Here is a 113311-nt window from a genome sequence, read left to right as displayed (position 1 = left end):
GACCGGCTCCCGCCCGCGCACCAAGGAGCGGCCGGCGCACGAGGACGCGGTCACCGGCCGCATCGTCACCGTGGACCGCGGCCGCTACACCGCGATCCTCGAGGAGGACACGCCCCGGGAGCGGCTGGTCGTGGCGGTGCGCGCCAGGGAGCTGCGGCGCCGGCCCGTGGTCGCCGGCGACCTCGTGGGCCTCGTCGGCGACGTCAGCGGCGCCCCGGACTCCCTGGCCCGCCTCGTGCGGATCGAGGAGCGCTCCACCGTCCTGCGCCGCAGCGCGGACGACACCGACCCGGTCGAGCGCGTCGTGGTCGCCAACGCCGACCAGCTCGTGGTCGTCGTGGCCGCCGCCAACCCCGAGCCCCGCACCGGGTTCATCGACCGCTCCCTCGTGGCCGCCTACGACGCCGGCATCGAGCCGCTGCTGTGCATCACCAAGACCGACCTGCGGGACCCCGCCGAGCTCATCTCCCACTACACGGCCCTCGAGCTGCCCGTGCTCGTCTCCGGACCCGCCCGGGAGGTCCCGGCCGACGACGACGGGACCACGCTGCCCCTCGACCCCGCGCTCGTCGAGGGCCTGCGCGAGCGCCTCGACGGCCACGTCTCGGTGCTGCTGGGGCACTCCGGCGTGGGCAAGTCCACCCTGGTCAACGCCCTCACGGGCGCCGACCGTGCCACCGGCGGGGTGAACGCGGTGACCGGGCGGGGCCGGCACACGTCGTCGTCGGCCCTCGCCCTGAAGGTCGAGGACGCCTCCCCCGGGTCCTGGATCATCGACACCCCCGGCATCCGCTCGTTCGGCCTGGCGCACGTCGATCACGACCGGATCGTGGAGTCCTTCGACGAGCTCGCCGAGGCGATCGCCGAGTGTCCCAAGGGCTGCCGGCACACGGGCACCTCCCCCGGCTGCGCCCTGGACGCCTGGGTGGCGCAGGGCCGCGCCGGGGACGCCGGCGAGTCCCGGCTGGTCTCCCTGCGCCGTCTGCTCGGGGCCGGGGAGCGCCCCGGGGAGGCCCGCGAGGACAAGGAGCTCGGCGTCCAGTGACCCGCCGGGCCGCGTGCCACCCACCCCGGCCCGACCAGGCTCGGGACCGCGGTTCGGGGTAGGTTGGTCCAATGCGCAGCCCCAGCAACTACACCGACGACCTCCGCCTCGCCCACATCCTGGCCGACGCCGTGGACCGCCTGACCATGCGCCGGTTCAAGGCCCAGGACCTCACGGTGGAGACCAAGCCCGACCTCACCCCTGTGACGGACGCCGACCGCGAGGCCGAGCAGCTCATCCGCGCCCAGCTGGGGCGCACGCGCAACCGGGACGCCGTGATCGGCGAGGAGTACGGCGCCACCGGCAGCGGCGCCCGGCAGTGGGTCGTGGACCCCATCGACGGCACCAAGAACTTCGTGCGCGGCGTGCCGGTGTGGGCCACCCTGATCGCCCTCGTCGACGAGGGCCGGCCGGTGGTCGGTGTGGTCTCCGCGCCGGCGCTCGGCCGCCGCTGGTGGGCGGCGGCCGGTGGGGGCGCGTTCACCGGCAAGTCCCTGGCCAACGCCCAGCGCATCCACGTCTCCCAGGTCGGGCGGCTGTCCGACGCCTCGCTGTCCTACTCCTCGCTCACCGGGTGGCGGGACCGCGGTGTGCGCGACCGCTTCCTGGAGCTCACCGACGAGGTGTGGCGGACCCGGGCCTACGGCGACTTCTGGTCCTACTGCCTCCTCGCCGAGGGCGCGGTGGACGTCGCCTGCGAGCCCGAGCTCAGCCTGCACGACATGGCCGCGCTCGTGCCCGTGGTCGAGGAGGCCGGCGGCCGGTTCACGTCCCTCGAGGGCGAGCCCGGCCCGTTCGGCGGCAACGCGCTGGCCACCAACGGGCTGCTCCACGACGAGGTGCTGGGGATGCTGGCCACCGGTTCCTGAACCGCCGGTACGACGACGGGGGCCCGCACCGGTCGGTGCGGGCCCCCGTCGTCGTCGGTCGTCGTCAGTCGTCGTCCGTCGCCCGCAGGGGTCAGAGGTCCTGGCCGGTGAGGCCCATCTCCCGCTCGATGCACTGCTGGAACGCCGCCTGGTCCGTGGAGAACTGCGAGCAGGCCTCCATGGCCGGCCCGAACTCGCCGAACAGCGCCCCGAAGAGCACGAGGAAGAGGATGCTGGCCAGGATCGCCAGGACGCTCAGCACGATGCCGATGATCGGCAGGGCCTTGGACGCGCCCGGCGTCCTGCCCAGCTTGCGCAGCGCCACGATGCCCAGCACCAGGCCCACGAGGCCCGGGACGATGCCGAGCACGAACCAGCACGTCAGCAGCGCCACGATGCCCAGCACCAGGGAGGCGATGCCCAGCCCCGTGCCGGCGGGCCGCGGGCTCGCGCCGTACTGGTTCATGTCGTACTGCCCCTGGTAGCCCTGCTGCCCCTGGTAGCCCTGACCGCCGTACTGACCCTGGTTGTACTGGTCCTGGCCGTACTGGCCCTGGCCCTGGTAGCCCTGACCCCCGTACTGGCCCTGGTTGTACTGGTCCTGGCCGTACTGGCCCTGGCCGTAGGAGTCCTGGCCCTGGTTGTACTGGCCCTGGTTGTACTGGCCCTGGTTGTACTGGCCCTGGTAGCCCTGCTGCCCCTGGCCGTACTGCGGCGCGGAGTACTGGTCGCCGGCGGCGCCCTGGCCGGAGCGCGGCGGCTCGTAGGACGGACCGGAGGGCGCTCCCTCGACGCGCTGGCCGTACTCGGGGACGTCCCGGCGGCCGGAGCTCGACGACCCGCCGGCACCGGTGCCGCTCTGGTCTGGCGTGTTGTCGTTGTGGCTCATGGCGATGCCCTTTCGGTCGTCTGCGGTACGGCACCAGCTTGTCACACGGCCCGCCGGGACGTCCCTCTCCCCCGCCGGGCACGGCCCGGGGGGCGGCCCGGCGTGCGGGCGAGCGGAGAGCGGCCGTGCGGAGTCCGGGGCACGGAGGAACCCGGGCACGAAAAAACCGGGGAGCGCCTCGCGGCGCTCCCCGGTCAGGGATCTCGTGGAGATGGGGGGAATTGAACCCCCGTCCGATGCAGCATTGTCAGGGCTTCTCCGGGTGCAGTCTGCGTTGCGTTTTCTCAGTCCCGGCCCTCGTGCAGACACGTGGCCGACGGACTCAGTCGCGAAAGTGTTCTCCAGACGCCCGCGACGAACGGCTGGAGCAGTGGCCTTCTAAATGATGCCAGGCCCCGAGGCGAAGGCGAACTCGGGCTGACAGTCACCGTTGTAGCTGGTTACGCGGCGAGCGCGAAGTCAGCGTTGGTGGCGTTGCTCTTGGATTCGGCAACTATTGGTTTACAGAGAGCGTTTACGAGATAACCCTGCGTCCTCGACCCGCTTCCCCTGTCTCAACTCACATCGTCGAAACCGATCATCCCCGTATTTGTTTGTCAAGCATCCCGCCGGAGCAGGATACATCAGTCTACCGCGCGGTACGACCCTGCGCAAGCATCGGGCCGGGTCGCTCAGCCCAAATTCTTGTAGCGCATGGCCCGCTGGGCCTCGCGGTTGTCCTGCTGCTCCCGCAGGCTCTGGCGCTTGTCGTACTCCCGCTTGCCCTTGGCCACGGCGATCTCCACCTTGACCTTCTTCCCGTCCACGAAGTACAGGGACACCGGCACGATCGTGAATCCGGACTCCCGGGTCTTCTGCTGGATCTTGTCCATCTCGCTGCGGTGCAGGAGCAGCTTCCGGCGGCGGCGGGCGGAGTGATTGGTCCACGAGCCCTGCAGGTACTCGGGGATGTGGACGCCCTCGAGCCACAGCTCGCCGTCGGTGAACTGGCAGAACCCGTCCACGAGCGAGGCGCGCCCCATCCGCAGCGACTTCACCTCGGTGCCCATGAGCGCGAGACCGGCCTCGTAGGTGTCGAGGATGTGGTAGTCGTGCCGGGCCTTCTTGTTGTTGGCGATGACCTGGCGGCCGGTGTCCTTCTTGGCCATGGGCCTCCTCCCTGGTGACGGTGCGGACGGGGATCCGCCGCGCACCGGGGCACGCGGCAGGTCCTCCATCCTACGCCACGGCGGTCGCGCGGGACCGCCGGTCGGCGGCCGGACCCGGCGGGTCCCCGCGCAGGAGCGTCGCCCCAGGTCACCGCTCCGGCACCCGGTAAGCTGGGCGGATGCTGGAGCCAGTCCCCACCGAGCGCCCGCCCGCCGCGGACGTCCTGTACCTCGTCGGCACGAGCGGTCACCCGAACTTCGGCGACGAGTTCATCGTCGCCTCGTGGCTGCGCTTCCTCGGCCGCGCCCGGCCCGGCGCCGAGGTGTGGCTCGACTGCCCCCACCCGGGGCTGGCGTCCCACCTCTTCGACGGCCTGCACCCGGGGCTGCGGACCACCGACACCCTGTGGCGGCTCGCCTTCGAGACGACCGGGATGGACCCGGCCGCGGCGGACGCCCACGTGGACCGGGTGGTGACGCACCTGGGGTCCCCGCGCTACGACCTCGGCCTGCTCGGCGCCCGGCGCGCGGGCTCCGTGCACTTCCTCGGGGGCGGGTACCTGAACTCCATCTGGCCGCACCACGCGCGCCTGCTCCGCGCGGCGCTGCGGCTGCGCGAGGTCTCCGGGGCGCGCCTGGCCGCCACCGGCCTGGGCCTGGCCCCCGCCACCGACGCCGAGGGCCTGCGCGCCGCGCTCGGCGCCTTCGACCACGCCACGGTCCGTGACGCGCCCAGCGCCCAGCTCGCCCGCGCCGACCGCGCCCCCGACGACGCCTTCCTCGGCCTGCCCGGCCTCGCGGGTTTCACCGGCGCGCCGGCCGAGGGAGCGGGGGACGACGACGTGTGGGTGTGCCTGCAGAGCGACATGACCGAGCCCGGGATCCTCGACGGCGCCGTCGCCGCCGTGCGGGCCGCGCTGACGGGTCCGGCCCTGGCCGGCCGCACCGTGCGCTACCTCGAGGCGATCCCCGGGGCGGACCGCGCGGCCTTCGACCGGCTCGCCGACCTCGTCCCCGAGGAGAACTTCGTGCCCTTCACGCGGCTCTGGCAGGAGGGCTTCCCGGCCCGTCCGGGCCAGACGTGGCTCACCTCGCGGTTCCACTTCCACCTGCTCGCCGCCGCATGCGGCGCGGAAGGCACCGCACTGGAGGTCAGCCCCGACTACTACCGCGTCAAGCACCAGTCCCTGCTCGAGGCCGGGACGGGGTGGTCCGTCACGCCGACCGGCGCCACGGGACCGGCCGCGCCCGACCGGTCGCCCGCCTTCCCGGCCACGGCCGCACGGCTGCACCGCGCCAAGCTGCGGGAGGCGGAGGAGCTGTACCCGGCGGCCGCGGCCCCCGGGGAGAGCCCCGCCGGGTCGGAGTCCCGCACCCTGCCGGGACGGACCGTGGCGCGCTTCCTGCGCCGCTGAGCACGGGGCCCCGGCCGGTCGCAGGATCGGCCGGGGCCCGGGCAGGGATCCCGCGGGAGCTCAGGCGTCGGCCGGGGCGTGGCGCTGGTCGGCGCGCCAGCGGATCCCGGCGTCGACGAAGCCGTCGATCGCGCCGTCGAAGATCGCCGAGGGATTGCCCTCCTCGTGGTTGGTCCGCAGGTCCTTGACCATCTGGTACGGGTTCAGGACGTAGGAGCGCATCTGGTCGCCCCAGGACGCCTTGACGTCACCGGCCAGCTCCTTCTTCTTGGCGCTCTCCTCCTCCTGTCGCTGCAGGAGCAGCCGCGACTGGAGCACGCGCAGCGCGGCGGCGCGGTTCTGGAGCTGGGACTTCTCGTTCTGCATGGACACGACGATGCCCGTGGGGATGTGGGTCATCCGCACCGCGGAGTCCGTGGTGTTCACGGACTGGCCGCCGGGGCCCGAGGAGCGGAAGACGTCCACCTTGATCTCGGCCTCGGGGATCTCGACGGAGTCGTCCTGCTCGATGAGCGGGATGACCTCCACGGCCGCGAACGAGGTCTGGCGCCGGCCCTGGTTGTCGAACGGGGAGATGCGCACGAGCCGGTGGGTGCCGGCCTCCACGGACAGGGTGCCGAAGGCGTAGGGCGCCTTGACCTCGAAGGTCGCGGACTTCAGGCCCGCCTCCTCCGCGTAGGAGGTGTCGAGGACGGTGGTCGGGTAGCCGTGGCGCTCGGCCCAGCGCAGGTACATGCGCATGAGCATCTCGGCGAAGTCGGCGGCGTCCACGCCGCCGGCGCCGGCGCGGATGGTCACCACGGCCTCGCGCTCGTCGTACTCGCCCGAGAGCAGGGTCTGGACCTCCAGCCGGGAGAGCGCCTTCTTGACCGCGGCGAGCTCCTCCACGGCGAGCTCCAGGGTCTCGGCGTCGTCCTCCTCGGCGGCCAGCTGCACCATGACCTCGATGTCGTCGATGCGACCGCCCAGCTTCTCGAGCCGCTCGAGGTCGGACTGCTTGTGGGAGAGCTTGGAGGTGATCTTCTGCGCCGCGGCCTGGTCGTCCCACAGGTCCGGGGCCGTCGCCTGCTGCGAGAGCTCGGCGATGTCCCGCTTGATGGCGTCGACGTCGCTCACGGCCTCGATGGACGCGAACGTGGAACGGAGGGCGGAGATCTCTGCCGGGAAGTCAAGGGAGGCCATGGAAGCCAAGATTATCCCATGGGGGCAAATCACCCCGGCCCCGCCCGGCCCCCCTCTGGCAGGATGGTGCCGAGAGGAAGGAAGCACGATGCGCATCCCCCGCACGCTGGCCCTGGTCCTCGCCGGCGGGAAGGGCTCCCGGCTCGGCGCCCTCACCGAGAAGAAGGTCAAGCCCGCCCTGCCCGTGGCGGGCACCTACCGGCTCATCGACGTCGCCCTGTCCAACCTCGCGCACTCCCACATCTCGGACGTGTGGGTCGTCGAGCAGTTCCTCCCGCACAGCCTCAACCAGCACCTGGCCAACGGGCGGCCCTGGGACCTCGACCGCACCCACGGCGGCCTCCAGGTCCTGCCCCCGTACCAGGGGTCCGAGGGCGAGGGCTTCGCCGAGGGCAACGCCGACTCGCTCTACCGGCAGAAGGACCTGATCCGCGACTTCGCCCCGGACCTCGTCCTCGTGCTCAGCGCCGACCACCTCTACACGCTGAACTTCCTCGACGTGATCGACACCCACCTCGCGCGGGCCGCCGACTTGACCGTCGTCACCACCCTCGTCGACGAGGACCCCTCCCGCTACGGCGTGGTGCAGGCGGACGACGACGGCCGCGTCACCGGCTTCGACTACAAGCCCGATGAGCCCCGGGGGCGGCTGGTCGCCGGCGAGATGTTCCTCTACGACGCCGGCCGGCTGCTGGAGGCCCTGGACGTCCTGCACGAGCAGGAGGGCCGGCTCGAGGACTACGGCAACGACCTGGTCCCGTGGTTCGTGGCGCACCGGACGGTGGTGGAGCACCGCCTGGACGGGTACTGGATGGATCTGGGCACCCTGCAGTCCTACTGGACCGCCCACATGCAGATGCTCGACGGCGAGGGCGTCACCCTGGACGACCCCGGCTGGCCGATCCTCTCGGCCCAGCCGCAGCGGGTGCCCGCCCGCATCGCGGGCAGCGCCGAGTTGCGCGGGTCGATGGTCGCCGCGGGCGCGATCGTGCTCGGCGCCGTGGAGCACTCGGTGCTCGGCCCCGGCGTCGTCGTCGAGGAGGGCGCCACGGTGCGCGGCTCGGTGCTGCTGGACGGCGTCCGGGTGGGGCCCGGCGTCACCCTCGAGAACGTCGTGGCCGACGCCGGCGCCGACATCTCCGGCGGCAGCCGCCGCGGCTCCGCGAAGGGCGTGACGCTCATCGACGAGGACGGCAAGGTGCGCACCACGGAGGAGTTCGACCGCCGGGCGGTCCTGCCCAGCGGTTTCTGAGCCCACCGCGCAGGGGTCCTCCCCGTGCGGGGGCTAGTGGGCCTGGCGGTAGGGCTGCGGTTCGGGCAGGCCGGCGCGGGAACGCACCCGCCGGCCCAGTCGCTCGATCGAGGTCAGTGCCGCGGCGACGTCCTCCGCCCGCACGGCGAAGGGCATGCTGTGGATGGTCTCGCTCTCCACGGTCGCGGCCCGTGCCACGGCCCGGATCTCCTCGGTGTCCTCCGGGCGCAGCCCGAGCTCCGTGAGGGTGGTCGGCAGCCCGACCCGGGTGGTGAACTCGATGAAGTCCACGAGCTCAGAGGTCGGCGCGCCCTCCAGCACGAGCTGGGTGATCGAGCCGATGTTGACCTTCTGCCCGTGGGCCAGGCCGTGGGTCTGCGGTGCCGCGGTCAGCCCGTTGTGGACGGCGTGGGCCGCCGCCAGTCCCCCCGACTCGAAGCCGAGCCCGGACAGCAGGGTGTTCGCCTCGATGACCTTCTCCAGCGCCGGGGTCACGACGTGGTCCCGGGCGGCGTCCATCGCGACGAGGGCGTTGTCCCACAGCACGTCCCAGCTCAGCCGGGCCAGGGCGGTGCCCGTGAGGGTGGCCGTCCCCCCGGCCATGGTCAGCGACCCCGAGGCGGCGGTGGCCCGGGCCTCCAGCCAGGTGGCCAGGGCGTCGCCGACGCCCGCCGCCAGGAATGTCGCCGGCGCGCTGGCCACCAGCTGGGAGTCGACGAGGACGAGGTCGGGGTTGCGGGGGAAGAAGCGGTACTCCTCGAAGACGCCCTCGTCGGTGTAGACGACCGCCAGCGCCGAGGTCGGCGCGTCGGTGGAGGCGACGGTGGGGACGGTGACCCACCGGATCCCGGCGAGGAACCCGGAGGCCTTGACCGCGTCGATGGTGCTGCCGCCGCCCACGGCCACGGCCACGTCCGCCCCCACGTCGCGGATGACCGCGGTGAGCCGGTCGATCTCCCCGGCGGAGGGGATGCCGTGGAAGGTCTCGCGCGTGGTGGCCATGCCGGCCCGTGCCAGGGACGCCTCCACGTCGTGGCCCACGAAACCCCAGACCACGTCGTCGGCCACGACGAGGGGTGTCCGCCCGACGGCGGCGAGGTACTCCCCCAGGCGTGCGATGGCGCCCGGTCCCTGGACGTAGCGCCCTGGGCTGATGACGGAGCGGACGGGAGCGTCCATGGTCTTCTCCTTCGACGACGGGGCCGGCAGGTCGTTCCCCCCGCCGTCCGGGAGGCTCTCCCGGGTGCCCGCCAGCGTAGGAACGCCACGGTGGTGGGCGCCAGGGACGTTCTCGCCGGCTGAGAAACCGGGGAGGCGGCCGGGTCACGTCCAGCCGTCTCCGGAACGCCGCCCGCCGCCCGACCCGGGAGGACCCCCGGTCGTCATCTCCTGGTCATCACCCGATAGTGCTCCTCGATCCGCTCCGCGGGCAGCTCCTTGGTGTAGACCGCCACCTTGCCGACGGCCCCGTCGAAGAACGACCTCAAGTCCCGGGTGCCCACGCGGAACGGCGCACTGCCGCGCCGGGGCACGACGACCGTGCCGTCGTGCTTCAGGTCGTCCTGGTCCATGCGCTGCCCGTTCCGGTAGATCTTCGTGTAGCCGTTCGGGTACGACCCGCCCTTGTCCTTGGCGTTGATGACGAGCACGTAGTGGATCCACTCCCCCTTGCGCACGGGCTTCTGGAAGTAGGACCCCGGCCCCTCTCCTCCGGACGGGTTGAACGCGTAGCCGGAGATGCGGTTGGGCCGGTTCTCGGAGTTGCTCTTCGAGTACATCCGCGCCACGTACTCGTGGTTCCTCGGCGCGCCCTTGCCCATCCAGTGCACGTACCCCGACCCCTCCTGGGACCGGAAGTCGAGCGTGTCGGGGCGCATCCACGCCTCGATGGTGAGCACGCCACGGGTGGCTGCGCTGAGGGCGGCGGCGTCGGGCACCTCGAGGTACTGACCGGTGCCGTCGAAGTCCGCGGCCGTGTCGCCGTTCGGCAGGGTCGTCCGCTGGGGCCTGCCGTGGTAGCTGCCGTGGAGCTTGCCCGCCAGGTCCTTCTCCGCGCCTGCACCGGGACTGCGCATGGCCCAGTACGCGGCGGGTCTGTCCTTCGTGACCGTGTCGTCGTAGGAGACCGGGCGGGCCGCGGCCCGGAGGACGTCCCCGGGCTCTCCCAAGGCGCCTGACGACGGCAGCCCGGCGATGCCCAGCGTCAGCGCGAACAGCAGCGTCAGCACGCCCTCCACAGGCGCGCTCCGCCGCCCTCGCGCGCGAACAGTACTCATGTCGAGACCTCGTTGTGGTGTCGGACGGGACCGCACGCACCGGTTGCTCCCGTCGTGCGCATCCCGCTCACTGCGGCGCCGGCCGTGCGGCCGCACCGGACGTCGTCGCGACACCTCCTCCCCCACAAGGACCGATGCGATCCTGAGGATCGGTCCGGAGGAACATTCACCGGCACCAGCGTGCGCCGCCGATGGCGACCGGTCAATGAGATCGCGCCGAACAGCGCTCCAATGGTTACGGTCCCCGGCGCGCCGCCCGGACCCGGCCCGGACGCCCGGGTGAGCGCCGTGCGCGCGACGCTGCCCCCGGAGTGCTCACACGAGCGGGTCGTCGGCACCGGGGCGGTGACGTCATCGCCCCAACTGGGCGCGGGCCTCGCTCGTGGCGGTGATCGGGATGCCGTCGGACACCAGGAGGTTGACCACCGGCGGGTGCACGACGGCGGACAGGGTCACCTCCGCGGTCCGCCCGTCCGGGCTCCCGGTCGGTGCGGCCAGCGCCAGTCCCGGGGTGCCCGACCAGGCCCGGACCGTGTCGAGGTAGGCGGCCGCGGCCCCCGCCACGGCGTCGTCGTCCAGGACCGTGGCGGGCGGGGCGCCGGCCTCCCCCGGATCCAGGGCCACGAACGTGTCGGCCGCGGCGAGCGCGGCGTTGTCGGCCAGCACCTGCAGCTTGCGCTCCCCCACGTAGACGGCGGTGACGCCCATGACCACGACCGTCAGCAGGAGCAGCACGACCGCGAAGCCGATGACCAGGATCGTGACCTGGCCGTCGTCCCGGCCCTGGTCCCTGGACGCGGCCCGGTCCCAGTCCTCGTCCCGGCCCCTGCCCCGATCCCTGCCCTCGTCCCGGTGCGGGTCCGGGCGGGCGGTCCGCCCGCTCATCCGTAGCGCCCGATCACGACCGTCGCCGAGGACGTCAGCATGGCGACGTCCAGGTCGGTGAACCCGGGCACCAGCGGCAGCGGGACCTGCAGGGTGGCGTGCACCGTGGCCACCGCACCGGGCGCCGCGCAGGCGCCGTCGGAGCACTCGAGCCGGATCGCCAGCCGGTCGGGGGCGAAACCCTGGTCCGCCGCCGCCAGCTGCGCCGCAGCGCCCAGCCCGGCGTCCGAGAGCGTCCCGGGCTCGGCGCGGGCCAGCACCTGGGAGGCCTGCTGCGCGGCGGCCACGACCGCGAAGGCCCCGGACTGGACCTGGGCCACCGCGAGCACGAAGTAGACCACCGGAACGAGCAGCAGCGTGCCCAGCGCGACGAACTCCACGACCGCACTGCCCTCGTCACCGTCCGCACGCCCGTCGATCGCTCCGGGCGCCTCAGTCGCCGAGGACGGCATGGCCGCGCACCTCCAGGGAGTCGGGCGGGCCGAACAGCGCCACGACCGGCAGCGGCGACACCACCGTGACCTCGAGGGTCCGCAGCTCGCCCACCGTCACGGGGGTCGCGACGACGTCCTGGGCGTACCGGGGCCCCAGGGCGCCGGAGACGATCCGGCGGGTCCGCTCGACCCCGTCCTCGGGCGAGCGGTCAGCCAGGGTGCCGTACCGGGCGCCGGCCGCGGCGGCGTCGATCAGTGTGTTGCGCACGTGCAGGGCCAGGGCGAGCTGCAGCGTGGCCGCGAAGATCATCGCCACGAGACCGGCCACCATCACGTACTCGACCACCGCACTGCCCCGGTCCGTCTCGTGGGGCCCGGCCCTCGGCCGGGCGCGGTTCCCGCGCATCCTCAGTTCTGGCTCACGCGGGCCATCGCGTCCTGGAAGAGCCCCTCCAGGGCCGGCTGCGCCACCAGCAGCAGACCGGCCACGAGCACCGCGGACATCAGGGTCAGCATCACCCAGCCGGGGACGTCGCCGCGGTCGGGATCACCGGCGGAGAACCGGTCGCGCAGCGAGGACAGTGCCAGGGCGAGCACGCCGATCAGGGCGGCGAGCCGGTGGAGGAGTGTCATGGGGTGTGTCCTTTCCTGGAGGGCGGCCGGTCACCGGCCGCCCGGGTGAGAGGTCAGAAGCCGAGCTCGAGCACGGCGAGCCCGGGGTATACGGCGAACACGACCGTCAGCGGCAGCACGAAGAACACGAGGGGGACCATCATGGCGATCTCCTTGCGCCCGGCGGCCTCCATCAGCTCGCGCTTGTCGTTGTCCCGCACGTCCTGGGCCTGGGCCCGCAGCACGTCCGCCAGGGGCGTGCCGCGTTCGATGGCCACGACGATGCCGTCCACGAACCGCCCGATCGGGGCCACCGGGGTGCGGGCGGAGAAGTCCTGGAGCGCGTGCACGAGTCCGGCGCCGGACCGGGTCTGCGCGAGCACCGCACGGAACTCGGCGGTGAGCTCCCCCTCGGCGACCCGGCACACCCGCTCGAGCGAACCCACCGCGCTCTCCCCCGCGCCGACCGACAGCGCCATCAGCTCGGCCACGGCGGGGAACTCGGCCAGCATCCGGGCCTCGCGGACCCGGATCCGCCGGCCCAGCAGGTGCCCGCGCAGCAGGTGCCCGGCGGCCGTGGCCGCGCCCACGGCCAGCAGCACCCCGCCCGGGCCCGTTCCCCAGCGAGCCGCGGCGGCCGTGCCGAGCAGGACGCCGAGCAGGAGACCCCCCGTCGCGAACAGGAGCTGCTCGGCGCGGAAGTCCGCCGCCGTGGTGGTGACCCCCGCCCGGACGAGCCGTCTCTCCAGGGCGGCCGACGGGGCGGCGTGCCGGAACACGCGGTGGGCCAGCCCGCGCACGAGCGGATCCAGTCCCACCGCCGCCCGCCCGGGGGGCCGGGCCGAGCGGTGCCCGGGGCGGGCGAGCAGCGCCGACTGGACCTCCACCGAGCGCAGCTGCGGAGAGATCCGTGTCGCGAAGGACGGCCCGCCGGTGACCCGGGCACCGGTGAGCACCAGCCACAGCCCGGCGGCGTGCACCAGGGCGAGGAGCACCAGCAGGGCGGGGGAAGCACTCACCGCAGCACCCGCTCGGGCTCGGGCAGCGCCCCGATCCGCAGCATGAGGCGGTAGGCGGTCGCGGAGACGAGCAGCCCGCCGATCAGCACGAGGGCGCCGGCCGGGGTGTCGTAGGCGCGGATCGCGGCGGGCTGGGTGGCCATCAGCGCCAGGACGATCCACGGTGCTGCCACCGCCAGGCGGGCGGCGTTGACCGTCCAGGACTGACGGGCCTCCAGCTCCCCGCGGGTGCGGGCGTTCTCCCGCAGGAACTCCGAGAGCGTCCCGAGCAGCCGGCCGAGGTCGGTGCCGCCGACCTCGCGGGTCACCCGCAGCGCCTCGACGATGTTGTCGGCCACGGGGTCGGCCAGCCGGTCCTTGAGCAGGGTGAGTGCGCCCTGCAGCTGCCCGGAGGCGCGGTAGTCGGCGGCGAACCGGGCGAAGGCCGGTCGCACCGGCTCGGGTCCGCGGTACTGCAGCTGGATGAGCGCCTCGGGCAGGGACATCCCGGCCCGGATCGCCGAGCGCAGGTGGTCGACGACGTCGGGCCACACCTCGCGCAGGGCGGCCGCCCGGCGCCGTGCCCGGTGCTGGACCACGGCGAGGGGAACCCAGCCGCCCAGCACGCCGGCGCACAGGCCGAGGACGGACGCGCCGGTGACCGCTGCGACGAGCAGTCCGCTCAGTGTCCCGGCCGCGGCGCAGGCGGCCAGCAGTCCCCCCGGGCCGACCCGGGGCAGATCCGCGCGCAGCAGCAGCTCGCGCAGCCGGCCGGGCCTGCGCGCGCCCACCGGGCGCGGCGCCTCCTCGGCCCAGCAGGACCACCAGATCAGGAACACGCCGGCTCCCAGCAGCACGCCCAGCGCCGCGCTCACCGCGCTGCTCCGCCCGGGCCGTCGTCCGCCAGCAGGTCGCTCACCCGGTGCCCGGCACGCTCGAACTTCCACGCCGCCGGCGCCTCGGCCGCCACCGCCAGCAGGGCGCCGTCCACCTCGGCGAAGACCGGGTACGTCTCGATCACGCCGTTCTCCACCCGGTTTCCGATCGCGAGGATCTCGCTCACCCGGCGGCCGCCGTGCCGGTCGCGGTGGCAGTGCACCACGAGGTCGAAGCACGACGCCACCGTGGGCACCACGAAACCGGAGCTGATGTTCTCCCCCGCCAGCAGCGGCAGGGTGCAGATTTTGGTCACGGCGTCCCGGGCGGAGTTGGCGTGCAGGCTGCACATCCCCGGCAAGCCGCTGTTCAGCGCGATGAGCATGTCCAGGCTCTCCGCCTCCCGGACCTCCCCGACCACGAGCCGGTCCGGGCGCATCCGCAGCGCCTCCTTGACGAGCCGTCGCAGGGGGATCTCGCCCGTGCCCTCGAGATTGGGCTGACGGCACTGCATCCCCACGACGTCGCGCAGCGGGACCTGCAGCTCGAAGATCTCCTCCACCGTCACCACCCGCTCCCGGGGCCCGATCGAGGCGCACAGACAGTTGAGCAGCGTCGTCTTGCCGGCCTGCGTAGCACCCGAGACAAGGATGTTGAGCCCGCTGGCCACGGCCGCGTCCAGGAAGCGTGCCGCGCGCGGTGGCAGGGAGCCCAGCTCCACGAGGTCGTCCAGCCGCCGTGCCCGGGCCACGAACTTGCGGATGTTCACGGCCCAGTGCCGGCGCGTCACGTCGGGGATCACCACGTGCAGCCGGGAGCCGTCCGGGAGCGTCGCGTCCACGAACGGGGAGGACAGGTCCAGGCGGCGGCCGGAGGACTTGAGCATGCGCTCCACCAGGTTGCGGATCTGGGCCTCGGTCAGCACGAGGCTCATCAGCTCGGACTCCCCGCCGCGGGCGGCGTAGACCTCCGCCGGACCGTTGATCCAGATCTCCTCGATCCGAGGGTCGTCGAGCAGCGGCTGCAGCGGGCCGAACCCGGCGACCAGGTCCAGCAGCACCCGGCGGGCGGCGTCCAGGTCTGCCAGGGCCGGCAGCACCCCGCGCGCCGAGCGCTGGTCGTAGTCGCGCACCGCGGCGTCCACCAGCTCCCGGGTCCGCTCGAGCTCCAGCACCGGGTCCAGGCCACGGCGCCGGATGAGCTCCCGCACCTCGGCCTCGACCAGCCCGAGGGCGTCCTCGGAGAGCAGTGCCGTCATCCGTCCCCCTGTGCGTCGCCCGGCGCGGGACCCGTGCCGGCCGCGCTCCCCCCGGAGCGCATGCACAGGAACATAGGCCGATCCGCCGTCGTCCCCACAACCCCGTTCCGGCCTCCTGTGGACAGCCGTCGCTGACCTGCGACGTTGTTCCCGTCCGGAAACACATGAACTGTCACAGGATGCGCGCGCATGAAATCCGTCCCGGAGCGACGCCGCGCCGCTCCGCCGGCGTGCGCGTCGTGCCGCCGGGCCGTAGTGTGGGCGGGCGAACACGCTCCCCACCGGGCGCCAGCGCCAAGGCACCGCCTGTGGCACGCACGCCGCCGCCGATCGCAAGGACCCCTGTGACCCCCATGACCACCGAGCAGGACGGCCCCCGCCCCGACGTCACCGCCCGGGCCCGGGCGGTGCTCCGCGCGGCCCTTCCCTTCACCGGGAACCTGCTCACGAGCGCGGTCGGGGCGGCCCTCGGCCGGCACCTCGTGGCCCCGTCACCGGGTCCGAGGGCATCCGTGCCCCGTGACTGGCCGGCCACCTTCGCGCACCGGGGTGGCGCCGAGGTCGCCCCGGAGAACACCCTCGAGGCGTTCCGGGCGGCCGAGGCCCTCGGGGACGTCGTGCTTGAGCTCGACGTGCAGGCCTCCGCCGACGGCACGGCCGTGCTGATGCACGACCTCACGGTGGACCGCACGACGGACGGGACCGGAGCCGTCGCGCTGATGTCCACCGCGGAGCTCCAGCGCCTGGACGCCGGGCACGCGTTCACCCGCGACGGCGGGACCTTCCCGTGGCGAGGGCGCGGGGTGCACGTCCCCACGCTCGCCGAGGTCTACGAGGCGTTCCCCGAGCACCGCGTGGCGATCGAGCTCAAGGGCAACCGTCCCGGCGCCGAGGAGATCGTCTGGCGGACCATCCGGGCGGCGGGCGCCCAGCGGCGCACGCTCGTCGCGACGAACCGCACGGCCTCGATCCGCCGGTTCCGCCAGGTCTCGGGCGGAACCGTCCCCACGGCGGCCGCCCTCACGGAGTTCGCGGCCTTCCGGCTGCTGTGCCTGCTGGGCCGGCACCACCACTACACGTTCCCGTTCCAGGGCCTGCAGCCGCCCGACACCCTGATGGGGCTGCGCGTGCTCACGCCCGGGCTGCTGCGGGCCGCCCAGCAGGCCGGCCTGCGGGTCGACGTGTGGACGATCGACCGGGAGGACGACATGCGCCGCCTGCTCGAGTGGGGCGTGGACGGCGTCATGACGGACCGGCCCGACCTGCTGTCCCGGGTGGTCCGGGAGGCCTGACCCGCGCCGGGACGGTCAGGACGCGGGGCGCGCCGCCGGGGAGGTCTGCGCGAAGTGCCGCACCGAGGGCCGCTCGGCGTGCTCCGGGGTCGGCGCCCAGGGCCGCTCCGCCTCGGCGACGGCGATGTGCCGGGCCAGCCGGGTCACGTTGACCTCCTGCTGGCGGTTGCGCAGCGCGGAGGTGGCCTGGGTGATCATGAAGATCACCACGAAGCCGTACAGGACGAGGTCCGTGCCCCGCCCGATCCCGAAGACGTGGGCGACGCCCGTGAGCAGGTCGGGGAAGAAGATGGACAGCGCCGCGAAGACGAAGAAGGCCAGGCCCACCACGCGGCGGATCGCCTGGTGCTTGGCGTTGGCCCCGCCGCGGATCAGGGCGAGCGCGCCGTAGCCCACGGCCAGGACCAGCAGGATCTGGACGGCGTAGATCATCGGACGGCTCTTCCCTTCGACGGTGCGTACCGGGTGCGGACTACTTGACGAACAGCTCGGCGAGGATGTTCACGCCGTTGAGCAGCGACTGCCCCTTGGACTTCGAGTAGTCCGTGTAGATGATCTCGACCGGGTGCTCGACCCAGCGGGGCCGGATGTCGGCGAGCTGGTTGACGATCTCCGAGGCGTGCGCCATCCGGTTCTGGGTCAGCCGGATCCGGGACAGGGTGCCCCGGTCGAGGGCGCGCAGCCCGTTGTGGGCGTCGGAGAGGTCCATGCCGGTGGACAGCTTCGAGAAGAACGCGGCGGTCCGCAGCACGATCCGCTTGAGCGGGGAGATCCGGGTGCGCCGGTCGAGGAAGCGGGAGCCGAGCACGACCTCGGCCTCGCCCGAGCGGATCCGCTCGACCATGTCCCACGCGTCCACCACGCGGTGCTGGCCGTCGGAGTCGAAGGTCACCACGCAGTCCATCCCGGGGTCCTGCAGGGCGTACTCGAAGCCGGTCTGCAGCGCCGCGCCCTGCCCCAGGTTGATGGGGTGCTGGACGACGACGGCGCCGGCCTCGGCGCAGATCCGGGCCGAGTCGTCGGAGGATCCGTCGTCGACGCAGACGACGTGCGGGAAGGTCTTCCGGAGCTCCTTCAGCACCTCTCCCACGACGGCCGCCTCGTTGTACACGGGCATGACGATCCACGAACGACTCACCCGGACATTCTCGCACAGCGCGCCGGGCCCGCCCGTCAGGTCGCCGACCGCGCCCTGGTCGGCCGATATGATCGACCCGACCCTTCCCCCCGTCGTGAGGACAAGACCGTGCCCGCTGCCAGACAGAGCCCCGCAGGACCGACGTGCTGACGGACTGGGGACCCTATCTGCCGGCGTTCCTGGTCCTCCTGGCGTTCCTGTGGCTGCCCGGGCTGGCCCTGCTGTGGGCCTTCGGTCAGCGCGGGGGCCGGATCCTGCTGACGGCACCGGTCTTCAGCGTCGCCGTCGTCGGGCTCACGGGCGTGGTCCTGGACCTGGCGGGCATCCCCTACGGCGCGCTCGCCCAGGTGGTCGCCGCCGCGGTGCTGACGGCGCTGGCGTGGCTGGTCGGCCGGCTGCTCCCCCGGGGCGGCCACGTGCCCGGCTCGCACGCCGCCGGGGCGGACCCGGCGGACCCGGAGGCTCGCTTCGGCGAGGGGCGCCGCTGGCTGTTCCCGGCGGGCGCGGCCGCCGCGCTGGCGATCGGGGCAGTGCTCCTGGTGCACCGGATGGCGTCCGTGATCGGCCACCCGGAGGCGATGGCCCAGCGCTGGGACAACATCTTCCACCTCAACGCCATCCGCTACGTCGTGGAGACCGGCAACGGCTCGACCCTGACCCTGAACCGGATGGTGAACCCGGAGAGCACCATCGCCCTCTACCCCGCGGCATGGCACCAGCTGGCGTCCCTCGCCGTGCCCCTGACCGGCGACAGCGTGCTCGTCGCCCACAACCTGACGCTGCTCGCGGTGGCGGGGCTCGTCTGGCCCGCCTCGTGCATCTTCCTGGTCCGCTGCCTGATCGGCCCGTCCCCGGTGGCGGCCGTGGTCGCCGGCACGGCCGCCGCCGGGTTCAGCGTCTTCCCGTTCGGCCTGATGGCCTGGGGCCCCCTGTTTCCGAACATCCTCGCCCTGGCGCTCGCCCCCGTGTCCCTCGGCCTGCTCGTGCGGCTGCTCGGCCCCGGCGTGACCGCGGACCCGACGGCCCGCACCCCGGACGCGGCCGGCCGGGTCCGGCTGGCCACCAGCCTGGTGGTCACCCTCGGCGCGCTGTTCGTCTCCCAGCCCAACGCGTTCCTGGCCCTGCTCGTGGTCGCGGTCCCCCTGGCGGCCACGGCGTGGTGGCTCGGCCTGCGGGCCGCCGCGGGCGCCCGGCGCCGCGGTCCCGCTCTCGGGATGGTGGCGGTGGCGGCGGTCGTGGTCACGGCGTGGCTGCTCCTGTGGAACGTCCTGACCACGGACCGCGCCTGGGACCCCTTCACGTCCTTCGGCCGGGGTGTGGGCGAGGCCGTCATGTTCACGTCCAACGGCCGCGACGACGTCCCCTGGGTGCTCGTGGTCCTGACCACGGCGGGGGTCTACGCCGCGATCAGCCGCCGCCGGCTGCGCTGGCTCGTGCTGGGCCACCTGTCGCTCGTGCTCCTGTACGCGGTCTCCGCCGGCGGTGAGGAGGGCCCCTGGCGGGAGTGGCTGACCGGGGGGTGGTACGTGGACTCCTACCGCCTGGCGGCCACCCTGCCGCTGACCGCCATCCCCCTCGCCGCCCTCGGCGCCGTGCACGTGGTGGACGGACTGGCCACCGGTGCCGCCGCCCTCGCCTCGTTCGCCGGCCGGCCCCGGGCGGGCCTCGCCGGCTACCCCGTCGCGGCGGTCGTGGTGCTGGCGCTCGCGGTGCCGTACTCCCAGGTCGAGTCCCTCACCCAGGCCACGAGGTGGGGCAAGCAGTACTACGCGTGGGAGGGCCCCGAGAGCGTACTGACCCAGGAGGAGTACGAGTTCCTGGAGGGCCTCGACGAGCTCACGGACCCTGAGGACGTCATCGCCGTCAACCCGTGGAACGGCGGCTCCCTGGCGTTCGCGGTCGCCGAGCGGCCCGTGACCCAGTACCACGTGGGGACGCCGGATCCGCAGGTGCGGGAGGTCGTGACGGGCATCGACACGGCCGCCCCCGGCAGTCCCGCGTGCGAGGCCGCGGACGAGCTCGACGTCCGCTACGTCCTGGACTTCGGGACCCAGTTCATCATCCCGGACAACCCGGCCGCCCTCGCCTACACCGGGGTCAACGCCGTGGACCCGGCCGTCGACCTGAACCTGGCGCTGGTCGAGCGCAACGGGGAGGCGGCGCTCTACGAGATCGTCGGCTGCGACGGCCCCTGATCCCGCGGTGGGCCCCCGGCCCCCGACGCACGACGGGCCGCCCGGCTCCTGGTGGAGCCGGGCGGCCCGTCGTCGTCCGGGTGGGAGAACGTCAGCCGGCGTTCTCCGCGGCGCGGAACTGCTCGATCACCTCGTCGATGGGACCGTCGCTGCGGACCCGGCCGTGCTCGATCCACACCCCGCGGTCGCAGACCTTTCGGACCACGTCGAAGTCGTGGCTGACGACCAGCAGCGTCTTGCCCTCCGCCGAGAGCTCCTTGACCCGGCCCAGGCTCTTGCGCTGGAAGGGCTCGTCGCCGACCGAGAGGATCTCGTCGATGATGAAGATGTCCGGGTCGGTGAACACCGCCACGGCGAACGCCAGGCGCAGGTACATGCCGGACGAGTAGAACTTCACCTCGGTGTCGATGAACTGCTCGATCTCGGAGAACGCCACGATCTGGTCGAACTTCCGGTCGATGTCCTCCTTGGCCATCCCGAGGATCGCGCCGTTGAGGTACACGTTGTCGCGGCCCGTGAGGTCGGGGTGGAAGCCCGCGCCCACCTCGATCAGCCCGGCCACGCGCCCGTTGACCGTGAGCGAGCCCCCGTCGGGGCTCATCACGCCGGAGACCAGCTTGAGGAACGTGGACTTGCCGGAGCCGTTGAGCCCCACGAGCGCCACGCTCTCACCCGGCTCGATGCTGAGACTGAGGTCCTCCAGGGCGCGGAAGCGGTTGGAGATGTCCTGGCGCCGTCCCCGCGCGAGCCACATCACCGTCTCCTTGAGGGAGCGGGCGTGGCGGAGCGAGAACTCCTTGGCCAGGTGCTCGGCCACCACGGCGGGCTCGGCCGGCGGGGCGGTGCGGTCGGTGCTCATCGTCACAGCTCCTGCGCGAATCGGCCCTCGAGGCGACGGAACATCAGGTCGCCCAGGAACATGATGACCGTGACCACGAGCAGCGCCACCGGCGTCCAGAGGGAGAACAGGTGGGGCGGCACCTCGTGGGCGCCGGGGGTGGTGGTCGGCAGCCAGAACGCCGCGTGCGAGAGCTCCACGGCCACGGTCAGGGGGTTGAGCATGAACCCGGCGAACCACACCGGGCCCAGCACGTCGCGGACCATCGTCCACGCGTAGAGCACCGGGGCGGACCACGTGCTGACCATGACGATCAGGTCCACGAAGTTCTCGGCGTCGCGGAAGAACACGTTCGCCGCGCCGAAGAGCATGCCCAGCCCGGCCCCCAGCAGACCCACGATCAGCAGCGCCGCGGGCACGGCCAGCAGAGAGATCCACGTGGGCGACCAGCCCACGATCAGGGCGGCCAGGAGCATGACGACCAGCTGCGGCATGAGGTGCACCCCGGCCACCCACACGGACGCCACCGGGAACATCTGCCGGGGCAGGTAGATCTTCTTGATCAGGCTCGCGTTGGCCACGATCGAGCGCGCCGCGTTGCCGAAGGACTCCGAGAAGAAGTTGATCAGGATGATCCCGGAGAACAGGTACACGGCGTAGTTCTCCATCCCCCGCTCCAGGCCCAGGAAGATGCCCAGCGCCACGTAGAAGACCACGAACTGGATCCCCGGCTTGACGTAGGACCACAGCAGCCCGAGGACCGTGCCCCGGTAGCGGATCTGCAGCTCCTTGTCGACGAGCAGCTTCAGCAGGTAGCGCTGGCGGAACACCGCCGGCAGCCCCGTCCCGGGGGACGGTCTCCGGACGACCGTGGCAGCCGGCATCAGGCGCCGATCTCCGAGTGCTCGCGGAAGGTCGCCTCCCAGGCCTCCATGGAGGTCACCTCCGGCAGCGCGGCGCGGTAGCGGCGGGACAGCTCCGGCCAGCGCAGGGCCAGCTTGGCGTGCAGCCGCAGGGACTCCGCCATCAGGGCGCGGGCCTCCTTGGGCGAGCGCTTGTACCAGGTGTAGCCGGTGCCGTCCGAGGCGGAGACCAGGGCGCTGTCGTAGCGGGCGAGGCGCCACCACCGGGCGTCCTGGTAGGGCAGGTGCACCTGCGGGTGCTGCTCGGCCTGCTCCTGCGGGCGCACGGCGAGGTGGCGCACCACGGCGGTGCTCGCGGAGGTGAGCACCTTCAGCCCGTGCGGGGCGGAGAGCCGGCGCGTCCGGACGGGCTTGGCCGACGCGACCGTGGGGTACGCGTCCAGGTCCGGCTGGTAGACGGCGTCGGAGTGCTGGGTCATCATCCGGCGCACGTCGCGGATCCGCTGGGGCAGCAGCTCGTGCAGGGTCTCCGGGCCGGCCAGGACGTCCCGGAGCGCCAGGACCCGGGCCTCCTCCGCGAAGTACTGCATGGACAGCAGGTGCCGCAGGTCCTTGATCCCGTTGCGCCCGAGCACCTCGCCGCCGCGGTCGAACGGGGAGTGCAGCAGGGCCGCCACGAGCTGGTTGCGCTTGTGGAAGTACGCCTGCCAGCTGATGGTGTCGTCCTTGTCCGCCCAGGCCAGGTGCCACACGGCCACACCGGGGAGGGACACGGTGCGGTAGCCGGCCGCCTTGGCGCGGATGCCGTACTCGACGTCGTCCCACTTGATGAACACGGGCAGCGCCAGGCCGATCTCGCGGATCACCCGGGTGGGGATCAGGCACATCCACCACGCGTTGTAGTCCACCTCGATGCGGCGGTGCATCCACGCCGTGCTGCGCAGGTTGCTGCGCCGGAAGTCGTGGCCGATCTCCACGCCCTCGCCGGCGGGGCCGTACTGGAAGCTGTACGGGTCCATGGCCTCGCCGAAGTTGTGGATCTTCGTCGGGTTGAGCAGGTCGATCATGTGCCCGCCGACCAGCGTGGGCCGCTTGCAGAAGTCGGCGAAGACGCTGATCCGGCGCACGGCCTCCGGCTCGATCTCGACGTCGTCGTCCATGAGCAGCACGTAGGTGCTGTCGGCGCGGACGGCCTCGTACATGCCGCGGGCGAAGCCGCCGGCCCCGCCCAGGTTGCCCTGATCGATGACGCGCAGGCGGTCGCCGAAGCGCGCCTGGACGTCCGCGAAGCCCGGCTCGTCGACGACCTTCTGGTTGCCCTGGTCCACGATCACGACCTGCGCGACCTGTGGCAGCTGGTCGCGCTGCTCGTCCAGGAGGCGGGCGTTGGTCAGGCAGTAGGAGGGCTTGTTCATGGTCGTGATCTGGAGGGTGACGGACCCCTCCGTGGTGCCCGTGCCGTCGCCCAGCCACTGGGCGCCCAGCACCTCGAGCTCCTGGTCCCCCGCGGTGGCGTCGAACCAGTACCACCCGCCGTCGGCGAAGGCCGTCAGCGGCAGCACGACCTCGGTCAGCCGGTCGGCGCCGGAGACCTCGTGCACCGAGACGGGCACGGACTCGCCGCGCGCGTTGGAGCTGTGCACGTTCACCGAGCCGCGGCCGGTGGTGCGCACCCGCAGCACGACCTCGCGCAGATGGGTGTTGTGCCGCCAGTAGCTGGCCGGGAACGCGTTGAAGTACGTGGCGAAGGACACGGTGCTCCGGGCCGGTACGCGCACGGACGTGCGGCCGAGGATCGCCGCGCCGCCGGCGGCGCCGGCGTCGGAGGCCACGTTGACCACGATCTGGGGCCGCTGCTCCTTCGTGTCCTCCTGCTGGGCGGCGGTGCCCGTGTCCGCCCGGGAGTCCAGGTAGAGGGGCTGGGTCGGGAAACGGTCCTTGGCCGGGAAGACGAGCTCCTGCAGCACCCGGTGGGCGGTGCCCTCGGTGCCGGTCCGTTCGGTGTCCTGGGTCGTCGCGGTCACGCGTCCACTCCCCCGCTCTCGATGGTGGCCCCGCCGGTGAAGTGGGGCGTGAGCTTGTTGTCGACCATGGACAGCGCGGCCCCGATGGCCATGTGCATGTCCAGGTACTTGTAGGTGCCGAGGCGGCCGCCGAACAGGACGTCGTCCTCGCCGCGGGCGAGGTCGCGGTACTTCAGCAGCTTCTCGCGGTCCACCGAGGTGTTGACCGGGTAGTACGGCTCGTCGCCCTTCTCCGCGAAGCGGGAGAACTCCCGCATGATCACCGTGGCGTCCGTGGTGTAGTCGCGCTGCGGGTAGAAGTGGCGGAACTCCAGGATCCGGGTGAAGGGGACGTCTGGGTCCGGGTAGTTGATCACCGGGGCGCCCTGGAAGTCCTCGATGGGCAGGACCTCCTGCTCCAGGTCGATGGTCCGCCACGAGAGGTCGCCCTCGGCGTAGTCGAAGTACCGGTCCACGGGGCCCGTGTAGACGACCGGGACCTGCCCGGCGACGGCGGAGCGGGAGTAGTCGTGGCCCTCGTCGAAGAAGTCGGTGTCCAGCCGGACGTCGATCTTGGGGTGGTCCGCCATGCGCTCGAGCCACGCGGTGTAGCCGTCCACCGGGAGTCCCTCGTACTTGTCGTTGAAGTACCGGTTGTCGTAGGTGTAGCGGACGGGGAGCCGGTTGATGATCGAGGCGGGCAGGTCCTTGGGGTCCGTCTGCCACTGCTTGCCCGTGTAGTGCTTGATGAACGCCTCGTAGAGCGGCCGGCCGATGAGCTGGATGCCCTTGTCGTTGAGGTTCTGGGGGTCCGTCCCCGCGAGCTCGCCGGCCTGCTCCTGGATCAGCGCCCGGGCCTCGGCCGGGGAGTACGCCGCGCGGAAGAACTGGTTGATGGTGCCGAGGTTGATCGGCATGGGGAAGACCTCGTCGTGGTGGCGCGTGTAGACGCGGTGCACGTAGTCCGTGAAGTCGGTGAACCGGTTCACGTAGTCCCAGACCCGCTCGTTGGACGTGTGGAACAGATGGGCGCCGTAGCGGTGCACCTCGATCCCGGTCTGGGGCTCGTTCTCCGTGTAGGCGTTGCCCCCGATGTGGGGGCGCCGGTCGATGATGGCCACGTCGAGGCCCAGCTCGTTGGCGGCCCTCTCGGCCACGGTCAGGCCGAACAGGCCGGACCCTACGACGACGAGATCTGCGTTCACGGGCTAACTCCTGGGGTTGGTGTCGTGGTGGGCCCGGCCGGCGTCCGGCCGGTGAGGGGGCGGCACGGGCGCACCGGGCGTGCGCTGCGTACCAAAGTACCTGATCAGTCGGGGAAGCCCTGGAGCAGCCAGTCGGCGGCGAGGCGACCGGAGGCCGCCAGAGAGGCGTTCTCGGCCGCCCACGCGGCCCGTCGGCGGCGCTCCCGGTCGTTGTCCTCGGCCAGCGCCGGGTCGAGCCGGCGGTCGAGGGCGGCGATCATGGCCTCGGCCACCGCGTCGGTGTCGTGGTCGACGGCCGTGCCCAGACCGTTGGCCTCCACGAGCTCGGCGGCGACCCCCGCCCCCGCGTAGACGACCGGCGTCCCGCACGCCGCGGCGGCGTAGATCTTGGTGGGCTTGGTGAAGTCGTAGCCGATGCCCGGGAGCACCGCCCCCAGGGCGGCGACGGCGCCCCGGGTCCACTCGGCGGTCTCGGCGGCGGGGCGCAGACCCTCGAAGAGCACGCTCCCGGGGGCGAGCCGCTCGGCGATCTCCTGGACCCGGTCGATGTCGGAGCCGCGGCCGAAGAAGCGCAGCCGGGCGTCGGGGTGGACCGCGAGGACGCGGGGCATGGCGCGGACGAAGACGTCGGCGCCCTGCCACTCGGACATCGACCCGGCGTAGACGAAGTAGGGGGCGCCGGGCTCGGCCACGGGTCCGTCGGGGCGGAAGACGTCGGTGTCGATGCCGTTCTCCGCCACGAGCACCTTCTCCCACGCCACGCCGGTGACGGACTGCAGCTCGCGGCCCATGGCCTCGGACACGGTGAGCACGCTCGCGGCCCGCCGGGCCGCGAGGGTCTCCATGACGCGCATGGCCCGCTTCACCGGCGCGGACACCTGCATCTTCTCGGCGGCGGTGGTCCAGATGTCCGGGGCGTACCAGACGTAGGGCCGCCCCCGGAGGAGCGAGGAGACGAGCACGGCCATCCCCGTGGTGGGGGGCGGTTCGCTGACCACGAGGTCGGCCCGGGTGGCCAGCAGCCGGAAGAGGACGGGGACGTCGAAGCTGAGGTACTGGACGATCCCGCGCACGTAGTCGAACCGGTCCCGCAGGACGGGCCACCGGCGCACCGGATAGGGCTCGGGCTCGATCACGGACCCGGCGGGCGGGCGCGTGGTGAGGACCGTGACCTGCGCCCCCGCCTCGGTCAGGCCACGGGCCAGGGCCCGCAGCCGGAACGACGCGGCGGCCGGCTCGGGGGCGAAGATGCGGCTGACGATGACGATGCGGCGGGGAGTCACGGGACCACCTGTTCGGAGCTGCTCGGCGGGAGGAAAGGGAGCGGACGGGGGCCGGGCACGACGTCGGCGGGCACGGGCGGTTCAACTGTACTGGTCCGGGCCGGCCGTCCCGGGCGGGCGCGCCCCGGGGCCGCGCCGGAGTTGGACGGGCGGTCCCGCTACCGGACGGTGCGGCTCGTCCACGCGAGCACGCCCGGCCGGAAGAGCAGGACGAGCACGAGGACGGCCGGCACGGCCGTCGCGAGCCCGGGCGCCCACTGCCCCGACCGGAGCAGGGGGTAGGCGAGCACCAGGAGGAAGAGCTGGACCACGAGGGCGGCCGCGCGGGGCCACCGGAAGCCGCGCCAGAGGCCCTGGCCCACGCGCAGCAGCCACAGGGCGCCCCCGGCGAAGACCGCCGCGAGGAAGACGGTTCCGCCCACGGTCAGGGGCTCCTCGAACAGGAGGGACCAGACCAGCCGCAGCGCGGCCCCCGCGAGGACCAGGGCCTCGAGCAGCACCACGCCGGTCAGGACCACGACCTCGCGCGGCCGGGTGTCCCGGGACGGGGTGGGCATGGGAGTCCTCCTTCCGGCCGGGCTGCGGACGCGGGCCCCGGCGCTCCCCGCCACCCTAGTCCGCCGGCCCCTGGGCGGGCCCCTGCGCGGACCGCGGAGCCACCTGCCCGGGCACCCTGTGAGCAACGCCTCACCGACCGGGGGGTGACGCGCCCCCCAAAGCCCTTGTCCACACCCCCCCGGCGTGGGAAGGTGGACGTCAGTTCTTCACAAGGCCCGTGCGAATGGGCCTTTTCTCTTGTCCCGGACGCGGCCGCCGCAGGATTCTTCTGCCCTGCGCTGACGGGACCCACCCTTGAAAGGAGCGATCGCTGACCATGGATTGGCGTAGCCGCGCAGCATGCCTGGAGAAGGATCCCGAGCTGTTCTTCCCCGTGGGCAACACCGGACCTGCCCTCCTCCAGATCGAGGAGGCCAAGGCCGTGTGCCGAAGCTGCCCGGTGATGGACACCTGCCTCCAGTGGGCCCTCGAGTCCGGCCAGGACGCGGGGGTCTGGGGCGGGATGAGCGAGGACGAGCGCCGGGCCCTCAAGCGCCGCGCCGCCCGCGCCCGCCGCGCCTCCTGAGCGCTCCGCTCGCACCGAGGACCGGGAACCCCACGGGGTCCCGGTCCTCGCCGCTTCCCGGACCGGCCCCGGACTAGTCGTCGAGCCGGGCGCGCACCGTCACCTCGGTGCCCCCGCCCTGCCGCGGCTCCCAGCGGATCCAGCCTCCGAGCTCGCCCGCCACGAGAGTGCGCACGATCTGCATCCCGAGCCCCTCGCCGCCGGCCGCCCGGCGGAAGGCCCCAGCCCCGGACTCCTCGATGACGACGTCGCCCATCCCGGCGCCGTCGTCGCTCACCACGACCTCGAGCAGCTGACCTGTGCCGTCCTCGTCCTGCACGCGGGACGCCTCCAGCGTGACCGTGCCGGTCCGCCCGGCGAGGCCGTGCTCGACCGCGTTCGTGACGAGCTCGTTGATGACGAGCGCCAGCGGGGTGGCCAGGCGGGTCGGCAGCTCGCCGAACTCGCCGATCATCCGGGTGCGCACCGTCTGCTCGGGGGAGGCCACCTCCGCCGCGAGCCGGAACTGCCGGGCGATGAGCTCGTCGAAGTCCACGTTCTGCGTGAACCCCTGGGAGAGGGTCTCGTGCACCATCGCGATGGTCGCGACCCGGCGCATGGCCTGCTCGAGCCCGTGGCGCGCCTCGTCCGTCGTCATCCGCCGGGCCTGCAGGCGCAGCAGCGCGGAGACCGTCTGCAGGTTGTTCTTGACGCGGTGGTGGATCTCCCGCACGGTCGCGTCCTTCGAGACGAGCTCCAGGTCCCGGCGGCGCAGCTCGGTGACGTCCCGGCAGAGCAGCACCGCCCCGAGCCGGCCGGACCGGTCCCGCAGCGGGACGGAGCGGAAGTTGACGCTCACGCGCGCGCCCTCCACCTCGGTGCGCCACGCCGTCCGCCCGCTGAGCACGGGGGCGAGGGTCTCGTCCGCGTCTGCTCCGGGCACCAGCACGGGGAGCACGAGGTCCATGAGCCGCTCCCCGAGCAGCTCGCCGTCGATCCCCAGCCGGCGCAGCGCCGACTCCGCGTTGGGCGAGACGTAGGTCACACGGTCCTCGGCGTCGAGCCGGATCGCCCCGTCCCCGACGCGCGGCGCGCCACGGCGCGATCCCGTCGGGGCGGAGAAGTCCGGCCACAGGCCCTCGTTGGCCATCCGCAGCAGCGCGTCGGCGGTCTCGCGGTAGACGATCTCCTGCCGGGAGACCACCTGCCCCGGTGCCCGTCCGGTGTGCAGGGTCAGCAGGGCGAGCGTCCGCCCCTTACGCACGAGCGGGACCACCTTGACCGGCCCGGAGGAGCCCGCCTCCTCCCCGGCCGCGCGCACCCGCTCGATCCGCCGGCCCACCCAGGCGGCCCGCAGGAACCCGCTCAGCTCCTCGGGCAGCAGCTCGCCCACCATGTCCTTGTGGAAGACCGTGGGACCCGTCGCGGGCCGCACGTGGGCGAGCACCCGGAACGAGCTGCCGGGGGCCGGCATGCCGCGGCCGTTGCCGCTGCCCGCGGCCGGGATGTAGTCGGCCGGGAAGCTGAGGATCAGGTCGCCGAAGGCGAGGTCGGAGATGAGCTGCCAGTCCCCCACGAGCAGGTGGAGCCACTCGTAGTCCCCGGGCCCGAAGTCATGGGTGTCCCTGATCAGTTCCGTGAACGCCACATCGCCTCCGGTGGTCGCAGGTGGGGAGGACCCGGACGGCGCCCCCGCGATCAGCGCCGCAGCCAGGCCCCGATCCTGCCGCCCAGCCTAGTACCGTGCACGAGCGGGTCCCCGCCCTCCCCGGCCTCCCCGGGGTCGGCGAGCACCCGGCCGGCCAGCACCTGGAGCGCGGTCCGCACCGGGGTCCCCGCCGCGGTCTCCGCGAGGACGGCCCCCGCCAGCAGCGCCTCGTCGCAGGTCGCCGGGTCCCACGGCACGAACAGCTCGACCGCCGGGCCGGAGCCGAAGCGCGCCCACGCCTCCCGGATCCCCAGCTCCGGGGAGCGTCCCGCCGCCGAGCGGCGCAGCTTGTTGACGGCGACGACGAGCCGGGCACCGGGCGCGGCCGCGGCGACCTCCGGCAGGCCCTTGACCAGTCTCGGCACGCCGATGGTGTCCGCGGCACCCACGGCCACCACCACGTCGGCGCGCTCCAGGACCGTGAGGGCCGCCGCGTGCCGGCGGGGAGCCATGGTGTCGACGGTGAGCTCCTCGTCGGCCTCCAGCGCGAAGCCGCAGTCCACCACCGTGGTGCCGAACTCCTGCACCGAGCGCTCGAGCACCGCCGCCACGGCGCTCGAGCGCAGCTCCGGCCAGCGGTCCTGGCGGGTCAGTCCCGTGAGCACCCGGACGGTGCGCCCGGCGACGGCCACGTCCGCCGCCGTTCGCCGCAGGGCCGCGCCGTTGAGCCGCCCCTGGTCGGCGAGCCGGCACGCCTGGGCCAGGCCCGCCGCCTCGTCCAGCATCCCGAGGGCGGCGGCCACCGAGGGGCCGTAGGTGTCCGCGTCGACGAGGGCCGTGTCCTGCCCGAGGAGCGCGAGCTCGGCGGCGAGGTTGACGGCCACCGTGGTCCGGCCCGGCGCCCCCGTGGGCCCCCACACCGCCACGATCCGCCCGGAGCCCCGGGGGCCCGGCGGCTCCGCGCCGCCGGGGTCCTCCCCGTCCCGCGGGTCCGCACCGGCCGCTGAGGACGCCGCGTCTCCGGTGGCCGTCGAGTCCGCACGGCTCGCCGCGACGACGTCGGCGTAGCCCACGGCGCTCGCGGCGCCCGTCGCCGCGGCGACGGCCTCCTCGACGAGGCGCGCGGCGTCCTCGGGGGTCGCGCGCTCCGGGACGACCACGGCACCCAGGCCCGCGAGGCGGCGGTGGTCGTGGCCCTCCAGCACCAGCAGCGCCGCGCCGCCGAGCCGGATCTGCTCCAGCAGGCTCGCCGTGAGGTCCTCGGCGCCCTCCGCGACGAGGGCGGCCCGGCCCAGCCCGGCGCGTGCCGCGGCCAGCAGCTCCGTGAGGTCGAGGCAGCGGCGGACCACCGTGACCGGCCCGTGCAGCCGTTCGATCCCGTCGACGAGGGGCCATGTCGAGACCCCGAGGGCCATGACCGGGAGGACCATCACCGGCCGCCCGCGGGGTTCCAGACGAGCGTGACGCGGGCGTCGTTGCCGAGCGCGTCCACGAGCTCCTCCATCGGGTCCTCCTCGACCAGGACGTGCACCACGGTGCCGCGGCCCGCGCCGAGGGCGGTCTGCTCAGCCTGCACCCCGGCGATCTCGGCGGCGGGAAGCAGCAGGCGGGCCGGCTCGTGGCCGCGGCCGGAGGGCTTCTGCGCCGCGACCCAGACGTCCACGCGCGTTCCCGCCCCGGCGTCCTGGGGCAGCGGGTGGTCCACCGGGACGGCGACCGGTTTGCGGTCCAGCCGGTCCGCGGTGCCCAGAGCGGTCCCCGGCAGCAGCTGGCCCGACGGGATCCGCTGCGTCGCGACCGTGCCCGGTCCGGGCGCGGCGTCCGCCGGGACGTACAGGTCCGCCGCGTCCTGCAGCCGGACGTCGACGACCACCACGTCCTCCCCGGTCACGTCCTGCCCGACCTCGATGTCCCGGGCGGCCGCCAGGTAGGGATCCGTCCGGTTCGTGACGGTGACCACGGCGGTCACCCCGGCGACGGAGAGCAGCACGAGCAGCAGCCCGGTGAGCAGCCTCGGGTCCCGCCAGGTCGGTCTCCGGAACCGGGCCGACGGAGCGTCCGTGCCCCTGACCGTGCCGCTCATCGGCGACCGCCTCTCTCGTTGCTCGGCACGGCCGTGGGGACCGCGCTCGTCGCCCACATTCTGCCCGCGGGCACGGTCCCCGGGAACCGGTCGGTGCACAACTGGGGACAGGACGCGCGTCCCAGACCGAGCGCCCGAGCACGCGGGGCGTTCGCGCCGGCCGCATGTGGACGGGGAGCCGCGCCGCCCGTTCGGTGGCAGACTGGAACGGGAGAGCAACCACGAGCAAGGAGGCGGAGGATGGCGCAGCAGCGCTTCCTGACCTTGGCGGACGTCGCCGAGATCCTCAACATCTCGGCCACGCAGGCGAGGGCTCTCGTGCGCAGCGGAGAGCTGCCCGCCATCCAGGTGGGTGGACGGGGGCAGTGGCGCGTCGAGACCGCCAAGCTGGAGGAGTACATCGCCCGCGGGTACGAGCGGACGGCGGAGGCGGTGCGCTCGGGCGCGCTCGACTGAGCCACCGGGACGGCCCCGCCGGCCGGCTCACCCCGCCGTGAGCGAGGAGACGCAGACCAGCGCGGGGAACGGCACGGCGCGCAGAGCGGTCACGCTGCTGCGTCTGCGGTAGTCGTCGTCCGGGTGCAGGGCCAGGTCGAAGAAGTCCGCGCCCACCCGGTCGACCGTCCCGTCGAGCTCGCCCAGCGGTCCTCCCCCGGTGAGCCGGATCCGCACCCCGGCCCTGGCCCGGGCCAGGGCGCGCAGCGCGTGTCCCAGGCCCAGCCGCAGCGCCACCGGGTCGTCATCGGGCGCCCACCCCCGTCCGAGGGACTCCCACCACAGGACCGCGCCCAGCGGCACCAGGTGCTCGGTCCCCCGGTCCTCGAGGGCGACCCAGCCGGCGCCCACCGTGCGCACCCGGCCCTCGACCGGCACGGACCCCGCCAGCAGGGCCCGGACGGGTTCGCCCTGCCGGAGGCGCAGCCGGTCGGCCAGGCGCACCCGCGAGTACTCCGCACGGGCCTGCTCCGCGGCCTCCTCCTCCACACCCTGCTGGTGCGCGGAGGCCAGTTGCGCCTCCAGGTCCGCGAACAGCTGCTCCCAGCGCACTGCGGGGCCTCCTCGTCCGGCTCCCGGGCCGTCCGGTCGCGCAGGGCCTCAACGTAGGCGTCCGTCCCGCACCCGTCAAGGAACGTCATGTCCACCGCGGTCCGCCGATCCCTTTACACCGACCGTCGTGAAGTGCTAATCATGCCCTAGGGCGCCAAAGCGCATCAAACTCAAACAAACAGAACCAAATCATACTTTGGGGAGACGGCATGAACGGCACCTCGGGATCCGCGCGCACCGCCGTCGCTCCGCCGTGGTCGGTGCTCCTGGTGCCCGCCCTGGGCGCGGCCACCGGGGCCTGCGGCGCCGTCCTGGCCGGCGCGGGCGACGGCCGCCTCGCCGGGAGCTCGGGCACCGGGGCGCTGATCGGGCTGGCTGCGGCGGTGATCGGCTGCGCCGTGGTGGTGGTCTGGACCCTCGCCGCCGTCCTGGCGGTGCTCGCGGTGCTGGCCGGTCACCACCGTTGGGAGCGCCTGGCGGGGATCTGCGGCCGGTGCTCCCCCGCCCTGCTGCGCCGCGCCGCGGCCGCGGCGCTGGGCCTGCAGCTCCTCGCGGCCCCGGGGGCGGCCGCCGACGACCGCCCCTCCCCGTTCTGGGACGCCGGGGCGTCCGTGCAGGAGGCGTCGCCCCCCGCTCCGCAGGAGACGCCCCCCGCTCCGCACGCGCCGGCTCCCACCCTGGAGGCACCGGGATCGGTGCCCGAGCCCGGGTCCGGCGCCGGGTCCGATCCCGACCGGGGCAGGGACCGGGAGCCCATCCCCGTGGCCCCGACCGCGCCGGCCCCCTGCCCCCCGCGGACCGGGGCGCCGGCGACGGAGCGCACGGTGGACGGCGCCGTCACCGTGGTGCGCGGGGACACCCTGTGGTCCCTGGCCGCCGCCCATCTGGGGCCCGCGGCCTCCGACGAGGAGGTCGCCCGCGCATGGCCCCGCTGGTACGAGCTGAACCGGCACGTCCTCGCGGACGGCCCGCACCGGCTCCTGCCGGGCCAGCGGCTCCTGGTGCCCGGCGCCGGAGGACCCTGACGTGCCCGCGTCCCGGCTCCGCAGCACTCGACCCCCGACCCACCGCAGCACCGTTCCCAGGAGGCCCGTCATGAACGCACCCGCCGCCGGTTCCGACCCGGTTGCCCGCCCGCTCGCGCCCGAGCGCGGACGCCCGGCGGCCGGTCCGCCGGCCCGTCGCACCCGCCCGGCGCCGCCCACGGCCCCGGGCGGCTACACGTGGGGTGCCACGCGCGTGCTGGGCCACGACGCCGAGGACGAGCTGGGCCGGGTCACGGCGCTGGCCCGGTCCATCGGCCAGGCTGCCGTGGAGGTGCTGGGCGGGAGCCGGCCGGCGGCGCAGCTGAGCCGCTGGACCACCCCGGAGATCGTGGAGCGCTTCCAGCAGCGCGCCGACATGCTCCGGCTGCTGCAGGAGCAGTTCGAGGGCAAGGCCGCGCTCCAGGAGCTGCACCGCAACCCCCACGTGCGCAGGTGCCGGGTCTGCCGGGTGGACCGTGGGATCTACGAGGTGGCCCTGGTGGTGGTCGAGCCGCGGCGCAGCCGGGCCGTGGCCATGCGCGTGGAGCGCCTGGGCCGGGGCTGGAGCGTCACGCAGCTCGAGGTCGGCTGAGCGCGCCGCGACACGGCGCGCTCAGCCCCCGGAGGACCCAGCCGTCGGAGCACTCAGCCGTCGGAGGACTCGGCGCTGCCGGCCCGGGCGCGGGCCCGGCGCCCCGCCCGGTTGGGTGAGGCCTCGCCGGCGTCCGTCTCGTCCTCCCCGCGGCCCGCCGGGGTGGGCTCCGTCCGGGTCTGCGTGCCGCCGCTCTCCGCGGGCGCGGTGTACTGCAGGAAACTGGGCTGACGCGGGATCTGCAGGTCGACGGGCCCGCCGTCGGGGCCGACGCGCTGGCGGCGGATCTCCATCCGGTACAGGGTCGAGACCGTCTCCTCGCGGATCGCGCCCATCATCTCCTGGAACATCGCGTAGCCCTCGCGCTGATACTCCACGAGCGGGTCGCGCTGAGCCATGGCGCGCAGGCCGATGCCCTCCTTGAGGTAGTCCATCTCGTAGAGGTGCTCGGGCCACTTGCGCCCGATGACCGACAGCAGCACGCGCCGCTCCAGGTTGCGCATGGCCTCCGCGCCGACCTCCTCCTCCCGCTGGTCGTAGACGAGGCGGGCGTCGGAGAGGATCTGCTCGCGCAGGAAGTCCGCCGTGAGCCGCGTGCGGCCCCCGGCCTCCTCCACGACCTCGTCGACCGAAAGGGTCACGGGGTAGATGGTGCGCAGGGACTCCCACAGACCGTCCAGGTCCCAGTCCTCGGGGTGGCCGACCGACGTGCGGTCCTGCACGGTGGAGGTGACGACCTCGTCGACGAACTGGGCGATCTGCTCCTGGAGGTCGTCGCCCTCGAGGACCCGGCGGCGGTCGCGGTAGACCGCTTCGCGCTGGCGGTTGAGGACGTCGTCGTACTTCAGGACGTTCTTGCGCTGCTCGGCATTGCGCCCCTCGACCTGGCTCTGCGCCGAGGCGATGGCTCGGGAGACGATCTTGTGCTCGAGAGCGGTGTCGTCCGGCGCCCCCGCCATGAGCCGCTGGGCGGCGCCGGCGTTGAACAGCCGCATGAGGTCGTCCGCGAGGGAGAGGTAGAAGCGGGACTCGCCCGGATCCCCCTGGCGCCCGGAGCGTCCGCGCAGCTGGTTGTCGATGCGCCGCGACTCGTGGCGCTCGGTGCCCAGGACGTAGAGACCGCCGACGGCGACCACCTCCTGGTGCTCGGCGCGGGTCTCCTCCTCGCAGGCGGCCATCACGTCCGGCCACACGCGCTCGTAGTCCTCCGCGTCCCGCTGCGGGTCCAGGCCTTTCTCCCGCATCCGGTCCACGGCGTTGAACTCGGCGTTGCCCCCGAGCATGATGTCGGTTCCGCGGCCGGCCATGTTGGTGGCCACGGTCACCGCGCCCTTGCGGCCGGCCTGGGCGACGATCGCGGCCTCCCGGGCGTGGTTCTTCGCGTTGAGCACCTCGTGGCGGACGCCGCGCTGGGCGAGCAGCTTCGAGAGGTACTCGCTCTTCTCGACCGACACGGTCCCCACGAGGACCGGCTGGCCCAGCGCGTGCCGCTCCTCGATGTCCTTGACCACCGCGGCGAACTTCGCGACCTCGTTCTTGTAGACGAGGTCGGGGCGGTCGATGCGGGCGAGGGGACGGTGCGTCTCGATGGACACGACGCCCAGCCCGTAGGTGTTCATGAACTCCGCGGCCTCGGTCTCGGCGGTTCCGGTCATCCCCGAGAGCTTCTCGTAGAGGCGGAAGTAGTTCTGCAGGGTGACCGTGGCGAGGGTCTGGTTCTCCGCCTTGATCTCGACGCCCTCCTTCGCCTCGATTGCCTGGTGCATGCCCTCGTTGTAGCGGCGGCCCGCGAGGATGCGCCCGGTGTGCTCGTCGACGATCATGACCTCGCCCTTGAGCACCACGTAGTCCTTGTTGGCGCGGAAGAGCTCCTTGGCCTTGATGGCGTTGTTCAGGAAGCCGATGAGCGGCGTGTTCTGGGCCTCGTAGAGATTGTCGATGCCGAGCCAGTCCTCGACCTTCTCGATCCCGGACTCGAGCACGCCCACGGTGCGCTTCTTCTCGTCCACCTCGTAGTCCGTGCCCGCGTCGAGCCGCTGCACGAGGCGGCCGAACTCGGTGTACCACCGGTTGGCCTCGCCGGAGGCGGGTCCGGAGATGATGAGCGGGGTGCGGGCCTCGTCGATCAGGATGGAGTCCACCTCGTCGACGATCGCGAAGTTGTGGCCCCGCTGCACGAGCTCGTCGGGGCTCCACGCCATGTTGTCGCGGAGGTAGTCGAAGCCGAACTCGTTGTTCGTGCCGTACGTGATGTCGGCGACGTACTGCTGTCGGCGGGTCGCCGGGTCCTGGTTGGCCAGCACCACGCCGGTCTCCATGCCCAGGAACCGGTAGACGCGCCCCATGAGGTTGGCCTGGTACTCGGCCAGGTAGTCGTTCACGGTGACGACGTGGACGCCGTTGCCGGAGAGGGCGTTGAGGTAGGCGGGGGCCGTGGCGACGAGGGTCTTGCCCTCGCCGGTCTTCATCTCGGCGATGTTCCCGAGGTGCAGGGCGGCGCCGCCCATGAGCTGGACGTCGTAGTGGCGCTGGCCCAGGGTGCGGGACGCGGCCTCCCGAACCACGGCGAAGGCCTCGGGCAGCAGCCGGTCCAGGGACTCGCCGTCGGCGACCCGGGCGCGGAACGCGTCCGTCTCGGCGCGCAGCTCCGCGTCGCTGAGCTCCCGGAAGCCGTCCTCGAGGCTGTTGATGGCGGTCGTGTAGGACCGCAGCCTCGTCAGGACCTTCTTGTCTCCGGTCCTGAGGACTTTCTCCAGGAATGACGCCACGTGCACACGCTCCTCGTGTTCGACTGCCGTGCTGGGACTGATGGGGGGGGTGTCCGGCACCGTCTCCAGTCTACGGGAGCCGGTGCCGGTCTCCGGGCGCGGACGAGCCCGGTGGCCGCAACCACCGGGCTCTTCCGGGGCGGGACCCTGCCGGCACCCAGCCGGACGGGCCTGCCGTCACGGGGGTGTGGTCAGCGGGCGGGCTCGGGCTGGTAGGCCCGGACGCTCTCCTCGGACTCCTCGCCGTTCTCGCTGAGGCTGATCACGCCGTAGCTCCAGCCCTTGCGGCGGTAGACCGCGGAAGGCTCGCCGGTGTCCTTGTCGACGAAGAGGTAGAAGTCGTGGCCGACGAGCTCCATGTGGTCGACGGCTTCGTCGACGCTCAGTTCGGAAGCCGGGAACCGCTTGCGCCGGATCTCGACGGGGGTGACCGCATCGGTGAGGCTGACGCTCTGGTCGAACGCCTCCTGCTCGGCGGTCGCGAGCTCCGCGGCGGTGGTGTAGATGGGTCCGGAACTCGGGACCACGGGCAGGGCGCCGGTGGCCTCGTGAACGGCCGTGGGACGGTGGGCGCCGCGGTGCACCTTGCGGCGGTCGCGCGCCCGGCGCAGGCGTTCGAGCAGCTTGCTGTAGGCCTCGTCGAAGGCGGCGAACTTGTCGTCGCCGCGGGCCTCGGCCCGCAGGACGGGTCCGCGGCCGGAGACCGTGATCTCCACGCCCATGCCCTGGTGCCCGGGAAGCGCGTGGTCCTTGGTGACCTTGACATCAATGCGCTGGACCTTCTCGCCCAGCTCCTCGAACTTGACGACCTTCTCGGCGGCGTACTCCTTGAACCGCTCCGGTACGGCGACGTTGCGCCCCATGACGTTCAGTTCCATGATGCCCTCCAAATCTCGGGGGTGACGTGGGCGGATGGCGCCGCCCACCCGGGAGGATTGTTGCGTCCCGTGACTCAACGTTAGTTGAATCACACGGGATGTACACCCGGCCCCGGCCGCGCCGGACCTGAATCAGCGGTGAGCGGAACCCCCGGAGGGCGCACGGCTGCGAGCACCACCGCACCGACCACCTCGGCCCCGCCGGCCCGCAGCGCGCGGGCCGCCTCCCCGAGGGTCGCGCCCGTGGTCAGCACGTCGTCGACGACGACGCACCGGGCGCCGGGGGCTGCGGTGCACCGCATGGACCCGGCAGGACGGGCCCGCCGGCCCGCGGTGCCCAGTCGCTTCTGCGCCGGCCCGGTCGGCAGGGCCCCGGTCGTGCGGTGCCGCAGCCCGCGGCTCACGACCGCCTCGGCGGGGAGCGCACCGCGGCGCGCGCAGTCCTCGAGCAGCAGCCGCACCGGGTCGAACCAGCGGCGCCGCAGGGCCGCGGGGCTCGTGGGCACCGGGACGAGCAGCACGGGCCCGGGCGGCCAGCCGGGTGCGGCCGCGTGCAGGGCCGTGGCCAGGCAGGCGGCGAGCACGGGGACCAGGTCCGTGCGCCCGGTGCTCTTGAGCGCGAGCAGGCACGTGGCGAGTCCGTGGGCGTAGCGCCCGGCGGCGACGACCGCCAGCGGCGGGTCGAGCAGCGGCGCGGCCGAGGACGCCTCGAAGGGACGCGCGCAGGAACGGCGCAGCACCAGCCGGCAGGCGCGGCACAGGGAGGCCCCCGGGGCCCGGCACACGGCGCACTCCACGGGCAGGAGCACCTCGGCGGCCTCGGCCAGCCGGTCGAGGACCCGGGCGGCCGCCCGGTCGAGGGCGCGGGTGGTGGACGAGGTGGTGGACGGGGTCGCGGGCATGCGCCCATCCTGGCCCGTGCCCGCAGACGTGGTCGGGGCACGGCTCCGGTCCGGACCGCCAGGCCTGTGGACGGCGGGTCGTCAGCCGGCGAACGCCGTGTCCAGCACGTCCTCGCTCTGCGGCGCCCAGGCGTTCCCGGTGAGCATGTGCAGGGCGCCGCCGGCCACGGCGTAGACGGCGGACGTGCCGTTGCCCCCGCTGAGCCCGGCGAGCCCCACGAGTCCGGGCAGCTCGCGGAAGCGCCCGGACACGTCGTAGACGCGGGGCCGGACGGAGCCGGTCCCGCCGAGCGGTGCCGCGACGAACTCCCGGTCGCTGAGCCACAGCGCCGCGTCCGCGTCGACGTCCGCCGCCACCCGGAACGGCTCGTTGAGCCGGCGCGGCGTGCCGTCGGGCTCGCGCACCACGCCGGCCAGCCAGATCTGGGAGACCCCGTCGTCCTCGGTGACGACGAGCGCGCGCGTGCCGCCGCGCGAGATCCGCAGGGAGGTCACGGTCCGAGCCGCGAGCCAGGAGGCCTCGACGCGGACCGGGTCCCCGGCGCTCGGGCCGGTGCGCACGGCCCGAACGGTCCCGGCGGAGTCCCCGGTCCACACCCACCCGTGCTCGTCGAAGCTCGGCCGGGTCAGACCGGTCCCGCTGAGGCGCTCCACGGGCTCCTCCTCCCTGGCGACGGTCACCAGCGAGCCCGTGCCCGTGTCCACGAACGCGAAGTGCTCGGCGGCGGCGTCCATCGCGGGGCTGGACGGGTGGTGGCCGTCCAGCGGCGGGATCCCGTCCACGTTCTCGGTCTGACCACCCTGGTAGAACACCAGCGCCCCGTCGCGCAGCCCCACCTGGCGGGAGGGGACGGTGACGTCCTGCACGGGCGCGGAGTCCGTCCACCCCGCGCCCAGCTCCACCGGTGCCCCCTCGACGAGCAGCTCCACGTCGTTCACCGCGGTGAGCGACCGGAGGCTCAACGAGAGCTGGTCGTGCATCCGGCGGTTGATCTCGATGTTCGCCGGGTCGAACTCGGGCACGCTGAGCTCCACCGTGGCGGTGCCGTCCCGCACGGGCACCGCCGAGCGCGCGAGCGTGGTCCCCGGTGGGAACGCCGAGGTCACGGCTCCCCGGAGGTAGGGCGCAGGGCCGCCGAGCAGGGCCCGCACGATCGACGTCGACACCGGCACCCGGTCCGGGAACCACCGGGGGTCGACCACCACGTTGGACAGGTCCTCGTCCGCGAAGTAGAGGTGGTGGGGCTCGAAGATGTCCTCGAAGTCGGCCGGGGTGAGCGCCGTCGCGTCGGGGGCGTCGGCGATCCGCCACTGGCCGTCCACCTGGACCACGTCGAAGTCGAGCACCTCGGTGGCGCCCGCCGGCTTGCGCTCGATCACGCCGCTGCCGTCGACCACGCTGTCCACCTCGAGGTTCACCCGGTACTCGTTCTCCTCGAGCCTGGGCACGGGCGCGGCGTCCCCGCGGTGCACGAGGGTGCGCGCGTCGGGGTGCCAGGTGCCCGCGAGCTCCGGGGTCAGGTACTCGCGGGCCACGGAGTAGTCGTCGGCCACGCCGGTTCCGGCCGCGAGGAAGCCCCGCACGATCTGCTCCGGCGTCGCCCCCTCGCGGGGGCCGGCCGGCTCGACGTCGTAGGAGGGCTGGACGGCGGACCGGCTGGGCTCGGCGTGCCGGTGCACGGGTCCCGTCCGGGGAATGGCGCCGCAGCCGCCGAGCGCCACGGCCGCGACCAGGGTGAGCGCGGCCGTGCGGGTCCGCCGCCGGGTCCTGCTCATGACCGGTCCTCCTCGACGTCGGACGACTGCGCCGCGGCGGCGGCGGGCGCCTGCCCCGCGGCGGCGGGGGGCGCCAGGGCCAGGGTCCCCGTCCTCGTGACCACCGCCGTCTCCGGGTACGCGTCGGCGTCGGGCGGGAGGCCGAGCGGGCTCTCGTCGTCGGGCCCGAGCCGCCGTGCGCGGGTCCGGGGCAGGGTGAGCCGGAAGCACGCGCCCTCCCCCGGGGCGCCCCAGACGTCGAGCCGGCCGCCGTGCAGCCGCGTGTCCTCGGTGGCGATCGCGAGGCCCAGCCCCGTCCCCCCGGTCGTGCGGGCCCGTGCCGGGTCCGCACGCCAGAAGCGGTTGAACGCCTTGGCGGCCTCCTCCTCGGTCATCCCGATGCCGTGGTCACGCACGGCCACCGCCGCGGCCACCTCGGAGGCCCCGACGACGACGTCGATGGGCCGGCCCTCCCCGTGCTCGAGGGCGTTGACCACGAGGTTGCGCAGGATCCGCTCGATCCGTCGCTGGTCCCCCTGGACGGTGCAGCGGGACAGCTCCGAGCGCACCCGCACCGTGGAGCCGGAGGAGACGGCGAGCGGCGCGGCGGCCTCCACGACGTCGTGCACGACCGAGAACAGCTCGACGCTGGCCACCTCGAGCCGGGCCGCGCCCGCGTCGAAACGGGAGATCTCGAGCAGGTCGGCCAGCAGGGAGTCGAAGCGGTCCACCTGGTGGTGGAGCAGCTCGGCGGAGCGCCGGTTGACAGGGTCGAAGTCCTCGCGGGCGTTGAAGAGGACCTCGGCCGCCATCCGCACCGTGGTCAGCGGGGTGCGCAGCTCGTGGGAGACGTCCGAGACGAAGGTCTGCTGCATCGAGGAGAGCTGCTCGAGCTGCGTGATCTGCTCCTGCAGGCTGTCCGCCATGCGGTTGAAGGACCGGGCGAGACGTGCGACCTCGTGCGAGCCGCTGACGGGCATCCGCACGCCCAGGTCGCCGTCCGCGAGCTGCTCGGCCACGCGGGCGGTGCTGGACACGGGACGGACGACCTCGCGGGTGACGTACCAGACGATCGCGCCCACGAGCAGGAGCAGGACGACCACCGACAGGAGCAGCACCGCGTGCATCGCGTCGAGGGTGCGCTGCGGCTCGGAGAAGTCGTAGACGAGGTAGAGGCCGTAGCGGCTGTTCTGGTAGAGGTCCACCACGGTGCCGACGACGATGACGGGGGCCTCCTCCCCGTTCTCCGTCACCCTGACCGAGGCGGGCTGCCAGAACACGCCGTCCTGCTCCGCGAGCCGCTCCTGCAGCTCCGTCGGCACGGTGCTCGAGGTCATCCAGGGGCTCTGGCTCTGCGCCGGGATGAGGGTCTGCCCGCTCGTGAAGTCCATCGGGAGCAGGATCCAGCGCTCCGTCTCCGCGCCGTCGACCGAGAGCGAGCCGAGGGTCGAGGCCACGAGCGCCTGCAGCTCGTCGCGGTCGGAGGCGTCCGAGGCGTCGAAGCTGGCCTGCACCTGCTCGAAGTCCGCGGTGGCCGAGGCGAGGACCTGGTCCAGCCGTTCGTTGAACAGCCGGTCCGCGATCTGGTGCGAGAGGAAGCTGCCCGTGACGAAGAACGCCAGCGCGGTCAGGGACAGGGACACGGCGATGGCCCGGAACTGCAGGGACTGCCGCCACCGGCGGGCCAGCAGGAGCCGCCCCAGCCGCAGCCGCCGGGACGCGGCACCGGCCGGCCCACGGCGCCGGGGGGAGGCGGCGGCGTCCGGTGGGGTCATCGGGCGGACGTGCCCGCCTTGTAGCCGACGCCGCGCACGGTGACCACGATCTCGGGGCTCTCCGGGTCGCGCTCGATCTTGGAGCGCAGCCGCTGCACGTGGACGTTGACGAGCCGCGTGTCGGCGGCGTGCTGGTAGCCCCAGACGTCGCGGAGCAGCATCTCCCGCGAGAACACCTGGTGCGGTGCGCGCGCCAGAGCGGTGAGCAGGTCGAACTCGAGGGGCGTGAGGCCGATCTCGTGGTCCCCGCGGTGCACGCTGTGCCCGCTCACGTCGATGGTCAGGTCGCCGATCCGCAGCTCCTGCGAGTTGGCGCGCTCGACGGGGCGCAACCGGGCCCTGACCCGGGCCACGAGCTCGGCGGGCTTGAACGGCTTGGGCACGTAGTCGTCGGCCCCGGCCTCCAGGCCGCGGACCACGTCGACGGTGTCCGACTTGGCGGTGAGCATGACGACCGGGACGTCGGAGATCGTGCGGATCTCGCGGCACACCTGGATGCCGTCCTTGCCCGGAAGCATGAGGTCGAGCAGCAGCAGGTCCGGGCGCACGGCCCGGAAGGTGTCCACGGCGGTGGCACCGTCGTAGCAGAAGACGGGCTCGAAGCCCTCTGCGGTCAGGACGATCCCGATCATCTCCGACAGGGCGGCGTCGTCGTCGACGACCAGTATTCGCGCGTTCATCGCCTCTCCGGTGGTGTGGGGCGGACCCGCCGGGGCGGGGGCCGCCGTGACCCGGGGCGTCCGGGGCGTCGTGGCCCGGGGTGTCCTGGGCGTCGTGGTGGACCGGGGTCCACCTGCATTGTGGCGGATTGCGGCCCGGCCCGCACCTCGGCGCGGAGTGTGTCGGTCCACGAGGTGGGACGGGCTCAGGCCTCGGCGGCGGTCCGGGCCAGCGCCGAGGCGGTCCCGGTGACCCGCGCGAGGACCTCGCGCAGCGCGGCGGGGCCCAGGGCGTCGAGCTCCTCGCGCGGTGTGATCCGGACCTGGTCGAGAGCGGTGGCCGGCAGGCCCAGGTCCCGCCAGACGGACCACACGCCCGAGGCGAGGGCGCGGGCCGATCCGCCAGGCACGGGGACGAGGCCGAGCCACAGCTGCATGCCGTCCTCGACGAGCGCGGCGAGCGGCTCCCAGTCGTGGACGGAGCCGGCGGGGGCCGGCACCTGCACGGCGTCCGCACCGGTCTCCCGGGCGAGCCGGGGATCGACCTCGGGCGGCAGCCGCAGGGCGACGCCGGTGGCGCCGGCCGCCCGGCAGGCTTCGACGACGGCTCCGAGCGAACGCCGTGCCTCCGCGAGGGGGACCGCGCGCAGGGTCCGGTAGCCGCTCATCGTGGGCAGGCCGCCCGCGAGCACCCGGGCGAGCTCGGGCTCGTCCAGCTGGACGAGGACGTCGCGCCCGGGCGCCGCGGCGCGCACGGCCCGGACGTGCCCGAGGACGCCGGAGGCCAGGGAGTCCGCGATGTCGCGGCGGGCGCCGTGGTCCTTGAGCGCCCGCTCCCCCGCGTGCAGGTGGAGCCGGGCGGCCAGGCTGAGCGGGCCGAGCAGCTGGGTCTTGACCGGCGCGTCGTCGGGAGCGCTCTCGGCGCCGATCACGTCGGCGAGCACGTTGACGTCACCGGCCAGCAGCGCCCGGGCGGACCGGGAGTCCTTGCCCGGCACCCCGGACACGCGCAGCCCGTGGGGCTGCTGGTCCGCGTACAGCTCGTCGAGCACCGCCGCCGTGCGGGCGACGGGGTCGGCGGCCGCACCGCGGCCCGGAAGGACGGGCAGGAACGAGATGTGCGGGGCGCCGAGCTCGCCCCGCAGCAGCGTGACGGACTCGACGACGTCGGTGCCCGGCATCGCGCCGAGGGCCGTGCCCAGGACGCCGGGGACGTCGGGGTCGGTGCGCCGGGGACCGGTCGGGACGCTGCGGGTCACGACGGGTCGTCGTCCTGCCGCCGGTGGTCCTCGGAGAGGGCCACGTGGTGGCGGATGACCTCGCTGATGATGAAGTTCAGGAACTTCTCCGCGAACTCGGGGTCCAGCTGCGCGGAGGCGGCGAGCGCCCGGAGGCGGCCGATCTGGGCGGCCTCGCGGTCCGGGTCGCCGGCGGGCAGGCCGTGCGTGGCCTTGAGGACGCCGACGCGCTGGGTGGCCTTGAACCGCTCGGCGAGCAGGTGCACCAGGGCCGCGTCGATGTTGTCGATGGTGCCGCGGATGGACTGCAGCTCGGCGAGCACGCGGGGGTCGGCCTGCTCCTGCAGCGAGGACGCGGTGGCGTCGAAGTCCTGGTGGGCCCGGACGTCGGCGGAGGCGTGGGGGTGCGGTGCGCTCATGCCGGCCAGTCTATCGGGCGGGGTCGGACCGGCCGGCGACGTCGAGGCGGGCCAGCGAGTGGGCGCGCTCGACCGTGGCCTGGCCGAGGACCCGGGTGCCCTGGTAGAGCACGACCGACTGACCGGGTGCCACGCCGCGCATCGGCTCCTCGAGGCGGACCACGAGCTCGGGCACCGGGCCGCCGTCGGGCCCCTCGACGAGCTCGACGTGCGCCCGGGCGGGAACGGGGTCCCCGTGCGCCCGGACCTGGGCGAGGACCGGGAACGGGGCCGAGGCCGTCCCGGCCGCGGCCCCGGGCCGCAGGAGCGGTGCCGCCTCCGGCACGGGCGACCCGGCCCAGGAGGGGCGGATCCCGCGCAGCTCGTCGACCGCGAGCATCTCCTGCGGTCCCACCACGACCTCGTTGGTCTTCGGCCGGATCTCCAGGACGAAGCGCGGCTTGCCGTCGGGGGCCGGGGTGCCGATGCGCAGGCCCTTGCGCTGGCCCACGGTGAACGCGTTGGCGCCGGGGTGGGTGCCGACCACGGTGCCCTCGACGTCCTTGATCTCGCCCTCGGTCATCTCGATGCGCTCGGCGAGCCAGCCGCGGGTGTCGCCGTCGGGGATGAAGCAGATGTCGTGGGAGTCGGGCTTGCTCGCCACGGACAGCCCGCGGCGCGCCGCCTCGGCCCGCACCTCGGCCTTGGACGGGGTCTCGGCCAGCGGGAGCAGCACGTGCTCGATCTGCTCGGCCGTGAGCACGCCGAGGACGTAGGACTGGTCCTTCGCCCAGTCGGCGGCCCGGTGCAGCTCCCGCCGGCCGTCGGCGTCCTCGACGACCTTGGCGTAGTGGCCGGTGCACACGGCGTCGAAGCCCAGGGCGAGGGCCTTCTCGAGCAGGGCGGCGAACTTGATCTTCTCGTTGCAGCGCAGGCACGGGTTGGGGGTGCGCCCCGCGGCGTACTCCGCCACGAAGTCGTCCACGACGTCGGCCTGGAAGCGCTCGGAGAAGTCCCACACGTAGTACGGGATGCCGAGCACGTCGGCGGCGCGCCAGGCGTCCCGGGAGTCCTCGATCGTGCAGCAGCCCCGGGAGCCGGTGCGCAGGGTGCCGGGGGTGCGGGAGAGCGCGAGGTGGACGCCCGTCACGTCGTGGCCGGCGTCGACGGCGCGGGCCGCCGCCACGGCCGAGTCGACGCCGCCGCTCATGGCTGCCAGTACTCGCACGGTGAGATCGTCTCCAGGGGTCGGGGGTTCGTGGTCCGTGTCGTCAACAGGGCGCGGCGGGCCGGTATTCCCCGGCGCGGCGGGGCGCCTCGCGCGAGCCCGGACCGGCGCGAGCCCGGACCGGCGCGAGCCCGGACCGGCAGGGGCTCAGACCGGCTGGGGCTCAGACCGGCGCGGCGCCGGAGAGCCCGGCGCGCAGCGCCCGACGGTGGACCTCGGGCAGCGCGGCGAGGAGGGCGTCGACGTCGGCGCCGGTGCTGGTGCGGCCCAGGCTGAACCGCTGCGCGCCGCGGGCGGTGGCCTCGTCCAGGCCCATGGCCAGCAGCACGGCGGACGCCCGGGGCACCCCGGCGTGGCAGGCCGAGCCGGTGGAGGAGGCCACCCCCGCGCCGTCCAGCAGGAACAGCAGGGAGTCCCCCTCGCACCCGGGGAAGGTGAAGTGGGCGTTGCCGGGCAGCCGGGCACCCGCGTGCTCCCGGTCCTCCGGTCCGCGCAGGACGGCGTCCGGCACGATCCGGCGCACGCCCTCCACCAGCCGGTCGCGCAGCCCGGCGAGCCGCTCCGCCTCGGCCTCGCGCTCCGCGGCGGCCTCCCGCACCGCCACGCCGAAGCCGGCGAGCGCGGCGGCGTCGAGCGTGCCGGAGCGCACCGTGCGCTCCTGCCCGCCGCCGTGCTGGACGGGCGCCAGCCCCACGGTCCGACCGGCCACGAGGGCCCCGGCGCCCACCGGGCCGCCCACCTTGTGGGCCGAGACCGCCAGCGTGGTGAGCCCGGGCAGGTGCGCGTCGACGGGCAGTGAGCCGAAGGCCTGCACGGCGTCGCAGTGGAAGGGGACCCCGAACTCCTCCGCGAGCGCGGCGAGCTCCGCGACGGGCTGGACGGTGCCCACCTCGTTGTTCGCCCACATGACGGTCAGCAGCGCGGTGGCGCCCGGGTCCCGGGCCAGTTCCTCCCGCACGGCGGCCGGGTCCACCCGGCCGGCCGCGTCGACGGGCAGCCAGACGGCCTCGGCGCCCTCGTGGGCGGCCAGCCACTCGACGGTGTCGGCCACCGCGGCGTGCTCCACCGCGGAGACGAGGACGCGCCGGCGGCGCGGGTCCTGCTCGCGCCGGTGCCGGTAAAGGCCCTGGACGGCCAGGTTGTCGGCCTCGGTGCCCCCGGAGGTGAAGACCACCTCGACGGGCTCCGCGCCCAGCGCCGCCGCGACGTCGTCGCGGGCCTGCTCGACGACGGCGCGCGCCGCGCGGCCGGGCCGGTGCAGCGAGGACGGGTTGCCGCCGCGGGCCAGCTGCTCGGCGACCGCGGCGAGCGCGGAGGGCCGGAGGGGCGCGGTGGCGGCGTGGTCGAGGTAGACGGGCTCGTGCGGCACGGACGCCAGTCTAGGGGCCCGGCCTGGGCGCGCGCCCGGCGTCCGTAGACTGGCGGTCATGCTCCGCATCCTCTTCCACACCCCCGAGATCCCGGGCAACACCGGCAACGCGATCCGCCTCGCCGCGGTCACCGGGGCTGAGCTGCACCTGGTGGAGCCGCTGGGCTTCGACTTCGGCTCCGCGCACCTGCGCCGGGCCGGCCTCGACTACCACGACCTCGCGGTGCTGACCGTCCACCCCGACCTGGAGGCGGCCTGGGCCGCCCTGGCCCCGGAGCGGGTCTGGGCGTTCACCACCGACGGCGAGGTCTCGCACACGGACGTGGCCTACCGCCCCGGGGACGTGCTGCTGTTCGGGCCCGAGTCGGTGGGCCTGCCCGCCGCGGTGAAGGCCGACCCGCACGTCACCGCGCGGGTCCGCATTCCCATGCTCCCGGCCCGCCGGTCGCTGAACCTCGCGAACTCGGCGTCCATCGCCGTCTACGAGGCCTGGCGCCAGCTGGGCTTCGCGGGCGCCGGGAGCTAGCTAGCGCGGGGCAGGAGGCCCGGCCGCTCTCCGCGGCTCACTGCTGCCCGCTGCTGCTCGCTGCTGGTCTGCGCTGCTCACTGCTGGTCGGCGTCGCCGACCGTCACCTCCACGGTGCGCTCCTCGCCGTCCCGCACGAACGTCATCGTCCCGGTGCCGCCGGCGGGCAGTTCTCGCACGGCCGCCGTGAGCGAGTTCGCGTCCTGGATCCGGTGGCCGTTGAACTCCGTGATCACGTCGTCCACCTCCAGTCCGGCGTCGTCGGCCGGCGAGCCGGGCACGACCTCCTGCACCGCGGCGCCGTCGGAGAAGGCCCGGCTCCGGCCCTCCCCGCCAGGAGCGGCGCTCACGCTCGTGCCGAGGTAGCCGTGCGTGGCCCGGCCGTTCTCGATGATCTCCTCGGCCACCCGCTTCGCCGTGTCGACCGGGATCGAGAAGCCCACGCCGATGTTGCCGGCCTCCGTGCCGGAGCCGGCCGAGGCGATGGCCACGTTGATCCCGATCACCTCGCCGTCCGTGTCGATCAGCGGCCCGCCCGAGTTGCCGGGGTTGATGGCGGCGTCGGTCTGGATCACGTTGAGGAACACCGACGACGAGGAGCCCTGCGAGCGGCCGCCGGAGCCGCCGTCCTCGTCGGGGAAGTTGAAGAAGAAGTCGTTGCCGTTGCCCTGCTCGTCGCTCTCGCCCTCCGAGGGCGTGCTCGGCGCGGCGGAGGAGGCCACCGTGATGGTGCGATTGAGGGTGGAGACGATCCCGTCCGTCACGGTGCCCGCGAGGCCCAGCGGCGCGCCGATCGCAATGGCCGTGTCGCCCACGTTCACGTCCTCCAGGGAGCCCAGGGTGGCGGGGGTCAGCCCCTGGGCGTCGACCTTGAGCACCGCGAGGTCGGACAGCGGGTCGGTGCCGACCACCTCGGCCGGGAGCACCCTGCCGTCGTCGAGCTGCACCTCGAGGGAGGGGCTGCTCGTGGTGCCGTCGAGGGTGACCACGTGCGTGTTGGTGAGGATGTGGCCCTCGTCGTCGACGATCACCCCCGAGCCGGAGCCGTTCTGGCCGCCGCCGGACGCGGAGATCGTCACCACGGACGGCGACGCCTTCACGGCCGCCGCGGTGACCGCGTTCACCTCGTCCTGGTCGTTGACGATGATCGAGCTGGACGTCGACCCGCCCACCGCCGGCGCCGCGCCGCCGCCGTCCAGCAGGGCGTCCGTCCCCACGGCCGCGCCCGCCCCGACCAGTGCGGCCAGGACCATGCCCGTCACGAGCGAGCCCCCCGAGAAGCGCCGCCGCTCCCGGCGGCCTCCGGCGCCGTTCCCCCACGGGTGCTGGGCGGTGGGGTCCCCGCCGCCCCGCCACGCACCGGGGTACGGGCCCGCGTCATGATCGCCGCCCTGCCGCGCCCCGTAGACGGGACGCGGGTCCTGCTCGCCACCGGCCGCCCACGAGTCGTGGGCCGGACGGCCGCTGACCGGCGGGAGCGGCTGCGTGAGCTGCGGATCGGCACCGTAACGGGGGTCGCGGGGCTCGGACATGGAAGTCTCCTCCTGGAAACGGACGGGCCCGGCGCGGCCCCGGACGGGCGGGGTGGCGCGGGCGGCTCTGCCCACCAGTATCCACGTCCGCACTGAGACGACGCTGAGAGCTCTGGCCGTGACCGGGGTGCCGCCCGGACGGCGGCCGTGTGCCGGCCGGGTGCCCACCGTCAGGTCATCAGCCGCCTTGGGGTTTCGCCCTGCGCGTAGGCCCGGCGCCGATCGCCACGCCGCGGGGCCCCCGCCCTAGAATCGGGAGCACCGACCACGTGAGGGAGATCATGCACTGGCGCCCCATTGCCCGCCGGACCGCCGCCGGCTGCGGCCTGACGCTCGCCCTGTTCGTACCCACGGGGGCGGCTGTCGCCCAGCCGCCCGTCGACGTGCCCCCGGGCGAGCGGATCGTCGACGAGTCCGGGGTCCTGGACGACCCCTCGGCCCTGGTCGCCGACGTGCGCGAGCTCGCCACCCAGGAGGGCATCACCCTCACCGCGGTCTTCGTCGACTCCTTCACCGACCCGTCCGACCCGGACGCGTGGCTGCAGGAGTTCGCTGCGATCAACGGTCTCGGCAGCTCGGACGCGGTGCTGGTCGTCGCCACGGAGGACCGGCAGCAGCGCTTCTCCGCGTACTCCGAGGGGCCCCTCAGCGCCGAGCAGCAGGAGCGCATCAACCGGCAGTACATCACGCCGGCGCTCGCGGCCGACGACTGGGACGGCGCGGTCGCAGGCGCCGTCGAGGGCATCGAGGCCGAGCTCTCCGGCGCCCCCGCCGGGACCCAGGAGGGCTCCGACGGGGGCGGCGCGGGGTTCGGCCTGCTCGGTCTCGGGGCGCTGGGCCTGGGCGGGCTCGCCGTCTACGGCATGGCCTCCCGCAACAAGAAGCGCCGGCAGCAGGGACCCGCGCCGCAGGGCGGGCCCGGCGGCCGGGGCGGTCCGCAGGGCCCCGGCGGCCCCTACCAGGAGGTCCCGGTGCCGGAGCTGCGCAAGCGGGCCGGGGAGCTGCTCGTGTCCACCGACAACGCCATCCAGCACTCCGAGCAGGAGCTCGCCTTCGCGCAGCTGCAGTACGGGGACGAGCAGGTCGAGCCGTTCCGCCGCGCCATCCAGGACGCCAAGAAGCACATGCAGGCCTCCTTCTCCCTCCAGCAGCAGCTCGAGGACCACATCCCGGACACCGAGCAGCAGCAGCGAGCCTGGCTCGGCGAGATCATCGCCCGCTCCCAGGACGCCCAGCGCCCGCTCCAGGAGCACCAGGAGGCCTTCAGCGCGCTGCGCCGGCTGGAGTCCCGGGCCCCGCAGGCCCTCGAGGACGTCCAGCGCCAGGCCGAGGCCGTGCGCCCCCGCTTCGCCACGGCCGACACCCGGCTGCGGCAGCTGACCGCCCACTACAACGAGACCGCGCTCGCCCCCGTCAAGGACAACATCGACCAGGCCCGGGACCGGCTCGACTTCGTGGACACCGCCGTGCAGGAGGCCCGCACCGATCTCGCCGCCGGGCGCACGAGCGACGCGGTGCTGGACATCCGCGCGGCCGAGGAGGGCGTGGGGCAGGCCGGGGGCCTGCTCGACGCGGTGGAGCACGCTGCCACCGAGCTCGCCCAGGCCGAGGAGTCCCTCAAGGACGCCGTGACCATCGCCCAGCGGGACGTCGCCGAGGCGGACGCCCTCGTCCGGCGCGGCTCCAACCCGGAGCTCGCCGGGGCGGTCGCCGGCGTCGGCGCCGTCCTGCGCACCGTCGAGGAGCAGATGGGCGCGGGCCGGATCGATCCGCTCGGGCTGAGCCGACGCCTGGCCGTGGCCAAGGACGAGCTGGACAAGGGGCTCGCGTCGGTGCGCTCCCAGAACGACCGGGACCGCTCCGCTCGGGAGACCCTCGCCCACACCCTCGTCTCCGCGCAGGCCCAGCTGAGCTCGGCGAGCGAGTACATCTGGGCGCGCCGCGGTGGTGTCGGCCCGGAGGCGCGCACCCGCCTCGCGGAGGCCGAGCGCTACCTCGAGTCCGCCCAGCAGGCCCGAAAGTCGGACCCCTCCGAGGCGCTGACCTACGCCAACGAGGCCGTCCGCCTCGCCGGTGAGGCCCAGTACATCGCGCAGCAGGACGTCGACTCCTTCTCCTACGGCGGATTCGGCACGCCCGTGGGGATGGGAGGCCACCACGGCCGCTCCAACAGCGGTCTGGGCGGCGCGATGCTCGGCGGCATCCTCCTCGGCTCGATCCTCAACGGAGGCGGCGGGTTCGGCGGCGGAGGAGGAGGCGGCGGTTTCGGCGGCAGCTTCGGCGGCGGGTTCGGCGGCGGAGGAGGCTTCGGCGGCGGCATCGGGGGCAGCTTCTGAGCCCGGCCGCCGGGCGCCCGCCGCTGCCGGACGGCCCCCGGCCACCCAGCGACCCGTCCGCCCCGTGATCCCTGTCCACCCCACGATCCCCGACCGACCCGCGATCCCGGGAGGCCCTCCCGGGACGCACCAGAGGAGAGAAGGAACCATGATCAAGCAGTCCATCTTCGGCCGCATCGCCCAGCTCGCGAAGGCCAACATCAACGCCATGATCGACGCCGCCGAGGACCCGCAGCTCATGCTGGACCAGATGGTGCGCGACTACACCGAGAACATCCGTGAGGCCGAGGCCGCTGTCGCGCAGACCATCGGCAGCCTGCGCCTGCTCGAGCAGGACCACGCGGAGGACGTGCGCGAGTCCCAGGAGTGGGGCAACAAGGCCCTCGCCGCCTCGAACAAGGCCGAGGAGTACCGAGGGGCCGGCAAGGCCTCCGAGGCCGACAAGTTCGACAACCTCGCCAAGGTCGCCCTCCAGCGCCAGATCCAGTACGAGACGGAGGCGCGGGGCGCCGAGCCGCAGATCCAGTCCCAGACCGAGGTCGTGGAGAAGCTCAAGGACGGGCTCAACAAGATGCGGGGCAAGCTCCAGGAGCTGTCCAACAAGCGGGACGAGCTCAACGCCCGGCAGAAGACCGCGCAGGCGCAGGCGCAGGTGCAGGACGCGCTGAAGGCCTTCGACGTGCTCGACCCGACGAGCGAGGTGTCCCGCTTCGAGGACAAGATCCGCCGTGAGGAGGCCCGCGTGCTGGGCCAGCAGGAGCTCGCCGCGTCCTCCCTGGACGCTCAGTTCGAGTCCCTCGAGTCCCTGGGACAGCAGTCGGAGATCGAGGCGCGGCTCGCCGCTCTGAAGTCCAGGAACGCCGAGAAGATCGTCTCCTCCGAGGAGGTCTGACCCGGTCGCCCCGGAGACCGGAGGAGCCCCCACGGCCGCGGCCGTGGGGGCTCCTCCCCGCCCGGCAGTTCCCGGGCACGGCGAAGGCCCCCGGACCGTGACGGTCCGGGGGCCTTCCGTGGTTGCGGGGGCAAGATTTGAACTTGCGACCTCTGGGTTATGAGCCCAGCGAGCTACCGAACTGCTCCACCCCGCGGCGACATGTATGACTATACGTGCCGCGGGGTGGGCCCGCAAATCGGCTACGGGGCGGGCTGCTCGGCCGGCTCCTCGGGGGCCAGGGCCCCCTCCGCCTCGGGGGCGACGACGCCGTCCGCCTCGAGCGCCCGCTCGATGGCGTCCTGCAGCCGCTGCTGGGCCTCGCCGTAGGAGGTCCAGTCGCCCTCCTGCAGTGCCGCCTCGGACTCCTGGATCGCCTGGTTGGCGTCGCTGAGGGCGTCCTCGAGGCTGGCGCCGCCGGCCGGGGCCTCCGCCCCGTCCTCGCCGGCCCCGTCCGGGGAGCCGGCCTCGGTGTCGTCGACGCCCGCGCCGGACGACGTCTGGGCGCCGGAGTCGCCCTGGAAGACCTCGTCGAGGGCCTCCTCGAGGGTGGGCGCGAAGCCCACCTCCTCGCCGAAGCCGACGAGCACGCGCCGCAGCGTCGGGTACGCGGCGTCGCCCGAGGACTGGACGTAGACGGGCTGGACGTAGAGCATGCCGCCGCCCGCGGGCAGGGTGAGCAGGTTGCCGTTGATGACCTCGGAGGCGCCCTGGCGGAGCAGGTTCAGCTCCGTGGAGACGTCGGTGTCCGAGTTGAACAGGTTCTGCGCCTGGCCGGGGCCGGGCACCACGGAGGAGCGCGGCAGCTCGAGGAGGCGCAGCGTCCCGTACTCGTCGCTCTTCACGCCGTCCTCACCGGTGCCGGCGTCGGAGTTGGCGGAGAGGTACCCGTACATCACGTTGCGGGTGTTGCCCGTCTCGGACTGCTGCGGGATGAAGGAGGTGGTGAGGGAGAAGTTGGCCTCCTCCTCACCGGGCATCCGCATCGACAGGTAGTACGGGGGCAGCGCCACGTCGGAGTCCTGTGTCGGGTCGTTGGGCACGGACCACACGTCGTCGTTCTGGTAGAAGCTGCCCGAGTCCGTGACGTGGTAGCGGTTGAGCAGCTCGCGCTGGACCTTGAACATGTCCTGCGGGTAGCGCACGTGCGCCATGAGCTCCGCCGACATCTCGGAGTACGGCTTCAGCGTGTTCGGGAAGACGTTCTGCCACGCCTTCAGCACCGGGTCCTGGTCGTCCCACGCATACAGGTTCACGGTGCCGTCATAGGCGTTGACCGTGGCCTTGACCGAGTTGCGGATGTAGTTGACCCGCTCGGGCGGGAGGGCCGCGGCGGCGCCCTGGGCGGTCTGCGTGTCCTGCGTCGCCTCCTGGAGCACCGACGGCGTCGAGTACGGGAAGGCGTCCGAGGTGGTGTAGGCGTCCACGATCCACTGCACCTGGCCGTCGATGATGGCCGGGTACGGAGCGCCGTCGACCGTCAGGTACGGAGCCACCTTCTCGATGCGCTCGCGCGGGTCCCGGTCGTAGAGGATCTGCGACTCCGGGCGCACGGCGTCCGAGAGCAGCATGTCCGAGGACTGGAACTTGATGCCGTAGGCGAGACGGTTGAAGAAGTTGCCGATGCTCGGCCCGCCGTCGCCGGCGAACGTCGTCTTGGCGTCGCCCGCCTCGTCGCCGGCCGTCTGCGGGCGGTCCAGCTCGAGGGGCTCGTCGCCCTCCGCGCCGCCGACGATCGAGTACATCGGGGAGTTCTCCCCGAAGTAGATGCGCGGCTCGTAGTCGTCCGAGATCACGCCCCGGGACGGGATCCCGGACTGCATGAACTGCGGCTTGCCGTCCACCTCGACCCGGTTGCCGTAGGCGGCGACCACGCCGTAGCCGTGGGTGTAGACCACGTGCTGGTTGAACCACCCCTGGTTCTGGTCCGGGTTCAGCTCACGGGTCGCGATGACGGTGTCCTGGACCTCGCCGTCGATCTCGTAGCGGTCCACGTTGAGGGTGTCCGGGAACTGGTAGTAGGGGCGGAACTGCTGCAGCTGGGAGAACGCGGCGGAGACCACGTTGGGGTCCAGCAGGCGGATGTTCGACGTCGTCTCGGTGTCCTGGCGCAGGGCGCCCTGCTCGGTCTCCGTGGTGGCGTCGTACGGCATGACCTCGGCCGCGTCCAGCCCGTAGGCCGAGCGCGTGAGGTCGATGTTGCGCTGGATGTACTGGCTCTCCAGGGCCTGCTCGGTGGGCGTGACCTGGAAGCGCTGGACGATCCACGGGTAGATCCCGCCGGCCACCACGGCGACCACGAGCAGCATGGCGGTGCCGATGATCGGCAGCCGCCAGCGGCCGATGAAGGACGCGACGACGAACAGGACCGCGACGATCAGGGCGGCCGCCGCGAGGATCGCCTTGGTGGGGATCACGGCGTTGACGTCGGTGTACAGGGCACCCGTCCACGTCCCGGACGTGGACTGCAGCGTGGAGTACCGGTCCAGCCAGAAGTTCGCGGCCTGGAGCAGCAGGAACAGGGCAGCCAGCACCCCCAGGTGCACGCGCGACGCCCGGGAGGTGCTGAGCCCCCGCTCGGTGATCCGGATGCCGCCGTAGACGTAGTGCATCAGGATCCCGGCCACGCCGGCCAGCAGGATCGCCGAGACGAGGAAGCCGATGAGGAAGCGCAGGAACGGGAGGGTGAAGACGTAGAAGCCGAGGTCGAGACCGAACTGCGGGTCCTCCTGGCCGAACGGCTCCTGGTTGAGGAACAGCAGCACGGTGTCCCACTGGGTCATCGCCGTGCTCGCCGCGAACAGCCCGAAGAGCACGGGCACGACCACCATGACGATCTTGCGGACCGGCTCCAGGGCCTCCTGGTAGCGGCGCAGGTTGTCGTCCACGATGGACTCGGCCGTGATCGGCCGGCTCCGGTAGGCGAGGAAGAGGCTGGCGAACATCAGCGCCGCCACGAGCACGGCGGCGACCACGAAGATCACGATCTTCGTGACGTTTTCGGTGACGAACACGCTGAGGTAGCCCAGCTGGTCGTACCACAGGACGTCCGTGTAGAGCTGCGTCAGTCCCACGAAGGCGGCCACGAGGACCAGGACGACCACGACCGTCGGCCACAGCGCACCCCGTTTCCGCCGCTGTCCTGCTGGCTGCTGCCTCGGTGGTCGGGGGGCTGTGGGTCCGGCGGTCACTGGTTACCTCTGCAATCGGGGTCGTTCGTCAGGTGTGGTGCGTGAAGTCGTGGGGTGTCGCCCGCGTCGGGGAGGAGCGCCGCCGGCGGGTCGCCGGGACACCCCGTCCATTCTGCCCGCGGGCTTCTCGGGGGTGCAATCGTGCACACGGCGCCCGTCATCGGGCGGAGCACCCCGGCAGCGCCGAGAGGTCCCCGCCGTCCCCGGCCGCCTCGGCGGCGGCCACGGCGTCGTCGAGGGTGCGCACGGACACGACCGTCAGCCCCTCGGGGACGTGCCCCTGCGCCTCGGCGCAGTTGCCCTCCGGGGCGAGGAAGACCTCCGCCCCGGCCGCCGCGGCGCCCTCGAGCTTCTGCCGGATGCCGCCGATGGGCCCGACCTCCCCCTCCGGGGTGATGGTGCCGGTGCCGGCCACGTGCCGGTCCCCGGCGATGGAGCCCGGGGTCAGCTCGTCGACGATCCCCAGCGCGAACATCAGTCCCGCGCTGGGCCCGCCGACCTCGTCGAGCTCGAAGGCCACGTCGATCGGGAAGTCGTAGGCGGCCAGCAGGAACACGCCGAGCTGCCAGTTCCCCGACGCCTCGTCGCGCACGGTGTCCACCTCGACGTCGCGCGGCGTCCCGGCGCGCTCGACCTGCAGGGTGACGCCCCCCTCCCCCGCGGCGTCGAGAGCCGACTTGAGGGACGGCAGCGACCGGACGGGCTCGCCGTCCACGCCGCGCAGGACGTCGCCGTGCTCGAGCACTCCCTCCGCGGGGCCGCCCGGGACGGTCTCCTGGACCGAGAGGCGCGTGACGAAGTCCTGGCCCAGGTGCGTCAGCGCCGCGGCGACGGAGTCCTCCTGCGAGGTGCTCATGGCGGCCATGCTGTGCTGGGCGGCCTCCTCGTCGGAGACGTCCCGGGGGTAGAGGGTGTCGGCCGGCACGACGGAGGCGGACGGGTCCAGCCAGGAGCCGAGGACGGTGAGCACGGTGACGTTCTTGTTGGGCCCCCCGGTGACGTAGACCGTGGTCAGGTCCAGGACGGACTCGCTCGGGTAGGTCGGGGCGCCGGAGACCCCCAGCAGCTGCCGTCCCTCGTGCTCCCCCACCGTGTTGAACGTGGGCCCCGGCGCCTCGATCACGAACGGCGCGGGCAGCACCGTCCCGGCCAGCAGCAGCCCGACGGAGCCCAGCAGCGCCCAGGACTCGAGGCCGCGGCGGCGCAGGGCACGGCGCGGGCGGGGGGGTGCGGTCACGGGCGGTCCTCGGCGTCGTCGTCGGGAGGACCGGGGGCTGCGGGGCCGCCCGGTCCGGACGGTCCAGCTTATCGTGCGGGACCCCGTCCTGAGCTTCCAGCGAACTGGGAGTTGGCTCATGGTCGGCCCCGTCCGGTGCTCGCTACGCTGGGAGCAGAGACGTCGGGCGCGCCCGTGCCGCCCGATCCCCCGAACCGACCGAAGAACGGTGGACCCATGACTCCCCAGCCTCCCAACGACCGCCCCGGGAACAACCCCGGGGACGACTCCGGCGACGGCCCCAAGGACCCCTTCCAGGAGATGCTCGAACGCCTCATGGGGCAGAGCGGGATGAGCCCCGAGGACCTCCAGCGCGCCGGTGTGCCGGTGGATCCCCAGGCGATGTCCATGATGTTCCAGCAGATCCAGTCCATGATGGGCGCCGGGGCGTCCGAGGGACCGGTCAACTGGAAGCTCGCCCACGACCACGCCCGGCAGATCGCCGCCGCCGACGGCGACCCGTCCGTGACCCCCGCCCAGCGCGGCGCGGTCGAGGACGCGATGCGCCTCGCCGAGCTGTGGCTGGCCGACCACACCGAGTTCGACCAGACCGCGATCCGGCCCCAGGCGTGGTCCCGGGCGGAGTGGATCGAGGCCACCCAGGAGACGTGGAAGGACATGACGGGCCCGGTCGCGGAGTCCGTGACGAAGGCGCTCACCGACGCCCTCACCCAGCAGCTGCCCCCCGAGCTGTCCGCCATGATGGGCGGGGCCTCGGGCATGCTCGCCGGCGCGGGCGGGATGCTGTTCGGGATCCAGCTCGGCCAGGCCATCGGCGGTCTGTCCCGCGAGGTGCTGTGCTCCACCGACATCGGCCTCCCCCTCGCGGAGGGCCGCTCCGGGCTGCTGCCCTCCAGCATCAAGGCGTTCGGCGAGGGCCTGGACATCCCGGCGCAGGAGATCATGCTGTACGTCGCCGTGCGCGAGGCGGCCCACGTCCGCCTGTTCGCGGCGAACCCGTGGCTGCGCCAGCACATCCTGGACCTCGTCAAGCGCTTCTCCGCGGGGATCCACATCGACATGTCCCGCATCGAGGAGGCCGCCCGGGACATCGACCCGATGGACCCCTCGAGCCTGCAGGAGGCCCTGTCCTCCGGCATCTTCGCCCCGCAGCAGACCCCGGACCAGGAGGTCACCCTCAAGCGGCTCGAGACGGTGCTCGCCCTCGTGGAGGGCTGGGTGCACGTGGTGACCGTCGCCTCGACCGCCAACCTGCCCTCCGCGGAGGCCCTGTCCGAGACCGTCCGGCGGCGCCGCGCCTCCGGCGGGCCCGCCGAGCACGCGTTCGGCGCCCTCGTGGGGCTGGAGCTGCGCCCGCGCCGGCTGCGGGAGGCCGCGCAGTTCTGGCAGTACGTCGGCGAGCGCCGCGGCGTGCAGGACCGGGACGGACTGTGGGACGCCGCGGAGCTGCTGCCCACCGACGAAGACCTGGACGACCCCGCCGGCTTCTCCGAGCGCCGCGGGCTGCTCACCGCGTCCGAGGACGAGGTCGACGCCGCGCTCCAGCGGCTGCTCGCGGGCGGTTACGAGGGCCCCGGGACGGACGGCGGTACCGGGACGGACGGCGGTACCGGGACGGACGGCGGTTCCGGCCGGCCGGAGGGCGACGGGCCTCAGGACGGGGACGGCTCGCGCTGATCCGCTGCGGCGCGTCCGGCGTGCCCGTGCGCCCACGCGGCGCCGTCGAGGAACGCCTGGGCCTTCTCGGCGAGGGGGTACCGGGCCTCGAGCTCCCGGAACCGGGGGCTGTGGTCGGCCTCGAGCAGGTGCGCGAGCTCGTGGACCAGCACGAAGTCGAGCACCCACTCCGGTGCCTCCTGGAGCTGCGCCGAGATCCGGATGACGCCGGTGGCGGGGGTCGCGGAGCCCCACCGGGTGTGCTGCCGCCCGGACCACCGCACGTCCGAGGGCCGGGCGCGGCCGTCGAGGTGGCGCCGCGACAGCTCCTGGGCGCGCCGCAGGAGGCGGTCGTCGGAGCGCCGGTCGGCGCCCTTGGCCGCCTCGCGGCGCCGGCGCTCCACGACCCGGGGCACGAGCTCCCGGGTCCAGTGCTCGATCTCCCGCCGGGTGGCCGTCTGGGGGACCGAGAGCACCACCGTGTCCTCGCTCCAGTGGGCGGACACGGTCTTGCGCCGGCGGGCGGAGCGGCGCACGACGACCTCGGGCTGCGACGGTACGGGCATGGGGCCATTGAACACGCCGCGGGCGCGGGCCGCGAAACGCCCGCCCGCGCCCGTGTGCACCGTCCTCCGACGTGCACTGTGGACGACCTCCCGGCGGGCGCGCCGCGGGCACGGTCCGGGCGAGAGTGACGGCGTCCCGCCCGCGCGTCCCGGAAGGCGTCCCGTGCCCACCACCCCGCTCCCCGACCCCCGTCAAGGTCCCCGCCCCGGTCCGGACCTGCGTCCGGTCTGTCTCGAGCGCCCCCGCCCGGACGAGGTGCACGTCCTGCTCCTGGGCCTGGACGGTCTCGCGGCGGCGCTGGCCGTGCGCCTGCTGCGCTGCGGCGTGCTCGGGCTCAACGTCAGCGACGCCGCCCCCGTGACGACCGCCGACCTCGGGACCGGCGCGTACCGGCCCGCGGACTCCGGTCGGAGCCGGGAGGCGGCCCTGCGCCGGAGGCTGCGCGAGCTCGACGCACGGTGCGCCCCGGTCAGCGCGCCGGAGCTGTTCCCGGGTGCGCTGCTGCCGGGCACCGTCGTGGTGCGCAGCGCCGGGCACCCGGCCCCGGGCGGCCGGCTCCCGCCCAGAGCGGCGGAACCGGAGGCGTGGGCGAGCATCGATCCCCGGCACCCGCTGGTGTCGCTGCACCACGCCGACGGTGTCCTGCTGCGCTGGCCCACCGTGCCCTGGGCGCACCGGCCCTGCCCGGACTGCGTGCGGGCGACGCTCGAGGGCAGGGAGCCGGGCTCGGCGCCGCACGGCGCCGCCGCCGTCCTCGCGGCGTGGGCGGCCGCGGCCCACGCGGAGGCCGTCGCGGTCCGCCTGGCCGTCGAGGTGCTCGCGGTGGCCCTGGACTCGCTGTGCCGCGCCGACGGCCGGGGACCGGGGCCCGCGGTCCGGGAGCAGGGCGGTGCCCGGCACGCCGTCCTCTTCGCCCCGCCGTGGCCGGACGCGGTGTCCTGGCCGGAGCTCGACCGGAGCCGGTGCCTGTGCGGGCTCGATCAGGAGTGAGCGCGGGCGCCCCGCGGGCGGGACCGGTGCTGGGGCGGACGGGACCCGTCCGTCTCGCGCAGCGCGTCGAGGAACCGTGAGGGCTTGCGCGTGGACCTGCCGCCCGGGGTGCGGGAGAGGGTCCAGGAGAGCACCAGGTGCTCCCGGGCCCGGGTGATGCCCACGTAGAGCAGCCGGCGCTCCTCGTCGATCTCGTCCGGGGTCTCGGCGAAGCCGATCGGCATCAGCCCCTCGCTGAGGCCCGCCAGGAACACGGCGTCCCACTCGAGGCCCTTGGCCGAGTGCAGGGACGCCAGGGTCACCCCGTTCATCACGGGAGCGTCCTGCTGGGTCATGCGCCGCTCGAGCTCCGCGGCGAGGTCGGGGAGGACGAACTGCTCCTCGCGGGCCGCCGCCTCCGCCGCCATCCGGTCCGCGAGGGAGACCAGCGCGGCCAGTGACTCCCACCGCTCGCGCACCGCGCCCGTCGAGCGCGGCGCCCGGTCCGAGTAGCCCAGGGAGGAGAGGATGTCGCGCACCAGGCGCGTGGGCTCGTCCGTGGCCTCCGCCGCCCGCGCCGCCGTGCGCAGCTGCACCACGGCCTGCTTGACCTCGGGCCGGTTGAAGAACCGTTCCGTGCCGCGCAGCTGGAAGCCGATGCCCGCCTGCGCGAGCGCGGTCTCGAAGGCCTGCGACTGCCCGTTGGTGCGGAAGAGCACGGCAATCTCGGCCGCGGGCACGCCGTCGTCGATCAGGTCCTGGATGCGCGCCACCGTTCCCGCCGCCTCGGCCTCGTCGTCCGCGTACTCGTTCCAGGATGGAGCCGGCCCGTCCGGGCGCTGCGCCACGAGGCGCAGCGGAGTGGCCCAGGCGCCGGGGGTCGAGCCCCGTGCCGGCCGGCGGGCGGCGAGCAGGCGGTTGGCCGTCTCCACGACCTGCGGGGTGGAGCGGTAGTCGCGCACGAGCTCGATCACCCGCGCCTGCGGGTGCCGGGCCGGGAACTCGAGCAGGTGCCGCGAGGTGGCACCGGTGAAGGAGTAGATCGTCTGGGAGGCGTCGCCCACCACGCAGAGGTCGTCCCGGCCCCCGAGCCAGGCGTCGAGCAGGCGCTGCTGGAGCGGGGACACGTCCTGGTACTCGTCGACCACGAAGTGCCGGTACTGCTCGCGCACGGTCGCGGCGACCCGCTCGTCCTCCTCGAGCACGGCCACCGTGAGCAGCAGGACGTCCTCGAAGTCGATGAGGTGCCGGTCGGTCTTGAGCTCCTCGTAGGACTGGTACAGGCGCTGGACCGTGCGCACGTCGTAGTTCAGCGGCATCTCCCGCCCGGCGGCCCGGGTCGGGTAGGTGTCGGGGGTCAGCATCGAGACCTTGGCCCTCTCGATCTCGGCGGCGAGGTCCCGCACGGCCGCGCGGTCGGTGGACAGGCGCATGTTCTGCGCGGCCTCGGTAATGAGCCGCGCCTTGTGCTCCACGAGCCCGGGCAGGGGCCCGCCCACGGCCTGGGGCCAGAAGTACTGCAGCTGGCGCAGCGCCGCGGCGTGGAACGTGCGCGTCTGCACCCCGGCGGCCCCGAGGCCGCGCAGCCGGTTGCGCATCTCGTTGGCGGCCCGGGCCGTGAACGTCAGGGCCAGGACCTTCTGCGGGGTGTAGACGCCCGTCGCGATGCCGTAGGCCATCCGGTGGGTGATGGCCCGGGTCTTGCCCGTGCCGGCGCCCGCGAGCACGCACACGGGTCCGCGCAGCGTGGTCGCAACCTCCCGCTGCTCGGGGTCCAGACCTGCGAGGATGCGTTCCTCGAGGGTCGACTCCACGTCCGTGGCGGCCTCGCCCCCGGTCACCACGCGGTCTCCGGGAGGTCCTCGCCGAGCCAGTGCACGATGAGCGCGTGCGCGATGGAGACCCGTCCGGGGAGGACCACCGACCCGGTGCGTGCCGCCTCCCGCAGCTGCGCCCGCGTGAACCAGCGCAGCTCCAGGATCTCCTGGCCGTCCGGGACGGCCGCACCGGACCGCACCACGGCCCGGCAGCCGAGCATCAGGGAGCGCGGGAACGGCCAGGGCTGGGACCCCAGGTACTGCACGTCCCCCACGGTCAGGCCGGCCTCCTCGGCGACCTCGCGGACCACGGCCTGCTCCAGGGACTCTCCCGGCTCCACGAACCCGGCGAGGGTCGAGAACCGGTTGCCCTTCCAGAGCGCGGAGCGGCCCAGCAGCAGCCGCTCCCGGGCGGGTTCGGGGTGGCCGTCGCTGACCGCCACGATGATCGCGGGGTCGGTGCGCGGGAAGTGCAGGGAGTCGTCGTTGGGGCACTGCCGGGCCCACCCGGAGCGGATCACCTCGGTGGGCTCGCCGCACTGCGGGCACCGGGGGTGGTCCCGGTGCCACAGGCCCACGGACTGGGCGGTGACGAGCAGCGAGGTGTCCCCGGCCGGGAGCACCGGGCCGAGCTCCCGCAGCCCGGCCCAGCGCAGATCCTCCCGGCCCCGGGCGGCGGCGAACGCGGTGACCGCCGCCACGAGGGGCTCGGGGACCGCGAAGGGCTCCGCCGCGGCGTCTTCGCCCCCGGGCTCGGGGGCGGCGACGGCGCGCAGGAGGACCCGGAGGCCGCGGACTCCGTCGGCGCCCGGCAGCCGGCCCAGGTACACCTCCGGCCGGCGCGGGTCGTGCGGCAGGGTCGGGAGCTCGGCCGCGGGCACCAGGACCAGGGCGTCGCCGGACACGGGGGCGAGACCGCCTGCGAGCACGAGCACGAGCGTGGTGGGGTCCTGCGCGGCGAGCACGCGCACGTCCTGGAGCTCGCGGTCGACGGCGTCGCGGTCGAAGGCCGTCGCCGCGAACGGCATGCGGGTCGGCGAGAGACGCTCGGGGGCGGGCACGGGGCGGGAGCCGGGGACGGGCTCGGAAGGGGTGGAGGCGGGCACGTCTCCCACTGTAGCGACCCGGGCGGACCACCGGCCCGGGAGCTCCGGGACGGGGGACGGCTGCCGTGCTCCCGCCTGGCCTCTTGTAGGGTGGACGCCGTGAGCACGTCCCTCGAGCACCTGGCCGCCGTCGCCGCCGCAGGCGTCCCCGGACTCGCGCCCGTGGCCGTGGGGCCCTCCCCCGACGACGACGCCGACTTCCGCTCCGCCGTCGTCCTCGACGCCTCCGGCCGGCGCTGGCGCGTGCGTTCCCCGCTGAGCCCCGAGGCGAGCGTGCGCCTGGAGACCGAGCACCTCGTGCTGCGCTCCTTCACTCCCGCCGTCCGGTCCCGGCTCCCGTTCCTGGTCCCCACCGCCGCGGGCTCCGTGGCGGACGGGGACCTGCACGCCTTCGTGCACTCCCACATCGAGGGCGCCCCGCTGGACATCGACGCGCTCGCCCGCATGGCCGCCGACCCGGACCCCGAGCACCACCGGCACGTGCCGAGCGCCGATCCGCCGCCCACGCTCACCGTGCAGCTCGGGCGGCTGCTGGCCGCGATCCACGCGCTGCCGACGGCATTGGTCCTGGACGCCGATCTGCCCGGCTACACCGCCGAGCAGTGCCGGCAGCGGCACCTCACGGAGCTGCGCCGGGCCGCCGACACGCAGCGCGTGCCGGCCGCGCTGCTGCGCCGGTGGGAGCGGGTCCTGGAGGACCGTGCCGTGTGGCGGTTCCAGCCGCGCGTGGTCCACGGCGACCTGCAGGAGGACGACCTCCTGATCTCCCGCGGACGGGTGCGCGGGGTGACCGGGTGGACCGATCTGCACGTGGGCGATCCCGCCGAGGACTTCGCGTGGCTCTTCGCGGCGCGCGACGCCCGCCTCGCCGAAGGAGTGCTCGAGGCCTACGCCGCGGCCTGCCGCCGCACGTCCTTCCAGGCACCCGACCGCGAACCGGACCCGCACCTGCTGGAACGAGCCCGGCTGGACGCGGAGCTCGCCCTCGCGCAGTGGCTCGTGCGCGGCGTCGACCGCGGCGCTCAGGACCTGGTGGCCGACGCGGAGCAGATGCTCGCGACGCTCGAGCAGGACGTCGCCCGGCGCCCCGACCCGGCACCGGGCGCCGCGGCCCCGGAGGGCGTGCCGGACACCCCCGTGCGGGACGGCGCCCCCGACGCCGCGGCCCCGGACCGCGCGCCCGAAGGCCCCGACCGGGCCGGAGCAGAGGCCAGGAGTCGCGGCGGCACCGGCGACCAGTAGCATTCGATGACGTCGGCACGGTGCCCTGGCACCGGGCCGGCGCCCTCTCGCGCGCAGCCATCGGCTGGTCCCGGGCATCCCGTCACGATCCGGTGGAGCCCACCCCGGCCGGCGTCACCGACAGCGGGAGCTGCCCGGGACCGGTCTCCGGACGGCCTCACCGGGCGGGTCGTACTGTCGAGGCGGTTCTGCCACCGCGGTGGGTTGCGTAGGGGGCGCCCATGATCGGACTGCTGCTGCAGGTGCTGCGGCAGTTCAAGGCGCTGGCGCACATCGTGGGGAACCGGAGGGCCGGGGGCCCTGCTGAGCCTGGCGATGATCCAGCTGCTCGCGGGCACCGTCCCGGACGCCGGCAGCACGTTCCCGGGCGATCGGCCGGGGGCGCAGCAGGCTCTGCATCCTGAAGGCACCCGTGCCGCCGCCCGGTACCTGGGCAGCCGGCACGCCGGACACCGGAACGTCGGTGCCCGGGCCGGGCCGGCACTGCCGTGCCCCGATCCTGGTCCGGGGGTGCACGTCCTCGGACCCGGCAGGAGCGCCTAGGGGCGCAGCACCACGTCGTAGGCCTCCCGGACCACCGCCTCGAGCTCCTCGGGCCCGGACAGGTCGTGCGGGCGGACCACCCGGTCCTCGGCCACGTAGTAGAAGGCGGCAGTGACCTCCTCGAGCGGGACGGCCCGCAGCCGGGACCATGCGAGCCGGTACACGGCCAGCTGCGCAGAGCGCTCCTGCAGCTCCCGGCCGGACGGGGCCCGTCCCGTCTTCCAGTCGACCAGCTCCCACGTGCCGTCACCGTTGCGGAAGACCGCGTCCACCCGGCCGCGGACCGTGATCCCGGCGATCGGGGTCTCGAGGGGGAACTCCACGGCGTACGGCTGGCGGTCGGCCCACGGGCCCGACCGGAACGTCGCCGCGAGTTCGGGGAGGTCGTAGGCCGCGTCGACGTAGTCGTCGGCGGTCCCGGGCAGCTCCCCGACGTCGAAGATCGCGGAGCTGCCGTAGTACTGCTCGATCCAGGCGTGGAAGGTGGTGCCCCGCCGTGCCGCGGTGCCGGGCCGGCGCGGCATCGGTCGGCGCAGACCCGACACGACCTCGAGCGGGTCGCGCGCGAGCGCCACGAGGGTCGAGGCCGAGACGTGGGACGGCATGCGGACCGTCCGCTCGGTCCGGCCGTCCTCGTGCCGGGCCAGCAGGATCTTCGCCTCCTCGGACCACCGGCGCGGGTCGGGAGCAAGCCCGTCCCGCTCCGCGACCCCGAGCAGGTCCTCGACGTCGAGGTCCGCGGTGTCCTCGAACCCGCGCTCCCGGACCGCGCGGGCGGCCCGTTCGAGCACGGCCCGGCGGCCGAGGTGCGGGGGCGGACTCACGCGCACGGAGCTCTGGCCACGCTCGTCCGTCACGGTCTCGGTGACCTCGGGGCCCTCCAGCGGGTCGTAGGGCCACGGGGCGCTCAGCACCGTGGCCGCGGCCGGGTTGCGCGCCCCCTCCGGCACCTGGGCCCAGGGACCGGGGCGGACGGGCGGCTCGGGACCCTCGGTCAGCGGCGCCAGCTCCGCGACGAACACGGAGGGCTCCTGGCCCTTCGCTGCCGTGCCCCGGAACACGGTGCAGGACAGCTCCAGGACCTCCCGGGCCCGGGTCACGGCCACGTAGGCGAGGCGGCGCTCCTCGTCCTCGGCGTGCTGGGCGGCGAGCTCCAGGTACTCCGTGTGGGACTCCTCGAGGGCCTTCAGGTCGGTCGTGTCCACGGCCCACTGCGGCAGGAACCGGGCGTCACCGCGCAGCGGCCAGGCCAGGGTGCCGGTGTCCAGGGTCCACCGGGAGGGCTTGTCGGTCGGGAAGTTCCCGGCGTTGAGGCCCGGCACGTAGACGTGGTCCCACTCGAGGCCCTTGGAGGCGTGGACCGTGACGAGCTGCACGGCGTCGTGCCGCGTGCGGTCGGGACCGGGCTCGAGCCCGTTCTCCTCCGCGAGCGTGACGTCGAGCCACGCGAGGAAGGCCGAGACGTCGCTGGTCGCGGAGAACGCGGTGAAGGACTGCGCGGCCTCGTGGAAGGCGTCCAGGTTGCGCCGCGCCTGGTGGACGGGACGGTGGGGGTGCGCGGCGACCTCGACGTCGAGCCCGAGGACCGTCTCGACCTCGTGCAGCAGGCTCGGCAGGTCGTCGGAGAGGAAGGAGCGCAGGTGGTCCAGCTCCGCCCGCAGCCTGGTCAGGCGCTCCCGCGCGGTCCCGGACAGCGTCCGGGCGTGCGCGGAGGTCCAGCCCGGCCACGGGAGGGTCTCCAGGGCCTCGATCAGTGACGCGTGGTCGGAGAGGTCGGGCTCGACGAGGGCGTCCGCCTGGGCCTCCTCCGCGGTCACCGGGCTCGCAAGGTCCTCGGCCCGGCCCGCCTGCGCGGCCTCCGTGCGGCGGCGTTCCAGGTGCGACGCCCAGTCGGCGAGGGCCATGAGGTCCCGGGTCCCGATCCGCCAGCGGGCACCCGCCAGCAGCCGCACGAGGGCGTCCGAGCGACCGGGGTCGTCCAGCACCCGGAGGGTCGCGACGACGTCCGAGACCTCCGGCGTGCTGAGCAGCCCGCCCAGGCCCACGACCTCGTAGGGGATGCCCCGGGCGGCGAGCTCCCGGCGCACGGGCTCGATCTGGGAGCGCTTGCGGCAGAGCACCGCCATCGTGGGCATCTGCTCCTCCGGGTCGCCGCGGTGCTGCTCCCGGCGGGCCCGGACCCGCTCCGCGAGCGCGACGGCCTCCTCGACGTCGGTCGCGTACCGGCTGATCCGCACCCGGCCGGCGCCCGCGCCGGGCCGCGGGGTGAGCTCGGGGACGGCGAGGGAGGACGTGCTGCGCGCCCACGCCGGCAGGGTCCGTAGGGGGGCGGCGATGGTGTTGGCGACGTCGAGGATGCTCTCGTCGTTGCGCCAGGCCGTGGTGAGGAAGCTCGGCTCCCCGTCCTGCCCGGGCGCGACCGGGAAGACGTCGTAGAAGCCGAACAGCTGCCCGGACGAGGCTCCGCGGAAGCCGTAGATCGACTGCTGGGGGTCGCCCACCGCCATCACGGAGTGCCCGTGCCCGAAGAGGGCGGCGAAGAGCCGCAGCTGGGCGTGCGAGGTGTCCTGGAACTCGTCCAGCAGCACCACCCGGTGCCGGTCCCGTTCGGTCCGGCGCGCGACCGGGTCCTGCTCCGCCAGCCGGGCGGCGGCCGAGAGCAGGTCGCCGAAGTCCATGGCCTGGGCCTCGTGCTTGCGCCGGGAGAAGTCGGCCACCAGCTCGGCGAGGACCCACGCGGTGCGCTGGTTGTCCTCGACCTTCTTCAGCTGGGCGCCCAGGGTCTTCTTCCGGCGCCCCGGCGGTGTCGTGGCCAGCGCGCCGAGCAGCCGGGCCGCGAAGCGCTCCACGTCCGCCGGGTCCACGAGGTGCTCCGCGCACGCCGACGCGAGGTCGAGGACCGCGGCGACCATGGTCGACTTCGCGGGCATGGTCTCGAGCAGCTCCCCGGTCCAGGCCTCCACGGTCTGCGCGGCGATCTGCCACGTGCGGGCCTGGCCCAGCAGCGTGGTGTCCGGCTCGATCCCGATCCGCAGCCCGTAGTTGCGCACGAGCGTGTTGGCGTAGGAGTGGTAGGTGCTGACCGTGGGGTCCTGGGGGGCGGCCGGGAGGTCGTCCTCCTCGGGGCCGTCGGGCGCGACGAGACCCTGGGCGCGCAGCCGGGCGAGCCGGGAGCGCATGCGCTCCCCCAGTTCGCCGGCGGCCTTGCGGGTGAAGGTGACGCCGAGGACCTGGTCCGGGGCGACGACGCCGTTGGCCACGAGCCACACCACCCGGTCGACCATGGTCGCGGTCTTGCCCGAGCCGGCGCCCGCGACGACCAGCCGCGGGGTGAGCGGGGCCGAGATCACCGCGGACTGCTGAGCCGTGGGGCGGTTGCCGCCGAGCAGCTCGGCGAGCTCCTCGGGGCTGTACCGGGGCTCGACGCCGCCGTAGGGGTGCTCGCCGGCGTCGAGCCGGGTGCCGTCGTGGGGGGTGCCGGGGGCGTCGGTCATGGGCGCTGTCGTCTCCTCCTGTCCGGGTGGGACGGGGCCGGGGGTCGTCCTCACGGTTCGCTGACCTGCCGCCCCTCGGCGCACAGCGGGCAGATCTGCGGCAGCTTGCACCCGTGCCCGTTGAACGCGCCCTCGGCCTGGTCGTGGCGGGCGGTGAACCGTTCCCCGGCCACGAGCTCCGCGGCCCGGGTGATCAGCTCCCGCGCCCACGTGGCGTCCGGATCGAGGGGGTCCTGCTGCTGCACGGCGGGGGACTTGGTCCGGGTGCCGAGCTGGACGAGCAGGGCGCCGCCGGAGAGCTCCGTCACGGTGCCGCCGGGCAGCTCGAGGACGGCCTCGTCCTCGCCGGCGAGCATGGCCGTGCCCGCCCCTGCCGTGAGCGCCACCTGGTAGGCCGCGAGCTGCGGGTGCTCGGCGATCTTCGCCCCGGCCGGCTGGTTCCGGCCGGTCTTGAGGTCGACGACGACGTAGCGGCCCTGATCGTCGAGCTCCAAGCGGTCCACGCGGCCCCGGAGCAGGGCGTCCCGCGCCCGCCCCTGGACGAGGACGCTGAACGCGCCCTCCACGGAGGCCAGCCGGCGGCCGTGCTTGCTGCGGGCGTCCAGGACGTACTGGGCGAACTTGCGCAGCATCTGCCGGGCGCGCTCGAGCTGGACCGCGGACTCCCAGGTGTCCGGCAGCCCCAGCGTGGGCCAGCGGCGCTCGAGCTCGGCGACGAGCTCGGAGCCCGACGCCTCCGGCAGCTCCTCGGCGATGGCGTGCACGAGCGAGCCGAGGCTGCGGCTGACGTCGGTCGCGGCCTCGGCCCGCGAGGCGGCCACGAACCAGTCGAGGGGGGAGCGGTGGATGGTCTCGATCCGGGACGGGGAGACGGGCACGGGGACCCCGTCGTCGAAGACGGGCGCCGTGCTGGAGAGCTCCGCCGCGCCCCACCAGGTGTCGGGGTGGGCGCCGGGCACCGGGCGCGGGGAGGAGGAGATGCGGTGGAGCAGCCGGGCGGCGGCCTCCGAGCGCACCGGGTCCTCCTCGTGCAGCTGCACCCACTGCCGCAGCTCGGCCACGAGGGCGCGCAGCGTCATGGGCCGGGGGGCGTCCACCACGGCCCGGGCGCCGTCCCCGGGGCGGGACCCCGGGGGGTCGACGAGGTCCAGGAACTCCGAGGGCTGCTCGTCCTCGCCGGAGGCCGCCGTGACCACGAGCGTGCCGCAGCTGCGGGAGACCGCGGCGGAGAAGGAGCGCAGCTCGTCGTGGCGGACTTCCCGCATCCGGGTCACCGGGGTGACCCGCGCGGCCTGGTCGACGCCGAGGTCGAGCGCGTCCGTGAGCAGGTCCGCGCCGAGCAGCTGCCCGCGCAGGCGGGTGTTGGGCCACACGCCCTCCTGCACGCCGGCGACGAAGACCACCGGCCACTGCCGGCCCGCGGCGGTGGCGGGCGTCATGATCTCCACCGTCTCGTCGGTCGGGGCCCGGGCGGCCAGGGTGTCCATGGGCAGGTCCTGGTTGTCGATGTAGTCCAGGAACTGGGCGGGGCCGGCCCCGGGCAGGTGGTCCACGTAGCGCTCGGCCGACTCGAACAGGCCCACCACGGCGTCGAGGTCGCGGTCGGCCCGCTCCCCCGCCGGGCCGCCCTCCAGCGCGCGGCGCCGCCAGGACTCGGCGACCCCTGCCGCTTCCCACAGCGCCCACAGGACGGTCTCCGCGGTGGCGCCCTCCTCCCGGAGGGCACGGGTCCCGGCGGCGAGCATCCGGGAGACCCTGCGGGCCGGCACGGAGCGCACTCCGGCGGCGTCGAGCGCCCCGGGGGCCACGAGGGCCTCCACGAGCAGGTCGTCGCTGGTGCGCAGGCCTCCCGCGGCGAGCTCCTCCGCCCGGAGCCGCTGGCGGAGCCGGCGGACGTCCATCGGGGAGGCGCCGCCGATCCGCGAGGACAGCAGGTCGACGGCCGCCTGGACGGTGAGGGCGCCGAAGTGCGCGTCCTCCTCGCGGTCCGCGGCCGCCGCGGCCGCCTCGGTCACGATGCGCAGGGCGCCCAGCAGCGGGCGCACCGCCGGCTCGTCCCGCACCGGCGTCTCCGCGGCGGAGGTGCTGACGGGCACGCCGAGGGCGGAGAGCTGGCGCTCGAGGCCCTCCAGGTAGCGGCCGTTGCGCACGACCACGGCCATGTCCGCCAGCGGGACGTCGTGCACCAGGTGGCGCTCCAGGACCTGGTGCGCGATCCAGCGGGCCTCGTGCAGCGGCGACGAGAGCACCACGGTGAGGACGTCTCCCTGCGCCGCGCCGCCTCCGGTGCTGTCCTCCGGGACGTCCTCCTGCCCGGTCGAGAGGTGCGCCGCGATCCCCGTGTCCTCAGTGCCCTCCAGGTTCTCGGTGCCCGCGGCGGGCTGGAGGCCGCGGGGGTGCCGTGCCCCGGCGACGGCCGGGATCCGCTCGGCCACGCGCTGCCACACCTCCGCGACAGCCACGGGCATCCGGTGGCTCGTGCCGAGGACGTGCCGCCGGAGGGGGCGCCCGGGCTCGGCGAGGCGGTCCTCGAGGGTGCGCAGCAGATCGGGCCGGGCGCCGCGGAAACCCTGGACCACGGTGTCCGTGCAGGCGGTCAGGACGGTGTCCCGGCCGCGGCACAGCACGGCGAGCAGCCGGTGGATCGAGGGCGTCGCCTCGTGCAGGTCGTCCACGAGCACGAGGTCCAGCCGCTCCTGCTCGGCCCGCAGGAGCTCCGGCTGCTCCTCGAGGACCCGCGCGGCCTCGGTCACCAGGGCCGCCGGGTCGTAGGACTCCGGCATCCGCAGCCGGCGCACGGCCTGGTACTCGGCCTGCATCGTGGCGGCCGCCGCCCAGTCCGGGCGCTCCAGGCGCCGGGCGAGGCCGCGGAGGTCGTCGGGGGCGAGGTCGTACTCGGACATCCGGTCGAAGAGCTCGCGCACCTCCTGGCGGAACCCGCGCGTGGCGAGGGCCTCCCGGAGGTCCTCGGGCCACACGACGGGGGCCCCGAGGCCCGCGGCGTGCCCGGCCATGAGCTCGCCGATGAGCACGTCCTGCTCCGGGCCGGACAGCAGCTTGGGGCCGTGCGCGACGCCCGGGAGCAGCCCCTCGTTCTGGGCCCGCCGGAGCAGGTCGAAGGCGTAGGACTGCCAGGCCCGCACGGGCGGGGAGCTCATGGTGGCCGAGACCGCGGCCGTGAGGTCGTCCCTCAGCCGGGCGGCCGAGAGCCGGGACGGCGTGAGCACGAGCAGCCGGTCCGGGTCGAGGCCGTGGCCGATCCGGCGCGCCGCCAGCTCCACGAGCACCCGGGTCCGCCCGGTCCCGGGACCGCCCAGCACGAGCCGGGGGCCGCACCCGGCCGGGAGCCCGGCGATCTCCTCCTGCTCGGCGCTCGGCCGCCACGGGGCGCGCTCCGGGGCGGAGTCGTGCGGGGGCACCAGGTTCCAGCGCACCGGTCCCGCCACGGGCACGACGGAGCTCGTGGCGTGGGTGCTGTCCTCGGAGTGCCGCATGGGTCTCATCACATCACGGGACACCGACGGTCTAAGCACGCCGCGTGCGGGCGTCCGTGGCGGGTCGGAGGGGGCCGGTACGGTGGGAGCCATGTCCTCGCCCTCAGGCCCCGCCGGCCCCACCGACCAGCTGCCCCTGTTCGACGCCGCCCCGCTGCGCGCGCCGAGGCCCGCTCCCCCCGCACCGGACGACGCCGCGGAGCAGGACGTTCTCTTCGACCTCGAGGACTCTTCCGGTGCCCCGGACGCGGGCCCCGCGTGGACCGAGGGGCCGCGCGCGTCCTTCGATCTCGAGACCACAGGCCGGGACCCGCACACGGCCCGCATCGTCACGGCGTCCGTGGTGCGCACCGACGCCGCGGGCGCCGTGACGGACGAGTGGGAGTGGCTGGCCGACCCCGGGGTGGAGATCCCCGAGGAGGCGGCCGCCGTGCACGGGGTGAGCACCGAGCGGGCCCGCGCCGAGGGACGGCCTGCCGCGGAGGTGGTCGCGGAGATCGCCGGCGTCCTGGACGGACTCTTCGCCGCGGGCACGCCTGTGCTGGTGTTCAACGCCTCCTACGACTTCACGGTCCTCGCGCACGAGGGGCGTCGCCACGGGGTCGACATCCCTCAGCCCTTCCCGGTCCTGGACCCCTACGTCCTCAACAAGCAGGTGCACCGCTACCGGCGCGGCAAGCGCACCCTCGGGGCGCTGTGCGAGGAGTACGGGGTCGAGCTCACCGCGGCGCACACCTCGGCGGCGGACTCGCTCGCCACGGAGCGGCTCGCGGTGCTGATGGCGCACCGCTTCCCCGAGCTGGTGCGCCCCGCGGCCGCGCTGCACGCCGACCAGGTCGGGTGGGCGGCCGAGCAGGCCGCGAGCCTCCAGGAGTACTTCCGCCGGACCCGCCCGGACGCGGTGGTCGACGGCGCCTGGCCCCTGCGCCGCCCCGAGGACGCCTGAGCGCTCCCGGGGACGGCGTCCGGCGGGACCCCGCGGCCGGCCGGGTCAGGCGGCCGGCCGGGCCTCGGCGGCCGCGCGGGCCGCGGCCGGCAGGGCGGAGACGATCCGGTCCATCGCGGCGTCGTCGTGGGCGGCGGAGAGGAACCACGCCTCGAACACCGACGGGGGCAGGTAGACGCCCTGGTCGAGCATCGCGTGGAAGAACGCCGGGTAGCGGAACGTCTCCTGCGCCCTGGCCTGCGCGTAGTCGTGCACACCGGTGGCCGAGGTGCCGAAGGCCACCGAGAACAGGCTGCCGGCCGACTGGATCGAGTGGTCGACCCCGGCCTCGGTCAGCGCGGCGCGCACCGCCTCCTGCAGCTGCGCCGAGCGCCGATCGACGGTCTGGTAGGCGATCCGGTCCGCGGTGCGCAGGGTGGCCGCGCCGGCGGCCATCGCCACCGGGTTCCCGGACAGGGTCCCGGCCTGGTAGACGGGCCCCAGGGGCGCCAGGTGGTCCATGACCGCGGCCCGCCCGCCCACGCCGGCGACAGGCAGCCCGCCGCCGATGACCTTGCCGAACATGAACAGATCGGGCTCCCAGCCGTCCTCCCCCGCGGCGGTGAGGCCCCAGTACCCGGCCTCGTGCACGCGGAACCCGGTCAGCACCTCGTCGAAGACCAGCAGGGCTCCGTGCTCGCCGGTGATCCGGCGCAGGCCCGCGTTGAAGCCCTCGACGGGGGTGACCACGCCCATGTTGGCGGGCGCGGCCTCGGTGATGACGGCTGCGATGCGTCCGGGGTGGGCGGCGAAGGCCTCCTCCACGGCGGCGAGGTCGTTGTAGGGCAGCACCAGGGTCTCGGCCGCGGTGGCCGCGGTGACCCCGGCGGAGCCGGGCAGGGCGAGGGTCGCGACGCCGGAGCCCGCCTCGGACAGCAGGGAGTCCACGTGCCCGTGGTAGCACCCGGCGAACTTCACGACGAGGTCCCGGCCGGTCACACCGCGCGCCAGGCGGATCGCGGTCATGGCCGCCTCGGTGCCGGTCGAGACCATGCGCAGCTCGTCGATGGCGCCGATCCGCTCGACCACGAGCTCGGCCAGCTCGGTCTCGCCGCGCGTCGTCGCCCCGAAGGACAGGCCGCGCTCCACGGCCTCGTGCACGGCCTCGATGACGGCCGGGTGGGAGTGCCCCACGAGGGCGGGTCCCCACGAGCTGACGAGGTCGACGTACTCGCGGCCGTCGACGTCGGTGAGGTACGGGCCCTTGGCCGCGGTGATGAAGGGCGGGGTGCCGCCCACGGACGCGAAGGCCCGCACCGGCGAGTTGACCCCGCCGGGCATGACCTTGCGCGCACGGTCGAAGAGTTCCTGGGAAACGCTCATGGGATCTGTCTGCTTCCTTTCGCCGGGGGTGCCGGCTCGGGGGACGGTGGGGGTCAGGAGAGGCCGTTCTCGTCGCGGAACCAGTCCGCGAGCTCGACGGCGAAGTAGGTGAGCACGGAGTCGGCGCCCGCGCGGCGGATGGACAGCACGGACTCCTGGATCGCGGCCCGGCGGTCGATCCAGCCGTTGGCGGCGGCAGCCTCGATCATGGCGTACTCGCCGGAGATCTGGTACGCGGAGACGGGCACCGGGGAGACCTCGGCCACGTCGCGGAGGATGTCGAGGTAGCTCATGGCCGGTTTGACCATGACCATGTCGGCGCCCTCGTCCAGGTCCAGCTGCAACTCGTGCAGCGCCTCCCGGCGGTTCGCGGGATCCATCTGGTAGCTGCGGCGGTCGCCCTGGAGCTGGGAGTCCACGGCCTCGCGGAACGGGCCGTAGAACGCGGAGGAGTACTTCGCGGAGTAGGCCAGGACGGCGACCTCGGGGTGCCCGGCCTCGTCCAGGGCGGAGCGGATCACGCCGACCTGGCCGTCCATCATGCCGGACGGGCCGAGCACATGGGCACCCGCCTCGGCCTGGGCCACGGCCATCCGGCCGTAGATCTCCAGGGTCGCGTCGTTGTCCACGGTCCCGTCGTCGGCCAGGACGCCGCAGTGGCCGTGGTCGGTGAACTCGTCCAGGCACAGGTCGGCCATGACCACGAGGTCGTCGCCGACCTCTGCGCGGACGGCGCGCAGCGCCCGGTTCAGGATGCCCTCGGGGTCGCACCCCGCGCTGCCTTCGGGGTCCCGCTCGGCGGGCACGCCGAAGACCATGAACCCGCCGAGGCCCTTGGCCGCCGCCTCGGCGGCGGCGCGCCGGAGGGAGTCCATCGAGTGCTGGACGACCCCCGGCATGGAGCCGAGCGGGGCCGGCTCGGCGAGGCCCTCGCGGACGAACACGGGCAGGATGAGGTCGGACGGGTGGACCCTGGTCTGCGCGGCGAGACGGCGCACGGCCGGGGTGGTGCGCAGGCGGCGGGGGCGGGACACCAGGTCGTAGCGCGGGGTTCGGTGGGTCACGGAGTTCGTCTCCTCGGTCGTCGGGGTCGGTGTCGTCGGTGCGGCCGTGGACGGCGCAGCTGTCGTCGGGATCGGGGTCGGGACGGGTGTCGGCGGGGTCGGCGCGTGCGCCTCCGGAACGGCGCGAGCGGCCCGCTCCGGGTCCGCGAGGGCGCGGGCGAGGGCGTCGCGGATCCCCTCGGGGGTGGGCAGGGCCGCGGCCACGGACGGCAGGCCGCGGTCGGCGGCGGCGCGCCGCGTCGGCTCGCCGATGGCCACGAGGACGGTGCCCGCCAGGACGGCGGGGTCGTCGCCCACGAGCTCGGCGAGGTGGGACGGCGCGGTGAGCACCACGGCGTCGACCTCGCCCGCCGCCAGGACCGTCAGCAGCTCCGACCGGTGGAGCTCGTCCACGTGGTCGTCGGCGCCGTCCACGCGGTCGTCCGCGCCGTCGGCCGGGGCCGCCCGCACGAGTGGCGCGGGGGCCGGCCAGGGCACGGTCTCGTAGGCCGTGGCCGTCAGGACCCGGTGCCCCCGGGCGCTCAGCCCGGCCTCGAGGGTGGGCCGGGCCCGGGCGGAGAGCGGCAGCAGGACCGTGCCGGGCGCGGGCTCCGGCGGCCAGTCGGCGAGCAGCCCGGCGGCCGAGTGCGCCGTGCCCGGCACGAGGTCCGGCGCCAGCCCGGCCGCGGTGAGGGCCGCGGCCGTGGCGTCCCCCACCGCGGCCACGCGCAGACCGGCCCGCCGTGCCGCCGCGCACCGGTCGCCGAGCGCCGCGCCGGCCGCGTCCCCGGCGACCGCGCGCAGCGCCCGGACCGTGTTGACCGAGGTCACCACCAGCCAGGTCCGGGCGGCGGAGTCCGGATCCGCTGCGCGGTCGAGCAGGGCGGCCACGGGACCGGTGTCCCGGGGCAGGGTGGCCTCGAGCAGCGGGGCGAGCCGGACCCGGGCCCCGTGCCCGCGCAGCAGCTCCACGAGCTCCCGGGCCCGGTCGGCGGAGCGGGTGACCACGACCCCGGCGCCGCGCAGGGCGGCCGGGTCCGTGGAGCGGTCGGCGGGGCCGGGGTGCGGCACGGGTCTCAGAGCGTCAACCGGGCCAGCCGGCCGGCGCCGTCGGCGAGCAGCTCCTCGCCCAGCCGGACGCCGAGGGCGCGGGCGTCGTCGACGCCGCCCCCCGCGGTGCGGCCGCTGCGGCGCATGACCCGGCTGCCGTCCGGGTCGGCCACCACGACGTCGAGCACGAGCTCGCCGCCCTCGATCCGCCCGAAGGTGCCCACGGGCGCCGCGCACCCGGCCTCGAGCCGGGTCAGCAGCGCACGTTCCGCGGTCACGGCCAGGCGGGTCTCCAGGTGGTCCACCGCGGCGAGGCCGGCGGCGAGCGGGTTGTCGCCGGAGGCGTCCTCGGTGCGGCACTCCAGGGCCAGGGCGCCCTGCCCGGGCGCGGGGAGCATGACGGACGGGTCGATCAGCTCGGTGATCGCCGCCTCCAGCCCGAGCCGCCGCAGCCCGGAGGCGGCGAGCACCACGGCGTCGAGGTCGCCCGGGGCCACCCGTCCCAGACGGGTGCCCACGTTGCCGCGGATGTCGACGATCTCCAGGTCGGGGCGGGCCGCGCGCACCTGCGCCGCGCGGCGCGGGGAGCCGGTGCCGACCGTCGCCCCGGGGGGCAGCTCGGTGAGCGTGAGCCCGTCCCGGGCGCACAGGGCGTCCCGGGGGTCCTCCCGCTCCGGCACCGCGGCGACCTCGAGACCCGGCACGGGAGCGGTGGGCAGGTCCTTGAGGGAGTGCACGGCCAGGTCCACGGAGCCGGCCAGCAGCGCGGCCCGCAGCGCCGTCGCGAAGACCCCGGTGCCGCCCATCTGGGACAGGGGCCCGGTCAGGACGTCGCCCTCGGTGCGGATCGTGACGAGCTCCGGCTCGAACCCGCCCGCCGCCGCGACGGCGCGGGCCGCCGTGGTGGTCTGGGTGAGCGCGAGCCGGGAGCCGCGGGTCCCGACCCGGAACACCGGAAGCTCCTGCGCCGCGGCCGTCACGCCCACCGCACCTCCCCGGTCTCGTCGAGGTCCGCCGGGATGGGCTCGCCGTGGGGGCGCTGCGCGATGGTCGGGCGGGGCCCGGTGGCGCCGCGCAGCACCTTGACGCAGCAGTCCGGGGCGCAGTCGTCGAACCACGTGCCCTGGGCGCACACGGAGACCCGCGGCGGGGCGGCGCGCCCGGCGACGCGCTGCTCCACGAGGTCGGCGAGGCCGGCCACGAACGCCGGGTGCGTGCCCGCGGTGGGGGTGCGCACGGCCGGGAGGCCGAGCCGCTCGCAGGTCTCCAGGGCCTCGGTGTCGAGGTCCCACTTGACCTCCATGTGGTCGGAGACGAAGCCCAGCGGCACGAGGACCACACCGGCGACACCGCGCTCGGCGAGCTCCTCGAGGGCGTCGTTGACGTCGGGCTCGAGCCACGGCACCTGCGGTGGCCCGGAGCGGGACTGGTAGACGAGGTCCCAGGTGTGGTCCCCGAGCTCCTCCGGTCCCACGCGCTCCAGCACGGTCCGCGCCACGGCCAGGTGCTGGGCGACGTAGGCGGAACCCTCCTCGAAGTCCATCCGCGCCGGCCCGGAGGCCTCGGCGTCGGTGGTGGGGATGGAGTGGGTGCAGAACAGGACCGCGATCCTGCCGCCGTCGGCGCCGAGCCGGCCGCGCACCTGCGCGAGGCCCTTCCGGAGGCCTTCGACGAAGGGCTGCACGAAGCCCTCGGAGTCGTAGTACTGGTGGACCTTGTCGACCTGCATCTCGTCCCCGAGGCCGAGCTCCTCGAGCGCCACCCCGTAGTCCTCGCGGTACTGGCGGCAGCCGGAGTAGCTGGAGTAGGCGCTGGTGGCGAGCACCAGGAGCCTGCGCAGGCCGCGCGCGTGGCACTCCCGCACGACGTCCGTCACGTAGGGCGCCCAGTTGCGGTTGGCCCACAGCACGGGCACGCTCAGGCCCCGGCCGAGCAGTTCGGCCTCGAGGGCGGAGCGCAGCGCACGGTTCTGGGCGTTGATGGGGCTCACGCCGCCGTTGGCCCGGTAGTGGGTGGCGACCTCCTCGAGCCGCTCGTCGGGGATGCCGCGGCCCTTCGTGACGTTGCGCAGGAACGGGAGGACGTCGTCCTGCCCCTCCGGCCCGCCGAAGGACGAGAGGACGACGGCGTCGTAGTGCTCGGGCGCGTGCGCGCGGGCTCGCGACAGGGCGTTCTCGGCGCTCACCGGAGCACCTCCGCGAGCTCCTCGGTGCGGATCCGCCGGCCCGTGTAGAACGGTGTCTCCTCGCGCACGTGCAGCCGGGCCTCCGTGTTGCGGAAGGCTCGCATGACGTCGACGAGGTCCACCAGCTCGGGGGCCTCCAGCGCGAGCAGCCACTCGAAGTCGTTGAGCCCGAAGCACGCGATGGTGTTCGCGAGGACCTGCGGGTAGTCGCGCGCCGCCATGCCGTGGTTGCGCAGCATCTCGGCGCGGCGCTGGGCGTTCATGTAGTACCACTCGTAGGAGCGCACGAACGGGTAGACGCAGACCCAGTCCTCCGGGGCGACACCGCGGGCGAAGGACGGCGAGTGGTTCCGGGTGAACTCGGCGTCCCGGTGCACCCCCATCGCGTTCCAGGCCTGTGCGGTGCCGGCCAGGAGCTCCGTGCGGCGCAGCCGGCGGACCGCCGACTGGAGCACCTGGGGGTCGTCGCCGTGCAGCCACGTGAGGACGTCGGCGTCCTCGCGCATCCCCGAGACGTCGTAGGCGCCGCGCAGCGTCACGCCCTCGGCCGCCAGCTGCTCGACGACGCCGTCGAACTCGGCCGCCGCGGAGGCGTCGTCGCCGGCCGTCCGGGACTCGGCACCGCCGGCGGGGCGGGCGAACACGGACCAGACGGCCCAGTGCAGCCGCTCCGTGCCACCGTCCTGCGTCGGCTCGGGCGACGCCGTGGGGTGGCCGCCGTGCTCGTGGGGGCTGGTGTCGTGGGACAAGGATCAGTCCTTTCGTCGGGTGCTGGTCGGTGGGGTCCGTGCCGGATCGGAGCCGGCCGGCGCGGCGTCGTCCGGGACGCCCGCCTCGGCGAGCAGGGCGCGGACCTGGGCCCGGGTGTCGGCGACGACGGAGGCGAGGCCCGTGCCCGCGAGCCACCCGCCGACCGCGACGGTGTCGGGCAGCTCCGCGAGCGCCCGCCGGAAGTCGGCGACCCGCCGGGCGTGCCCGACGCCGGCGCGGGGCAGCGCGGAGCGCCAGCGCACGATGTCCGCGCCGACGAGCTGGGCGGGCCGCAGGGGCATGCCCATGAGGGTGGAGGCGTCGGAGAGTGCCAGGCGGATGAGCTGGTCGTCGGGCAGGGCCACTTCCGGGGGCACGGCGGTGGCGTCGGGCTGGGCGCGGCCGTAGGAGAGCCGCAGCACGTGCCGGCCGGGGCCGGCGGCCTGCCGCACCCAGTCCCACTTGGCGCTCGCGTGGGTGAGGGCCTTGGCGCGCACGCCGCGGGCGTCCTCGCTCACGAGCAGTCCGGTGCCCCGGGGGGCGCCGTCGAGGCGGGGCTCGTCGACCACGAGCGTGGCCAGGGCCACCTGCGGCCCGGCCCCGGGGGCGAACCGCTGGAGGCCCTCCTCGTGGCTGGCGAGGAGCCGGACGGCGGTCGTCCCGTCGGCGGCCATCACGAGCAGCTCCCCGCGGGCCACGGCGGTCTTGTGGCCGAAGCGCGGCTGGCGCTGGATGACCATCCAGCCCTCGCGCCGGGGGTCGCGGTCGAGGGCGATGACGTCGTAGCCGGTGACGAGCTTCACGCCCGCCCGCTCGAGGTCGTGCACGAGGGTCTCGGACAGGGCGTTCATGCCGCCGCGCAGCCCGGCCACGTTCGCCCCCGCGGGCGCGGCGCGGCGCAGGGCGCCCGCCGCGGCGCCGAGGGAGCCGTGCTCGCGCAGCGCCCGGCGCAGGCCGGGGGCCACGGCGTCCACGTCGAGGTCGTCGGGGTGGGCGGAGTGCACGCCCGTGGCGAACGGCGCGACGAGCCGGTCGAGCACCCGCTCCCCCATCCGGGCCCGGACGAGGCCGCCGAGGGATCGCTCGGTCATGCCGACGAACGCCGGCAGCCTGCGGTCGAGGCCCGCGCGGAGCATGCCGGCCCGGCCGAGGGCCGCCCGCAGCCGGGGAGCGGTCGGGTCGGCGGGGATGCCCAGGATCCCGGAGTCGGGGGCGGGCACGGCGCCCTCCGGCAGGAAGAGCCACGAGCCGGAACGGTTGGGGTGCACCACCCGCTCACCGAGCCCGAGCTCGTCCAGCAGCTCGGGGACCGCCCGCGAACGGGTCGCGAAGGACTCGGCGCCGGAGTCCAGGACGAGTCCCGCCACCTGGTGGGCGCCGACGGCTCCGCCGAGGTGGTCCTCGGCCTCGACCAGCGTGACGCGCAGCCCGCGCGCGGCCAGGTCGCGGGCGGCCACGAGGCCGGACACGCCGCCGCCCACCACGAGGGCGGAGCGGGGCGGGGTCCGGCGGGCGGGCCTGCCGTCCGGCTCTGCGCTCACGGCCGGCCACCGCCCGGGGACTGCTCCAGCGGCTCGTCGTGGACGAAGGACACGAGGTCGGTCAGCACCTGCGGGTCGGTGCCCGGCGGGACACCGTGGCCGAGGTTCACGACGTGGCTGGGGGCCGAGTCCCCGCCGCGCAGCACCTCGCGCACGTGCTCGGCGAGCACGCGCCAGGGGGCGGCGAGCAGGGCCGGGTCGATGTTGCCCTGCAGCACGGTGGACCCGCCGAGCCGCCGGTTGGCCTCCGCCAGCGGGATCCGGTAGTCCACGCCCACGGCGTCCGCGCCGGCGTCCCGCATCGCGGCGAGCAGCTCGCCCGTGCCCGTCCCGAAGTGGACGCGGGGCACGGCGAGGTCCTCGACGGCGCGCAGCGCGGCCGCCGAGTGCTCCAGGACGTGCGCGGAGTAGTCGGCCAGGGACAGGGAGCCCGCCCAGGAGTCGAAGAGCTGCACGGCCGAGGCGCCGGCCTCGACCTGGGCTCGCAGGAACGCGCCGGACGTCCGTGCCGCCCACTCGGCGAGCGCCCGCCAGGCCGCCGGGTCGGCGTGCATCATCGTGCGCGGCAGCAGGTGGTCCCGGGAGGGCCCGCCCTCGACCATGTAGGCGGCCACGGTGAAGGGCGCCCCCGCGAAGCCGATGAGCGGGGTCGTGCCGAGCTCCGCGACCGTGCGGGCGACGGCCTCGCGGACCGGGTCGAGGGCCGCCTCGTCGAGCTCGGGCAGGGCGGCGACGTCGGCGGCCGTGCGCACGGGGCGCTCCAGCACGGGCCCGCGGCCCGGGACGATCTCGACGTCGACGCCGGCCACGCGCATGGGCACGACGATGTCGGAGAAGAAGATGGCGGCGTCGACGTCGTGCCGGCGCACCGGCTGGAGCGTGATCTCGGCGGCCATCGCGGGATCCAGGCAGGCGTCGAGCATGGCGGTGCCCTGGCGCAGGGACCGGTACTCCGGCAGCGACCGGCCCGCCTGCCGCATGAACCAGACCGGGCGACGGTCGGGCGCGCGGCCCGTGAGGGCCTGCAGCAGCGGGGCGTCCAGCGTGCCGGCGGAGCGCAGCGGATGGCCCTGCGGCAGCGCCCCGAGCGATCCGGTCAGGCGCCGGAACGCCGCCGATGGGTGGGTGCCGCCCGTGGAGTGCCCGGGAACGGCTGCGGTCGACGTGTCCGGCGTGCTCGCCGTCTCAGGGGTGGTAGGCATAGTGCTCCCATTGTGCCAAGGAACACCGACGTCGTTTACCGACGCAGCGTCACCGGGACCGGGGCGGGTGGAACGGTGACGGACGTGAGCGGTCTCTCGGACGTCACCGAGTCGCCGATCCGCGGTGACCGTCTAGTATGAATGCACTGTGGTCCTCTTCGCTCTCGTCGCCTCCCATCAGAACGTCGATCTGAACACCGTTGCGCGTCTCAGCACCGGTGCGCTCGGTCTGTCCGAGGAGATGGTCCGCAGCGGACAGCTCCGGGGGGCCGTGACCCTCTCGACGTGCAACCGGCTCGAGATCTACGGCGAGCTCGATGACGCACCGGGCGTCTCGTCCGGTGCGGTGCTGGACCGGGTCCTGGCCGAGCTCGCGGAGCAGATCGGCTCCCGAGCCGGGCTCGACCCCGAGTTCGTGGCCGACTCCCTGCGGGCCTTCACCGACTCCGGCGCCGCGCGCCACCTCTTCACCGTGGTCTCCGGGCTGGAGTCCGCCGTGGTGGGCGAGCGCGAGATCACCGGGCAGGTCCGGCGCGCCCTCAACGACGCCCAGCAGGCCGGGACGGTCTCGGGCAAGCTCCAGCGGCTGTTCGAGGCGGCCGCCCGCACCGCCCGCAAGGTGGGCACGCAGACCGCCCTGGGCGAGCGGGGCCGCTCCATCGTCTCCGTGGCCCTGGACCTCGCCGACGACGTCACGTCCGGCACCTGGACGTCGCGCCGGGCCCTCGTGTTCGGCACGGGCGCCTACGCGGGGGCGACCATGGCCGCCCTGCGCGACCGCGGCTGCGCGGACATCGAGGTGTACTCGGCGTCGGGCCGGGCCGGGCAGTTCACGGAGAACCGCGGCGGCACGCCAGTGGGGACCGAGGAGCTCGCCGCGGCCCTGGAGCGCGCCGACGTCGTGATCGGCTGCAGCGGCGGCTCCGCCCCCATGGGCGCCGCCGCGTTCCCCGCCGGGTCCCGCACCGTGGTCGACCTGGCCCTGACCCGGGACTTCGACCCCGCCGTGGCGGACCTGCCCGGCGTCGAGCTCATCACCCTGGAGTCGGTGCGCGTGGCCGCCCCCGACGAGACCCGGGAGTCCGTCGACGCCGCGAGCGGGATCGTCGAGCGCGCCGCCCAGGAGTTCGCCGCGAGCCAGGACGCCCGCGACATGGACGCCGCGATCGTCGCCCTGCGCAAGCACACCATGGCCGTCCTGGACGCCGAGCTCGAGAAGGTCACCTCCCACCACGGATGCACGGCCGCGCAGGAGCAGATCGAGCTCGCGATGCGACGCATGGTCCGCTCCCTGCTGCACACCCCCACCGTCCGCGCGCGCGAGCTCGCCGCGCAGGGCCGGCAGGACGAGTACATCACCGGTCTGGCGGCGCTGTACGGGATCGAGGTCCCCGCCCCCGCCGCGGAGGGGACCGCACCTCCGGCGGCCGAGGCGCCGCCGGAGGCCGCCCGCCGCTCCCAGGCCGCGGGGTAGGGCAGCATTCGTTCGGCCGGCGCCGCCGGCCGGTTGAGGAGGAACGGTTCATGACTGAGACCAGGAGAGGCCGCCCCGCGCGCCTCCCGCGCGAGGCCCGCCGGCGGCAGCTGCTCGAGACGGCGCTGACCGTGTTCTCCTCGAACGGCTACCACGGGTCGTCCATGGACGACATCGCCGACGCCGCCCAGGTGAGCAAGCCCGTGCTCTACCAGCACTTCCCCGGCAAGCGCGAGCTGTACCTGGCCCTCGTGGACCACTACCTCCAGGAGCTCTCGGCCCGGCTCGTCTCGGCGCTGCAGGGCAGCGACGTGAACCGCGAGCGGGTGGAGTCCATGCTGGACGTCTACTTCGGCTTCGTGGAGGCGAATCCGGAGGCCCACCGGCTGATCTTCGAGTCGGACCTGCTGGCGGACCCGGAGGTCGCGGAGCGCTTCGAGAGCTTCCACCTGGCCGTGGCGGACTCGATCGCCGGGGTCCTCGGGCCCAACGCGGGGCTGAGCCACCCGCACGCGGTGCTCGTCTCCCGCTCCCTCACCGGCATGGCGCAGACCGCCGCGGTGCACTGGATCCGCAACCCGGGCACCGGCGGCCGGGCCGAGGCCCAGCGCCAGATCTTCCGTTTAGCTTGGGGCGGAATCTCCATCATCGACGAGGACTGGGAGTAGCGCCCTCCTAGACTGACCGGGACCCACCCTGCAGCCCTGTCCAGGAGGAACCATGGAAATCAAGATCGGTGTTCAGCACGTCGCCCGGGAGATCGTCGTCGATTCCGCCCTCGAGGCGCCGGAGGCCGTGGAGCTGATCACCGCGGCCATGTCCTCCGGATCCCCGCTGACCCTGACGGACACCAAGGGCAACGTGACGGTCGTCCCCGCCGGCGTCATCGGCTACGCCGCCGTCGGCGCCGAGCAGAAGCGGGCGGTCGGCTTCACCCCCTTCGCCAAGGACGGCTGAGACCCCGCCCGCCCGGCGCGGCAGACCCGGCCCGGCGACCGCACGGAGCGTGCGCGGTCGTCGGGCTACACTGTTAAGCGCACTGGATGACCGGTCGTACCCGCGATCCCACGAACGACAGACACCTACTCGCCCCCGCTCCCCGCGAACAGGCCCCGCACGGCGGCCTCGCGCAGGACCGGATCCGGGCGCCACGCTCCCGTGGCCCACCCGGTCGAGGCGGCGCAAGCTCACGATCGGCTTCCACCCAACGCACGCCCCCGGCGTCCGCCAGCACGGCGGCCCCGAGGCCGGACCCTGAGGTCCCCTCTCCTCAGCGGGCGTGCCCGAACGAAGGAACCCGACCGTGACCGACTACATCACCGACACTGCACCGGACGCCGCGCCCGGCGACGGGACCGCCCTCGACGGCACCCCCGAGGTGGTCGTCGAGACCACCGAGCACCCCGAGCCGCTGCCCCAGGACTTCGCCGAGTTCGGGGTGCGCCAGGACATCGTGGACTCCCTCGCGGCCGAGGGCATCGTCCACCCCTTCCCCATCCAGGCCATGACCTTGCCGGTGGCGCTGTCCGGGCAGGACATCATCGGCCAGGCCAAGACCGGCACGGGCAAGACCCTCGGCTTCGGCATCCCCGTGGTGCAGCGCGTCGTGGGCCGCGGCGACGCGGGGTGGGCCCAGCTGAAGAGGCCCGGGGCCCCGCAGGCGCTCATCGTGGTGCCCACCCGCGAGCTCGCCGTCCAGGTCGGCCACGACCTGGCGACCGCCGCGCGGACCCGCAACGCCCGGGTGGCGACCATCTACGGCGGCCGCGCCTACGAGCCCCAGATCGAGCAGCTGCAGGCAGGCGTCGAGGTCGTCGTCGGCACCCCCGGCCGGCTCATCGACCTCAACCGGCAGCGCCACCTCGACCTCTCCGCCGTGCGGGCCGTGGTGCTCGACGAGGCCGACGAGATGCTCGACCTCGGGTTCCTGCCCGACGTCGAGAAGCTGCTCTCGGCCGTGCCCGAGGTCCGGCAGACCATGCTGTTCTCCGCGACGATGCCCGGGCCCGTGGTGGCCATGGCCCGCCGCTACATGACCAAGCCCATGCACATCCGGGCCGCCGCGCCGGACGAGGGCGCCACCAAGAAGGACATCCGCCAGGTGGTCTACCGGGCGCACCAGCTCGACAAGGACGAGGTCGTGGCCCGGATCCTGCAGGCCGAGGGCCGGGGACGCACGATCGTGTTCACCAAGACCAAGCGGGCCGCGGCCAAGCTCGCGGACGAGCTGATCACCCGCGGCTTCGCCGCCGCCCCGCTGCACGGCGACCTGGGCCAGGGCGCGCGCGAGCAGGCGCTGCGCGCGTTCCGCAACAACAAGGTCGACGTGCTCGTGGCCACGGACGTCGCCGCCCGCGGCATCGACGTCGAGGACGTCACGCACGTCATCAACTTCCAGTGCCCCGAGGACGAGAAGACCTACCTGCACCGCACCGGCCGCACGGGCCGCGCCGGCAACAAGGGCACGGCCGTGACGTTCGTGGACTGGGACGACATCCCCCGCTGGCGCCTGATCGACAAGGCCCTGGAGCTCGGCATCCCCGAGCCCCGCGAGACCTACTCGTCCTCCGAGCACCTGTACGAGGAGCTGAGCATCCCGAAGGGCACGAAGGGCCGGCTCCCCCGCTCCCAGCGCACCCACGAGGGACTGGGCGCCGAGGTGCTCGAGGACCTCGGCGAGCCCGGCGGGCGCAAGAGCGGTCCGCGCGGCGACGGCCGGGACGGGCGCTCGCGCGACCGCGGCGACTCCCGCCGCGGCGAGGGCCGCGGCGCCGCTCGTGGCGAGGGCCGCGGCGGTCGCGGACGCCGCGACGACACCGCGGCGCCGGCCGCGCCGCGCGAGGACGGCCGGGGACCCCGGGGGAAGTCGCGGGAGGCGGCCCCGGAGGCCTCCCGGGAGACCTCGGTGGAGCGGACCTCGGACGGCACCACCCGGCGCCGTCGGCGCCGCCGCAGCGGCGGGGCCGCGCAGGAGCAGAGCGGCACCGCCGGCGAGTGAGCCCCTTCGCCTTCGACGCGGAGGGCCCCGACGCGGTGGTCGCCGCGGAGAACCTGGATCTCCTGCGGCGGCTGCCCGGCGGGGCCTTCCGCATGATCTACGTGGACCCTCCCTTCAACACGGGCCGCACCCAGCGCCGCCGGGAGTCCACCGTGACGCCGGCTGCCGCCGGCGAGGGCGACCGCACCGGCTTCGCCGGCCGCTCCTACACGACCGTGCTGGGGGCCCTGCGCAGCTACGACGACGCGTTCGCCGACTACTGGGGGTTCCTGGAGCCCCGCCTGCGGGAGGCGTGGCGGGTGCTCGCCGACGACGGGACGCTGTACCTGCACCTGGACTACCGGGAGGTGCACTACGCGAAGGTCATGCTGGACGCGATCTTCGGCCGGGAGTGCTTCCTCAACGAGATCATCTGGGCCTACGACTACGGGGGGCGCTCCCGCCGTCGCTGGCCCGCCAAGCACGACAACGTCCTGGTGTACGTCAAGGACCCGGAGCGGTACCTGTTCGACAGCGCCGAGGTGGACCGGGAGCCGTACATGGCCCCCGGTCTGGTGACCCCGGAGAAGGTCCGCCTGGGCAAGCTCCCCACGGACGTGTGGTGGCACACCATCGTCTCCCCCACCGGCCGGGAGAAGACCGGCTACCCCACGCAGAAGCCCGTGGGCCTGGTGCGGCGGATGGTCGCCGCGAGCTCCGCCCGCGGGGACTGGGTGCTGGACTTCTTCGCCGGCTCCGGGACGCTCGGCGCCGCCGCCGGGCAGCTCGACCGGCGGTTCGTGTGCGTGGACCGCAACCCGGAGGCCATCGAGGTCATGCGCGCGCGCCTGCCGGGCGCGACCGTCTGGGACTGAGCACGCGCTCCTCCCGGTGGGACAGGGGTCTCAGGGATAGCGCACGGGGACACCGGAGCCGGCCTGCTCCTCGATCCGCACGAGCGACTGGACGGAGGTCAGGTTCTCCCCCAGCCGGTTGGGCTTGCCGGCCCCGTGGTAGTCGCTCGAGCCCGTGACCACCAGGTCGTGCTCGGAGGCCATCCGGACGAGCCGGGTCCGGGCGTCGTCGGGGTTGTCGCGGTGCGCGACCTCGAGCCCGCCGAGGCCGGCGTCGATCATGGCCTCGAAGACCTCCGGGCCGACCACCCGGCCACGGGCCGCGGCGAGCGGGTGCGCGAAGACGGGCACGCCGCCGGCGGCCCGCACGAGCCGCACCGCGTGCACCGGGTCCGGGGCGTAGTGCGGCACGTAGTAGCGGGAGCGGCTGTGCAGCACCGAAGCGAAGGCCGCGGTGCGGTTCTCCACGACCCCCACGGTGACCAGCGCGTCGGCGATGTGCGGGCGGCCCACGGTCGCGCCCGCGCGCACGTGGTCCAGGACCACGTCCCAGTCGATGGGGTAGTCCTCCGACAGCAGCTCGACCATGCGCTCGGCCCGGGTGCGCCGGGAGCATCGGGAGGACTCGATCTCGGCGAGCAGGCCCGGCTCCCGCGGGTCGTGCAGGTAGCTGAGCAGGTGCACCGAGATCCCGTCGTCGGTGGTGCACGAGATCTCCATGCCCGGGACGAAGGCGACCCCCAGTGCCACGGCGGCGTCCCCGGCCGCCTGCCACCCGGACGTGGTGTCGTGGTCGGTGAGGGCGAAGACGTCCAGGCCCGCCGCGTGCGCCGCGCGGGCGACGTCCGCCGGGCTCTCCGTGCCGTCGGAGTCGGACGAGTGGGTGTGCAGGTCGATCTTCACCCGCTCCACGATACCGCTCCGGGCCGGACGGCCCGCCGCCTCCCGTGGCACGATGAGACGGACGACGCGAGGAAAGGAATCATGACAGAGCACAGCACCACACCCCAGGACGCGACGCAGCCGCTCTCGGACCGGGTCGAGAACCGGTCCCAGCGCCCCGACTCCGCCGCCTTCCAGCAGTTCATGGCGTCCCAGTGGGCCGAGGCGGAGCCCACCGAGGTGGACCGGGCCCCGGTCGCGGACTTCGCCGCCGAGCGGCGGCGGCGGATCTCCGAGCGCTTCCCCGGCGAGCGGCTCGTGCTCCCCGCCGGGCCGCTCAAGGTCCGCTCCAACGACACCGACTACCGCTTCCGGCCGCACTCCGCGTTCGCGCACCTCACGGGGCTGGGCGTGGACCACGAGCCCGACGCCGTGCTGGTGCTCGAGCCCGTCGAGGAGGGCGCGGGCGACGACGGGGGCCACCACGAGGCCACCCTGTACTTCCACCCCATGGCCGGCCGGGACTCGAAGGAGTTCTACGCCGACGCCAAGAACGGCGAGTTCTGGGTCGGCCCCCGCCCCACCCTGGAGGAGCTGGGGGCCGCCTACGGGCTGCGCACCCGGGACCTCGGGGGCCTCGAGGACGCGGTCACCAAGAACGCCGGGCCCACCGCGCTGGGCGGGCTGCGCCTCCGCCTCGTGCGCGAGGTGGACCTGAACGTCGACGCCCTGGTGGACACCTCCCGGATCAACACCGGGGTGGACCTCGAGTCCTCGGACGCCCTCGACGGCGAGCTCGCCGAGGCGCTCTCCGAGCTGCGGCTGGTCAAGGACGCCCACGAGGTCGAGCAGATGCGCGAGGCCGTGGACGCGACCATCGCCGGCTTCACCGACATCGTGCACGTGCTGCCCGCCGCCGCGGGCCACCGCCACCGCGGCGAGCGCATGGTCGAGAGCGCGTTCTTCGCGCGCGCCCGCACGGACGGCAACGACCTCGGCTACGACACCATCGCGGCGTGCGGCAACAACGCCACGGTCCTGCACTGGATCCGCAACACCGGGCGGGTCATCCCCGGGGAGCTCATCCTCGTGGACGCGGGCGTGGAGGCCGACTCCCTCTACACCGCGGACATCACCCGCACCCTGCCGGTGAACGGGCGCTACACGGAGGTCCAGCGGCGGATCTACCAGGCGGTCCTCGACGCCGCCGACGCCGCGTTCGACGCCGCGGTGCCCGGCAACCGGTTCCGGGACGTGCACGCCGCGGCCATGGAGGTCCTGGCGCGGCGGCTGGAGAGCTGGGAGCTGCTGCCCGTGCCCGCCGAGGTCTCGCTCTCCGCGGAGGGCCAGCACCACCGGCGGTGGATGCCGCACGGCACGAGCCACCACCTGGGCCTCGACGTGCACGACTGCGCGCAGGCCAAGCGGGAGCTCTACGTGGACGGGGTGATCGAGCCCGGCATGGTGTTCACCATCGAGCCCGGCCTCTACTTCAAGGAGGAGGACCTCGCGGTGCCGGAGGAGTACCGCGGGATCGGGGTGCGGATCGAGGACGACGTCCTGATCACCGAGGACGGCAACGTCAACCTCTCCTCCGGCCTGCCCCGCACCCCGGACGAGGTCGAGGCGTGGATGACCGGGCTGTGGCACGCCCGGGAGGGCGTCGACCCCAGCTGAGCCGGCGGCCGTCAGCGGGAGGCGTCGGTGGACGTGCTCCCGCCGGCCGGCGGCTCGGCTCCGCCCGCGGCCGGGCCCTGCTCGTCGGTGTCCTGCCGGGCGGTGTCCTGCCGGGCGGTGTCCTGCCCGGCGGCGCCCTGCCCACCGGCGTCCTGGGTGGCGGCGTCCCCCGAGGCGTCCCCGGTAGGGAGCCGGATGCCGTACTGGGGCCGGCCGTCGGGCAGGTCCTGGAACATCGCGGAGCGGCCGGGCGCGGTGGCCTGCTCGCCCTGGCCCTCCGCCGGTGCGGCACCCGCGGGCCCGCGGGGCGGCTCCGCGGGAGCGCCGTGGGGCTCCGCGGGAGCGCCGTGGGAGGGCCGCTGCCACGGGGCCCCCGCCGGGGGCCGCCCCGGGGTCCCGGCCTGCGAGGAGCCCTGCCGCGTCCCCTGCGGCGGTCCGTGCTGCGGGGCGGGCCGCGGTGCGGGAGCCGTCCGCGGCAGGCTCTGCAGCCCCCGCATCCCCTGCAGCACCTGCTGGGCGCGCTGGGCCACCTCGGGGGCGGCCACGACGTCGTAGGAGGTGGCGACGATCTGGTTGGTCGAGGTGAAGTCCCGCTTCCCGCGCTGCATGGCGTAGGTGATGGTGGCGAGCAGCATCCAGAAGGCCCCGCCCATCAGCACCGACACGAGCAGCGTGGACAGCCACTGCTCCCCGCCCAGCAGCGACAGGATCATCCCGAGGAAGGCCCCGAAGACCATGCCGTTGAGCGCGCCCTGGCCCGCGACCTTCGGGTAGCTGAGCCGGCCGGTCACCTGCTCCACGGACTTCAGGTCGTTGCCGACGATCGCGATCCGGTCGACCTCGAACTGCTCGTCCGCGAGGTGGTCCACGGCCTTCTGCGCGTCGGCGTACGAGGCGTAGCGCCCGATCACCTCCCCGCGGGGCAGACCGCGGACGGCGGGACTGGCGGGGGGCAGGGACCGTGGCGAGCTCATGCCCCCATTCTCCCCCATCCGCCCGCCCCGCCGCGCCCCGCACCGGGGGCCCCGGCCCTGCGAGCGACCCAGCGACCGGGCGCCGGGGAGGCGGTGGGTAGTCTTGTACGGTGAGCAGCCACATCGACAAGATCTTCATCGCGCGCCTGATCGGCCTCGACGTGTTCGACCCGCTGGGGGACCGTCTGGGGCGATTGCGCGACGTCGTCGTGCTCATGCGCGGCAGCTCCCGGTACGGCCGCTCCTCCCGCCGGCCCCTCGTGGTCGGCCTCGTGGTGGAGGTCCTCGGCAAGAAGCGGGTGTTCGTGCCCATGACCCGCGTGACCAGCATCGACGCGGAGAAGATCATCAGCACGGGGCTCGTGAACCTGCGCCGCTTCGAGCAGCGCGGAGCGGAGACCCTCGCCGTGGGCGAGGTCTTCGACCGCACCGTGGTGCTGCGCGACGGCTCCGGCTCGGCCACGGTCGAGGACATGGCGATGGAGCGCAAGCGCAACACCGGGGACTGGCTGATCACACAGCTCTTCGTCCGCCGCACCGGTGCGGGCGGGGGCCTGATGCGCCGCCGCAACGAGACGCTCATCATCGACTGGGAGGACGCGGGCGACCCGTCCGCCGCGGGCCACCAGCCGGCCACCCAGTGGGTCGCCTCCCACGAGGAGCAGCAGCCCGCCGACCTCGCCGACGAGCTCCACGACATGTCGGCCAAGCGCATGCTCGAGATCGCCCACGAGCTCCAGGACGACCGGCTCGCCGACGTCCTCGAGGAGCTCCCGGAGGAGGACCAGGTCTACATCCTCACCAACATGGAGCCGGACCGCGCGGCCACGGTGCTCGAGGAGATGGAGCCCGACGACGCCGCCGACCTGCTCAACGAGCTGCCCGACGCCCAGGCCGAGGAGCTCCTCGCCCTCATGCAGCCCGAGGACGCCGAGGACGTCCGGCGCCTGCTGGAGTACGAGGAGGGCACGGCCGGCTCGCTCATGACCCCCGTGCCGATCATCCTGCCGCCCGAGGCCACGGTGGCCGAGGCGCTCGCGCACATCCGCCAGGAGGAGCTCAGCCCCGCGGTCGCGGCGGCCGTGATCGTCTCCCGGCCGCCCCTGGAGACGCCCACCGGCAAGTACCTCGGCATGGTGCACACCCAGAAGCTCCTGCGCTACCCGCCGCCCGAGGCCGTGGGCAACCTCATCGACCGCTCGTTCGAGCCGGTCTCCGACCTCGCTTCCCTGCAGGAGGTCGCCCGCGAGCTCGCGACCTACGACCTCACCATCATCCCGGTGGTCAACGACCACGACCGGGTCGTCGGGGCGATCACGATCGACGACGTCCTCGACGCCCTGCTGCCCGAGGACTGGCGCACCGCCGACGACGGGACCCCGATCCGGAAGGTGGGCAAGCGGTATGAGTGAGCGCGAGCCCCGGCGCCCCCGCGTCAGCCCCCGCGGCAACGCCCTCGACCAGCCGCGCGAGCACCGGCCCGGGCTGCTGGACCGGTTCCGGCCGAACCCCGACGCCTTCGGGCGGATGACCGAGGGCTTCGCCCGCTTCATGGGCACCCCGCAGTTCCTGCTGTGGATGACGGTGTGCGTGGCCCTGTGGCTGGGCTGGAACACCATCGCCCCCCGGGAGCTGCAGTTCGACTCGAAGGACCTCAACTTCACGCTGCTCACGCTGATGCTCTCGCTGCAGGCCTCCTACGCGGCGCCCCTGCTGCTGCTGGCCCAGAACCGGCAGGACGACCGGGACCGGGTGACCCAGGAGGAGGACCGCCGCCGCGCGCAGCAGAACCTCGCCGACACCGAGTACCTGACCCGCGAGATCGCCTCGCTGCGGATCGCGCTGCGCGACGTCGCCACCCGCGACTTCGTGCGCTCGGAGCTGCGCTCGGTGCTCGAGGAGATCCTGGAGTCCCAGGACGAGGCCCCCGACGCCGACGAACCGGGGACCCCGCCGAAGAGGTCCGCCCGCCGCCGGAGCAGGAACCCCGACCGCCCCACCACCCCCGAGACCCGAGGTGTCCCCCGTGCCTGAGCCCCGCCCCGACGACGTCCTCGCCGCCGAGGCCCTCGACCCCGCCCTGCGCGCGGCGCTCGACCGCGTGCTCGACCCGGAGCTGCGCCGGCCCGTGACCGAGCTCGGGATGATCCGCGCGGCCAGCCTCGACGACGCCGGCCACGCCGCGGTGCACGTGCTGCTGACGATCAGCGGCTGCCCCCTCCGCTCGACCATCGAGCGGGACGTCCGGGACGCCGTGGGGACCGTGGCCGGGGTGCGCTCCGTGGACGTCGAGATCGGGGTGATGACCCCCGAGCAGCGCACCGCCCTCAAGGAGCGGGTGGGCCACACCCGGACCGTCCCCTTCAACGACCCGTCCTCCCTGACGCGGGTGCACGCCGTGACCAGCGGCAAGGGCGGTGTCGGCAAGTCGACGGTCACCGTCAACCTCGCCGCCGCGCTCGCCGCGCGGGGCCGGTCGGTGGGCATCGTGGACGCCGACGTCCACGGCTTCTCCGTCCCCGGCCTGCTCGGCATCGACCGGTCGCCCACGCAGGTCGGGGACATGATCCTGCCCCCGGTCGTGGACGTTCCCGAGGCGGCGCGGGAGGACTCCGGGCGCGCCGGGGTGCTCAAGGTCATCTCGATCGGGATGTTCGTGGACCCGGACCAGCCGGTGGCCTGGCGCGGGCCGATGCTGCACCGCGCCGTGGAGCAGTTCCTCACGGACGTGCACTTCGGGGACCTGGACCACCTGTTCCTCGACCTCCCGCCGGGCACGGGCGACATCGCGATCTCCGTGGCGCAGCTGCTGCCCTCGGCGGAGGTGCTCGTGGTCTCCACGCCCCAGCAGGCGGCGGTCGAGGTCGCCGAGCGCTCCGGGGCCCTCGCGGTGCAGACCGGTCAGAAGGTGGCCGGGGTGGTCGAGAACATGGCGGGCATGCCGATGCCGGACGGGAGCGTGCTCGAGCTGTTCGGCGCCGGCGGGGGCACCCGGATCTCGGACTCCCTGACCCGCCGGCTGGGCTACGACGTGCCGCTGCTCGGCGCCGTGCCCCTCGACGTCGCCCTGCGCGAGGGCGGGGACACGGGCCGTCCGGTCGTGTGGTCCGCGCCGGACTCGCCCGCCGCGGTCGCGCTGCGCTCGGTCGCCGACGCCCTGGGCGCCCGCCCGCGCGGGCTCGCCGGGCGCCCGCTGGGCCTGGGGCCGCGCTGACGCCCTGCCGGGCCCGCGGTCCGCGCCGGCGGACGCAGGCGTCGGCTCAGGTGGCCTCGGTGTCGAAGGGGGCCCGCTCGCCCGGGGCCAGCCGGGTCAGCACCGGCCCGGGGCGGGGGCGCGGCGCGGCGGGCTGCGCCGGCTCGTCGTCCTCCAGCAGGGCCTGGCGCACGATGGTGCGGGGGTCGTACTGGCGGGGGTCGAGCTTGCGCCAGTCGACGTCGGCGATCTCCGGGCCGAGGGTCTCCTTGAGCTCCTCGGTGGCGCCGGTCGCGTAGCGCTTGGCGGCCTTGACCAGCTCCTTGAGCTTCTCCGCGTACTCCGGCAGCCGCTCCGGCCCGATGATGAACAGGGCCAGGAGCACCAGGATGATCGCTTCGCCGCCGTTGATGCCGAGCACAGGAGAAGATTTTACCAGTCCGAGGGCCGGGGGCCGGTCAGCCGAAGATCTCGCGCAGGCCGACCAGCGTCGTCTCGACGACGCCCGGGTCCCCCGCGGACGGTTCCACGACCCGCCCCCGCTCGTCGGCCACGACCAGACCGACGGCGTGGGCCATCGCGGACGGGCCGGAGTGCCCGGAGACCGTGTAGACGACCTCGTCCCCCACGAGCACCGCGCGCCACGGCGGACCGGCGTCCACCCACAGCGGCACGCCCTCCACGGCAACGCGCTCGAGGCCCTCGGCGCTCACGGGCAGGCCGGAGAGCCCGTCCATGGGGTTCTCCCGGTCGACCCGCCCGCGCTGCTCGACCACCACGACCTCGTCGTCGCCGCGGTGGAGCGTGACGACCACGACCGGGTGCCCGGACAGTGCGCCCCGGGTCATCGAAGCCACCCGGAACCCGTCCGAGGCCAGGGTGGGCAGCGTCCAGCCCTCGGCGCGCAGCCGGTCCGCGGACACCTCGTCCGCGTGCAGCACCCCGTGGGTGCCGTGCCACGCCGAGACCGGCACCCGTTCCTCGGCGCTGTGCGCGGACTGCGCCACGACCGTGCGCCCGACCGCGTAGCCGGAGCCCAGGACCAGGGTGAGGACCGCGCTCACCGTGGCCGCGGCCACGGGGAGGGCGCTGCTGCGGCGGTCCGGCGCGGTGCGGTCCGGGCGGGGCATCGGTCCTCCTCGTGCGGCGGTTCGGGCGGGACGGTACGGGTGGACCCGTGGTCCGGCCCCGCGCCGCGGCCGGCACCATGAACGGGTCCATGAACGGGTCCGTGGAAGACGTCGTGATCGTCTCCATGATCGACCGGCAAGCTGGATGCCGACTGGACGGTGGCCGGGCAGAGGGACCCAGCCGGTAGGATGGCGCGCATCCACTACAGCGACGAAGGGCGGACCATGGGCGCGGACAAGACGACGAGCTGGTCGTACGCCGAGGCGTTCGCCGCCGAGGACGAGCTCGCCTACCGCGCCCGGGAGCGTTCCCTGGCCCTGCGCATCCCCCCGGTGACCCCGGGGACGGCCGCCGCCCTGACCGTGCTCGCCGCGGCGGCACGGCCCGCCACGGTGGTCGAGGTGGGCACCGGGGCCGGGGTGTCCGGTCTCGCCCTGCTGCGCGGACTGCCCGGCACGTCCGTGCTCACGACGATCGACACCGACATCCGGGCGCTGCGCGCGGCCCGCGACACGTTCCGGGAGGCCGGGATCCCGACGAGCCGTACCCGCACCATCCCCGGCCGCGCGTCCCTCGTGATGCCCCGGCTGAGCGCCGGCGCCTACGACCTCGTGTTCCTCGACGCCGATTCCGAGGGGACCCTCGACTACGCGGAGGAGGCGGTCCGGCTGCTGCGCCCGGGCGGGATGCTCGTGGTCAACGACGCCCTGTCCCAGGACAAGGTGGCGCAGCCGGCCAACCGCGAAGAGAACACCCGGACGATGCGGGCCGTGCACCGGCTGTTCCGGGAGGACGAGCGCTTCAGCACCGCCCTGCTGACGACCGGCTCGGGCCTGCTGCTGGCCGTCCGCCGCTGAGCGGCCGGCTCCCGCGGCCCGGCTCCGGCCGACGGCCCCGCGGACGGCCGAGGGGCCCGGCACCTCGTGGTGCCGGGCCCCTCGACGTCCGCGCCGGTGGTCACTCGGTGACGCCGGCCAGGCACTCCTTGAGCTCCGCGGCCTCGGCAGGCTTCAGCTCGACCACCAGCCGTCCGCCGCCCTCGAGCGGCACCCGCATGATGAGGCTGCGCCCCTCCTTGGTGACCTCCATCGGTCCGTCACCGGTTCTCGGCTTCATGGCCGCCATGTGGGAACTCCTCTTCCTCGATTGGTGTGAATCCCATCCTATCCGAGCCGCCGCCGTGGGCCCGGACCGTCCCGGGCCCGGGGGCCGCGTCGGCGTGGCCGGCGCGGTGTCCGGACAGGGTCAGGGCGGGTAGTCCCCGCCCCCGGGCAGCTGCTTCCAGTGCCACAGCCAGCCGACCCAGACGAGCTGGAGCACCGCGCCGAAGACCACGCACGCCACCCGGTAGGCGCGCGAGTCCGAGACCGCGGCCAGCGGCAGGGCGAGCGGGAACAGCGGCAGCAGCAGCCGGAAGGTGCTGCTCTGGGGATGGAGGAAGAGCAGCAGGTAGACGGCGTAGCTCGCCAGCCACACGCGCGTGAGCAGGTCCAGCCGGTCCCGCACCACGCGGGCACGCAGCAGCACCGTCCCGCCCGCGACCAGCAGCACGGGCGCCGCGAGCCCCAGCACGGGCCCGAACAGTCCGACGGCGGCGTCGAACCACGGCACGACCGGTTCCAGCCCTCCGCCGCCCCGCCACGCCGTCTCGGTGTCGGTGTACGCGGTCGGCTCGCCCGTGACGGCCCACGCGATCGCCGGCCAGGCGAGGGCCGCGCCGCAGGAGAGGACAGCGAGGGCGAGGAGCCCGTCGACGGCGTCGGCCGCGCGGCGCAGCTCCCCGGCCCGGTACCGGCGCACGGAGCGCACGAGCCACGTGATCCCGAGGGCCGCGGCGAAGGGGACCCCCGCCGGGCGCGTCAGGCACATGAGGAGCACCACGGGGGCGGCCGCGAGGTGACTCCCCCGGGCCACCAGCAGCAGCGCCCCCGCGAGCAGCAGCAGGTGCAGCGACTCGGCGTAGGGGACCTGCAGCACCGGGGCCACCGGGTTGAAAGCGACGAGGGCGAGACCCCACAGCGCCGTGGTCGGCGGGGCGAACCGGAGGAACAGCCGGTGGACGAGCAGGACGGCGCCGAGGCTCGCCGCCAGGGACGCGGCCGAGGCGGCCACGTCCCAGCCCGCACCGGTGACCGCCGAGACCGCCCGGACGACCAGCGGGAAGACCGGGTAGAACGCCCAGGCGTTCTCCCGCACCTGCCCGTCCTCGCCCCGGGGCAGGGACGCGGGATAGCCCTCCTGGGCGATGCGCTCGTACCAGTCCGAGTCCCAGGTGCCGGTGAAGGCGAGGTAGCCCAGGGCGCCGTCCCCCCACGGGCCGGGGCCCTGCTGCCGGCCCACCGTGGTGAACACGGCCCACGCCCAGAGCCGGGAGACCGCCCAGATCAGCACTGCCTGCGCCCACCAGGGGGCCTGCGCCCACCGGAGGGCCACGGCCGGCCGGGTGCTCACGCCCCCGGCACCGTGCGGGACGGCGGGTCCTCCGGCGGCGGCGGCAGCCGGTCCGCGAGGTGGGCGAGCACGGCGTGGACCTCCGCGGGGTCGTAGCCGCGGCGCCGGACGGAGAACGCGATCCGCTCGAGGTCCTCCGCCGTCGGGTGCTCGGGCAGCACGAGCGGCGCGTCGGGGGCGCGCCCCACGGCGATCCCGTCCCGTGCGGGGGCCACCCGGTCGGCGAGCCGGTCGCGGCCGAGGACCACGACGCCCACCACCGTGAGCAGCAGCACGAGCCCGGACAGGACCACGAGGAGTTCGGTCATGCCCCCAGGCTATGCGCAGGCCCTCCGGCGGGCCGGCGCGGACGGGCGTGCCGGAACGGGCGCCGCAACATTGCTACGGGTGGGTACGCAATTAACACGATTGCAACGTGTCCGGCATCACGCGGAACGAATCTGAGATATCTTTCCGGTATGTCACACGCCACTCCGCCGCCCGCCCCGGCCTCCCCCGCCGCGGGGACGGCCGAGGCCCTGGTCCGCATGTCGCACGTCAACAAGCACTTCGGGGACCTGCACGTGCTCCGGGACATCAACCTGGAGGTGAAGCGCGGCGAGGTGGTGGTCGTGATCGGCCCCTCCGGCTCCGGCAAGTCCACGCTGTGCCGGGCCATCAACCGGCTCGAGAGCATCGACGACGGCGAGATCCTCATCGACGGGAACCGGCTGCCCGAGGAGGGCAAGGCCCTCGCGAAGCTGCGCGCCGACGTCGGCATGGTCTTCCAGTCCTTCAACCTCTTCGCCCACAAGTCGGTCCTGCAGAACGTGACCCTGGGGCCCGTCAAGGTGCGGGGGAAGTCGTCGTCCGAGGCGAAGAAGCAAGCCATGGAGCTGCTGACCCGCGTGGGCGTCGACAACCAGGCCGAGAAGCTGCCCGCGCAGCTCTCCGGCGGCCAGCAGCAGCGCGTCGCCATCGCCCGGGCCCTGGCCATGGAGCCGAAGGTGATGCTCTTCGACGAGCCGACCTCCGCCCTCGACCCCGAGATGATCAACGAGGTCCTCGACACCATGGTCGCCCTGGCCAGGCAGGGGATGACGATGATCGTGGTCACGCACGAGATGGGCTTCGCCCGCAAGGCAGCCGACCGCGTCGTGTTCATGGCCGACGGCATGATCGTCGAGGAGAACACCCCCGAGGAGTTCTTCACGAATCCGCGCTCCGAGCGCGCCCAGGACTTCCTCGGCAAGATCCTCGGCCACTGACCGTCCCCCGACCCTCCGACCCACGCCACCACCTCCACAGCAAGGAGCACACCATGCGCAGCAGCAAGCCCCTCGGACTGGCCGCGATGGCCGCGGCCGCGGCCCTGACCCTCTCCGCGTGCGGAGGTGGCGACGACGGCGGGTCCGGCACCGAAGCAGGGGGCGGCGGCTCGGGCGAGTCCGTCCGGATCGGCATCAAGTTCGACCAGCCGGGACTCGGCTACCGCGACGGCAGCGAGTACACCGGCTTCGACGTCGACGTCGCCAAGTACGTCGCGGGCGAGCTCGGCTACTCCGAGGACCAGATCGAGTGGGTCGAGTCCCCCTCCGCCAATCGCGAGAACATGCTCTCGAACGACCAGGTCGACATGATCTTCGCGACCTACTCGATCACCGAGGAGCGCGACCAGACCGTGGACTTCGCCGGCCCCTACTTCGTGGCGGGCCAGGACCTGCTGGTGCGCACCGACGACTCCTCGATCACGGGTCCGGACGACCTCGAGGGCAAGAACCTGTGCTCGGTGACCGGCTCGACGTCCGCGCAGAAGGTCAAGGACGACCAGCCCGGCGCCAACCTCGTCGAGCAGCCCGGCTACGCCGACTGCCTCACCGCGCTCGAGTCCGGCCAGGTGGACGCCGTGACCACCGACGACATCATCCTCGCGGGCCTCGCCTCGACCGACGCCAACCAGGGCAAGTTCAAGGTGGTCGGCAACACCTTCTCCGAGGAGCGCTACGGCGTGGGCCTGCCCGACGGCTCCGACCAGTGCGAGGCGGTCAACGCGGCCATCACCAAGATGATCGACGAGGGCGCCTGGGAGGAGGCCGTCACGGCCAACACCGAGGGCGCCGACTACACCTACAACGCCGAGCTCAACCCGCCGGAGCCCGAGCCCTGCGGCGAGTGACCACGGACGCGTGAGCACCCCGTGGCCGGCCGGCGCCCGGCCGGCCACGGGACCGCGACCGCGCAGCACGCCGACCGATCCGCGACGAAGGGGCCTTCCGTGACCCAGGACCAGCCCGACCCCCGGGAGCTCCCGTGAACGACTACCTGACCGACTTCGCCAGCCTGTTCGCCCAGTACGACGTGCCGGGCGCCTTCTGGGTGAACCTGCAGCTGACCTTCTGGGCCGCGATCGGCTCGGCGGTCCTCGGCGCGCTGGTCGCCCTGATGCGCATCTCCCCCATCGCGTCGCTGCGGCTGCTCGGCACGACGTACGTCAACCTGTTCCGCAACACGCCCCTGACGATCATCCTCGTGTTCCTGGTCCTGGGCGTGTGGAGCCAGCTCGGCATCAACCTCTCCTCGGACTTCAACCGGAACTTCTTCCTCTACGCCGTGATCGGCCTGAGCCTGTACCACGCGGCCTTCGTCTGCGAGGCCATCCGCTCCGGGGTCAACACGGTGCCGGCCGGACAGGCCGAGGCCGCCCGGGCCATCGGGCTGAGCTTCCTGCCGGCGGCCCGGCTGGTCGTCTTCCCGCAGGCGCTGCGCGGGGCGATCACCCCGCTCGGCAACACCCTGATCGCCCTGACCAAGAACACGACGGTGGCCGCGGCCGCGTCGGTCACCGAGATCTCCTCCCTCATGAAGACCATGATCGAGTTCCGCCCGGACGTGATCATCGCGATCTTCCTGGTGGTGGCCCTCGGCTTCGTCCTCATTGTCGTCCCGGTGGGCCTGCTCACCACCTGGGCCTCCCGGAAACTGGCGGTGAAGCGCTGATGGCGTCCTCCAAGACCCAGAACGTCCTGTTCGACGTCCAGGGGCCGCGCGCACGCCGGCTCACGCTCCTGTTCAACGTGGTGGGCGTGCTGCTGATCGCCGCGCTGGCCTGGATCGTGCTGGGCGCCCTCGCCGAGCAGGGCCAGCTCGACGCCGATCGGTGGTCCCCGCTGCTCACCGCCCGGGCCTGGGAGAACTTCCTGCTCCCGGGGCTGTGGGAGACGCTGCGGGCCGCGCTGCTGGCCGTGGCGCTCTCGATCGCCTTCGGCCTGGTCTTCGGTCTGGGCCGGCTCTCCCAGCTGGCCCCGGTGCGCTTCGTCTGCACCGTGGTGGTCGAGTTCTTCCGGGCCGTGCCCGTGCTGGTCATGATGATCTTCTTCTACCTGGGGATCGGCCGCGCCGGCCTCGTGGAACCCGCCAACGTGCCGTTCTGGGCCGTGGTGCTGGGCCTGATGTTCTACAACGGGTCGGTCATCGCCGAGCTCATCCGCTCGGGTGTGCACCAGCTGCCCAAGGGCCAGCGCGAGGCGGGCCTGGTCATCGGGCTCACGCCCTCCCGGTCCCTCCGGATGATCGAGCTCCCGCAGGCCCTGACGGCGATGCTGCCCTCGATGGTGAGCCAGTTCGTGGTGATCCTCAAGGACACGGCGCTGGGCTACATCATCACCTACCCGGAGCTGCTCGCGAGCGCCCGGCGCCTGGGCTCCGGGGACGGCAACATCCTGCAGACCCTGTTCGTGGTGGCTCTGCTCTTCGTGCTCATCAACTACCTGCTGACGGCGCTGGCCGCGTGGCTGTCGCGGTTCCTCAGCTACCGGACCGCGGGCCGGACCAAGCCGGCCGAGGGGCCCATGGCCGCCGAGGAGATGACCGTCTGACGGCCGCTCAGGCCTCGAGCGCTCAGTCCGTGAGCCACGCGGCCAGGGCCCGGTAGCACTCCCGGACCGCGTCGGCGCTCACGTGCTCGTCGTCGGTGTGGGCGAGCAGGGCGTCCCCCGGGCCGAAGTTCACGGCGGGCACGCCCATCTGCGAGAAGCGGGCCACGTCGGTCCAGCCGTACTTGGGCTTGGGCTCCTGGCCCACCGCGGCCACGAACGCGGCGGCCGCGGGACGGTCCAGACCGGGCCGCGCCGCCGGGGAGAGGTCCGTCAGCTCGAGGTCGTAGCCGGCGAACACCTCCCGCACGTGCGCCACGGCGTCGTCGGGGCTCCGGTCCGGGGCGAAGCGGTAGTTGATCTCCACGTGGGCGGTGTCCGGCACCACGTTGCCGGCCACACCGCCGCCGATCCGGATCGCGTTGAGCCCCTCCCGGTACTCGAGCCCCTCCACCGCCACGGTCCGCGGCTCGTAGGCGGCCAGGCGGGCGAGGACGTCGGCCTGCTTGTGGATCGCGTTCACCCCGATCCAGGACCGCCCCGAGTGGGCGGCGCGGCCCGTGGTGGTGATGCGGAAGCGCATCGTGCCGTTGCACCCGCCCTCCACGGTCCCGTCGGTGGGCTCGAGCAGCACCGCGAAGTCCGCCTCGAGCAGCTCGGGGGCGTGGCGCTGGAGCCGGCCCAGCCCGCTGGCGTCGGCGTCGACCTCCTCGTGGTCGTAGAACACGTAGCTGACGTCGCGGTTGGGCGCGGTCAGGGCCGCGGCCAGGACGAGCTGGACGGCCACGCCGCCCTTCATGTCGGTGGCGCCCCGGCCGTACAGCAGCCGCTCGCCGTCCACGCCCGTCCACGCGGAGGGGACGGTCCCCCGGGCGCCGGGCGTGGTCGGCAGGGGCACGGTGTCGAGGTGGCCGGCGAGCACGACCCGCTCGGCGCGGCCCAGGTCGGTGCGCGCCACCACGGCGTCCCCGTCCCGGTGCACGGTGAGGTGCGGGAGCCGGCGCAGCGCGGCCTCGACGGCGTCGGCGAGGGGGCCCTCCGAGCCCGAGACGGACGCGATGTCGATGAGGGCGGCCGTCAGGTCGGCGGGGTCCGCGGCGAGGTCGAGCTCCGGTGCGATCATGGCTGCCAGCATAACGGGGCGGCCGTCGCCGCCCGTCGGCCCGGGACCGGCGTCCCCCGTAGGATGGAGGCCATGACTGCTTCCACCTCTCGTCCCGCCTCCGGTCTCGGCCTGGCCACCGTCGTGGCCTCGGGCCCCAAGGAGGGCACCGTCCTCGACGTCTGGTACCCCACCCCGTCCCTCTCCGACGCGGTCGACACCTCCCTCGACGCGGACCTGCGGCTCGCGGCCACCGCCGACCCCGACCGCAACGTCCGCAGCGAGATCGTCGAGACCGTGATCGACCTCGACGCCGCGCCCGCCGACGCCGCGGACGCGTACCTGCGCCTGCACCTGCTCTCCCACCGCCTCGTGCGCCCCAACACCCTGAACCTCGACGGCGTGTTCGGCCTGCTCGCGAACGTCGCCTGGACGGACCGCGGGCCCGTGCTCGCCGAGGAGCTGACCTTCGCGCTGCTCCGGATGAAGGCCTCCGGCGGGCACGTGACCGTGCACAGCGTGGACAAGTTCCCCCGGATGGTGGACTACGTGGTCCCCACCGGTGTGCGGATCGGCGACGCCAGCCGGATCCGGCTCGGCGCCCACCTCGCCGAGGGCACCACGGTGATGCACGAGGGCTTCGTCAACTTCAACGCCGGCACCCTGGGCCAGTCCATGGTCGAGGGCCGGATCAGCGCCGGAGTGGTCGTGGGCGACGCCACGGACGTCGGCGGCGGCGCCTCCATCATGGGCACCCTCTCCGGCGGCGGCAAGGAGCGGATCACCGTGGGCGAGCGCGTGCTGCTCGGCGCCAACTCGGGCGTCGGCATCTCCCTCGGCGACGACTGCGTGGTCGAGGCCGGCCTCTACGTCACCGCCGGCACCCGCGTGAGCGTGCACTCCGACGGCGAGCGGTCCACGGCCAAGGCCTCGGAGCTCTCGGGTCTGTCCAACCTGCTGTTCCGCCGCAACTCCCTCACGGGCGTCGTCGAGGTGCTGCCCCGCGCCGGCGGGTCCGTGGAGCTCAACGCGGCGCTGCACGCCAACTGAGCGCCGCGGGCCCCGTCCCGGCGCCGCGTGAGGACGGGCACGACCCGCCCTGCGCGGCGTCGGGCGTCCCGGCCTCTCCCCTGCCGCCCCCCGCCCGATGGCCCCCTCCCGTCCTTCCGCCCGCCCAGGAGCGCCCGTGTCCTCCCCCGCCCCCGGCAGCCGCATCAGGTCGCTGCGGCTGCCGCTGTTCGTGCTCCTGCTCGTCGGGGCCGTGCTGGCCGCGGGGATCCTGGTGGCCGTCGAGCTGCGCGCGGGCCGCCCCTCCACCGGGGAGCCCCGGTGCGTAGTCTCCAGCACGGACGGCGACGGGCAGCCGCAGCGGCACGCCCTGTCCGCGGAGCAGTCGGCCAACGCCGCCCTGATCACCGCGGAGTCCGTGGCGCGCGGCACCGACCCGTACGCGGCGGTCGTGGCCCTGGCCACCGCGATGCAGGAGTCGCAGCTGGTCAACATCGACTACGGGGACCGGGACTCCGTGGGGCTCTTCCAGCAGCGCCCGTCCCAGGGCTGGGGAACGGCCGAGCAGATCATGGACCCGGCCTACGCCACGGCCGCCTTCTACGACGGCCTCGCCGAGCTCGACTACGCGACGATGTCCGTCACCGACGCCGCCCAGGCGGTCCAGCGCTCCGCGCACCCGGAGGCGTACGCGCGGCACGAGGGGGTCGCCCGCGCCTTCGCCGGCAGCCTGACCGGCGCCACCGAGGGCTCCCTCAACTGCGTACTGGACGACCCCGTGGACCCCGGGGACCCCGGCCGGGCCGCCGACGCCCTCGACGCCGCGTTCGGGCCGGCGCTCCCGGCCCCGCGCACGGACGGGGACCGGGTGGTCGTGCCCGCGCCCGGAGAGCCCGCGGGCTGGGCGGCGGCGCACTGGGTGGTCGCGCAGGCCGACGCGCTGGGCGTCGCCGAGGTGTCCTTCGACGGGCGCAGCTGGGTCCGGGCGGACCAGCGCACCACCCGCTTCGCACCCGCCCCGGGCTGGGTGGACGCCGCCGAGGCGCACCCGGAGGACGCTCCCCCGCCCGACGACGTCGTGGTGGTCCTCGCGAGCCGCTGACGGGCCCGCCGCGGCCCGGCCGATAGGCTGGGGCCATGAAGATTCTCGTGACCGGGGGAACCGGGTACATCGGCTCGCACACCGTCCTCGCCCTGCTGGGGGCCGGGCACGACGTTGTCGTGATGGACAACCTCGCGAACTCCTCGCGGACCTCGCTGGAGCGCGTCGAGGAGCTCGCAGGCCGGTCCGTGGCGGCGTTCGCCGAGGTGGACCTCCTCGACCCCGCGGGTCTCGACGCCCTGTTCGCGGAGCACCGCCCGGAGGCCGTGATCCACTTCGCCGGGCTCAAGGCCGTCGGCGAGTCGGCCGAGAAGCCGCTCTGGTACTACCGCACCAACGTGGCCGGCACCCTCAACCTGCTGGACGCCATGGGGGCCCACGGCTGCCGGTCCATCGTGTTCTCGTCCTCGGCCACGGTCTACGGCGCCCCGGAGGAGATGCCGCTGACCGAGAAGCAGCCCATGGACGCGCAGAACCCGTACGGGCGGACCAAGGAGCACATCGAGGACATGCTCGTGGACCTCGCCGCCTCCGACCCGTCCTGGAACGTCGCCCTGCTGCGCTACTTCAACCCGGTGGGCGCCCACGAGTCCGGCCGGATCGGCGAGGACCCCTCGGGCGTGCCGAACAACCTGCTGCCGTTCATCGCCCAGGTGGCCGTGGGCCGGCGGGAGAAGCTGAAGGTCTACGGCGCCGACTACCCGACCGCCGACGGGACGGGCGTGCGCGACTACATCCACGTGGTGGACCTCGCCGACGGGCACCTCAGGGCCCTGGACCACATCACCGAGCACGGCGGGGTGCGCACGTGGAACCTGGGCACCGGCAAGGGCTACTCGGTGCTCGAGGTCCACGCCGCCTTCGAGCGGGCCTCCGGGCGCAGCATCCCCTACGAGCTCGTGGACCGCCGGCCCGGCGACGCCGCGGTGTCCTACGCCGACCCGTCGACGGCTCTCGCCGAGCTGGGCTGGTCCGCCGACCGGGACCTCGACACGATGTGCCGGGACCACTGGAACTGGCAGCGGAGCAACCCCGAGGGCTACGCCGCGGGCGCTTGAGCCCCGGGCCCGGGCTCACCAGCCCCGCGGCCGGACCACGTTGGGCGGCGCGTCGGCGAACAGTGCGGCCACCCGCTGCTCGTCGTGACCGGCGATGCCCGTGCCCACCCGGGTGAGCCAGAACGTCAGCTCGGGGTGCTCCCGGGCGAAGGCCACGAACGCCGCCGCCTCCCGCTCGAGCTCCGGGAGCCCGCTCATGCTGTCGATCGCGTACGAGCGCCCCTGCAGACCGTGGCCCTGGCCGTCGACGGCGCCGAAGCGCTCGACGGCCGTGCGGGCCGCGCCCGCGAGGTGGGAGCCCCGGGCGTTGGAGCCGAAGACGAAGACGTCGTCCGGGCCGAGCTCGGTGATCCGGTCCGGGGTGTGCCGCTGCTCGCTCATGCCACCACGCTACCGGGACGGGCGCCTCCGGGGAACGAGGAACGCCGGGCCCGCTCCCAGGAGGGAACGGGCCCGGCGTTCGTCGGTGCCGGGCGCGGGTGTGCTCAGCGCTGCGGGTAGTGCCGCTCGCCCTCGCCCACGTAGAGCTGGCGCGGGCGGCCGATCTTGGTCTCCGGGTCCTCGATCATCTCGCGCCACTGCGCGATCCAGCCGGGCAGCCGGCCGATTGCGAAGAGGACGGTGAACATCTTCTCCGGGAACCCCATCGCCTTGTAGATGAGACCCGTGTAGAAGTCGACGTTCGGGTAGAGCTTGCGCTCCACGAAGTAGTCGTCGGCGAGGGCCTTCTCCTCGAGCCGCATGGCGATCTCGAGCTGCTGGTCGTTGCCGCCCAGCTTCTCGAGGATCTCGTGGGCGTAGTCCTTCACGATGCGGGCCCGGGGGTCGTAGTTCTTGTAGACCCGGTGGCCGAAGCCCATGAGCCGGGCGCCGGACTCCTTGTTCTTGACCTGCTCCATGAAGTCCTCGGGCTTGACGCCCTCCGTCTCGATCCGGTTGAGCATGGCGAGCACGGCCTCGTTGGCGCCGCCGTGCAGCGGGCCGTAGAGGGCGTTGATGCCCGCGGAGACCGAGGCGAACATGTTGGCGTGGGAGGAGCCCACGAGCCGGACGGTGGAGGTGGAGCAGTTCTGCTCGTGGTCGGCGTGCAGCATCAGCAGCACGTCCAGGGCCTTCGCCATGGCCGGGTCGATCTCGTAGTCCTCGGCCGGCACGCCGAAGCACATGCGGAGGAAGTTCTCCGTGTAGTTGAGGTCGTTCTGCGGGTATAGCATCGGCTCGCCCTTGGACTTCTTGAACGCGTAGGCGGCCAGCGTGGGCACCTTGGCGAGCAGCCGGATGGTGGAGATCTCCACGTGCTCCTGGTCGAACGGGTCGAGGGAGTCCGCGTAGAACGTGGAGAGCGCAGAGACGGCCGAGGACAGCACGGGCATGGGGTGCGCGTTGCGCGGGAAGCCGTTGAAGAAGCTCTTGAGGTCCTCGTGGACCATGGTGTGCCGGCGGATCCGGGTGTCGAAGTCCTCGAGCTCGCTCGGCGTCGGCAGCTCGCCGTAGATGAGCAGGTAGGCGGTCTCGATGAAGTTCGAGTGCTGGGCGAGCTCCTCGATCGGGTAGCCCCGGTACCGGAGGATGCCGTTGTTGCCGTCGATGTAGGTGATGGCGGAGCGCGCGTTCGCCGTGTTCATGAACCCGGGGTCGAAGGCGACGTTGCCGGTCTCCTTGAGCATGTTCGTGATCGCGTACCCACGGTTGCCCTCGGTGGCGTCCTGGATGGGCAGCTCGAGAGGGCTGCCGTTCCCGTAGTCGAGCCGGGCCGTCCCGGTCTTCTGTGCAGACTCAGTCATGTTCGTCCTCCGCGAGTGGATGTCGGTGTCCGGTGCCCGTGGTCGCCGTGCCGGGCGCCGCCGTCGGCGCAGCACGGCCGTGTCCCGGGACACAGCGATCGTCAGGGTCCAACCTACCTGCTCCGTCCGCGCCGGGACCAATCCCGGCGCGGCCGCGGAGCGTGTCAGACGCCGCCGAGCCGCTCCACGGCGGCGTCGATCCGCTCGTCGGTGGCGGTGAGGGCGAGGCGCACGTACCCCTCGCCGGCGGTGCCGTAGAACACCCCGGGGCCCACCACGACGCCCCGCTCGGCGAAGCGCTGCACCGTGGTCCACGTGTCCTCCCCGGCCGTGCACCACAGGTAGAGCCCGGCCTCGGAGTGCTCGACCCGCAGCCCGAAGGCCTCGGCGGCGGGGACGAGCCGCTCGCGGCGGGACCGGTAGAGCGCCTTCTGCGCGGTGACGTGGGCGTCGTCCCCGAGGGCGGCCCGCATGGCCTCCTGGATCGGGGCGGGCACGATCATCCCCGCGTGCTTGCGGGAGTTCACCAGGCTCGTCATGAGCCGGGCGTCGCCGGCGAGGAACGCGGCCCGGTAGCCGGCGGCGTTCGACTGCTTCGACATCGAGTATGCGGACAGCAGCAAGGAGTCGTCCCCTCCGCTGACCCGGGGGTCGAGCACCGACGGCACCGGGGTGCCGCCCTGCTGGACGTCCCAGGCGCCCCAGCCCAGCTCGGCGTAGCACTCGTCGGAGGCGACCACGGCCCCGAGGGCGCGGGCCTGGTCGACCACGCGCCGCAGCGACGCCGCGTCCCGGACGATGCCCGTGGGGTTGGCGGGCGAGTTCAGCCACACCATGCGCACGCGGGAGCGCACGTCGTCGTCGAGCTCGTCGAGGTCGTCCGCCGCCACGGCCTCGGCGCCGGCCAGCCGGGCACCGATGTCGTAGGTGGGATAGGCCACCGTGGGGCGCACGACGACGTCACCGGGGCGCAGGCCGAGGAGCAGCGGCAGCCAGGCGACCAGCTCCTTGGAGCCGACCGTGGGCATGACCGCGGCGGGGTCCAGGCCGGGCACGCCGCGGCGCCGCGCGTACCACGTGACGACGGCCTCCCGCAGGGCGGGGGTGCCGTGGGTGGTCGGGTAGCCGTGGGCGTCGGCGGCGGAGGCCAGCGCGTCCTGGACGACCAGCGGCGTGGGGTCCACGGGCGTGCCGATGGACAGGTCCACGACCCCGCCGGTGTGCTCCGCGGCGACGGCGCGGTAGGGCGCCATCGTGTCCCACGGGTAGTCGGGCAGGGCGAGGCCGAAGGACCGGTCCCCCTGTGTCACAGGGCGACGTCCTGGTTCTGCGGCGGCAGCGCGGCGATCATGGGGTGGTCGGTGTGGGTGTTGCCGAGCTTCGCGGCGCCGCCGGGCGAGCCGAGGTCGTCGAAGAACTCGACGTTCGCCTTGTAGTAGTCGGCCCACTCGTCGGGGGTGTCGTCCTCGTAGTAGATGGCCTCCACGGGGCACACCGGCTCGCACGCACCGCAGTCCACGCACTCGTCGGGGTGGATGTAGAGCGAGCGCTCCCCCTCGTAGATGCAGTCGACGGGGCACTCCTCGACGCAGGCCTTGTCCTTCACGTCGACACAGGGCTGGGCGATGACGTAGGTCACGGGGGTTCGAACCTTTCTCCTGGGATTGCTCCGACCAGTCTAGCCACGGCGTCCTGGCTAGGATGACAGCCATGGAGCATCCGACATCCGGCTCAACATCGCCGTCCGGGACGTCATCTGCGGCGCTGGGTCTGCTCACCGGCCTGCCTGCTGGTACGCGCGTGAGCGTGCGCTACGCCCTGCCCGACGACGACGCCTCCGGGCTGCCGCTCACCGACGCCCTGGGCGAGCTGCTGGCCGCGGACGAGGAGGCCGTCACGGTGCGGACCCGCCGCGGGGACGTGCTGATCGGCGCCGGCGGGATCCGGGCCGCACGGGTCGTCCCGCCCGCGCCGCCGCGGCGGCGACCGCGACAGGCCTGAGCACCACGGGAGCGGGCGCCGTGGGGCCAGGAGCTCAGGCGGTGCCGGTCCTCCGCCGCCGGGCGCGCAGCCAGCCGGCCGTGGCGAGCACGGACAGGAGGGTCACCGTGAAGACCAGCCCGAACCAGGCGAGGCCCAGGATCCCCACGGGCGTGCCGGGGTTGGTGACGACGATCACGGAGCCGTCCCCGCCGTAGGCGAACAGCCAGGTGACGAGGTAGCCGATCAGTCCCGGCACGGCGGCGGCCCACACGCGGCGGGTCGCCGTGCCGACCCACAGGGACACGCTGAGCAGCAGGGCGGTCGCGAAGAGCAGGCCCCAGGGGAACCACCACCCCGCGGGGGAGTACCAGACGGCGCCGTGCAGGACGGTGGCCACGGACGCGGCCACGGCGCCGGCCGCGACGGACGTCACGAGCGCCGAGAGCACGGAGGCCCGGGCGTGCCGGGGCGTCTCCTCCTCCGCGACGACCGCGTCGGGGTCCCCGGTGAGCAGCCGGTAGGTCTCGAGGGCGCTGAAGGGCTGCCACACCCCGTTGGAGAGGGCGAAGCGCGAGCCGTCCTCGGCCAGCACGAGCTGGGTGGCGTGGGCGGCCATGGCGGTCCGCTTGCGCTCGGCGGAGCCGTGCACCGCGGCCTGCGGCCGGGGGTCCTCGGGCCGCGCCTCGCCCTCGACGGCCCACACGAGGGGGGTCCGCCAGGGGTCGGCGAGCGTGCCGCCGGCGTCCGCGGCCGGGCGGGCGGCGAGCTCGGCGCCGCGCACCGCGACGGCGGAGGTGCGGACGTGGTCGGGGTGGCCGTAGCCGCCGTCGTCGTCGTAGGTGACGAGCACGTGCGGGCGGACCGCCCGGACCGCGGCGGCGACGTGGGCGGCGGCCTCGTCGGCCGTGGCCGCGGTGAGGCTGTGCGGCGAGGAGTCATCTGCGGGGGCGGCCCGGCCGTCGGGGCCCCACGACATGCCGGAGTCGTGGTAGTGGCCCGTGCCGCCGGAGAAGCCCACGGCGGGGTCCAGGGCGGGGGGCTCCCCCGCGAAGAAGCGCTCGGCCACGCCCAGGCGGGCCGCGGCGTCGTCGAGCTCGCCGACCCGGTGCCGGCCCAGGGCCGTGCCGTCGTCGGAGCACTCCGGGCGGCCGACCTCGAGCGCGTGCAGCGGCTCGGGGATCACCTCGCCGCGCTCGCCGCGGGTCATGGTGAGCAGCACGACCCGTGCGCCGAGCTCCGCGTACCGGCCCATGGTGGCGCCGGTGGCGATGGACTCGTCGTCGGGGTGCGCGTGCACGAACAGGAGCCGGGCGTCCTCCGGGCGCAGACCCGGGGGCAGCAGCCCCGGCAGGGCGTCCTCGCGCACGAGGACGCCCTGCTCGGGGTAGTACGGGACGGGCTGCTGGGTCACGGCCGGGCCTGCTGCGCTGTGCTGGTGCGGTCCGGGGTCAGGCGCGGGCCCGGGCCCGGTGCGCCTTCATCCGCTCGTTGGCGTCGAGGACGACTTTGCGGATCCGGATGGCGTCCGGGGTGACCTCCACGCACTCGTCCTCGCGGGCGAACTCGAGGGACTCCTCGAGGGTCAGCTTGCGCGGGGGCGTGAGGTTCTCGAAGGTGTCGGAGGAGGCCGCACGCATGTTGGTGAGCTTCTTCTCCTTCGTGATGTTCACGTCCATGTCGTCGGCGCGCGAGTTCTCGCCCACGATCATGCCCTGGTAGACCTCGGAGGTCGGCTCCACGAAGAAGGACCCGCGCTCCTGGAGGTTGATCATGGCGAACGGGGTGACCACGCCGGCGCGGTCGGCGATCATCGAGCCGTTGGTGCGGTACTCGATGTCCCCGGCCCACGGCTCGTAGCCGTCGGCGTAGGACGACGCGATGCCGGCGCCGCGGGTCTCGGTGAGGAACCTGGTGCGGAAGCCGATCAGCCCGCGGGCGGGGACCTTGAACTCCATCCGCACCCAGCCGGTGCCGTGGTTGGCCATGGCCTCCATGCGGCCCTTGCGCCCGGCCATCAGCTGCGTCACGGCGCCGAGGAACTCGTCGGGCACGTCGATGGTCATGTGCTCGTAGGGCTCGTGCACCTTGCCGTCGACGATCTTCGTCACGACCTGGGGCTTGCCCGCGGTGAGCTCGAAGCCCTCGCGGCGCATCTGCTCCACGAGGATCGCCAGCGCCAGCTCGCCGCGGCCCTGGACCTCCCAGGCGTCGGGACGCTGGGTGGGGAGCACCTTGAGCGAGACGTTGCCGACGAGCTCCTTGTCGAGGCGGTCCTTGACCTGGCGGGCCGTGACCTTGGTGCCCTTGGTGCGCCCGGCCAGCGGGGAGGTGTTGATGCCGATGGTCATGGAGATCGCGGGGTCGTCCACCGTGATCAGCGGCAGGGGCTGGGGGTTCTCCGGGTCGGTGAGGGTCTCGCCGATGGTGATGTCCTCGATCCCGGCCACGGCCACGATCTCGCCGGGGCCGGCGGACTCGGCCGGGACGCGGTCCAGGCCCTTGGTGGCCAGCAGCTCGGAGATCCGCACGTTCTTGAGCTCGCCGTTCGCGCGCGCCCAGGCCACGGTCTGGCCCTTCTTGAGGGTGCCGTTGAAGATGCGCAGCAGGGCGAGACGGCCCAGGAACGGGGAGGCGTCCAGGTTGGTCACGTGCGCCTGGAGCACGCCCTCGGGGTCGTAGGAGGGCGCGGGGACGTGCTTGATGATCGTCGCGAACAGCGGCTCGAGGTCCTCGTTGTCCGGCAGGCCGCCGTTCTCGGGCTGCGACAGGGAGGCCCGGCCGTCACGGCCCGCGGCGTAGACCACGGGCACGTCCAGGACGGCGTCCAGGTCGAGGTCCGGCTCGTCCTCGGAGATGTCCGAGGCCAGGCCCAGCAGCAGGTCCATGGACTCGTGCACGACCTCCTCGATCCGGGCGTCCGGACGGTCGACCTTGTTGACCACGAGGATGACGGGGAGCTTGGCCTCGAGGGCCTTGCGCAGCACGAAGCGGGTCTGCGGCAGCGGGCCCTCGGAGGCGTCCACCAGCAGCACGACGCCGTCGACCATGGACAGGCCGCGCTCGACCTCGCCGCCGAAGTCGGCGTGGCCGGGGGTGTCGATGACGTTGATGGTGATGGTCTCCCCCTCCGCGGAGGGACCGTCGTAGAACACCGTGGTGTTCTTGGCGAGGATCGTGATCCCCTTCTCGCGCTCCAGGTCACCGGAGTCCATCACGCGCTCCTCGACCTCACCGTGGGAGGAGAACGCGTGCGTCTGCTGGAGCATCGCGTCCACGATGGTGGTCTTGCCGTGGTCGACGTGGGCCACGATGGCCACGTTGCGGAGGTCGGCGCGCTGGGCGGTGGTGGAGGTGACAGGCATACGCGTGGGTCTCTCTTCGGGTGGAGATGCGGGGGGAGGTGCAGCCCTCCCGATGGGTGCGGCCGGGGCGCCGCCGCGCACCCGGAGGGACCCGGGCGGGAGCGCCCGCTCAGCGGGCCGTAGACCATTCTACCCCGCGGGGCCGCTCGGGCGGCACCCCGGGGGCCTGTGACCCCGCCGACTCCCCCGGTCGCCGCGTCCCGGGCGGCTCAGGGGAGTCCCGCCGCGCCCGGGGCGTGCTGTCACCAGGCGGGCAGCACCGGCAGCGGGCCGTCGGCCTCGACGTTCTCGCCGTCGCCGCGGGCCAGCCACTCGAGCAGGCCCTCCCGGTCGGACTCGACGCGCAGGGCGCCGTCGCCGATCACCCACTCGTCGCGCTCCTCCGTCACCAGCGTCATGCCGGGCGCGCCCTTGGCGCGCATGGTGCGCACGGCGGCCTCGAGGGCGTTGAGCAGCGAGTCGGGGTCGGCCTCCTCGATGGTCCAGGCGGTGTCGAGGTCGTGGTGGTGGACGACGACCTCGGCGATGCGCAGCGCCACGATGGAGGTCGCGGGGATCTGCTTGCCGTGCAGGTGCACCTCCTCGACCGCGAGCTCCCCGGCCAGCCGCTGGGCCTGCTCGGCGAAGTAGGACGCGGACTCGCGCGCCTTCTCGACCAGCTCCTCGCGGGGCAGGGCGGCCAGCTCGGCGATGTCCTGGTTGCGGGCCTCCATGGACGCGTAGGGGGCCTGCTCCTGCCCCGTGACGGCCCAGTCGACGAGCTTGACGAGGGCACGCCCGTTGGAGGCGATGTGGGCGACGACGTCGGCGCGGCGCCAGCCGTCGCACAGCGAGGGAGCGGCCAGCTCGTCGTCGGACAGGGACGCGGTGGTGGCCAGGAACATCTCGGTCTCGCGGCCGAGGCGGGAGAGGTCCGAGTGCAGGCGAGCGGGATTGATCATGGGCCCACCCTAGCGAGCGCGGGGTGAGCCGGACCACCTCCCGGGCCCCGGGACCCATACCGGCTTCGTCTCGGCTCAGAGGGCCGGCAGCCGCGCGAAGGCCCGCTCGGCGGCCCGGCGGCGGGCGGGCGAGAGCTCCTCGAACGGGTCGAGCGCGAGCTCGGCTCCGCCGGCGCGGCGCACGCGCCCCCAGGTCCCCACGATCCGCCCGCCCGCCACGAGGGTGGGCTTGAAGACCCCGTTGCCGCCGGGGACGATCCGGGTCGCGTGGTCCGGGGCCAGCACGTGGGACCGGTCCCCGTAGCCCAGGACGTACTCGTCGAAGGGCGGCAGCAGGAAGACCCCGGCGGCCCGGCGGTCGCCG

Annotated in this window: 99 protein-coding genes, 1 tRNA gene, 1 other RNA gene and 2 pseudogenes (2 of these 103 running past the window's edge); 35 read left to right on the top strand and 68 right to left on the bottom strand. The window is 74.1% G+C overall.

What is annotated here, in order from left to right:
* Both rsgA and hisN read left to right on the top strand, forming a co-directional pair.
* A protein-coding gene (gene rsgA, locus ACFYE3_RS10885) for a ribosome small subunit-dependent GTPase A (RefSeq protein ID WP_387608947.1) crosses the window boundary here: on the top strand, positions 1 to 1045 show its 3' portion. 65 nt of this gene lie to the left of the window's left edge; 1045 of the gene's 1110 nt are visible here — the last part of the coding sequence; its start codon lies beyond the left edge, outside the window; the stop codon is at positions 1043 to 1045.
* Positions 1046 to 1116: 71 nt separating this feature from the next.
* Complete coding sequence (gene hisN, locus ACFYE3_RS10880; RefSeq protein WP_387608945.1) at positions 1117 to 1914, top strand: histidinol-phosphatase; 798 nt, start codon at positions 1117 to 1119, stop codon at positions 1912 to 1914.
* 91 nt (positions 1915 to 2005) lie between these two features.
* On the opposite strand, the gene ACFYE3_RS10875 is transcribed toward hisN, so the two are convergent.
* The 3 genes from ACFYE3_RS10875 to smpB all read right to left on the bottom strand — a co-directional run bounded on the left by ACFYE3_RS10875 (position 2006) and on the right by smpB (position 3951).
* A complete protein-coding gene (locus tag ACFYE3_RS10875; protein WP_387608943.1) occupies positions 2006 to 2803 on the bottom strand; it encodes a DUF4190 domain-containing protein in 798 nt (265 codons plus the stop codon).
* Between the two features lie 203 nt (positions 2804 to 3006).
* Positions 3007 to 3388, bottom strand: a transfer-messenger RNA (tmRNA) gene (ssrA, locus tag ACFYE3_RS10870).
* An 86-nt stretch (positions 3389 to 3474) separates the two neighbouring features.
* The gene (smpB, locus tag ACFYE3_RS10865; protein WP_368831523.1) at positions 3475 to 3951 is read right to left on the bottom strand and encodes an SsrA-binding protein SmpB; all 477 of its coding nucleotides are present in this window, start codon (positions 3949 to 3951) and stop codon (positions 3475 to 3477) included.
* 179 nt (positions 3952 to 4130) lie between these two features.
* On the opposite strand from smpB, the gene ACFYE3_RS10860 reads away from it, so the two are divergent.
* Entirely contained in the window at positions 4131 to 5366 is a 1236-nt protein-coding gene (locus ACFYE3_RS10860; protein WP_387608942.1) for a polysaccharide pyruvyl transferase family protein, read from the top strand.
* A gap of 60 nt (positions 5367 to 5426) precedes the next feature.
* Here the strand turns inward: ACFYE3_RS10860 and prfB are convergent, their stop codons facing one another.
* Positions 5427 to 6548, bottom strand: a complete 1122-nt coding sequence (prfB, locus tag ACFYE3_RS10855; RefSeq protein WP_368820225.1) for a peptide chain release factor 2 — start codon at positions 6546 to 6548, stop codon at positions 5427 to 5429.
* Between the two features lie 88 nt (positions 6549 to 6636).
* Here prfB and ACFYE3_RS10850 point away from each other — a divergent pair, with 88 nt between their 5' ends.
* A complete protein-coding gene (locus ACFYE3_RS10850; protein WP_387608940.1) occupies positions 6637 to 7800 on the top strand; it encodes a glucose-1-phosphate adenylyltransferase family protein in 1164 nt (387 codons plus the stop codon).
* Positions 7801 to 7833: 33 nt separating this feature from the next.
* Here the strand turns inward: ACFYE3_RS10850 and ACFYE3_RS10845 are convergent, their stop codons facing one another.
* The 9 genes from ACFYE3_RS10845 to ACFYE3_RS10805 form a co-directional block, all read right to left on the bottom strand.
* Positions 7834 to 8979 carry a glycerol dehydrogenase gene (locus ACFYE3_RS10845; RefSeq protein WP_387608937.1) on the bottom strand — a complete coding sequence of 382 codons (1146 nt, stop codon included), beginning with the start codon at positions 8977 to 8979 and terminating at the stop codon, positions 7834 to 7836.
* A gap of 203 nt (positions 8980 to 9182) precedes the next feature.
* Complete coding sequence (locus tag ACFYE3_RS10840) at positions 9183 to 10028, bottom strand: LamG-like jellyroll fold domain-containing protein (protein WP_387608934.1); 846 nt, start codon at positions 10026 to 10028, stop codon at positions 9183 to 9185.
* Between the two features lie 399 nt (positions 10029 to 10427).
* Positions 10428 to 10961: a pilus assembly protein TadG-related protein gene (locus tag ACFYE3_RS10835; protein ID WP_387608931.1), complete on the bottom strand. Its 534-nt coding sequence runs from the start codon at positions 10959 to 10961 to the stop codon at positions 10428 to 10430.
* Positions 10958 to 11413, bottom strand: a complete 456-nt coding sequence (locus ACFYE3_RS10830) for a hypothetical protein (protein WP_387608928.1) — start codon at positions 11411 to 11413, stop codon at positions 10958 to 10960. Before ACFYE3_RS10830 ends, ACFYE3_RS10835 begins: the two co-directional genes overlap by 4 nt.
* Positions 11394 to 11801: a TadE family protein gene (locus tag ACFYE3_RS10825; protein ID WP_387608926.1), complete on the bottom strand. Its 408-nt coding sequence runs from the start codon at positions 11799 to 11801 to the stop codon at positions 11394 to 11396. The genes ACFYE3_RS10830 and ACFYE3_RS10825 overlap by 20 nt, the downstream gene beginning before the upstream one ends.
* Positions 11802 to 11803: 2 nt before the next feature.
* On the bottom strand, positions 11804 to 12028 hold the full coding sequence (locus ACFYE3_RS10820) for a hypothetical protein (RefSeq protein ID WP_387608924.1): 225 nt from the start codon (positions 12026 to 12028) through the stop codon (positions 11804 to 11806).
* A gap of 53 nt (positions 12029 to 12081) precedes the next feature.
* The gene (locus tag ACFYE3_RS10815; protein WP_387608921.1) at positions 12082 to 13026 is read right to left on the bottom strand and encodes a type II secretion system F family protein; all 945 of its coding nucleotides are present in this window, start codon (positions 13024 to 13026) and stop codon (positions 12082 to 12084) included.
* A complete protein-coding gene (locus ACFYE3_RS10810) occupies positions 13023 to 13880 on the bottom strand; it encodes a type II secretion system F family protein (protein WP_387608918.1) in 858 nt (285 codons plus the stop codon). Before ACFYE3_RS10810 ends, ACFYE3_RS10815 begins: the two co-directional genes overlap by 4 nt.
* Complete coding sequence (locus ACFYE3_RS10805) at positions 13877 to 15139, bottom strand: CpaF family protein (RefSeq protein ID WP_387608916.1); 1263 nt, start codon at positions 15137 to 15139, stop codon at positions 13877 to 13879. Before ACFYE3_RS10805 ends, ACFYE3_RS10810 begins: the two co-directional genes overlap by 4 nt.
* Before the next feature lie 353 nt (positions 15140 to 15492).
* Between ACFYE3_RS10805 and ACFYE3_RS10800 the strand changes: the two genes are divergently transcribed.
* On the top strand, positions 15493 to 16431 hold the full coding sequence (locus tag ACFYE3_RS10800; protein WP_387608913.1) for a glycerophosphodiester phosphodiesterase: 939 nt from the start codon (positions 15493 to 15495) through the stop codon (positions 16429 to 16431).
* A 15-nt stretch (positions 16432 to 16446) separates the two neighbouring features.
* Here ACFYE3_RS10800 and ACFYE3_RS10795 read toward each other — a convergent pair whose 3' ends face one another.
* Positions 16447 to 16863 (bottom strand): DUF2304 domain-containing protein, encoded by a 417-nt coding sequence (locus tag ACFYE3_RS10795; RefSeq protein ID WP_387608910.1) that lies wholly within the window; start codon positions 16861 to 16863, stop codon positions 16447 to 16449.
* Between the two features lie 40 nt (positions 16864 to 16903).
* Positions 16904 to 17569 carry a glycosyltransferase family 2 protein gene (locus ACFYE3_RS10790; RefSeq protein ID WP_368820243.1) on the bottom strand — a complete coding sequence of 222 codons (666 nt, stop codon included), beginning with the start codon at positions 17567 to 17569 and terminating at the stop codon, positions 16904 to 16906.
* A gap of 143 nt (positions 17570 to 17712) precedes the next feature.
* On the opposite strand from ACFYE3_RS10790, the gene ACFYE3_RS10785 reads away from it, so the two are divergent.
* Positions 17713 to 19764, top strand: a complete 2052-nt coding sequence (locus ACFYE3_RS10785; RefSeq protein WP_387608907.1) for a DUF6541 family protein — start codon at positions 17713 to 17715, stop codon at positions 19762 to 19764.
* 91 nt (positions 19765 to 19855) lie between these two features.
* Here the strand turns inward: ACFYE3_RS10785 and ACFYE3_RS10780 are convergent, their stop codons facing one another.
* From ACFYE3_RS10780 to ACFYE3_RS10755, 6 genes are all read right to left on the bottom strand, one after another.
* Positions 19856 to 20623, bottom strand: coding sequence for an ABC transporter ATP-binding protein (locus ACFYE3_RS10780; RefSeq protein ID WP_387608905.1), 768 nt, complete (start codon positions 20621 to 20623; stop codon positions 19856 to 19858).
* Between the two features lie 2 nt (positions 20624 to 20625).
* Positions 20626 to 21486: an ABC transporter permease gene (locus tag ACFYE3_RS10775; protein ID WP_387608904.1), complete on the bottom strand. Its 861-nt coding sequence runs from the start codon at positions 21484 to 21486 to the stop codon at positions 20626 to 20628.
* On the bottom strand, positions 21486 to 23489 hold the full coding sequence (locus tag ACFYE3_RS10770; protein ID WP_387608901.1) for a glycosyltransferase: 2004 nt from the start codon (positions 23487 to 23489) through the stop codon (positions 21486 to 21488). Before ACFYE3_RS10770 ends, ACFYE3_RS10775 begins: the two co-directional genes overlap by 1 nt.
* Positions 23486 to 24673 carry a UDP-galactopyranose mutase gene (gene glf / locus ACFYE3_RS10765; protein ID WP_387608899.1) on the bottom strand — a complete coding sequence of 396 codons (1188 nt, stop codon included), beginning with the start codon at positions 24671 to 24673 and terminating at the stop codon, positions 23486 to 23488. The genes ACFYE3_RS10770 and glf overlap by 4 nt, the downstream gene beginning before the upstream one ends.
* A 104-nt stretch (positions 24674 to 24777) precedes the next feature.
* On the bottom strand, positions 24778 to 25956 hold the full coding sequence (locus ACFYE3_RS10760; protein WP_387608897.1) for a glycosyltransferase family 4 protein: 1179 nt from the start codon (positions 25954 to 25956) through the stop codon (positions 24778 to 24780).
* 158 nt (positions 25957 to 26114) lie between these two features.
* Positions 26115 to 26513: a hypothetical protein gene (locus tag ACFYE3_RS10755; protein WP_387608894.1), complete on the bottom strand. Its 399-nt coding sequence runs from the start codon at positions 26511 to 26513 to the stop codon at positions 26115 to 26117.
* Between the two features lie 317 nt (positions 26514 to 26830).
* Here ACFYE3_RS10755 and ACFYE3_RS10750 point away from each other — a divergent pair, with 317 nt between their 5' ends.
* Complete coding sequence (locus tag ACFYE3_RS10750) at positions 26831 to 27079, top strand: WhiB family transcriptional regulator (protein WP_017833636.1); 249 nt, start codon at positions 26831 to 26833, stop codon at positions 27077 to 27079.
* Between the two features lie 73 nt (positions 27080 to 27152).
* Here ACFYE3_RS10750 and ACFYE3_RS10745 read toward each other — a convergent pair whose 3' ends face one another.
* The 3 genes from ACFYE3_RS10745 to ACFYE3_RS10735 all read right to left on the bottom strand — a co-directional run bounded on the left by ACFYE3_RS10745 (position 27153) and on the right by ACFYE3_RS10735 (position 30789).
* The gene (locus tag ACFYE3_RS10745; RefSeq protein WP_387608891.1) at positions 27153 to 28706 is read right to left on the bottom strand and encodes a sensor histidine kinase; all 1554 of its coding nucleotides are present in this window, start codon (positions 28704 to 28706) and stop codon (positions 27153 to 27155) included.
* Positions 28707 to 28756: 50 nt separating this feature from the next.
* Positions 28757 to 29626, bottom strand: coding sequence for an AAA family ATPase (locus ACFYE3_RS10740; protein ID WP_387609087.1), 870 nt, complete (start codon positions 29624 to 29626; stop codon positions 28757 to 28759).
* 509 nt (positions 29627 to 30135) lie between these two features.
* Positions 30136 to 30789, bottom strand: a complete 654-nt coding sequence (locus ACFYE3_RS10735) for an SAF domain-containing protein (protein ID WP_387608890.1) — start codon at positions 30787 to 30789, stop codon at positions 30136 to 30138.
* 240 nt (positions 30790 to 31029) lie between these two features.
* Here ACFYE3_RS10735 and ACFYE3_RS10730 point away from each other — a divergent pair, with 240 nt between their 5' ends.
* A complete protein-coding gene (locus tag ACFYE3_RS10730; protein ID WP_017833632.1) occupies positions 31030 to 31245 on the top strand; it encodes a helix-turn-helix domain-containing protein in 216 nt (71 codons plus the stop codon).
* A gap of 27 nt (positions 31246 to 31272) precedes the next feature.
* Here the strand turns inward: ACFYE3_RS10730 and ACFYE3_RS10725 are convergent, their stop codons facing one another.
* Positions 31273 to 31836, bottom strand: a complete 564-nt coding sequence (locus ACFYE3_RS10725) for a hypothetical protein (RefSeq protein ID WP_387608887.1) — start codon at positions 31834 to 31836, stop codon at positions 31273 to 31275.
* Between the two features lie 209 nt (positions 31837 to 32045).
* Here ACFYE3_RS10725 and ACFYE3_RS10720 point away from each other — a divergent pair, with 209 nt between their 5' ends.
* Both ACFYE3_RS10720 and ACFYE3_RS10715 read left to right on the top strand, forming a co-directional pair.
* Positions 32046 to 32861: a LysM peptidoglycan-binding domain-containing protein gene (locus ACFYE3_RS10720; RefSeq protein ID WP_387608885.1), complete on the top strand. Its 816-nt coding sequence runs from the start codon at positions 32046 to 32048 to the stop codon at positions 32859 to 32861.
* A gap of 70 nt (positions 32862 to 32931) precedes the next feature.
* Positions 32932 to 33453 carry an Rv3235 family protein gene (locus tag ACFYE3_RS10715; protein ID WP_387608884.1) on the top strand — a complete coding sequence of 174 codons (522 nt, stop codon included), beginning with the start codon at positions 32932 to 32934 and terminating at the stop codon, positions 33451 to 33453.
* Between the two features lie 304 nt (positions 33454 to 33757).
* Here the strand turns inward: ACFYE3_RS10715 and secA are convergent.
* The 10 genes and pseudogenes from secA to ACFYE3_RS10665 form a co-directional block, all read right to left on the bottom strand.
* A pseudogene (secA, locus tag ACFYE3_RS10710) lies at positions 33758 to 36221 on the bottom strand (preprotein translocase subunit SecA); the annotation flags it as partial.
* 191 nt (positions 36222 to 36412) lie between these two features.
* Positions 36413 to 37099, bottom strand: a complete 687-nt coding sequence (hpf, locus tag ACFYE3_RS10705; protein ID WP_387608881.1) for a ribosome hibernation-promoting factor, HPF/YfiA family — start codon at positions 37097 to 37099, stop codon at positions 36413 to 36415.
* 89 nt (positions 37100 to 37188) lie between these two features.
* Positions 37189 to 38001, bottom strand: a complete 813-nt coding sequence (locus tag ACFYE3_RS10700; RefSeq protein ID WP_387608878.1) for a ComF family protein — start codon at positions 37999 to 38001, stop codon at positions 37189 to 37191.
* Positions 38002 to 38082: 81 nt separating this feature from the next.
* The gene (locus tag ACFYE3_RS10695; protein ID WP_387608876.1) at positions 38083 to 39777 is read right to left on the bottom strand and encodes an LpqB family beta-propeller domain-containing protein; all 1695 of its coding nucleotides are present in this window, start codon (positions 39775 to 39777) and stop codon (positions 38083 to 38085) included.
* On the bottom strand, positions 39774 to 41531 hold the full coding sequence (gene mtrB, locus ACFYE3_RS10690) for an MtrAB system histidine kinase MtrB (RefSeq protein WP_387608873.1): 1758 nt from the start codon (positions 41529 to 41531) through the stop codon (positions 39774 to 39776). The genes ACFYE3_RS10695 and mtrB overlap by 4 nt, the downstream gene beginning before the upstream one ends.
* Positions 41528 to 42211: an MtrAB system response regulator MtrA gene (gene mtrA / locus ACFYE3_RS10685; protein ID WP_368820258.1), complete on the bottom strand. Its 684-nt coding sequence runs from the start codon at positions 42209 to 42211 to the stop codon at positions 41528 to 41530. Before mtrA ends, mtrB begins: the two co-directional genes overlap by 4 nt.
* 185 nt (positions 42212 to 42396) lie before the next feature.
* Positions 42397 to 43449 (bottom strand): hypothetical protein, encoded by a 1053-nt coding sequence (locus ACFYE3_RS10680; protein ID WP_387608871.1) that lies wholly within the window; start codon positions 43447 to 43449, stop codon positions 42397 to 42399.
* Complete coding sequence (locus ACFYE3_RS10675) at positions 43446 to 43847, bottom strand: chorismate mutase (protein ID WP_368820260.1); 402 nt, start codon at positions 43845 to 43847, stop codon at positions 43446 to 43448. The genes ACFYE3_RS10680 and ACFYE3_RS10675 overlap by 4 nt, the downstream gene beginning before the upstream one ends.
* Before the next feature lie 10 nt (positions 43848 to 43857).
* The gene (gene mnmA / locus ACFYE3_RS10670; RefSeq protein WP_387608868.1) at positions 43858 to 45054 is read right to left on the bottom strand and encodes a tRNA 2-thiouridine(34) synthase MnmA; all 1197 of its coding nucleotides are present in this window, start codon (positions 45052 to 45054) and stop codon (positions 43858 to 43860) included.
* A 163-nt stretch (positions 45055 to 45217) separates the two neighbouring features.
* Positions 45218 to 46423, bottom strand: coding sequence for a cysteine desulfurase family protein (locus ACFYE3_RS10665; protein WP_387608865.1), 1206 nt, complete (start codon positions 46421 to 46423; stop codon positions 45218 to 45220).
* Between the two features lie 58 nt (positions 46424 to 46481).
* On the opposite strand from ACFYE3_RS10665, the gene ACFYE3_RS10660 reads away from it, so the two are divergent.
* Positions 46482 to 46949 carry a tRNA (cytidine(34)-2'-O)-methyltransferase gene (locus tag ACFYE3_RS10660; protein ID WP_387608862.1) on the top strand — a complete coding sequence of 156 codons (468 nt, stop codon included), beginning with the start codon at positions 46482 to 46484 and terminating at the stop codon, positions 46947 to 46949.
* Positions 46950 to 47026: 77 nt separating this feature from the next.
* Here the strand turns inward: ACFYE3_RS10660 and ACFYE3_RS10655 are convergent, their stop codons facing one another.
* The gene (locus ACFYE3_RS10655; protein WP_387608860.1) at positions 47027 to 48481 is read right to left on the bottom strand and encodes a S1C family serine protease; all 1455 of its coding nucleotides are present in this window, start codon (positions 48479 to 48481) and stop codon (positions 47027 to 47029) included.
* A 281-nt stretch (positions 48482 to 48762) separates the two neighbouring features.
* Between ACFYE3_RS10655 and ACFYE3_RS10650 the strand changes: the two genes are divergently transcribed.
* Together ACFYE3_RS10650 and ACFYE3_RS10645 are read left to right on the top strand one after the other, a co-directional pair.
* On the top strand, positions 48763 to 50817 hold the full coding sequence (locus tag ACFYE3_RS10650) for a TPM domain-containing protein (RefSeq protein ID WP_387608858.1): 2055 nt from the start codon (positions 48763 to 48765) through the stop codon (positions 50815 to 50817).
* Between the two features lie 148 nt (positions 50818 to 50965).
* Complete coding sequence (locus ACFYE3_RS10645) at positions 50966 to 51709, top strand: PspA/IM30 family protein (protein ID WP_368831561.1); 744 nt, start codon at positions 50966 to 50968, stop codon at positions 51707 to 51709.
* Positions 51710 to 51828: 119 nt separating this feature from the next.
* Here ACFYE3_RS10645 and ACFYE3_RS10640 read toward each other — a convergent pair.
* The 3 genes from ACFYE3_RS10640 to ACFYE3_RS10630 all read right to left on the bottom strand — a co-directional run bounded on the left by ACFYE3_RS10640 (position 51829) and on the right by ACFYE3_RS10630 (position 56176).
* Positions 51829 to 51905: transfer RNA gene (locus ACFYE3_RS10640), tRNA-Met, on the bottom strand.
* Positions 51906 to 51951: 46 nt separating this feature from the next.
* Positions 51952 to 54939, bottom strand: a complete 2988-nt coding sequence (locus tag ACFYE3_RS10635) for a UPF0182 family membrane protein (protein WP_387608856.1) — start codon at positions 54937 to 54939, stop codon at positions 51952 to 51954.
* Positions 54940 to 55096: 157 nt separating this feature from the next.
* The gene (locus tag ACFYE3_RS10630; protein WP_387608853.1) at positions 55097 to 56176 is read right to left on the bottom strand and encodes a YlbL family protein; all 1080 of its coding nucleotides are present in this window, start codon (positions 56174 to 56176) and stop codon (positions 55097 to 55099) included.
* 216 nt (positions 56177 to 56392) lie between these two features.
* Here ACFYE3_RS10630 and ACFYE3_RS10625 point away from each other — a divergent pair, with 216 nt between their 5' ends.
* Complete coding sequence (locus ACFYE3_RS10625) at positions 56393 to 57853, top strand: zinc-dependent metalloprotease (protein ID WP_387608850.1); 1461 nt, start codon at positions 56393 to 56395, stop codon at positions 57851 to 57853.
* Here the strand turns inward: ACFYE3_RS10625 and ACFYE3_RS10620 are convergent.
* On the bottom strand, positions 57829 to 58398 hold the full coding sequence (locus ACFYE3_RS10620; RefSeq protein ID WP_387608849.1) for a M48 metallopeptidase family protein: 570 nt from the start codon (positions 58396 to 58398) through the stop codon (positions 57829 to 57831). The two genes, ACFYE3_RS10625 and ACFYE3_RS10620, sit on opposite strands and share 25 nt — an antisense overlap.
* Positions 58399 to 58561: 163 nt before the next feature.
* On the opposite strand from ACFYE3_RS10620, the gene ACFYE3_RS10615 reads away from it, so the two are divergent.
* Positions 58562 to 59389 carry a hypothetical protein gene (locus ACFYE3_RS10615; protein ID WP_387608847.1) on the top strand — a complete coding sequence of 276 codons (828 nt, stop codon included), beginning with the start codon at positions 58562 to 58564 and terminating at the stop codon, positions 59387 to 59389.
* Here ACFYE3_RS10615 and ACFYE3_RS10610 read toward each other — a convergent pair.
* Together ACFYE3_RS10610 and nudC are read right to left on the bottom strand one after the other, a co-directional pair.
* On the bottom strand, positions 59380 to 61212 hold the full coding sequence (locus ACFYE3_RS10610) for an ATP-dependent helicase (protein ID WP_387608845.1): 1833 nt from the start codon (positions 61210 to 61212) through the stop codon (positions 59380 to 59382). The two genes, ACFYE3_RS10615 and ACFYE3_RS10610, sit on opposite strands and share 10 nt — an antisense overlap.
* On the bottom strand, positions 61206 to 62291 hold the full coding sequence (nudC, locus tag ACFYE3_RS10605) for an NAD(+) diphosphatase (RefSeq protein WP_387608842.1): 1086 nt from the start codon (positions 62289 to 62291) through the stop codon (positions 61206 to 61208). Before nudC ends, ACFYE3_RS10610 begins: the two co-directional genes overlap by 7 nt.
* A gap of 99 nt (positions 62292 to 62390) precedes the next feature.
* On the opposite strand from nudC, the gene ACFYE3_RS10600 reads away from it, so the two are divergent.
* On the top strand, positions 62391 to 63533 hold the full coding sequence (locus ACFYE3_RS10600) for a phosphotransferase (RefSeq protein WP_387608839.1): 1143 nt from the start codon (positions 62391 to 62393) through the stop codon (positions 63531 to 63533).
* A gap of 539 nt (positions 63534 to 64072) precedes the next feature.
* Here ACFYE3_RS10600 and ACFYE3_RS10595 read toward each other — a convergent pair.
* Both ACFYE3_RS10595 and ACFYE3_RS10590 read right to left on the bottom strand, forming a co-directional pair.
* Positions 64073 to 67570 carry an ATP-dependent helicase gene (locus ACFYE3_RS10595; protein ID WP_387608837.1) on the bottom strand — a complete coding sequence of 1166 codons (3498 nt, stop codon included), beginning with the start codon at positions 67568 to 67570 and terminating at the stop codon, positions 64073 to 64075.
* 50 nt (positions 67571 to 67620) lie between these two features.
* Complete coding sequence (locus tag ACFYE3_RS10590) at positions 67621 to 71064, bottom strand: ATP-dependent helicase (protein ID WP_387608834.1); 3444 nt, start codon at positions 71062 to 71064, stop codon at positions 67621 to 67623.
* Positions 71065 to 71155: 91 nt separating this feature from the next.
* Between ACFYE3_RS10590 and ACFYE3_RS10585 the strand changes: the two genes are divergently transcribed.
* The gene (locus ACFYE3_RS10585; protein WP_387608832.1) at positions 71156 to 72010 is read left to right on the top strand and encodes a 3'-5' exonuclease; all 855 of its coding nucleotides are present in this window, start codon (positions 71156 to 71158) and stop codon (positions 72008 to 72010) included.
* A gap of 45 nt (positions 72011 to 72055) precedes the next feature.
* On the opposite strand, the gene hemL is transcribed toward ACFYE3_RS10585, so the two are convergent.
* From hemL to hemE, 8 genes and pseudogenes are all read right to left on the bottom strand, one after another.
* On the bottom strand, positions 72056 to 73372 hold the full coding sequence (gene hemL, locus ACFYE3_RS10580) for a glutamate-1-semialdehyde 2,1-aminomutase (RefSeq protein WP_387608830.1): 1317 nt from the start codon (positions 73370 to 73372) through the stop codon (positions 72056 to 72058).
* 53 nt (positions 73373 to 73425) lie between these two features.
* Positions 73426 to 74436 carry a porphobilinogen synthase gene (hemB, locus tag ACFYE3_RS10575; RefSeq protein ID WP_387609083.1) on the bottom strand — a complete coding sequence of 337 codons (1011 nt, stop codon included), beginning with the start codon at positions 74434 to 74436 and terminating at the stop codon, positions 73426 to 73428.
* A gap of 183 nt (positions 74437 to 74619) precedes the next feature.
* Positions 74620 to 75387, bottom strand: a pseudogene (locus tag ACFYE3_RS10570) (uroporphyrinogen-III synthase); the annotation flags it as partial.
* 104 nt (positions 75388 to 75491) lie between these two features.
* Complete coding sequence (gene hemC / locus ACFYE3_RS10565; protein WP_387608828.1) at positions 75492 to 76418, bottom strand: hydroxymethylbilane synthase; 927 nt, start codon at positions 76416 to 76418, stop codon at positions 75492 to 75494.
* A gap of 23 nt (positions 76419 to 76441) precedes the next feature.
* The gene (locus tag ACFYE3_RS10560) at positions 76442 to 77650 is read right to left on the bottom strand and encodes a ferrochelatase (protein WP_387608826.1); all 1209 of its coding nucleotides are present in this window, start codon (positions 77648 to 77650) and stop codon (positions 76442 to 76444) included.
* Positions 77647 to 78399 carry a hydrogen peroxide-dependent heme synthase gene (hemQ, locus tag ACFYE3_RS10555; protein WP_387608825.1) on the bottom strand — a complete coding sequence of 251 codons (753 nt, stop codon included), beginning with the start codon at positions 78397 to 78399 and terminating at the stop codon, positions 77647 to 77649. The genes ACFYE3_RS10560 and hemQ overlap by 4 nt, the downstream gene beginning before the upstream one ends.
* A gap of 3 nt (positions 78400 to 78402) precedes the next feature.
* Entirely contained in the window at positions 78403 to 79941 is a 1539-nt protein-coding gene (gene hemG, locus ACFYE3_RS10550) for a protoporphyrinogen oxidase (protein WP_387608823.1), read from the bottom strand.
* Positions 79938 to 81143, bottom strand: coding sequence for a uroporphyrinogen decarboxylase (gene hemE, locus ACFYE3_RS10545; protein WP_387608820.1), 1206 nt, complete (start codon positions 81141 to 81143; stop codon positions 79938 to 79940). Before hemE ends, hemG begins: the two co-directional genes overlap by 4 nt.
* Before the next feature lie 148 nt (positions 81144 to 81291).
* On the opposite strand from hemE, the gene ACFYE3_RS10540 reads away from it, so the two are divergent.
* The 5 genes from ACFYE3_RS10540 (at position 81292) to ACFYE3_RS10520 (ending at position 86469) form a co-directional block, all read left to right on the top strand.
* Positions 81292 to 82617 carry a glutamyl-tRNA reductase gene (locus ACFYE3_RS10540; protein ID WP_387608819.1) on the top strand — a complete coding sequence of 442 codons (1326 nt, stop codon included), beginning with the start codon at positions 81292 to 81294 and terminating at the stop codon, positions 82615 to 82617.
* A gap of 50 nt (positions 82618 to 82667) precedes the next feature.
* Positions 82668 to 83285, top strand: a complete 618-nt coding sequence (locus ACFYE3_RS10535) for a TetR/AcrR family transcriptional regulator (RefSeq protein WP_387608817.1) — start codon at positions 82668 to 82670, stop codon at positions 83283 to 83285.
* A 52-nt stretch (positions 83286 to 83337) separates the two neighbouring features.
* Positions 83338 to 83574 (top strand): DUF3107 domain-containing protein, encoded by a 237-nt coding sequence (locus ACFYE3_RS10530; protein ID WP_368831581.1) that lies wholly within the window; start codon positions 83338 to 83340, stop codon positions 83572 to 83574.
* A gap of 346 nt (positions 83575 to 83920) precedes the next feature.
* Positions 83921 to 85615, top strand: coding sequence for a DEAD/DEAH box helicase (locus ACFYE3_RS10525; protein ID WP_387608814.1), 1695 nt, complete (start codon positions 83921 to 83923; stop codon positions 85613 to 85615).
* Positions 85612 to 86469: a DNA-methyltransferase gene (locus ACFYE3_RS10520; protein WP_368820286.1), complete on the top strand. Its 858-nt coding sequence runs from the start codon at positions 85612 to 85614 to the stop codon at positions 86467 to 86469. The genes ACFYE3_RS10525 and ACFYE3_RS10520 overlap by 4 nt, the downstream gene beginning before the upstream one ends.
* A 30-nt stretch (positions 86470 to 86499) precedes the next feature.
* Here the strand turns inward: ACFYE3_RS10520 and ACFYE3_RS10515 are convergent, their stop codons facing one another.
* Positions 86500 to 87351, bottom strand: a complete 852-nt coding sequence (locus ACFYE3_RS10515) for a PHP domain-containing protein (RefSeq protein WP_387608813.1) — start codon at positions 87349 to 87351, stop codon at positions 86500 to 86502.
* Positions 87352 to 87432: 81 nt separating this feature from the next.
* Here ACFYE3_RS10515 and ACFYE3_RS10510 point away from each other — a divergent pair, with 81 nt between their 5' ends.
* On the top strand, positions 87433 to 89007 hold the full coding sequence (locus tag ACFYE3_RS10510; protein WP_387608812.1) for an aminopeptidase P family protein: 1575 nt from the start codon (positions 87433 to 87435) through the stop codon (positions 89005 to 89007).
* Positions 89008 to 89018: 11 nt separating this feature from the next.
* On the opposite strand, the gene ACFYE3_RS10505 is transcribed toward ACFYE3_RS10510, so the two are convergent.
* Positions 89019 to 89981: a general stress protein gene (locus ACFYE3_RS10505; RefSeq protein WP_387608810.1), complete on the bottom strand. Its 963-nt coding sequence runs from the start codon at positions 89979 to 89981 to the stop codon at positions 89019 to 89021.
* Between the two features lie 110 nt (positions 89982 to 90091).
* Between ACFYE3_RS10505 and ACFYE3_RS10500 the strand changes: the two genes are divergently transcribed.
* From ACFYE3_RS10500 to ACFYE3_RS10490, 3 genes are read left to right on the top strand one after another with little or no spacing between them, the layout of a single operon-like run.
* Positions 90092 to 91393 (top strand): magnesium transporter MgtE N-terminal domain-containing protein, encoded by a 1302-nt coding sequence (locus tag ACFYE3_RS10500; RefSeq protein WP_368820290.1) that lies wholly within the window; start codon positions 90092 to 90094, stop codon positions 91391 to 91393.
* A complete protein-coding gene (locus tag ACFYE3_RS10495; protein WP_387608808.1) occupies positions 91386 to 92015 on the top strand; it encodes a DUF1003 domain-containing protein in 630 nt (209 codons plus the stop codon). Before ACFYE3_RS10500 ends, ACFYE3_RS10495 begins: the two co-directional genes overlap by 8 nt.
* Complete coding sequence (locus tag ACFYE3_RS10490) at positions 92008 to 93195, top strand: Mrp/NBP35 family ATP-binding protein (protein ID WP_387608805.1); 1188 nt, start codon at positions 92008 to 92010, stop codon at positions 93193 to 93195. The genes ACFYE3_RS10495 and ACFYE3_RS10490 overlap by 8 nt, the downstream gene beginning before the upstream one ends.
* Before the next feature lie 46 nt (positions 93196 to 93241).
* Here ACFYE3_RS10490 and ACFYE3_RS10485 read toward each other — a convergent pair whose 3' ends face one another.
* A complete protein-coding gene (locus tag ACFYE3_RS10485; protein WP_368820293.1) occupies positions 93242 to 93595 on the bottom strand; it encodes a Sec-independent protein translocase TatB in 354 nt (117 codons plus the stop codon).
* Positions 93596 to 93632: 37 nt separating this feature from the next.
* Positions 93633 to 94304: a hypothetical protein gene (locus ACFYE3_RS10480; protein ID WP_387608803.1), complete on the bottom strand. Its 672-nt coding sequence runs from the start codon at positions 94302 to 94304 to the stop codon at positions 93633 to 93635.
* 225 nt (positions 94305 to 94529) lie between these two features.
* Here ACFYE3_RS10480 and ACFYE3_RS10475 point away from each other — a divergent pair, with 225 nt between their 5' ends.
* A complete protein-coding gene (locus ACFYE3_RS10475; protein WP_368831626.1) occupies positions 94530 to 95162 on the top strand; it encodes an O-methyltransferase in 633 nt (210 codons plus the stop codon).
* Between the two features lie 100 nt (positions 95163 to 95262).
* Here ACFYE3_RS10475 and ACFYE3_RS10470 read toward each other — a convergent pair whose 3' ends face one another.
* The 3 genes from ACFYE3_RS10470 to ACFYE3_RS10460 all read right to left on the bottom strand — a co-directional run bounded on the left by ACFYE3_RS10470 (position 95263) and on the right by ACFYE3_RS10460 (position 97064).
* A complete protein-coding gene (locus ACFYE3_RS10470) occupies positions 95263 to 95430 on the bottom strand; it encodes a DUF3117 domain-containing protein (RefSeq protein ID WP_017833415.1) in 168 nt (55 codons plus the stop codon).
* A 120-nt stretch (positions 95431 to 95550) separates the two neighbouring features.
* Positions 95551 to 96756: a hypothetical protein gene (locus ACFYE3_RS10465; RefSeq protein ID WP_387608800.1), complete on the bottom strand. Its 1206-nt coding sequence runs from the start codon at positions 96754 to 96756 to the stop codon at positions 95551 to 95553.
* Positions 96753 to 97064, bottom strand: a complete 312-nt coding sequence (locus ACFYE3_RS10460; RefSeq protein ID WP_387608798.1) for a DivIVA domain-containing protein — start codon at positions 97062 to 97064, stop codon at positions 96753 to 96755. Before ACFYE3_RS10460 ends, ACFYE3_RS10465 begins: the two co-directional genes overlap by 4 nt.
* Positions 97065 to 97283: 219 nt before the next feature.
* Between ACFYE3_RS10460 and ACFYE3_RS10455 the strand changes: the two genes are divergently transcribed.
* The 4 genes from ACFYE3_RS10455 to ACFYE3_RS10440 all read left to right on the top strand — a co-directional run bounded on the left by ACFYE3_RS10455 (position 97284) and on the right by ACFYE3_RS10440 (position 100610).
* The gene (locus ACFYE3_RS10455) at positions 97284 to 98003 is read left to right on the top strand and encodes an amino acid ABC transporter ATP-binding protein (RefSeq protein ID WP_387609081.1); all 720 of its coding nucleotides are present in this window, start codon (positions 97284 to 97286) and stop codon (positions 98001 to 98003) included.
* 53 nt (positions 98004 to 98056) lie between these two features.
* Positions 98057 to 98911 carry a glutamate ABC transporter substrate-binding protein gene (locus tag ACFYE3_RS10450; RefSeq protein ID WP_368831592.1) on the top strand — a complete coding sequence of 285 codons (855 nt, stop codon included), beginning with the start codon at positions 98057 to 98059 and terminating at the stop codon, positions 98909 to 98911.
* Positions 98912 to 99045: 134 nt separating this feature from the next.
* The gene (locus ACFYE3_RS10445; RefSeq protein ID WP_387608796.1) at positions 99046 to 99732 is read left to right on the top strand and encodes an amino acid ABC transporter permease; all 687 of its coding nucleotides are present in this window, start codon (positions 99046 to 99048) and stop codon (positions 99730 to 99732) included.
* A complete protein-coding gene (locus ACFYE3_RS10440; protein ID WP_387608793.1) occupies positions 99732 to 100610 on the top strand; it encodes an amino acid ABC transporter permease in 879 nt (292 codons plus the stop codon). Before ACFYE3_RS10445 ends, ACFYE3_RS10440 begins: the two co-directional genes overlap by 1 nt.
* A gap of 22 nt (positions 100611 to 100632) precedes the next feature.
* On the opposite strand, the gene dapE is transcribed toward ACFYE3_RS10440, so the two are convergent.
* Positions 100633 to 101742 carry a succinyl-diaminopimelate desuccinylase gene (gene dapE / locus ACFYE3_RS10435; protein ID WP_387608790.1) on the bottom strand — a complete coding sequence of 370 codons (1110 nt, stop codon included), beginning with the start codon at positions 101740 to 101742 and terminating at the stop codon, positions 100633 to 100635.
* A 51-nt stretch (positions 101743 to 101793) separates the two neighbouring features.
* Between dapE and dapD the strand changes: the two genes are divergently transcribed.
* The 3 genes from dapD (at position 101794) to galE (ending at position 104877) form a co-directional block, all read left to right on the top strand.
* The gene (gene dapD / locus ACFYE3_RS10430) at positions 101794 to 102759 is read left to right on the top strand and encodes a 2,3,4,5-tetrahydropyridine-2,6-dicarboxylate N-succinyltransferase (protein ID WP_368831596.1); all 966 of its coding nucleotides are present in this window, start codon (positions 101794 to 101796) and stop codon (positions 102757 to 102759) included.
* Positions 102760 to 102895: 136 nt separating this feature from the next.
* Entirely contained in the window at positions 102896 to 103819 is a 924-nt protein-coding gene (locus ACFYE3_RS10425) for a hypothetical protein (protein WP_387608787.1), read from the top strand.
* 35 nt (positions 103820 to 103854) lie between these two features.
* A complete protein-coding gene (galE, locus tag ACFYE3_RS10420; RefSeq protein WP_387608785.1) occupies positions 103855 to 104877 on the top strand; it encodes a UDP-glucose 4-epimerase GalE in 1023 nt (340 codons plus the stop codon).
* A gap of 15 nt (positions 104878 to 104892) precedes the next feature.
* Here the strand turns inward: galE and ACFYE3_RS10415 are convergent, their stop codons facing one another.
* From ACFYE3_RS10415 to fdxA, 4 genes are all read right to left on the bottom strand, one after another.
* Entirely contained in the window at positions 104893 to 105258 is a 366-nt protein-coding gene (locus ACFYE3_RS10415; protein ID WP_387608783.1) for an A1S_2505 family phage non-structural protein, read from the bottom strand.
* 104 nt (positions 105259 to 105362) lie between these two features.
* Complete coding sequence (locus ACFYE3_RS10410) at positions 105363 to 106661, bottom strand: citrate synthase (RefSeq protein WP_387608781.1); 1299 nt, start codon at positions 106659 to 106661, stop codon at positions 105363 to 105365.
* A gap of 164 nt (positions 106662 to 106825) precedes the next feature.
* A complete protein-coding gene (dapC, locus tag ACFYE3_RS10405) occupies positions 106826 to 107971 on the bottom strand; it encodes a succinyldiaminopimelate transaminase (RefSeq protein WP_387608779.1) in 1146 nt (381 codons plus the stop codon).
* Positions 107968 to 108300 carry a ferredoxin gene (gene fdxA, locus ACFYE3_RS10400; protein ID WP_058872613.1) on the bottom strand — a complete coding sequence of 111 codons (333 nt, stop codon included), beginning with the start codon at positions 108298 to 108300 and terminating at the stop codon, positions 107968 to 107970. The genes dapC and fdxA overlap by 4 nt, the downstream gene beginning before the upstream one ends.
* Before the next feature lie 71 nt (positions 108301 to 108371).
* Between fdxA and ACFYE3_RS10395 the strand changes: the two genes are divergently transcribed.
* The gene (locus ACFYE3_RS10395) at positions 108372 to 108662 is read left to right on the top strand and encodes a putative acetyltransferase (RefSeq protein ID WP_387806108.1); all 291 of its coding nucleotides are present in this window, start codon (positions 108372 to 108374) and stop codon (positions 108660 to 108662) included.
* 34 nt (positions 108663 to 108696) lie between these two features.
* Here ACFYE3_RS10395 and ACFYE3_RS10390 read toward each other — a convergent pair whose 3' ends face one another.
* The 4 genes from ACFYE3_RS10390 to ACFYE3_RS10375 all read right to left on the bottom strand — a co-directional run.
* Entirely contained in the window at positions 108697 to 110055 is a 1359-nt protein-coding gene (locus ACFYE3_RS10390; protein WP_387608776.1) for a PIG-L family deacetylase, read from the bottom strand.
* Between the two features lie 37 nt (positions 110056 to 110092).
* Complete coding sequence (gene typA, locus ACFYE3_RS10385) at positions 110093 to 112006, bottom strand: translational GTPase TypA (RefSeq protein ID WP_387608773.1); 1914 nt, start codon at positions 112004 to 112006, stop codon at positions 110093 to 110095.
* Positions 112007 to 112248: 242 nt separating this feature from the next.
* The gene (locus ACFYE3_RS10380; RefSeq protein WP_387608770.1) at positions 112249 to 112947 is read right to left on the bottom strand and encodes a maleylpyruvate isomerase family mycothiol-dependent enzyme; all 699 of its coding nucleotides are present in this window, start codon (positions 112945 to 112947) and stop codon (positions 112249 to 112251) included.
* A 75-nt stretch (positions 112948 to 113022) separates the two neighbouring features.
* Positions 113023 to 113311 carry the 3' portion of a winged helix DNA-binding domain-containing protein gene (locus ACFYE3_RS10375; protein WP_387608768.1) on the bottom strand. 818 nt of this gene lie beyond the right edge of the window, so the window shows 289 of its 1107 coding nt (coding positions 819-1107); the start codon falls outside the window, past its right edge; its stop codon occupies positions 113023 to 113025.

Source organism: Kocuria arenosa, from assembly GCF_042879215.1.
Lineage (GTDB): Bacteria > Actinomycetota > Actinomycetes > Actinomycetales > Micrococcaceae > Kocuria > Kocuria arenosa.
The sequence above is the reverse complement of the archived record's forward strand: the minus strand, read 5'-3'. Positions and strand labels throughout refer to the sequence as shown.

Excerpts from the sequence above, each read along its gene's own strand:
- hisN (WP_387608945.1), top strand. The coding sequence starts at position 1,117 with ATGCGCAGCCCCAGCAACTACACCGACGACCTCCGCCTCGCCCACATC.
- ACFYE3_RS10875 (WP_387608943.1), bottom strand. The coding sequence starts at position 2,803 with ATGAGCCACAACGACAACACGCCAGACCAGAGCGGCACCGGTGCCGGC.
- smpB (WP_368831523.1), bottom strand. The coding sequence starts at position 3,951 with ATGGCCAAGAAGGACACCGGCCGCCAGGTCATCGCCAACAACAAGAAG.
- ACFYE3_RS10860 (WP_387608942.1), top strand. The coding sequence starts at position 4,131 with ATGCTGGAGCCAGTCCCCACCGAGCGCCCGCCCGCCGCGGACGTCCTG.
- prfB (WP_368820225.1), bottom strand. The coding sequence starts at position 6,548 with ATGGCCTCCCTTGACTTCCCGGCAGAGATCTCCGCCCTCCGTTCCACG.
- ACFYE3_RS10850 (WP_387608940.1), top strand. The coding sequence starts at position 6,637 with ATGCGCATCCCCCGCACGCTGGCCCTGGTCCTCGCCGGCGGGAAGGGC.
- ACFYE3_RS10845 (WP_387608937.1), bottom strand. The coding sequence starts at position 8,979 with ATGGACGCTCCCGTCCGCTCCGTCATCAGCCCAGGGCGCTACGTCCAG.
- ACFYE3_RS10835 (WP_387608931.1), bottom strand. The coding sequence starts at position 10,961 with ATGAGCGGGCGGACCGCCCGCCCGGACCCGCACCGGGACGAGGGCAGG.
- ACFYE3_RS10830 (WP_387608928.1), bottom strand. The coding sequence starts at position 11,413 with ATGCCGTCCTCGGCGACTGAGGCGCCCGGAGCGATCGACGGGCGTGCG.
- ACFYE3_RS10825 (WP_387608926.1), bottom strand. The coding sequence starts at position 11,801 with ATGCGCGGGAACCGCGCCCGGCCGAGGGCCGGGCCCCACGAGACGGAC.
- ACFYE3_RS10820 (WP_387608924.1), bottom strand. The coding sequence starts at position 12,028 with ATGACACTCCTCCACCGGCTCGCCGCCCTGATCGGCGTGCTCGCCCTG.
- ACFYE3_RS10805 (WP_387608916.1), bottom strand. The coding sequence starts at position 15,139 with ATGACGGCACTGCTCTCCGAGGACGCCCTCGGGCTGGTCGAGGCCGAG.
- ACFYE3_RS10800 (WP_387608913.1), top strand. The coding sequence starts at position 15,493 with ATGACCACCGAGCAGGACGGCCCCCGCCCCGACGTCACCGCCCGGGCC.
- ACFYE3_RS10795 (WP_387608910.1), bottom strand. The coding sequence starts at position 16,863 with ATGATCTACGCCGTCCAGATCCTGCTGGTCCTGGCCGTGGGCTACGGC.
- ACFYE3_RS10780 (WP_387608905.1), bottom strand. The coding sequence starts at position 20,623 with ATGAGCACCGACCGCACCGCCCCGCCGGCCGAGCCCGCCGTGGTGGCC.
- ACFYE3_RS10775 (WP_387608904.1), bottom strand. The coding sequence starts at position 21,486 with ATGCCGGCTGCCACGGTCGTCCGGAGACCGTCCCCCGGGACGGGGCTG.
- ACFYE3_RS10755 (WP_387608894.1), bottom strand. The coding sequence starts at position 26,513 with ATGCCCACCCCGTCCCGGGACACCCGGCCGCGCGAGGTCGTGGTCCTG.
- ACFYE3_RS10750 (WP_017833636.1), top strand. The coding sequence starts at position 26,831 with ATGGATTGGCGTAGCCGCGCAGCATGCCTGGAGAAGGATCCCGAGCTG.
- ACFYE3_RS10735 (WP_387608890.1), bottom strand. The coding sequence starts at position 30,789 with ATGAGCGGCACGGTCAGGGGCACGGACGCTCCGTCGGCCCGGTTCCGG.
- ACFYE3_RS10730 (WP_017833632.1), top strand. The coding sequence starts at position 31,030 with ATGGCGCAGCAGCGCTTCCTGACCTTGGCGGACGTCGCCGAGATCCTC.
- ACFYE3_RS10720 (WP_387608885.1), top strand. The coding sequence starts at position 32,046 with ATGAACGGCACCTCGGGATCCGCGCGCACCGCCGTCGCTCCGCCGTGG.
- ACFYE3_RS10715 (WP_387608884.1), top strand. The coding sequence starts at position 32,932 with ATGAACGCACCCGCCGCCGGTTCCGACCCGGTTGCCCGCCCGCTCGCG.
- hpf (WP_387608881.1), bottom strand. The coding sequence starts at position 37,099 with ATGGAACTGAACGTCATGGGGCGCAACGTCGCCGTACCGGAGCGGTTC.
- ACFYE3_RS10700 (WP_387608878.1), bottom strand. The coding sequence starts at position 38,001 with ATGCCCGCGACCCCGTCCACCACCTCGTCCACCACCCGCGCCCTCGAC.
- ACFYE3_RS10695 (WP_387608876.1), bottom strand. The coding sequence starts at position 39,777 with ATGAGCAGGACCCGGCGGCGGACCCGCACGGCCGCGCTCACCCTGGTC.
- mtrB (WP_387608873.1), bottom strand. The coding sequence starts at position 41,531 with ATGACCCCACCGGACGCCGCCGCCTCCCCCCGGCGCCGTGGGCCGGCC.
- mtrA (WP_368820258.1), bottom strand. The coding sequence starts at position 42,211 with ATGAACGCGCGAATACTGGTCGTCGACGACGACGCCGCCCTGTCGGAG.
- ACFYE3_RS10675 (WP_368820260.1), bottom strand. The coding sequence starts at position 43,847 with ATGAGCGCACCGCACCCCCACGCCTCCGCCGACGTCCGGGCCCACCAG.
- ACFYE3_RS10660 (WP_387608862.1), top strand. The coding sequence starts at position 46,482 with ATGCTCCGCATCCTCTTCCACACCCCCGAGATCCCGGGCAACACCGGC.
- ACFYE3_RS10655 (WP_387608860.1), bottom strand. The coding sequence starts at position 48,481 with ATGTCCGAGCCCCGCGACCCCCGTTACGGTGCCGATCCGCAGCTCACG.
- ACFYE3_RS10650 (WP_387608858.1), top strand. The coding sequence starts at position 48,763 with ATGCACTGGCGCCCCATTGCCCGCCGGACCGCCGCCGGCTGCGGCCTG.
- ACFYE3_RS10645 (WP_368831561.1), top strand. The coding sequence starts at position 50,966 with ATGATCAAGCAGTCCATCTTCGGCCGCATCGCCCAGCTCGCGAAGGCC.
- ACFYE3_RS10625 (WP_387608850.1), top strand. The coding sequence starts at position 56,393 with ATGACTCCCCAGCCTCCCAACGACCGCCCCGGGAACAACCCCGGGGAC.
- ACFYE3_RS10620 (WP_387608849.1), bottom strand. The coding sequence starts at position 58,398 with ATGCCCGTACCGTCGCAGCCCGAGGTCGTCGTGCGCCGCTCCGCCCGC.
- ACFYE3_RS10595 (WP_387608837.1), bottom strand. The coding sequence starts at position 67,570 with ATGACCGACGCCCCCGGCACCCCCCACGACGGCACCCGGCTCGACGCC.
- ACFYE3_RS10590 (WP_387608834.1), bottom strand. The coding sequence starts at position 71,064 with ATGCGGCACTCCGAGGACAGCACCCACGCCACGAGCTCCGTCGTGCCC.
- ACFYE3_RS10585 (WP_387608832.1), top strand. The coding sequence starts at position 71,156 with ATGTCCTCGCCCTCAGGCCCCGCCGGCCCCACCGACCAGCTGCCCCTG.
- hemL (WP_387608830.1), bottom strand. The coding sequence starts at position 73,372 with ATGAGCGTTTCCCAGGAACTCTTCGACCGTGCGCGCAAGGTCATGCCC.
- hemE (WP_387608820.1), bottom strand. The coding sequence starts at position 81,143 with ATGCCTACCACCCCTGAGACGGCGAGCACGCCGGACACGTCGACCGCA.
- ACFYE3_RS10535 (WP_387608817.1), top strand. The coding sequence starts at position 82,668 with ATGACTGAGACCAGGAGAGGCCGCCCCGCGCGCCTCCCGCGCGAGGCC.
- ACFYE3_RS10530 (WP_368831581.1), top strand. The coding sequence starts at position 83,338 with ATGGAAATCAAGATCGGTGTTCAGCACGTCGCCCGGGAGATCGTCGTC.
- ACFYE3_RS10510 (WP_387608812.1), top strand. The coding sequence starts at position 87,433 with ATGACAGAGCACAGCACCACACCCCAGGACGCGACGCAGCCGCTCTCG.
- ACFYE3_RS10505 (WP_387608810.1), bottom strand. The coding sequence starts at position 89,981 with ATGAGCTCGCCACGGTCCCTGCCCCCCGCCAGTCCCGCCGTCCGCGGT.
- ACFYE3_RS10495 (WP_387608808.1), top strand. The coding sequence starts at position 91,386 with ATGAGTGAGCGCGAGCCCCGGCGCCCCCGCGTCAGCCCCCGCGGCAAC.
- ACFYE3_RS10480 (WP_387608803.1), bottom strand. The coding sequence starts at position 94,304 with ATGCCCCGCCCGGACCGCACCGCGCCGGACCGCCGCAGCAGCGCCCTC.
- ACFYE3_RS10475 (WP_368831626.1), top strand. The coding sequence starts at position 94,530 with ATGGGCGCGGACAAGACGACGAGCTGGTCGTACGCCGAGGCGTTCGCC.
- ACFYE3_RS10470 (WP_017833415.1), bottom strand. The coding sequence starts at position 95,430 with ATGGCGGCCATGAAGCCGAGAACCGGTGACGGACCGATGGAGGTCACC.
- ACFYE3_RS10460 (WP_387608798.1), bottom strand. The coding sequence starts at position 97,064 with ATGACCGAACTCCTCGTGGTCCTGTCCGGGCTCGTGCTGCTGCTCACG.
- ACFYE3_RS10455 (WP_387609081.1), top strand. The coding sequence starts at position 97,284 with ATGTCGCACGTCAACAAGCACTTCGGGGACCTGCACGTGCTCCGGGAC.
- ACFYE3_RS10450 (WP_368831592.1), top strand. The coding sequence starts at position 98,057 with ATGCGCAGCAGCAAGCCCCTCGGACTGGCCGCGATGGCCGCGGCCGCG.
- ACFYE3_RS10440 (WP_387608793.1), top strand. The coding sequence starts at position 99,732 with ATGGCGTCCTCCAAGACCCAGAACGTCCTGTTCGACGTCCAGGGGCCG.
- dapE (WP_387608790.1), bottom strand. The coding sequence starts at position 101,742 with ATGCTGGCAGCCATGATCGCACCGGAGCTCGACCTCGCCGCGGACCCC.
- dapD (WP_368831596.1), top strand. The coding sequence starts at position 101,794 with ATGGAGGCCATGACTGCTTCCACCTCTCGTCCCGCCTCCGGTCTCGGC.
- galE (WP_387608785.1), top strand. The coding sequence starts at position 103,855 with ATGAAGATTCTCGTGACCGGGGGAACCGGGTACATCGGCTCGCACACC.
- ACFYE3_RS10415 (WP_387608783.1), bottom strand. The coding sequence starts at position 105,258 with ATGAGCGAGCAGCGGCACACCCCGGACCGGATCACCGAGCTCGGCCCG.
- ACFYE3_RS10410 (WP_387608781.1), bottom strand. The coding sequence starts at position 106,661 with ATGACTGAGTCTGCACAGAAGACCGGGACGGCCCGGCTCGACTACGGG.
- ACFYE3_RS10395 (WP_387806108.1), top strand. The coding sequence starts at position 108,372 with ATGGAGCATCCGACATCCGGCTCAACATCGCCGTCCGGGACGTCATCT.
- typA (WP_387608773.1), bottom strand. The coding sequence starts at position 112,006 with ATGCCTGTCACCTCCACCACCGCCCAGCGCGCCGACCTCCGCAACGTG.
- ACFYE3_RS10380 (WP_387608770.1), bottom strand. The coding sequence starts at position 112,947 with ATGATCAATCCCGCTCGCCTGCACTCGGACCTCTCCCGCCTCGGCCGC.